Source organism: Sunxiuqinia sp. sy24, assembly GCF_052677165.1.
The window spans coordinates 1-115,343 of record NZ_JBQYLH010000013.1 but is presented as its reverse complement, the minus strand read 5'-3'; the positions used below and the strand labels follow the sequence as shown (position 1 = coordinate 115,343).

Annotated in this window: 100 protein-coding genes, 1 tRNA gene and 2 riboswitches (1 of these 103 running past the window's edge); of the genes, 53 read left to right on the top strand and 48 right to left on the bottom strand. The window is 44.3% G+C overall.

The annotated features are described in order from the left end of the window. Positions 1-207: the beginning of a thioredoxin family protein gene (locus ACUNWA_RS12530; protein ID WP_445592259.1), read on the bottom strand. It extends 288 nt beyond the left edge of the window; the window shows 207 of its 495 coding nt (coding positions 1-207); it begins with the start codon at positions 205-207; the stop codon falls past the left edge of the window. Positions 208-499: 292 nt separating this feature from the next. Here ACUNWA_RS12530 and ACUNWA_RS12525 point away from each other — a divergent pair, with 292 nt between their 5' ends. Next, positions 500-2,194 carry a sensor histidine kinase gene (locus ACUNWA_RS12525; RefSeq protein ID WP_445592258.1) on the top strand — a complete coding sequence of 565 codons (1,695 nt, stop codon included), beginning with the start codon at positions 500-502 and terminating at the stop codon, positions 2,192-2,194. A gap of 119 nt (positions 2,195-2,313) precedes the next feature. Here ACUNWA_RS12525 and metG read toward each other — a convergent pair whose 3' ends face one another. Both metG and ACUNWA_RS12515 read right to left on the bottom strand, forming a co-directional pair. Next, complete coding sequence (metG, locus tag ACUNWA_RS12520; protein ID WP_445592257.1) at positions 2,314-4,347, bottom strand: methionine--tRNA ligase; 2,034 nt, start codon at positions 4,345-4,347, stop codon at positions 2,314-2,316. Positions 4,348-4,475: 128 nt separating this feature from the next. Next, a complete protein-coding gene (locus ACUNWA_RS12515; protein ID WP_445592256.1) occupies positions 4,476-6,674 on the bottom strand; it encodes a B12-binding domain-containing radical SAM protein in 2,199 nt (732 codons plus the stop codon). A 175-nt stretch (positions 6,675-6,849) separates the two neighbouring features. Between ACUNWA_RS12515 and ACUNWA_RS12510 the strand changes: the two genes are divergently transcribed. The 22 genes from ACUNWA_RS12510 to ACUNWA_RS12405 all read left to right on the top strand — a co-directional run bounded on the left by ACUNWA_RS12510 (position 6,850) and on the right by ACUNWA_RS12405 (position 29,273). Continuing rightward, positions 6,850-7,671 carry an aminotransferase class IV gene (locus tag ACUNWA_RS12510; protein ID WP_445592255.1) on the top strand — a complete coding sequence of 274 codons (822 nt, stop codon included), beginning with the start codon at positions 6,850-6,852 and terminating at the stop codon, positions 7,669-7,671. A gap of 271 nt (positions 7,672-7,942) precedes the next feature. Further along, positions 7,943-9,562 carry a BCCT family transporter gene (locus tag ACUNWA_RS12505; RefSeq protein ID WP_445592254.1) on the top strand — a complete coding sequence of 540 codons (1,620 nt, stop codon included), beginning with the start codon at positions 7,943-7,945 and terminating at the stop codon, positions 9,560-9,562. 40 nt (positions 9,563-9,602) lie between these two features. Then, complete coding sequence (locus ACUNWA_RS12500; protein WP_445592253.1) at positions 9,603-10,523, top strand: universal stress protein; 921 nt, start codon at positions 9,603-9,605, stop codon at positions 10,521-10,523. Positions 10,524-10,546: 23 nt separating this feature from the next. Beyond that, positions 10,547-11,431 (top strand): glycine betaine ABC transporter substrate-binding protein, encoded by an 885-nt coding sequence (locus tag ACUNWA_RS12495; RefSeq protein ID WP_445592252.1) that lies wholly within the window; start codon positions 10,547-10,549, stop codon positions 11,429-11,431. Positions 11,432-11,600: 169 nt separating this feature from the next. After that, complete coding sequence (locus ACUNWA_RS12490) at positions 11,601-11,948, top strand: DsrE family protein (RefSeq protein WP_445592251.1); 348 nt, start codon at positions 11,601-11,603, stop codon at positions 11,946-11,948. A gap of 412 nt (positions 11,949-12,360) precedes the next feature. Then, positions 12,361-12,531, top strand: a complete 171-nt coding sequence (locus tag ACUNWA_RS12485) for a hypothetical protein (protein WP_445592250.1) — start codon at positions 12,361-12,363, stop codon at positions 12,529-12,531. A 134-nt stretch (positions 12,532-12,665) separates the two neighbouring features. After that, positions 12,666-12,995 (top strand): hypothetical protein, encoded by a 330-nt coding sequence (locus tag ACUNWA_RS12480; protein WP_445592249.1) that lies wholly within the window; start codon positions 12,666-12,668, stop codon positions 12,993-12,995. Positions 12,996-13,074: 79 nt separating this feature from the next. Then, positions 13,075-13,289, top strand: a riboswitch (cobalamin riboswitch). An 82-nt stretch (positions 13,290-13,371) separates the two neighbouring features. Next, positions 13,372-14,199, top strand: coding sequence for an ABC transporter substrate-binding protein (locus ACUNWA_RS12475; RefSeq protein WP_445592248.1), 828 nt, complete (start codon positions 13,372-13,374; stop codon positions 14,197-14,199). Then, positions 14,196-14,723 (top strand): cob(I)yrinic acid a,c-diamide adenosyltransferase, encoded by a 528-nt coding sequence (locus ACUNWA_RS12470; RefSeq protein ID WP_445592247.1) that lies wholly within the window; start codon positions 14,196-14,198, stop codon positions 14,721-14,723. Before ACUNWA_RS12475 ends, ACUNWA_RS12470 begins: the two co-directional genes overlap by 4 nt. A gap of 168 nt (positions 14,724-14,891) precedes the next feature. Then, positions 14,892-15,911 carry a FecCD family ABC transporter permease gene (locus tag ACUNWA_RS12465; RefSeq protein WP_445592246.1) on the top strand — a complete coding sequence of 340 codons (1,020 nt, stop codon included), beginning with the start codon at positions 14,892-14,894 and terminating at the stop codon, positions 15,909-15,911. A gap of 1 nt (position 15,912) precedes the next feature. Then, entirely contained in the window at positions 15,913-16,719 is an 807-nt protein-coding gene (locus tag ACUNWA_RS12460; protein ID WP_445592245.1) for an ABC transporter ATP-binding protein, read from the top strand. Between the two features lie 29 nt (positions 16,720-16,748). Further along, the gene (locus ACUNWA_RS12455) at positions 16,749-17,942 is read left to right on the top strand and encodes a hypothetical protein (RefSeq protein ID WP_445592244.1); all 1,194 of its coding nucleotides are present in this window, start codon (positions 16,749-16,751) and stop codon (positions 17,940-17,942) included. A 105-nt stretch (positions 17,943-18,047) separates the two neighbouring features. Further along, a riboswitch (cobalamin riboswitch) is annotated at positions 18,048-18,245 on the top strand. A gap of 87 nt (positions 18,246-18,332) precedes the next feature. Further along, positions 18,333-20,276, top strand: a complete 1,944-nt coding sequence (locus ACUNWA_RS12450; RefSeq protein ID WP_445592243.1) for a TonB-dependent receptor — start codon at positions 18,333-18,335, stop codon at positions 20,274-20,276. A gap of 11 nt (positions 20,277-20,287) precedes the next feature. After that, positions 20,288-21,367, top strand: a complete 1,080-nt coding sequence (locus ACUNWA_RS12445) for a hypothetical protein (protein WP_445592242.1) — start codon at positions 20,288-20,290, stop codon at positions 21,365-21,367. 142 nt (positions 21,368-21,509) lie between these two features. After that, positions 21,510-22,028, top strand: coding sequence for a bifunctional adenosylcobinamide kinase/adenosylcobinamide-phosphate guanylyltransferase (gene cobU / locus ACUNWA_RS12440; protein WP_445592241.1), 519 nt, complete (start codon positions 21,510-21,512; stop codon positions 22,026-22,028). Between the two features lie 77 nt (positions 22,029-22,105). Further along, positions 22,106-23,116, top strand: a complete 1,011-nt coding sequence (cobT, locus tag ACUNWA_RS12435) for a nicotinate-nucleotide--dimethylbenzimidazole phosphoribosyltransferase (protein ID WP_445592240.1) — start codon at positions 22,106-22,108, stop codon at positions 23,114-23,116. Between the two features lie 120 nt (positions 23,117-23,236). Next, positions 23,237-23,989: an adenosylcobinamide-GDP ribazoletransferase gene (locus ACUNWA_RS12430; RefSeq protein WP_445592239.1), complete on the top strand. Its 753-nt coding sequence runs from the start codon at positions 23,237-23,239 to the stop codon at positions 23,987-23,989. 11 nt (positions 23,990-24,000) lie between these two features. After that, positions 24,001-24,555 (top strand): alpha-ribazole phosphatase, encoded by a 555-nt coding sequence (gene cobC / locus ACUNWA_RS12425; protein ID WP_445592238.1) that lies wholly within the window; start codon positions 24,001-24,003, stop codon positions 24,553-24,555. 5 nt (positions 24,556-24,560) lie between these two features. After that, entirely contained in the window at positions 24,561-25,628 is a 1,068-nt protein-coding gene (gene cobT, locus ACUNWA_RS12420) for a nicotinate-nucleotide--dimethylbenzimidazole phosphoribosyltransferase (protein WP_445592237.1), read from the top strand. Between the two features lie 68 nt (positions 25,629-25,696). Continuing rightward, complete coding sequence (locus tag ACUNWA_RS12415) at positions 25,697-27,184, top strand: cobyric acid synthase (RefSeq protein WP_445592236.1); 1,488 nt, start codon at positions 25,697-25,699, stop codon at positions 27,182-27,184. 99 nt (positions 27,185-27,283) lie between these two features. Beyond that, on the top strand, positions 27,284-28,216 hold the full coding sequence (gene cbiB / locus ACUNWA_RS12410; RefSeq protein ID WP_445592235.1) for an adenosylcobinamide-phosphate synthase CbiB: 933 nt from the start codon (positions 27,284-27,286) through the stop codon (positions 28,214-28,216). Positions 28,217-28,310: 94 nt separating this feature from the next. After that, positions 28,311-29,273: a diacylglycerol/lipid kinase family protein gene (locus ACUNWA_RS12405; RefSeq protein WP_445592234.1), complete on the top strand. Its 963-nt coding sequence runs from the start codon at positions 28,311-28,313 to the stop codon at positions 29,271-29,273. A 318-nt stretch (positions 29,274-29,591) separates the two neighbouring features. Here the strand turns inward: ACUNWA_RS12405 and ACUNWA_RS12400 are convergent, their stop codons facing one another. From ACUNWA_RS12400 to ACUNWA_RS12390, 3 genes are read right to left on the bottom strand one after another with little or no spacing between them, the layout of a single operon-like run. After that, complete coding sequence (locus tag ACUNWA_RS12400) at positions 29,592-30,482, bottom strand: inositol monophosphatase family protein (RefSeq protein WP_445592233.1); 891 nt, start codon at positions 30,480-30,482, stop codon at positions 29,592-29,594. 10 nt (positions 30,483-30,492) lie between these two features. Further along, complete coding sequence (locus ACUNWA_RS12395; protein ID WP_445592232.1) at positions 30,493-31,605, bottom strand: oxidoreductase family protein; 1,113 nt, start codon at positions 31,603-31,605, stop codon at positions 30,493-30,495. Further along, positions 31,568-32,032: a hypothetical protein gene (locus ACUNWA_RS12390; RefSeq protein ID WP_445592231.1), complete on the bottom strand. Its 465-nt coding sequence runs from the start codon at positions 32,030-32,032 to the stop codon at positions 31,568-31,570. Before ACUNWA_RS12390 ends, ACUNWA_RS12395 begins: the two co-directional genes overlap by 38 nt. 140 nt (positions 32,033-32,172) lie before the next feature. Here ACUNWA_RS12390 and ACUNWA_RS12385 point away from each other — a divergent pair, with 140 nt between their 5' ends. Next, positions 32,173-32,820, top strand: a complete 648-nt coding sequence (locus ACUNWA_RS12385; RefSeq protein ID WP_445592230.1) for an HAD-IA family hydrolase — start codon at positions 32,173-32,175, stop codon at positions 32,818-32,820. A 154-nt stretch (positions 32,821-32,974) separates the two neighbouring features. Here the strand turns inward: ACUNWA_RS12385 and pheS are convergent, their stop codons facing one another. The 4 genes from pheS to ACUNWA_RS12365 all read right to left on the bottom strand — a co-directional run bounded on the left by pheS (position 32,975) and on the right by ACUNWA_RS12365 (position 37,050). Then, positions 32,975-33,994: a phenylalanine--tRNA ligase subunit alpha gene (gene pheS, locus ACUNWA_RS12380; RefSeq protein WP_445592229.1), complete on the bottom strand. Its 1,020-nt coding sequence runs from the start codon at positions 33,992-33,994 to the stop codon at positions 32,975-32,977. A gap of 82 nt (positions 33,995-34,076) precedes the next feature. Further along, positions 34,077-35,420 carry a peptidylprolyl isomerase gene (locus ACUNWA_RS12375; RefSeq protein ID WP_445592228.1) on the bottom strand — a complete coding sequence of 448 codons (1,344 nt, stop codon included), beginning with the start codon at positions 35,418-35,420 and terminating at the stop codon, positions 34,077-34,079. Continuing rightward, positions 35,417-36,226 (bottom strand): peptidylprolyl isomerase, encoded by an 810-nt coding sequence (locus ACUNWA_RS12370; RefSeq protein ID WP_445592227.1) that lies wholly within the window; start codon positions 36,224-36,226, stop codon positions 35,417-35,419. Before ACUNWA_RS12370 ends, ACUNWA_RS12375 begins: the two co-directional genes overlap by 4 nt. Continuing rightward, positions 36,226-37,050, bottom strand: a complete 825-nt coding sequence (locus tag ACUNWA_RS12365; protein ID WP_445592226.1) for a peptidylprolyl isomerase — start codon at positions 37,048-37,050, stop codon at positions 36,226-36,228. Before ACUNWA_RS12365 ends, ACUNWA_RS12370 begins: the two co-directional genes overlap by 1 nt. Before the next feature lie 79 nt (positions 37,051-37,129). Here ACUNWA_RS12365 and ACUNWA_RS12360 point away from each other — a divergent pair, with 79 nt between their 5' ends. From ACUNWA_RS12360 to ACUNWA_RS12345, 4 genes are all read left to right on the top strand, one after another. After that, positions 37,130-37,741: a GNAT family N-acetyltransferase gene (locus ACUNWA_RS12360; RefSeq protein ID WP_445592225.1), complete on the top strand. Its 612-nt coding sequence runs from the start codon at positions 37,130-37,132 to the stop codon at positions 37,739-37,741. 178 nt (positions 37,742-37,919) lie between these two features. Next, positions 37,920-38,159, top strand: a complete 240-nt coding sequence (locus tag ACUNWA_RS12355; protein WP_445592224.1) for an acyl carrier protein — start codon at positions 37,920-37,922, stop codon at positions 38,157-38,159. 131 nt (positions 38,160-38,290) lie between these two features. Beyond that, positions 38,291-39,103 (top strand): mechanosensitive ion channel family protein, encoded by an 813-nt coding sequence (locus tag ACUNWA_RS12350; protein ID WP_445592223.1) that lies wholly within the window; start codon positions 38,291-38,293, stop codon positions 39,101-39,103. 15 nt (positions 39,104-39,118) lie between these two features. After that, a complete protein-coding gene (locus tag ACUNWA_RS12345; RefSeq protein ID WP_445592222.1) occupies positions 39,119-40,015 on the top strand; it encodes a DUF3078 domain-containing protein in 897 nt (298 codons plus the stop codon). A gap of 417 nt (positions 40,016-40,432) precedes the next feature. Here ACUNWA_RS12345 and ACUNWA_RS12340 read toward each other — a convergent pair whose 3' ends face one another. From ACUNWA_RS12340 to ACUNWA_RS12330, 3 genes are read right to left on the bottom strand one after another with little or no spacing between them, the layout of a single operon-like run. After that, complete coding sequence (locus ACUNWA_RS12340) at positions 40,433-40,639, bottom strand: RNA-binding S4 domain-containing protein (RefSeq protein ID WP_445592221.1); 207 nt, start codon at positions 40,637-40,639, stop codon at positions 40,433-40,435. A 9-nt stretch (positions 40,640-40,648) separates the two neighbouring features. Continuing rightward, positions 40,649-41,002, bottom strand: a complete 354-nt coding sequence (locus tag ACUNWA_RS12335; RefSeq protein ID WP_445592220.1) for an MmcQ/YjbR family DNA-binding protein — start codon at positions 41,000-41,002, stop codon at positions 40,649-40,651. Between the two features lie 42 nt (positions 41,003-41,044). Next, positions 41,045-41,407, bottom strand: coding sequence for a YraN family protein (locus ACUNWA_RS12330; protein ID WP_445592219.1), 363 nt, complete (start codon positions 41,405-41,407; stop codon positions 41,045-41,047). A 124-nt stretch (positions 41,408-41,531) separates the two neighbouring features. Here ACUNWA_RS12330 and ACUNWA_RS12325 point away from each other — a divergent pair, with 124 nt between their 5' ends. The 3 genes from ACUNWA_RS12325 to ACUNWA_RS12315 are packed head-to-tail and all read left to right on the top strand — an operon-like array spanning position 41,532 to position 47,082. Then, positions 41,532-42,767, top strand: a complete 1,236-nt coding sequence (locus ACUNWA_RS12325; protein ID WP_445592218.1) for a TolC family protein — start codon at positions 41,532-41,534, stop codon at positions 42,765-42,767. An 11-nt stretch (positions 42,768-42,778) separates the two neighbouring features. Then, positions 42,779-43,981 carry an efflux RND transporter periplasmic adaptor subunit gene (locus ACUNWA_RS12320; RefSeq protein ID WP_445592217.1) on the top strand — a complete coding sequence of 401 codons (1,203 nt, stop codon included), beginning with the start codon at positions 42,779-42,781 and terminating at the stop codon, positions 43,979-43,981. A 17-nt stretch (positions 43,982-43,998) separates the two neighbouring features. Next, complete coding sequence (locus ACUNWA_RS12315; RefSeq protein ID WP_445592216.1) at positions 43,999-47,082, top strand: efflux RND transporter permease subunit; 3,084 nt, start codon at positions 43,999-44,001, stop codon at positions 47,080-47,082. A 55-nt stretch (positions 47,083-47,137) separates the two neighbouring features. Here the strand turns inward: ACUNWA_RS12315 and ACUNWA_RS12310 are convergent, their stop codons facing one another. Next, positions 47,138-48,040: a S66 peptidase family protein gene (locus ACUNWA_RS12310; RefSeq protein WP_445592215.1), complete on the bottom strand. Its 903-nt coding sequence runs from the start codon at positions 48,038-48,040 to the stop codon at positions 47,138-47,140. Positions 48,041-48,154: 114 nt separating this feature from the next. Between ACUNWA_RS12310 and ACUNWA_RS12305 the strand changes: the two genes are divergently transcribed. Continuing rightward, positions 48,155-48,805 carry an NADPH-dependent F420 reductase gene (locus ACUNWA_RS12305; protein ID WP_445592214.1) on the top strand — a complete coding sequence of 217 codons (651 nt, stop codon included), beginning with the start codon at positions 48,155-48,157 and terminating at the stop codon, positions 48,803-48,805. An 88-nt stretch (positions 48,806-48,893) separates the two neighbouring features. Here the strand turns inward: ACUNWA_RS12305 and ACUNWA_RS12300 are convergent, their stop codons facing one another. The 5 genes from ACUNWA_RS12300 to ACUNWA_RS12280 all read right to left on the bottom strand — a co-directional run bounded on the left by ACUNWA_RS12300 (position 48,894) and on the right by ACUNWA_RS12280 (position 53,178). After that, positions 48,894-50,270, bottom strand: coding sequence for a tryptophanase (locus ACUNWA_RS12300; protein WP_445592213.1), 1,377 nt, complete (start codon positions 50,268-50,270; stop codon positions 48,894-48,896). A 178-nt stretch (positions 50,271-50,448) separates the two neighbouring features. Beyond that, on the bottom strand, positions 50,449-51,684 hold the full coding sequence (locus ACUNWA_RS12295) for an alpha/beta hydrolase family protein (RefSeq protein WP_445592212.1): 1,236 nt from the start codon (positions 51,682-51,684) through the stop codon (positions 50,449-50,451). A 28-nt stretch (positions 51,685-51,712) separates the two neighbouring features. Continuing rightward, the gene (gene folK / locus ACUNWA_RS12290) at positions 51,713-52,096 is read right to left on the bottom strand and encodes a 2-amino-4-hydroxy-6-hydroxymethyldihydropteridine diphosphokinase (protein WP_445592211.1); all 384 of its coding nucleotides are present in this window, start codon (positions 52,094-52,096) and stop codon (positions 51,713-51,715) included. After that, positions 52,093-52,446 (bottom strand): dihydroneopterin aldolase, encoded by a 354-nt coding sequence (locus ACUNWA_RS12285; RefSeq protein WP_445592210.1) that lies wholly within the window; start codon positions 52,444-52,446, stop codon positions 52,093-52,095. Before ACUNWA_RS12285 ends, folK begins: the two co-directional genes overlap by 4 nt. A gap of 3 nt (positions 52,447-52,449) precedes the next feature. Further along, complete coding sequence (locus tag ACUNWA_RS12280; RefSeq protein WP_445592209.1) at positions 52,450-53,178, bottom strand: SDR family NAD(P)-dependent oxidoreductase; 729 nt, start codon at positions 53,176-53,178, stop codon at positions 52,450-52,452. Positions 53,179-53,442: 264 nt separating this feature from the next. On the opposite strand from ACUNWA_RS12280, the gene ACUNWA_RS12275 reads away from it, so the two are divergent. Continuing rightward, entirely contained in the window at positions 53,443-54,543 is a 1,101-nt protein-coding gene (locus ACUNWA_RS12275; protein ID WP_445592208.1) for a universal stress protein, read from the top strand. A gap of 97 nt (positions 54,544-54,640) precedes the next feature. Here the strand turns inward: ACUNWA_RS12275 and ACUNWA_RS12270 are convergent, their stop codons facing one another. The 3 genes from ACUNWA_RS12270 to ACUNWA_RS12260 form a co-directional block, all read right to left on the bottom strand. Then, entirely contained in the window at positions 54,641-55,252 is a 612-nt protein-coding gene (locus ACUNWA_RS12270) for a riboflavin synthase (protein WP_445592207.1), read from the bottom strand. A gap of 168 nt (positions 55,253-55,420) precedes the next feature. Next, a complete protein-coding gene (gene murQ / locus ACUNWA_RS12265; RefSeq protein WP_445592206.1) occupies positions 55,421-56,236 on the bottom strand; it encodes an N-acetylmuramic acid 6-phosphate etherase in 816 nt (271 codons plus the stop codon). Positions 56,237-56,246: 10 nt separating this feature from the next. Further along, positions 56,247-57,095: an ATPase gene (locus ACUNWA_RS12260; protein WP_445592205.1), complete on the bottom strand. Its 849-nt coding sequence runs from the start codon at positions 57,093-57,095 to the stop codon at positions 56,247-56,249. Between the two features lie 187 nt (positions 57,096-57,282). Here ACUNWA_RS12260 and ACUNWA_RS12255 point away from each other — a divergent pair, with 187 nt between their 5' ends. Then, complete coding sequence (locus ACUNWA_RS12255) at positions 57,283-58,323, top strand: dipeptide epimerase (RefSeq protein ID WP_445592204.1); 1,041 nt, start codon at positions 57,283-57,285, stop codon at positions 58,321-58,323. 642 nt (positions 58,324-58,965) lie between these two features. Then, entirely contained in the window at positions 58,966-60,477 is a 1,512-nt protein-coding gene (locus tag ACUNWA_RS12250) for a BCCT family transporter (RefSeq protein WP_445592203.1), read from the top strand. Positions 60,478-61,160: 683 nt separating this feature from the next. Here the strand turns inward: ACUNWA_RS12250 and ACUNWA_RS12245 are convergent. The 3 genes from ACUNWA_RS12245 to ACUNWA_RS12235 form a co-directional block, all read right to left on the bottom strand. Continuing rightward, positions 61,161-61,847 carry a hypothetical protein gene (locus tag ACUNWA_RS12245; protein ID WP_445592202.1) on the bottom strand — a complete coding sequence of 229 codons (687 nt, stop codon included), beginning with the start codon at positions 61,845-61,847 and terminating at the stop codon, positions 61,161-61,163. A 694-nt stretch (positions 61,848-62,541) separates the two neighbouring features. After that, the gene (locus ACUNWA_RS12240; RefSeq protein WP_445592201.1) at positions 62,542-62,955 is read right to left on the bottom strand and encodes a hypothetical protein; all 414 of its coding nucleotides are present in this window, start codon (positions 62,953-62,955) and stop codon (positions 62,542-62,544) included. 216 nt (positions 62,956-63,171) lie between these two features. Continuing rightward, entirely contained in the window at positions 63,172-64,146 is a 975-nt protein-coding gene (locus ACUNWA_RS12235) for a polyprenyl synthetase family protein (protein WP_445592200.1), read from the bottom strand. Positions 64,147-64,354: 208 nt separating this feature from the next. On the opposite strand from ACUNWA_RS12235, the gene ACUNWA_RS12230 reads away from it, so the two are divergent. The 3 genes from ACUNWA_RS12230 to polA all read left to right on the top strand — a co-directional run bounded on the left by ACUNWA_RS12230 (position 64,355) and on the right by polA (position 68,001). Further along, complete coding sequence (locus ACUNWA_RS12230) at positions 64,355-64,660, top strand: ArsR/SmtB family transcription factor (RefSeq protein WP_299578549.1); 306 nt, start codon at positions 64,355-64,357, stop codon at positions 64,658-64,660. Between the two features lie 96 nt (positions 64,661-64,756). Further along, positions 64,757-65,206 carry a 6-pyruvoyl trahydropterin synthase family protein gene (locus tag ACUNWA_RS12225; RefSeq protein ID WP_445592199.1) on the top strand — a complete coding sequence of 150 codons (450 nt, stop codon included), beginning with the start codon at positions 64,757-64,759 and terminating at the stop codon, positions 65,204-65,206. 11 nt (positions 65,207-65,217) lie between these two features. Beyond that, entirely contained in the window at positions 65,218-68,001 is a 2,784-nt protein-coding gene (polA, locus tag ACUNWA_RS12220) for a DNA polymerase I (RefSeq protein WP_445592198.1), read from the top strand. A gap of 240 nt (positions 68,002-68,241) precedes the next feature. Here the strand turns inward: polA and ACUNWA_RS12215 are convergent, their stop codons facing one another. The 7 genes from ACUNWA_RS12215 to ACUNWA_RS12185 form a co-directional block, all read right to left on the bottom strand. After that, a complete protein-coding gene (locus tag ACUNWA_RS12215) occupies positions 68,242-69,081 on the bottom strand; it encodes a hypothetical protein (RefSeq protein ID WP_445592197.1) in 840 nt (279 codons plus the stop codon). Between the two features lie 1,320 nt (positions 69,082-70,401). Continuing rightward, positions 70,402-70,587 (bottom strand): YgaP family membrane protein, encoded by a 186-nt coding sequence (locus tag ACUNWA_RS12210; RefSeq protein WP_445592196.1) that lies wholly within the window; start codon positions 70,585-70,587, stop codon positions 70,402-70,404. 17 nt (positions 70,588-70,604) lie between these two features. Continuing rightward, complete coding sequence (locus ACUNWA_RS12205; protein ID WP_445592195.1) at positions 70,605-70,916, bottom strand: hypothetical protein; 312 nt, start codon at positions 70,914-70,916, stop codon at positions 70,605-70,607. Further along, positions 70,913-74,170, bottom strand: coding sequence for an efflux RND transporter permease subunit (locus ACUNWA_RS12200; protein WP_445592194.1), 3,258 nt, complete (start codon positions 74,168-74,170; stop codon positions 70,913-70,915). The genes ACUNWA_RS12205 and ACUNWA_RS12200 overlap by 4 nt, the downstream gene beginning before the upstream one ends. 9 nt (positions 74,171-74,179) lie before the next feature. Beyond that, positions 74,180-75,271, bottom strand: a complete 1,092-nt coding sequence (locus ACUNWA_RS12195; protein WP_445592193.1) for an efflux RND transporter periplasmic adaptor subunit — start codon at positions 75,269-75,271, stop codon at positions 74,180-74,182. 14 nt (positions 75,272-75,285) lie between these two features. Continuing rightward, positions 75,286-76,617, bottom strand: a complete 1,332-nt coding sequence (locus ACUNWA_RS12190) for a TolC family protein (RefSeq protein WP_445592192.1) — start codon at positions 76,615-76,617, stop codon at positions 75,286-75,288. Positions 76,618-76,870: 253 nt separating this feature from the next. Then, the gene (locus tag ACUNWA_RS12185) at positions 76,871-77,821 is read right to left on the bottom strand and encodes a tRNA dihydrouridine synthase (protein WP_445592191.1); all 951 of its coding nucleotides are present in this window, start codon (positions 77,819-77,821) and stop codon (positions 76,871-76,873) included. Between the two features lie 96 nt (positions 77,822-77,917). On the opposite strand from ACUNWA_RS12185, the gene ACUNWA_RS12180 reads away from it, so the two are divergent. From ACUNWA_RS12180 to rnpA, 3 genes are all read left to right on the top strand, one after another. Beyond that, positions 77,918-78,907, top strand: a complete 990-nt coding sequence (locus ACUNWA_RS12180) for a DUF4271 domain-containing protein (RefSeq protein WP_445592190.1) — start codon at positions 77,918-77,920, stop codon at positions 78,905-78,907. 17 nt (positions 78,908-78,924) lie between these two features. Continuing rightward, entirely contained in the window at positions 78,925-79,674 is a 750-nt protein-coding gene (locus ACUNWA_RS12175) for a uroporphyrinogen-III synthase (protein ID WP_445592189.1), read from the top strand. Positions 79,675-79,750: 76 nt separating this feature from the next. Then, positions 79,751-80,131 (top strand): ribonuclease P protein component, encoded by a 381-nt coding sequence (rnpA, locus tag ACUNWA_RS12170; RefSeq protein WP_445592292.1) that lies wholly within the window; start codon positions 79,751-79,753, stop codon positions 80,129-80,131. A gap of 49 nt (positions 80,132-80,180) precedes the next feature. Here the strand turns inward: rnpA and ACUNWA_RS12165 are convergent, their stop codons facing one another. The 3 genes from ACUNWA_RS12165 to ACUNWA_RS12155 form a co-directional block, all read right to left on the bottom strand. Then, positions 80,181-81,272 (bottom strand): chorismate mutase, encoded by a 1,092-nt coding sequence (locus tag ACUNWA_RS12165; RefSeq protein ID WP_445592188.1) that lies wholly within the window; start codon positions 81,270-81,272, stop codon positions 80,181-80,183. Position 81,273: 1 nt separating this feature from the next. Further along, positions 81,274-82,167 (bottom strand): prephenate dehydrogenase, encoded by an 894-nt coding sequence (locus ACUNWA_RS12160; RefSeq protein ID WP_445592187.1) that lies wholly within the window; start codon positions 82,165-82,167, stop codon positions 81,274-81,276. 304 nt (positions 82,168-82,471) lie between these two features. Next, on the bottom strand, positions 82,472-84,949 hold the full coding sequence (locus tag ACUNWA_RS12155) for a T9SS type A sorting domain-containing protein (protein ID WP_445592186.1): 2,478 nt from the start codon (positions 84,947-84,949) through the stop codon (positions 82,472-82,474). A 92-nt stretch (positions 84,950-85,041) separates the two neighbouring features. Between ACUNWA_RS12155 and ACUNWA_RS12150 the strand changes: the two genes are divergently transcribed. The 3 genes from ACUNWA_RS12150 (at position 85,042) to ACUNWA_RS12140 (ending at position 89,432) form a co-directional block, all read left to right on the top strand. Further along, complete coding sequence (locus ACUNWA_RS12150) at positions 85,042-86,493, top strand: glycoside hydrolase family 32 protein (RefSeq protein ID WP_445592185.1); 1,452 nt, start codon at positions 85,042-85,044, stop codon at positions 86,491-86,493. Positions 86,494-86,592: 99 nt separating this feature from the next. Next, a complete protein-coding gene (gene rnr / locus ACUNWA_RS12145; RefSeq protein ID WP_445592184.1) occupies positions 86,593-88,749 on the top strand; it encodes a ribonuclease R in 2,157 nt (718 codons plus the stop codon). Between the two features lie 83 nt (positions 88,750-88,832). Then, positions 88,833-89,432, top strand: a complete 600-nt coding sequence (locus tag ACUNWA_RS12140; protein WP_445592183.1) for a TetR/AcrR family transcriptional regulator — start codon at positions 88,833-88,835, stop codon at positions 89,430-89,432. 248 nt (positions 89,433-89,680) lie between these two features. On the opposite strand, the gene ACUNWA_RS12135 is transcribed toward ACUNWA_RS12140, so the two are convergent. The 4 genes from ACUNWA_RS12135 to ACUNWA_RS12120 all read right to left on the bottom strand — a co-directional run bounded on the left by ACUNWA_RS12135 (position 89,681) and on the right by ACUNWA_RS12120 (position 93,690). Then, complete coding sequence (locus ACUNWA_RS12135) at positions 89,681-90,892, bottom strand: ABC transporter permease (RefSeq protein ID WP_445592182.1); 1,212 nt, start codon at positions 90,890-90,892, stop codon at positions 89,681-89,683. Next, a complete protein-coding gene (locus tag ACUNWA_RS12130) occupies positions 90,893-91,717 on the bottom strand; it encodes a class I SAM-dependent methyltransferase (protein WP_445592181.1) in 825 nt (274 codons plus the stop codon). Between the two features lie 2 nt (positions 91,718-91,719). After that, positions 91,720-92,058 carry a 30S ribosome-binding factor RbfA gene (rbfA, locus tag ACUNWA_RS12125; protein ID WP_445592180.1) on the bottom strand — a complete coding sequence of 113 codons (339 nt, stop codon included), beginning with the start codon at positions 92,056-92,058 and terminating at the stop codon, positions 91,720-91,722. Positions 92,059-92,313: 255 nt separating this feature from the next. Then, on the bottom strand, positions 92,314-93,690 hold the full coding sequence (locus tag ACUNWA_RS12120) for a TrpB-like pyridoxal phosphate-dependent enzyme (RefSeq protein ID WP_445592179.1): 1,377 nt from the start codon (positions 93,688-93,690) through the stop codon (positions 92,314-92,316). Between the two features lie 522 nt (positions 93,691-94,212). Here ACUNWA_RS12120 and trpS point away from each other — a divergent pair. After that, a complete protein-coding gene (gene trpS / locus ACUNWA_RS12115) occupies positions 94,213-95,214 on the top strand; it encodes a tryptophan--tRNA ligase (protein ID WP_445592178.1) in 1,002 nt (333 codons plus the stop codon). 113 nt (positions 95,215-95,327) lie between these two features. On the opposite strand, the gene ACUNWA_RS12110 is transcribed toward trpS, so the two are convergent. Next, complete coding sequence (locus ACUNWA_RS12110; RefSeq protein WP_445592177.1) at positions 95,328-96,239, bottom strand: HU domain-containing protein; 912 nt, start codon at positions 96,237-96,239, stop codon at positions 95,328-95,330. A gap of 170 nt (positions 96,240-96,409) precedes the next feature. Between ACUNWA_RS12110 and galE the strand changes: the two genes are divergently transcribed. From galE to rfbB, 4 genes are all read left to right on the top strand, one after another. Next, positions 96,410-97,438: a UDP-glucose 4-epimerase GalE gene (galE, locus tag ACUNWA_RS12105; RefSeq protein ID WP_445592176.1), complete on the top strand. Its 1,029-nt coding sequence runs from the start codon at positions 96,410-96,412 to the stop codon at positions 97,436-97,438. Positions 97,439-97,858: 420 nt separating this feature from the next. After that, on the top strand, positions 97,859-98,770 hold the full coding sequence (locus ACUNWA_RS12100; RefSeq protein WP_445592175.1) for an RluA family pseudouridine synthase: 912 nt from the start codon (positions 97,859-97,861) through the stop codon (positions 98,768-98,770). 161 nt (positions 98,771-98,931) lie between these two features. Continuing rightward, positions 98,932-100,515, top strand: a complete 1,584-nt coding sequence (locus ACUNWA_RS12095) for a sulfatase family protein (protein ID WP_445592174.1) — start codon at positions 98,932-98,934, stop codon at positions 100,513-100,515. Positions 100,516-100,589: 74 nt separating this feature from the next. After that, positions 100,590-101,645, top strand: a complete 1,056-nt coding sequence (rfbB, locus tag ACUNWA_RS12090; protein ID WP_445592291.1) for a dTDP-glucose 4,6-dehydratase — start codon at positions 100,590-100,592, stop codon at positions 101,643-101,645. A gap of 133 nt (positions 101,646-101,778) precedes the next feature. Here rfbB and deoC read toward each other — a convergent pair whose 3' ends face one another. The 3 genes from deoC to dtd are packed head-to-tail and all read right to left on the bottom strand — an operon-like array spanning position 101,779 to position 103,467. Continuing rightward, entirely contained in the window at positions 101,779-102,606 is an 828-nt protein-coding gene (deoC, locus tag ACUNWA_RS12085; protein ID WP_445592173.1) for a deoxyribose-phosphate aldolase, read from the bottom strand. Positions 102,607-102,611: 5 nt separating this feature from the next. Next, complete coding sequence (locus ACUNWA_RS12080) at positions 102,612-102,959, bottom strand: nucleotide pyrophosphohydrolase (protein WP_445592172.1); 348 nt, start codon at positions 102,957-102,959, stop codon at positions 102,612-102,614. 52 nt (positions 102,960-103,011) lie between these two features. Then, positions 103,012-103,467 carry a D-aminoacyl-tRNA deacylase gene (gene dtd, locus ACUNWA_RS12075; protein WP_445592171.1) on the bottom strand — a complete coding sequence of 152 codons (456 nt, stop codon included), beginning with the start codon at positions 103,465-103,467 and terminating at the stop codon, positions 103,012-103,014. A gap of 131 nt (positions 103,468-103,598) precedes the next feature. Here dtd and ACUNWA_RS12070 point away from each other — a divergent pair, with 131 nt between their 5' ends. Both ACUNWA_RS12070 and ACUNWA_RS12065 read left to right on the top strand, forming a co-directional pair. Then, positions 103,599-105,992: a TonB-dependent receptor gene (locus ACUNWA_RS12070; RefSeq protein ID WP_445592170.1), complete on the top strand. Its 2,394-nt coding sequence runs from the start codon at positions 103,599-103,601 to the stop codon at positions 105,990-105,992. A gap of 13 nt (positions 105,993-106,005) precedes the next feature. Beyond that, positions 106,006-106,983 carry a lipoate--protein ligase gene (locus ACUNWA_RS12065; RefSeq protein ID WP_445592169.1) on the top strand — a complete coding sequence of 326 codons (978 nt, stop codon included), beginning with the start codon at positions 106,006-106,008 and terminating at the stop codon, positions 106,981-106,983. Positions 106,984-106,986: 3 nt separating this feature from the next. Here the strand turns inward: ACUNWA_RS12065 and ACUNWA_RS12060 are convergent, their stop codons facing one another. The 5 genes from ACUNWA_RS12060 to ACUNWA_RS12040 are packed head-to-tail and all read right to left on the bottom strand — an operon-like array spanning position 106,987 to position 114,299. After that, positions 106,987-109,536 (bottom strand): hypothetical protein, encoded by a 2,550-nt coding sequence (locus tag ACUNWA_RS12060; protein WP_445592168.1) that lies wholly within the window; start codon positions 109,534-109,536, stop codon positions 106,987-106,989. Further along, positions 109,533-111,104, bottom strand: a complete 1,572-nt coding sequence (locus tag ACUNWA_RS12055) for a carboxypeptidase-like regulatory domain-containing protein (protein WP_445592167.1) — start codon at positions 111,102-111,104, stop codon at positions 109,533-109,535. Before ACUNWA_RS12055 ends, ACUNWA_RS12060 begins: the two co-directional genes overlap by 4 nt. After that, a complete protein-coding gene (locus ACUNWA_RS12050; protein ID WP_445592166.1) occupies positions 111,104-112,672 on the bottom strand; it encodes an aspartyl protease family protein in 1,569 nt (522 codons plus the stop codon). Before ACUNWA_RS12050 ends, ACUNWA_RS12055 begins: the two co-directional genes overlap by 1 nt. Before the next feature lie 18 nt (positions 112,673-112,690). Then, positions 112,691-113,677 (bottom strand): FecR family protein, encoded by a 987-nt coding sequence (locus ACUNWA_RS12045; protein ID WP_445592165.1) that lies wholly within the window; start codon positions 113,675-113,677, stop codon positions 112,691-112,693. Positions 113,678-113,717: 40 nt separating this feature from the next. Continuing rightward, positions 113,718-114,299 carry an RNA polymerase sigma-70 factor gene (locus ACUNWA_RS12040; protein ID WP_445592164.1) on the bottom strand — a complete coding sequence of 194 codons (582 nt, stop codon included), beginning with the start codon at positions 114,297-114,299 and terminating at the stop codon, positions 113,718-113,720. Positions 114,300-114,557: 258 nt separating this feature from the next. Between ACUNWA_RS12040 and ACUNWA_RS12035 the strand changes: the two genes are divergently transcribed. Both ACUNWA_RS12035 and ACUNWA_RS12030 read left to right on the top strand, forming a co-directional pair. Further along, a complete protein-coding gene (locus tag ACUNWA_RS12035) occupies positions 114,558-115,028 on the top strand; it encodes a hypothetical protein (protein WP_445592163.1) in 471 nt (156 codons plus the stop codon). A 67-nt stretch (positions 115,029-115,095) separates the two neighbouring features. Beyond that, positions 115,096-115,179: transfer RNA gene (locus ACUNWA_RS12030), tRNA-Leu, on the top strand. The last annotated feature ends 164 nt before the right edge of the window (positions 115,180-115,343 follow it).

Here is a 115,343-nt window from a genome sequence, read left to right as displayed (position 1 = left end):
TTCTACGAAACGATGAAACTTGATACACCAGGGACACCAATTTCCTCCAATTTGCAGAAAGACATGTTTCCCTTCTGCTTTGGCTTGCTTAACCGCTTGCTGAATTTCAGCTTTAGCATTCGCCTCCGGCTTGTAGATCTGGCTTGTTTGGGCAAACAGGCTACTGCTTATTAAAATTGAAAATAGAACACCAATTAGCTTCTTCATGATAGTTACTTTTTGAATGGCCCAAAATTAAGCGATTAGGAGATGAGTTAACCTGAAAAAAAATCATGTTTTTCGGTTCGAGTAGGAAATAAGAAAGCCTCTTTGCAAGAGATTGGCTCACAGTTTGATTTTTTTTGCTTAGTTGTTTGTGTGAAAGTGAATCTCCTATGTTTTTTGAATGGTAAATTTTTTGTTGAATAGTAGACAACGATATTTTCTTAAGCGATTTATAGTCACGTTTGTAGCGTTTGCTTTGCTCTCGTTCCTCTCTTTTTGGGGAGGGATAAGACTAATGCTGAATGAGCATTATTATCATCTTCAGGCTGATCAGGAACAAAAAGTTTTGGTAGAAAAGCAACTGCTGGAGCATTATTTTGACGAGGCGGTCCTGGATATTTTAACAATTACTGAGAATCAGTTTTTTATCTCTTTCTTGAGTGGCGAAGATCATGATCTGGATCATCAAAAAGCTACGGAAGATTTGGTTGTCGATTTGTTTCGTTTTAAGAAAAATTATTACCAGCTTAGGCATTTAGATAATAATGGAATGGAGGTGTTTCGGGTAGAACGACGCCATTCGGATCCCTATATATGTAAGGCCAACGAATTACAGGATAAGAGTTCACGATATTATTTTCAGCAGAGTATTCAGCTAAACTCTGGACAGTTTTATGTCTCTCCTTTTGATTTGAACATCGAATACGGTAAAATTGAAATTCCTTATCGTCCTATGTTACGGATATGTATTCCGGTGTTTAATAGTAAGCAGGAGAAACTAGGAGTAAATGTGCTCACCTTTGATGGACGTCAGGTGATTGAGGAACTGGACGCCGAATCGGCTAAGGAGGAGGGGGTGAGTTATTTGGTTAATAACGATGGCTATATATTGAATACGCAAGATTCTACTTTGGAGTGGAGTTTTATGTTTCCCGATCAGATAAGTCAAAAGATTCAACAGTTATTCCCCGAAAGCTATACGCAGCTATTGGAAACAGATTGGGGGCAGTTTAAAAATGCGAAGGGTTTGTTTACTGTGGCTGATGTTTTTCCATTTAAAGGAGTAACATTGCCAGGCTACAACCTTAATAGTGCAGAAAATTATCGCTGGAAAATTATTTCATTGCTGCCTTCCGAAAAACTTGGCTTCGGAAACTTTGTTTCTATAAGCAATCTGATCCTCTGGTATGGCATTGTGTTGTTGTCTGGTTTGTGGCTGGCTTACTTCTATGCCGATGCCACTTTGCGCAGATTCCTGGCGCAGTCGGAGTTAGTCGAATCGGAAAGGAAGCTAACCGTTGCCAATCAAGCAAAAGATCAATTTTTTTCGATTGTTTCTCACGACCTTAAAAACGGCTCGGGAACCATAGCCAATTATCTGGAATTCATGCAGGAAAGCTATGTCGAATTTGGAGAGGAAGAGCGGCAGATGCACCTGAAGGATGTGACGTTTGCTGCGGCTCAACACAATAAGCTGCTTTATGAAATACTGGACTGGGCACGGCTACAGCAAGGACGGGTGGAGTTTAAGCCTTTGGTGATTTCTCTAAATGAGTTATTGGAAGAGCAGGTCAATATGGTGGGTTTGCAGCTCAAAAATAAGGGATTAACCATCAGCTGTGATCTGGATGCTGATTTGCAGGTGTTAGGAGACCGGGAGATGCTGAAAGCTATTCTCAGAAATCTGATTAGCAATGCAATTAAGTTTTCATTTCGTGATAATCGTATTTTGATTTCTGCCAAGCAAAAAGACGGAGAGGTGGAAGTAAAGGTGGTTGATTTTGGTATAGGCATGCGAAAAACAGATGCAACCAAGATTTTTGATCTTTCATCGAAAATACAGCAGCCAGGAACAGAAAAGGAGTCAGGAACAGGTTTTGGACTGAAGCTGGTGGCCGAGATGGTCGAGAAAAATAGCGGTACAATTCGGGTGGAGAGTGAGTTGGAGAAGGGGACCAGCTTTATTATATCACTTGTTTCTGAGAAATAAAAAAACCGCCTTTGCGTACAAAAGCGGTTCTTGTTATATGTAGAGTAAGTGGCCGATCTGCAAAGGCAGTACGGCAACTTACGGAAGCGCACCAACAAGCGTTGGCACGACTATCTTTATTAGCGTATTTCTGAGCCGTTTTTCAACTTTTCTTCGGGCGAAACAAAGCGTAGGGTACCATCTGCATCTTCGGCCATCAAAATCATTCCCTGCGATTCAATTCCCCGCAACTTCCGTGGTTCCAGATTCACCAAAACCGATACTTGTTTTCCGATGATTTCTTCGGCCTTGTAATGCTCCGCAATTCCAGAAACAACCGTGCGTTTATCAATACCAGTATCCACCAAAATTTTCATTAATTTTTTGGTTTTAGTAACCGGTTCAGCTTCCAAAATAGTAGCTGTTCGGATATCCATTTTCATAAAATCATCAAACGTGCAGTTTTCCTTGGCTGGTGTGGCAACAGCTTCAGCAGCTTCATTGGCTTTTTTGGTGTCCAGCAGCTTTTGCACCTGTGCTTCAATCACGCTGTCTTCAATCTTTTCAAACAGCAGTTCGGGTTTGTTGGTTTGGTGTCCGGCAGGCAGCAAATCGGTATGTCCCAGCTCGCTCCAGTCCAGTTTCTCAAAGTTGATGAACCCTCTTAATTTATTCATGCTAAAAGGAAGAAAGGGCTCCAGCATGATGGTCAGGTTAGCCGTAATCTGCAAACAGATATTCATGACCGTTTTTACGCGTTCCGGATCGGTTTTAACCACTTTCCAGGGCTCTTCGTCAGCCAGATACTTATTACCCAGTCGAGCCAAATCCATGGCTAATTTCAAGGCTTCGCGGAAACGGTATTGATCCAGACTTTTCTCCACTTCAAGCTTTAACTTACCAATTTCATTCAGGGCTGCCTGATCCACTTCATTTAGTTCGCCCAAGGAAGGTACTTTGCCGTCGTAATATTTTTGAGTGAGTACCAGTGCTCGGTTCACAAAGTTCCCCAACACAGCAACCAGTTCGTTGTTGTTGCGGGCCTGGAAATCTTTCCAGGTAAAGTCGTTGTCTTTGGTTTCCGGCGCATTGGCTGTTAGCGTGTATTTTAGCACATCTTCTTTGCCGGGAAATTCTTCCAGGTATTCGTGCAGCCAAACGGCCCAGTTGCGGGAAGTGGAGATTTTGTCGCCTTCCAGATTCAGGAATTCGTTGGCTGGCACATTTTCAGGTAGAATGTAACTTCCTTCCGCTTTCAGCATACTTGGGAAAATGATGCAGTGGAATACGATATTATCTTTTCCGATGAAATGCAGCATTTTGGTTTCCGGATCTTTCCACCATTTCTCCCAGTCCGGAGTCATTTCCTTGGTGGCTGAAATATAGCCAATGGGCGCGTCAAACCACACATACAGCACTTTGCCTTCGGCACCTTCAACCGGAACAGGCACGCCCCAGTTCAGGTCGCGGGTAACGGCGCGCGGGTTTAGGCCACTATCAATCCAGCTTTTACACTGTCCGTACACGTTTGATTTCCACTCTCTGTGACCTTCCAAAATCCACTCTTTCAGCCAGGGTTCGTATTGGTCGAGTGGGAGATACCAGTGCTTAGTTTCTTTCAGCACGGGCGTGTTTCCACTGATCATCGACTTGGGATTGATTAGTTCATTAGGGCTGAGCGATGTTCCACAGCTTTCGCATTGGTCGCCATATGCTTTTTCGAACGAACATTTCGGGCAGGTGCCGACGATGTAACGGTCGGCTAAAAACTGCTTGTTTTCTTCGTCGTAATACTGTTCGCTGGTTTGCTCTACAAACTTACCATCGTCGTACAACTTCTTAAAAAATTCGGCTGCTGTTTCATGATGAATCTCTGCGCTGGTGCGTGAATATACATCGAATGAAATTCCAAATCGGGCAAATGAATCTTTGATCATGCCGTGGTATTTGTCCACGATGTCCTGTGGCGTTACGCCTTCGTTTTTTGCTTTCAAAGTGATTGGTACGCCGTGTTCGTCCGATCCTCCGATAAAGGCAACTTCTTCGTTTTTCAGACGAAGGTAGCGTGCGTAAATATCAGCCGGAACGTAAACACCGGCCAGGTGACCAATGTGCACAGGCCCATTGGCATAAGGCAGGGCAGAAGTAATTAAGGTACGTTTGTATTGTGACATGTCAACGTGTTTTTTTATTGTGGTGAAAACCAATTCTCATTAAGGGCTACAAAGATAAGCGAAATTTTGAGCCGAAAGAATAAGTAACCAATGCAAAAGCAATTGATTTAAAATGGGTATTTCGCTTGTTAAAGCATCAATAAACCGTTTTTTCTTAAGCTTATCATTGGCTTGCTATTCCAGAATAAGATAAAATCTTCGCCGGTTTCATCTTCAAAACTGGTTTGAAGGTCGTCAAAGGTAGGCAGAGTGGCGTTTTCAACTGCTAACTTTGGGAGTTGCGCAATGAGCCATCTTCCTTCATGTTCTTTGATCTGAATGCTTATTTCTGTTTTCTTGTTCGAAAACCTGAGCTCAGCCATTGGGTAGGTTCGTTTTTTCTTCGTTTTGCTGAAGTAATCAACACTTGCTTTTCCGCCTATCCAAACGATTGAAGCTGATGAGCTGACCGGTTGATATTCCTGTGACTCGATGGCTTGTTCTATAAAGCCGGGATGTACTTTGGTGCGCGGCACTTTAAAATCGAACCAATCCTGAAGCGGAATATCGAAGCCAATGGCATGCATGTAATTGAACAGCGATTTTTTAAGTCCATCACTAAAAAGCTCGTGGTTGCAACCTGTTGAATCAATATGAATCAGATCATTGTTAGCAAATGTACCCACGGTTGTATTTTGGATTTTCACCTTAAATTTTTCAGGATGAAGTCCAACGGGACTGTGGGCAGTCATGGCAAACTGATGCCAAAAGCCGGACTGAATCACGCCGGCTTCAAATAACTGGCGAACCACTTCCAGCGAATCGATGGTTTCCTGGGTGGTTTGTGTCGGGAAACCATACATCAGGTAGGCGTGCACCATGATTCCTGCCCGAGTGAAATTATCTGTAACCTTGGCTACTTTGGTCAAACTTACTCCCTTGTTAATCATGCCAAGCAGGCGGTCGGATGCAACTTCCAGTCCGCCAGACACGGCAATACAGCCAGACTCTTTCAGGAGCAGGCATAGGTCATAGGAAAAACTCTTCTCGAACCGGATGTTGGTCCACCAAACTACGCTTAGCTTTCTGCGAATGATTTCCAGAGCGAGGGCTCTCATTAGGGCTGGAGGTGCCGCCTCGTCTACAAAGTGAAAGCCAATTTGCCCGGTTTGTTCGATGAGTTGTTCTATGCGGTCGCACAGGAGTTTTACGCTGCTGGGCTCGTAGCGTCTGATGTAGTCGAGCGAAGTGTCGCAAAAGGTGCAACGTCCCCAATAACAGCCGTGTGCCAGGGTCAGTTTGTTCCAGCGCCCATCACTCCACAGGCGATGCATGGGGTTTACAATCTCGATGACGGAGAGGTAGTGTTCAAGTGGTAAATCAGAATAATCGGGAACACCCACATCGGCCTGAAAAATATCTTTTTCAACAGCTCCATCGCAGTATATCACTTTTCCATCGTCACTCCTGAAGGTTCTTTTTAACTGGTCGGCGTCCCGTTTGCCATCCAGATGCTCAAGCAGTAACAGCGTGGGAGCCTCACCATCGTCAAGTGTAATAAAATCAAGGTAATCGAAAACGCGTGGATCAGAAAGTGAACGTAGTTCAGTGTTCGGAAAGCCTCCGCCCATGACAAGTTTAACCTCTGGATAGTGCTTTTTTAACCATTGACCACTTTTTAGGGCACTGTATAAATTGCCGGGAAAAGGGACCGAAAAAGCCACGACTGTCGGCTGATACTGTTCCATTTTTTGCTGCAGCAAGGAGGTCAGTAACTGGTCGACGAAACTGTCAGGCGCCAAAAGGGAGTCGTGCAGTTCGTCAAACGTATTGGCTGACCGGCCCAGTCGTTCGGCATAGCGGCTAAAACCGAAGTGAGGATCTACTGCTTCAACAATCAAGTCGGAAAGATCTTCAAGATAAAGGGTTGCCAAATGTCTGGCTTTATCGTGGATGCCCATGGTGCCAAAAGCCCAGTCCAAGTCTTCGGTATGAGCAAAACGAGCGGCTTCGGGCAGGTAGGTTCCTTCGCAAATAACATGGGCTAGGGTGCTGTTTTTATTTTGAAGGAAGGCCATGACCGGATCAATAGTTCGGATATATTCATCGCGTAAATTAAAAATACGCTGACTATTGGCTGATAACTCGAGCTCATCCGCCTCAATTCGCTGAAAAAGTGACTTTAAACCCGAGGTTGAGAATAAGGCCAAAATGACTTCAATCCCCAAGTCGCACTGGTTTGAAGCGATGGAACGCGTATTTAAAAAGCCTTTTAAATAGGCTGTTGCTGGATACGGCGTATTCAGTTGAGTAAACGGTGGCGTGATGAAAAGTATTTTTTGACTCACATTCAAATATTTAGATTCGTAAAAGTAATATAAACCATGGAAAGATTGATTTGATGATGGAAGGTGGTTTTAAAACTCGTTGATTAGGAAGCTGGTTGAAAGTGAAATCCTCTCTTGCCAATAGCCTGGAAACTAAATAATCCTTTGTAATTTCGTTGCAATAAATTTTCAAGCTATGATTGGATTTGACAACGGTAGCTATCGCACCTTAGCGGAAATCAGTATTCCCATTACCAGTCTTTCGATTAACCGCGGTTACGGCGCATTTGAATTTCTGGAGGTGATTCAGGGGAAACCCTTTTATGGTGATCGGCATGTGACTCGGTTTTTAAAAACCATGCGGTTGCTGAAGATCAAGACGGACTTCGATGAGCATTTGGTTGAAGTGATTGCAGAGCTGATTGAGCGAAACCAACTGAAAAATGGGTTCATCAAGCTGTTTGCTTTGCCCCATGAGGCCGCTTTTAAGGAAAGCTACAAGGCCGCATTGTATGTTTTTCCAACTCAAATGCCCGATTATCCCACTTCGTTTTACACTGATGGCGTTCGTTTAGTGCTGAAGCCTTTTGATCGATTTCTTCCTGAGGCTAAGTCAACGAACTATTTGGCAGGCCAATACTGGATGAACGAACAGACCGATCCTCGTGTAGTGGATGTGTTGTTTCACAATGGAAAAACGGTGCAGGAAACCTCGCGGGGTAATCTTTTTGCCGTCAAGGAGGGGAAGGTTATAACGCCCGCTGAAAACGTGCTGGAAGGTGTCACCCGTGGGTTGGTGCTGGAGATTCTGAAAGCGCAGCAAATTCCGTATGCCGAAGCGGAATTACCTTTGACAGATTTGCTGACAGCCAATGAAGTATTTTTATCGAGCACGACCAAGCACATTATGCCGGTTACCACCTTGGATGCGAATCCTGTGGCAGACGGAATACCAGGACCAATCACTCAGCAAGTGATGGAGGCGTTTCTGCTGCTCAAACAGCAATATGGAAAATAAAGATTAAGTGTTGCTTACTGTTGTTTTGATTTTGCTGCGGTTCAATGCATTGGTTGAATTGCCTAAAAGCATGGGGAAAAGATCTGATCGTTGAATAATGATCGGATTTTTTTGTTGCTGCCAGTGCCTTTTTTCGGGGCTTAGCGCTCATTTTCAAATCAATTGCTCTCCCCGATGTTTGCATTAGCCTTTCAGTTTTCTTATCTTGACAGAAAAGCCTAAAGTAACTTCCTGCTAGTTGGTCACAATGTAAATCTTAAAATAGAACAATATGGCAGAACAAGAAGAAAAGTATGAGATTAATCCCGAGTTAAAATCAACGAAAAAATACTTTGATGTTGATGCTCCTGTGTTTTGGCCATCGGCTATTTTGGTCGTTCTTTTTATCGCAGTTACGCTGATTGTGGGGGAGCCCATGGGAGAAGTATTTGGTAAAATTCAGAATGCCATTTCCGATTCGGGCGGATGGTTCTTTGTGTTAGCGGTTAACTTTTTTCTTGTTTTTGTATTGTATATCGCCTTTAGCAAATATGGGGAAATCAGGCTCGGAGGCCGGAATGCCAAACCCGAATTTTCGAAGGCAGCTTGGTTTGCCATGCTTTTTAGTGCAGGAATGGGGATTGGTATTTTGTTTTGGAGCGTGGGCGAGCCCATGAACCACTTTGTTAGTTCGCCAACCTCTGAGGGGCAAACGGTGGAGGCGGCTCGGGTAGCCATGGAGCTTACCTTTTTACACTGGGGGCTGCATGCCTGGGGTATTTATGCTTTGGTAGGCATGGCGCTGGCTTTTTTTACCTTCAACCGTGGATTGCCGCTAACCATTAGTTCCGTGTTTTATCCCGTGTTAGGGCGTCGGATAAACGGGCCCATCGGGAAGATTATCAATGTACTGGCGGTGGTAGCCACTCTTTTTGGATTGGCTACCTCACTGGGGATGGGCGTGCAGCAGGTCAGTGCGGGCTTGGCACACCTGTTTAATATACCCAATACCATTACCACCCAAGTCATTTTAATTACCCTAATCACGCTTGCTGCTACTGGTTCTGTTGTGGCTGGACTGGGCTCTGGGGTGAAGCGATTGAGTGAAATCAATATTGTATTGGCTGGGCTCTTTTTGTTGTTTATTATCGTGGTCGGGCCTACCTTGTTTATCGTCGACTCCTTTGTTCAGAATCTGGGGAGTTATGTGCAGAACTTTTTTGAGTTGAGTTTCTGGACAGAGACCTATCAGCAATCGAACTGGCAAAACAGCTGGACGGTATTTTACTGGGCTTGGTGGGTGAGCTGGTCGCCTTTTGTGGGCATGTTTATCGCCCGTATTTCGCGTGGACGGACTCTCAAAGAATTTGTTTTAGGCGTATTGATCGTACCTTCTTTGCTTACTTTTTTATGGCTCTCGGCCTTTGGTGGAAGTGCCATGTTCCTGGAATTGAATGGTCTGGCAGATATTGCCGGTGCGGTAAAAGAAAATGTATCGACCTCGCTTTATGTGCTGCTGGAACAGTTTCCAATCTCGTCCATTACGTCGATGGTTGGCGTTATTCTGGTAGCTAGTTTTTTTGTCACCAGCTCCGACTCCGGTTCGTTGGTCGTTGATAGCTTAACGGCTGGAGGAAAGCTGGATGCGCCTGTTGCTCAGCGTATTTTTTGGGCGTTGACCGAGGGAGCCATCGCAGCGGTTCTTTTGATAGGTGGCGGCCTGCAGGCCCTGCAAACAGCGGCAGTAACCACCGGACTGCCTTTTGCTGTTATCCTGATCACTATTGCCTATAGCCTGTTGAAGGGGCTGCGGGGTGAGCATGTTGAGATGATGGAACGACTAAGGGAGAAAGAGCAAAAGGATTACCAAAGAATTATAGTCGATATTCTGAAAAAAAGAGAATCGAAATAGTGTTTTACCGATTGAATATTAACAACTAGCGAATAGAATTATGGAAAGATTGGATAACATACTGGTGTGCATGGACCTGACCGAGATGGATGATTTTCTGATTAACTATGCGAGCTACTTGGTGGAACAGACGAATGCTCAAAAAATCTATTTTCTTCATTTGTTGCAACGTTATGACTTACCCCGTGAAATTTTGAGTGAGTTTCCGGATCTCAAGCAGCCGATTAGCAAGATTATTCAGGAGGAATTGGAAGAGAAATTGGCGAGTAGTTTTCCGCATTCGGAGGAGATTATTACGGAGGTGGTGGTGCTGGAGGGCATCAAGTCCGACAGCTTGTTACAATTTACACGCGATAAGAAAATCAACTTGACCTTGTTTGGGAAAAAAGTGGGTTACTTCGGAAGAGGTGCTCTGGCCCGGCGAATCATGCCACTAACACCTTCGTCGGTTATTTTGGCAAGCGAAACGGCCCTTCCTAAAATCGACAATATCCTGGTGCGCATCGATTTCTCAAAAATGTCGGAAATAGCCATGCTTACAGCCGTTGGCTTAAGCCAACATACCGGGGCAAAGGTGTTTGCCCTCCATGCCTATAAGATTCCAATTAGCCATTTTCCTAGTTATTCGCCCGAAGATGAAGAACGCTTGCAGTTGAAGATGGGAAAACATGGTGAAAAAGAATACCTGAAATTTATGAAGAAGTTGAAGCTGGATCCCGAAGCGATTCCTTGTTCTTTTCAGTATGATAAAAACTACGATGAAGCTCAGTTGCTTTACCATCATGGACTGGTTAATCAGGCTGATCTGATTATGATCGGATCAAAAATAAAGTCAGATCTGGCTAATGTCATTCTTGACCAGACCTCGGAAGATTTAGCTGAAGTGGAGAAAAATATTCCAGTGATGATTGTGAAAGACCGCAAGCAAACCCTCGGCTTTTTAGAGGCGCTTTTTGATTAATTAATGGCTTAAATTCAGATCTTATGAGAGTTCAATTTCGAATAGTAGTACTTTCCTTGCTTATTGTATTCATCGTGAGTGCTTGTAGTACATCACCCCGGCAACAGCCCGAACAAGACTGGACGGTGAAACTGGTTTATACCGATTGGTCGGAAGCAGTGGCGCTGACCACCCTGGCAAAGGTCTTGCTTGAGGAGCGAATGGAATTTGAGGTGCAAACCAAGTTGACCGATGTGGAGTCGGCTTATGCCGAAGTAGCAAGGGGTGAAGCCGATATTTTTGCTGATGCCTGGTTGCCCGAAACACACGCCCATTACCTGGAGTCGCATGGTGATTCGATCGAGCGTTTGGGCATCATTTACCCGCATGCCCGCACGGGACTGGTGGTGCCGGCCTACAGTCGTTACAACTCGCTGGAGGATTTTAAAGGAACTGATGTTGAGATTATTGGTATTGAAGCAGAAGCTGGCATCATGTATCAAGCACGTTACGCCTTGCAGCAATATGAGCTGGAAACGGTTCGACTGAAAAACCTGTCGGAGCAGGAAATGATTAGTCAGCTTACTGAAGCCTATAAACGTCGCGAGGAGGTAGTCATCACGGGCTGGGAGCCCCATGGCTTGTTTGCACGTTTTGAGCTAAAATTTCTGGATGATCCGCTGAACGTTTTTGGCGATCGGGAGAATATTTATGCTTTGGGAACTTCCGGAATAGAAGAACGACTGCCGCATGTGGTGCGATTTTTCGAGCGCATGCAGCTTTCTGAAAAGCAAATTAACGGCCTGATTGATGCGATGAACAGTGAAGTGGATCCCGAAGAAGGCGTGCGCGTGTGGATCGGTAAAAACGATTATATCGTCAACCAGTGGGTGAAAAACCTGAAGCCCGAACGAAAAAAGATCATGTAAGACAACAAAATTAGAAAAAGTGATTCCATGGTTTAGTTGATGCTGACTTTTTTTTTAGTGAAAAACGGAAGGAAGATTTACCTTTACTGGCATCTTACGCTCAGAGGAAAGGCACCTTATTCTGAAGAGATAGGAGCGAATCGAAGTTCATAATCAAACGAAACATACAGTGGGAAGCTTAAAAAATACCTTGATACAAATTACGCAGAATGGCATGGGAGCCGGCGATGAATCGCTGGGGCTTTTGTTGGTCAGCAACTACCTGACCCTTCTGAGCGAAGAAACCCATCTGCCGAGGGTAATTGTCTTTTACAATGCGGGAGTTCAACTCCTCCGTAGTGGTTCTCCGGTCACTGAAATTCTGAAAGAGCTTCAGCAGAAGGGAGTCCAGCTCATGGCTTGTAAAACCTGCTTAAATCATTTCGGTCTTATCGGAAAAACTGAAGTTGGCCTGGCCGGCACCATGATGGATATTATTGAACTGCAGAAAGTAGCCGATAAGGTGGTGAATCTGTAGTTTGTCGGAGGAGATAATATTTTTAAATTTATTATATTGTGAGGTGAGATCGGAATAAGATAAGTTAACTCAGGCCAGAACCGAAGCTAATACCATGCGTAACTATTTTGCAGAGTCAGTTCAACGACTCAGTGAATCCGAATTGAGGGAATGATTGACTTACCCGGAAGACTTTGTTCCAGAAGCTATTGTGGTTGCCCGGGAGGAGCTGAAGAACAGACAGATAAATTCCAAGTCTTCTGATATTCAGGAAAAAAATCAATTATCAGGAACCGTTGCAGCAAATGCAGTTAAGCGAAAACCAAAGTTTCGGTAGAATTGGTCCTTTGTTGACATAATCTTACGCCCGGATACTCACTCTATTTCCAGGACCACTAAAAATCGCCTGCTCTTAACACTCAGATTCTATTTTTTGACCTTATTCTTTCTGCAGGTAGCTTCTATTCCACAGATGATTCTGGAAAGGCTGGGAATTATCTGCAAGGTGAATAAGTTTGATTTAATTCCAGATTATTTCGTCAACACAACCGATATCTTTTTTGCTTCTTTCCTGATTCCATTAATGGCTGGTTTGCTGGAATAGGCCCAGTTTCGTTTGGTCTTGAGTCGATTCAATAAGCGCTATTTCGATTGGTTTATTGCTCTTTTGGTGAGTTTCATCATCCATAAAAGCGTGGGGACTTACCTGCTGTCACCTTCTGATTTTTACAGTAGTTTTTGGCTCAAACTTCTTTCATTTACCTCTTTATTGCTATTCCAATTTATTTTTCTCTGGCTCAGACAAATATTCACTCGAATTGGTTTGAAAAGAACTGGGAATACGCTTTAAAGTATCTGTTTTATTCGCTGGCACTGCTTTTTGCTATTCTGCATTTACCTACTCTTGATCTGACAACTGCTGAGCAGCTATTCTTTTGGCCGCTGCTTATTCTTCCCTTTTTGGTTTATGCATTTGTGTTCTCCTACGTTCGCATTCGGATTGGCTTTGCTTATGCGGTTTTGCTTCACTTTTTCATCGATCTGATCGTGATTATTCTGCAAAATTGAAACAAACAGAAGGCGACTGCTAGGGTAATCCTGGTGCTCAAAAATTTCTCTCTTGGGTTGAATTCCCCCTTTCCCAAAATTATTTTCTACTTTTGCGGGTGTTGTGGTGGCTAGCTTTCTGTTTATCAGAAAGTGCCTTAATAAGGGAATCCGGTGCGAATCCGGAGCAGTCCCCGCTGCTGTAAGCCTTGCGAAATCTTTTTTGAACCCCAGCCACTGTCCCGGTTTTCCGGGGTGGGAAGGCCTCAAAAAAGAAAGGTGAGCCAGAAGACCTGCCAGCAACAGAATGTTTAACCGGATCTTCGGGAAAAAAGATCGTCGGGAACATGGTTCCTGCCAATTCGATTTCTCTAAGGCGCAAAGCCCAAAATGTAGAATGAAGAAATTTTCGAGTTATTTGTTAACGCTTGGTTTTTTGGTCGTTGCGGTGTTTTCGACCCAAGCACAAGCACCCCGGCGAATTATTTCGCTGGCTCCCTCGCTGACCAAAAACCTGTACCTGCTCGGTGCTGAGGACTTGTTGGTAGGATGCACCAGTTACTGCACCCTGCAAAGTGGAACCAAGGCAGAAGTGGTGGCCTCGGCTATCCAGGTGAATTACGAGAAAGCGGTGATGCTTCAACCCGATTTGGTCATTACCACTTCGCTCACCAAACCCAAAACCATCGACACCTTTAAAAAACTGGGGGTCGACGTGCTGGTGTATGATTCACCGCGCTCGTTTGAAGAGATTTGCAGCCAGTTTATCGAACTGGGGAACAAGATTGGGAAAAAGCAGCAAGCTGAAAAAATGATTGCCGATGCCAAAGTACATATGCAGCAAATCCTTCAGAAGATACCTGCTGATGCTCCTTCGCAGAAGATGATGATGCAGATTGGCGCTAACCCTTTGTTTTCGGTCGTCCCCAATACGTTTATGAACGACTTTGTGAGGCTGTCGAACACCAAGAACATTGCGGCTGACCTGTCCATTGGTAGTATTACCCGCGAGTCGGTGCTTATTCGAAATCCGGATATCGTTGTGGTGGTGTTGATGGGCATGATTGGAGAAGAGGAAAAGGAACAGTGGATGAGTTATCCGAGCTTGAGTGCTGTGAAGAAAAAACAGATTTTCATAATGGATGCCGACAGGGCGTGCAGTCCAACGCCTTTGTCGTTTGTAGAGGCATTGGACGAGCTAATCACCAAAATATATCAGCAATGAAACAAGGATTGGTTCATATTTATACCGGAACGGGCAAGGGAAAAACGACTGCTTCTGTAGGTCTGGCAACTCGGGCTTTAGGACAAGATTTGAAGGTGGTGTATGCACACTTTATGAAGCGCCCCGAGCTGTATGGCTATCACGAAATTGACAGCCTGAAAAAACTGGGAGCAACCATTATGGGATTCACCGATGGGCATCCGGGTTTCAATAAGTCGGTGACCTCGGAAATGCTTCGTCAGCAGGTGGCAGAGGCGCTGGTTTATCTGTCGGCTTATTGCCAAACCGCATCGCCTGGCTTGATGATTCTGGACGAAATTTTGATTTGCGTACGCGATGGCTTTTTGGACGAAGCTGATCTGATTCACTTTATCGAGTCGAAACCCGAAACGATGGAGCTGGTCTTAACGGGGCGCGGCGCTACGGACGGATTGATTGAAAAGGCCAATTACGTGTCGGAAATCAACAAGGTGAAACATCCGTTCGACGAGGGAATTCCCAGTCGGAAAGGCATTGAGTTTTAAAAAGCCCCCGCCCGGCTAAGCAATAAGAAGGATTGGTTTTCGCAGTGCTTTTAAAGTCAGGAAATTAGTCACTTCTTAGAATGGAATAATAAGAAGAAAAGCAGGCGTGCTGAATTGCGCAGGTACACCTAATTTTATTGGCGTGCGAATGAACTAAAAAAAGAAACATTGATCGGACAAGGAAAATATATCAAATGGATTGTGGCTGTGCTGGCCTTAATCGCCATCCTATTGTTTTCGGTGGGCATTGCCCTGTCAGTTGGTGAGCTGAAGCTGAGTGTGGCTGAAATTTGGCAGATGCTGCTGCATGGTGGCGATGAAGGCAATTTGCAATACCTGTTGATTTCGCGCGTGCGCCTGCCTCGGGTTATTCTGGGCATTGCCGTGGGTGGTGCTTTGAGCCTGGCCGGTGTTATTTTGCAAGGCATTTACCGTAACCCACTGGTTGAACCGTTTACACTCGGAATTTCAGGCGGTGCTTCGCTGGGGGTAGCCTTTACCATTGTGTTCGGTTTGCACGTCTCTCTGGGCTCTTTTATGCTACCTCTTGCTGGTTTTATTGGTGCTTTTGTCATTATTTTTCTGGTCTATACGCTGAGTTCCCGGAAGGGAAGCATTAACATTCAAAACATGCTGCTTACCGGGGTAATGGTCAGCTTTATTGCTTCGTCAGCCATGATGTTCCTGATGGCAACCACCAGTTCGGATAATTTGCATGGCATTGTGTTTTGGATCATGGGTTCGCTGGATGAACCGGATACCGGACTGATCAAATTAACTTTGATTTCGAGTTTGGTGGTGCTGGTGATTTCTTACCTGTTTGTACAACCGCTGAATGCCTTGCGATTGGGCGAAGAAAAAGCCATGCATCTGGGTGTCAATACCAATGTGGTGATCCGGGTGATGTTTGTTCTGGCTTCCTTATTGGCCGGAATTTGCGTGTCGGTGGCCGGTGTTATTGGTTTTGTGGGCTTGATTATTCCGCATGTGTTGCGGCTGCTTTTTGGTTCTGATTATCGGTTTTTATTGATCGGATCTTTTTTGTTGGGAGGTATCTTTTTGGTGTTGTCCGATGTGGTGGCCCGAACGATTATTTCGCCCAACGAATTGCCCATTGGCGTGATTACCGGTATCATTGGCGGAGTGGTATTTCTGTTGTTGATGAGTCAAAAACGAAAGGGAAATTAGCATGAGTGACGCTTTTTTTTACATCGATAATTTTTCCTGCGGCTACCCCGGGTTTAAACTGAATGGCATTAACCTGAGCTTGCAGAAGGGATCGTTTAATGGAATTATTGGTCCCAATGGCTCTGGAAAAACAACCTTGTTTCGTGGAATTACAAGTTCCATTGCCACCTTGGACGGATCGGTCCTTCTGAAGGGAAAAAACCTGCAAAAGCTTTCTCTGAAAGAGCGGGCGCAGAACATTGCCATTGTGAGTCAGTTTGTGGATACCGACCAGATTTTGGTGGAAGATTATGTGCTGATGGGACGTATGCCTTACCACAACCGATTTCAGTTTTTCGAGTCGAAAGGAGACTTTGAAAAAGCATATCATTACATGGAGTTGACCGATGTTTTGAAGCACAAAGACAAGCTAATGACAGAGTTGAGTGGGGGCGAACAACAGCGCGCCGCCATTGCCAGGGCCTTGACTCAAGAACCGGAATTGCTGCTTCTCGACGAGCCGACTTCACATTTGGATATTACGCACCAGGTTAAGATACTGGACTTGCTATACCGCCTCAATAAAGAGATGAAACTGACCGTCTTGATGGTGATTCATGATCTGAACCTGGCTTCGGAATATTGCGATCAACTGATCCTTTTCAACGGAGGGAAGCTGTTCACCCAGGGGACACCCGAGGAGGTCCTTTCATTCGATACCATCGAAAAAGTTTATAAAACGCCGGTTATTACCCGCACCAATCCGTATTCGAACAAACCGGTTATCTTTCTGGTGAGTGAGAAGATGATGAAAGATTCGCATAATTGAGTTAACTTGCTTTAACAAAAGCAAGTTCTATGCGAACAATACGACCGTTTTTTTGGGTAGCGCTGTTTTTGATACTCACCCAGGAAGCCCTGGCCTTGCCCGTTCATGAGCCGAGAGCTGAAGAGCGCGACACAACACTAGTCAACCAATTTCTGGGACTGTTTGAAACCCAGGAAGGAGCGGATATTCCTGAGGCTCAACGCTCCAAACGAAAGCAAGTGGATGGGCTTCTTAAAGCTCTTAGCCAACGCGATGGAAAACTGCAGTTCAATGGAGTGGCTACGGCCAGCGTTCAGGTAGAACCAATGACCGATGCCAATTATCAGGGAGTGGGCTCCTTTGATATTTTTGCCTTTACCAGCTTTGGGCCACATACCATTTTGTTTTTCGACCTGGAGGCCGTTGGTGGTGATGGCCCGGATCAGCTTATTCCGAACAGGAGTGTTTTGAATGCCGATGCCGGTTCCAGTCAAAGCTCAGAAGGAATTGATCACTTGGTGGTATTGGAGGCCTGGGCTGAGTTCCGGGCTCTAAAAGACTTACTGACTGTTAATGTTGGGAAGATTGATGTAACGAACTATTTTGATAATAACCTGCATGCCAACGACGAAACCAGCCAGTTTTTAAGCGGAGCCTTTGTGAATAGCATTGCACTGCCGGCACCGATGAACTCTCCGGGGCTCCGGCTGCGAACCTCCTTATTTAATCGGTTCTATATTCAGGTTGGATTAAATCGTTTCGACAATTCGGGCAATGACTTGATGCGCCATCATTTTAAAATTGCAGAAACTGGCTTTATGCTTTTCCCGGGCTCCAAATGGGAAGCCAACTTTCGGATCTATGGCTATGAACATCCGGCAGGCGGAAATAGCCAGGGCATAGGTTTTTCGGCTGATGAGCTGATTGCCGGAACCTTCACCGTATTTGGGCGCTATGCGAAGAATGAACGTAAGCTGGCTGAATGGTTTGGTGTGGAGCGGGCCTGGAGTGCCGGCATTGGTTTCAAACAATTGGTTCTGAATCGGGAGTTTAATGTTGGCTTGGCGTATGGCGATACCAAACTTTTTGGCGATGGCCAACGTGAAAGGCTGGCTGAGCTTTATCTTAGCAATCAATTTAACCAATGGGTTTATCTTTCCCCTCATCTCCAGTGGCTTGATGCGGCAAGTCCAACTCAGGACGAACATGTTTTACTGGGCTTGAGAATAAATTTTAGCTATTAATAGTTGGCCTTTTATTATTGGTTGTTCCTGCTTTTTTTGTTTCGGCTTTTAGCGAAATTGAATTGGTTGAGTTGAAAAAAAACTTCTCTGAAAAGAAATTATTCCTACATTTGCCACGGATTTGGTTCCAACGACTGTTTCGCAGTCGGGATGAATAGGGAATCCGGTTAGAATCCGGAGCTGTACCCGCAGCTGTAAGCCTTAATACAGTTTTCTGAACCCCATGCCACTGTTCTTCATCAGAACGGGAAGGCGTCAGAAAGCAAGGTGAGCCAGAAGACCTGCCAAAATCCATTTTGAATATTAACAAAAGCTTCGGGAATAAAGCTAGTGAACAATAATCGCGTATTTTTCACAATCTTATCCTAAGCTCATTCTACTAAATTAGAAATGAGAAGGTTTATTTTATTATCAGGACTTCTGGTCCTAGCTGTTTGTGAGCTTTATGCTCAGGAACACAGTCTTTCAGACACTATTTTGTTGGGCGAGGTAAACACCTATGCCACCGTGAAAAAGTACCAGGCCGGTGCTAAGTTGGAATCCATTTCAAACGATCAGCTGGACATTGCTCGTACAGGTACATTGAATGATCTATTGGGGCGGTTTACCCCGCTTTACCTAAAAGCAGATGCAGGTGGTTTGGCAAACATTCGTTTTCGTGGTACTTCGGCCGACCACACCTCCATTAATTTTGGCGGAATCAATATTAACTCCCTCACACTAGGATCGGCTAATTTCGCAAGTGTTCCCATGTATTTGTTTGATGGTGCGGATTTGCAATACGGCTCTTCATCAGCGGTCAACGGCTCTGGTTCTATTGGCGGGGCTGTATATCTGGGATTGAAAAATAATTGGACCAATGGTATTCGTGTTCAGGCAACTGAATCACTGGCTTCGTTTGGAGAACAACTATACGGTACCAAAGTATACGTCGGGAATGGTAAGCTTGAATCGGTAACCCGCCTGTATTATTTTTCCAGGGAGAATAATTTCAAATTTCGCTATCCTCAGGATGGAAAAGAGTATACTCAGCGGGGAGCCCGAATTGAAAATATGGGGCTGCTCCAGGAGCTAAACTACCGTTTTGATTGTCAACAATGGCTTAAAACATCCGTTTGGTTAGCAGATGACTGGCATGAAAAACAGCCTGAAATGGCGTCATCCATTGGAGATAACCTCGTTATTTCCGGCTTGGAAAATAAACACATCCGCTTTTGGTCGGAATATGAGAATCGCAATCATGCCGTTAATTATAAAGCCGGTATAGGCTATGTGCACGATGTACAGGTAGACGGCGGAAATACGACGCAGGAAATAAGTACGGAGCGTTTGGTAGCTGAGCTGGAAGCCAAGCAGGATATCACTACAAATTTTGGTTATAAAGCCGGGTTAAAGTATATGTATGTGGAGCCTGACGTATATTCCTACTCCGTAGATATGATTGATTATGAGCAACGCGCAGATGTTTATGCTTCGGCGTTTTATAAGGCCTGGCGAAAATTGAAATTGACATTGAACTTGCGACAACAGTTTGTGACTGATTTTGACGTCCCATTTACTCCTTCGGTTGGTGTCGAATACCGACTTTATACCAATGAATTCTCGATTGTTAAACTGAATGGTAATATTTCCCGTAGCTACCGTGTTCCAACCTTTAACGATCGTTTCTGGGGTACGCAAGGCAACCCCGATCTAAATCCGGAAAAAGGAATGAACTATGAGATGGGAATCCAATACCAGTATTGTTCCGACATTTTCCAGACTGACGTAAAGCTCAATGGTTTTTATATGGATGTTGATGATTGGATTGAATGGCGTCCAACCGGAACAAATGGCGATTGGGTGCCGGAAAACCGTTCTCGGGTCATTAGCAAAGGTGTCGAATTCGCATCAAATAGTGATTTGTTTTTAGGCCGCTATGAAGTCAATTATAGCTTAAATTACAGTTATAATCCAACGGAAATTAAAGAAGATGGACTTCGTAATTTAGTGGGTAAGCGACTAATCTATACTCCCGAACATATTGCAAACACCTTTTTGCAGATCAAATATAACGATTGGGGTTTGTTTGCCGATGCATCATTTACCGGAAACCGGCAAGTTGACTATAGTGGAAGCATCACTAGTCCAGAAGGTAATCTATTGGATGCATATGCCTTGTTGAATTGCGGAATCTCAAAGAAACTTACCATCCGGGAGCAGCCAATAGCTCTGCGCTTAAATGTGCGTAATGTTTTGGATACCGACTATCAAAATCAGCTGAACTATGCGATGCCTGGCCGCAATTTTCAATTGAGTTTGTCCACAGATTTGAAATTCTATAAAAACAATTAAATATATCTATTATGAAAAAATTTGTAAAATTATTGCCCTTTTTCTTGGCCTTGTTAGCCTTGGTTTCTTCTTGTTCGGATGATGACGATATTATTGATCTGTATCCGGATGAGTTGGTGAAAGGTGCTTATATCTTGAACTATGGCGGCTTTTCGAATGATGCTGCATCAATTACCAAATATGATTACGAGGCCGATAAACTGACACCCTTTTACGATCAACAACAAAATAATGGTGCGATCATGGTTTCTGCTCCTCAGTGGGTTTACCAACATGACGATCGTGTTTATGTAATGGCTAACGAACCGGATCGCGTACTTGTTTATGATCCTCTTTTTGTTGGGCAGGATACAATTACCACCGATATTGTAAAACCTCGTAACTGCGTTGCTTCCGGCAATTACCTATACATTGCATGCTGGGGAGGTGAAGTGTGGAATGATAATTCAGTATCCTATATCGCCAAGTATAATTTAGTTACCGGTGAAGTAGAAAAAAAGATTGCTTTGCCAGGCGGTCCCGAAGGTCTTGAAGTTGCGAATGGTAAATTGTACGCAGCCTTAAACTACAAGAATGCTGTAGCAGTAGTTGATTTGAAATCAGAAGCAATTTCGTATATCGAAACCACGGCTGTTTGTTCTTATTTAGTAAAGGATGATTCGGATAACCTGTACGTTTCTCTTGTTGGAACCTGGAGTAATCCGAGTGAAGGAGCTGGCCTTGGCTACATTAATACTAAAACAGATGAAGTCTCTATTCACCCGTTGACCATGACGTCATCTTATGCTAGCGTAATGGCATTTAACAAAGATAAAACCAAATTGTATGCGATTGGTGCATCTGGTTATCCAGTGGTTGGAGGTGTTCATGTGTTTAATACATCGACAAAAGCATTTGAAGAGGAAACTTTGGTTAATGGAGTTACCGGGATTAAAGGTATTTCTGTTAATCCAGAAAACGGTGATATTTATGTTTTAATTGATAATGGTAGTTCGGTAAACGGAACCATGATGATTTACTCGGAAGATGGAGAATTAACGGATACCAAAGATGTGGGTGCATCTCCGGCTATGGCGCTTTTTTTAGATTAGAATAGATGCAACTTGTTAAGAAAATCAGGTAGTTGTATTTGAGCAGGAGGGGACTGGAATAGCAGTCTGCCTCTTGTTTTGTTTTTATTCATCTTGCCAAACAGGCAGATGGAACGTTTAAATTCCGCAAATTGAATAAGCTATGGCAACAATCACATTTATTACAGGAGGTGCCCGGTCGGGAAAAAGCAGTTTTGCTCAGCAGTTGGCCGAGTCGCAATCCGGCTCACCGATTTATCTGGCAACAGCCCGCATTTGGGACGAAGATTTTGCCCAGCGGGTGAAGCGGCACCAAAACGACCGTGATGACCGCTGGCAGACACTGGAGGAAGAAAAGCTCTTGTCAAGGTATGACTTGACGGGGAAAACAGTTTTATTGGATTGTATCACCTTGTGGCTGACCAATTTCTTCCACGACAATGATTATCAGCTTGAAGTGGCCATGGAAGCGGCTAAAGCGGAATGGACCAAGTTTGTCAAGCAAGATATGAACCTGCTGGTAGTGAGCAACGAGCTGGGCATGGGGGTTCATCCTGAAAATGAAATGGCGCGTAAGTTTGCCGACCTGCAAGGCTGGATAAACCAGTTTATTGCCCAACAAGCCGGCACGGTTTATCTGATGGTTTCCGGCATTCCAGTCAAAATAAAGGAAGGCGCATAAGGCGCTTTGTGTGAACGATTGACTGGAGACGAATAGATGAATGTTTACTGAATGAAAACCAATAATTTTAGCAACAAATGACCTTAAATTTAAAAGACCAATTACAACATAAAATTGACCTGAAAACCAAACCATATGGTGCTTTAGGACAGTTGGAAAGCATTGCTTTACAGCTGGGGTTGATTCTGAACACCCTTTCACCCAAACTGGAAAAACCGAGCTTGCTTGTGTTTGCTGCCGACCACGGACTGGCCGATGAAGGCGTGAGCCCTTATCCGAAGGAAGTGACCTGGCAAATGGTGATGAACTTTTGCGGAGGCGGAGCAGCCATCAATGTTTTTTGCAAGCAAAATGGCATTGATTTGAAGGTGATTGATGCTGGGGTGGATTATGATTTTCCTGCAGAACTTCCGATTACGAATGCTAAAATAGCTCGCGGATCCAGGAACATGATGAACGAACCTGCCATGAGCCTGGAAGAATGTAAGCTGGCTATGCAGCGCGGCGCTCAATTTGTAAAGGAGGAGGCTGAAGCGGGATGCAATACCATCGGATTTGGCGAAATGGGCATTGGCAATACTTCGCCCTCGTCGCTGTTGATGCATCGTTTTATGAAACTTCCCATTGAGCAGTGCATCGGCAAAGGGGCAGGAATGACGGGCGATAAACTGGACCATAAAGTAGCCATTTTGAAGGCAGTTTCTGAAAAGTATAATCCTCAATCGGCCCTGGAAACTCTGGCCACTTTTGGCGGACTGGAAATTGCCATGATGGTGGGAGCCATTCAGGAAGCCCGCAAGCTTGGTATGGTCATCCTGATTGATGGATTTATTGCAACTTCCGCTACCTTAGCGGCCATTCAGTTTGATGAGTCGGTTCGCGAAAACTGTATTTTTTGTCATGCCTCCGAAGAACAAGGACACCTGTTGGTGCTCGATTTCCTGCAAGCTAAACCGGTGTTGAGCCTGGGCATGCGCTTGGGAGAAGGTTCCGGAGCAGCAGTTGCCTATCCGGTCATTCAGGCGGCAGCTACTTTTTTAAATGAAATGGCTAGCTTTGAAGATGCCGGGGTTTCGAATAAAGCCTAGTAGGAGAACAGATAGAGTTGGGAGGCGCAGAGCTGAGGTTGAAATTTGAACTTTGGGGCTTTTCTTGCGAAACTCGAACGTGTCTGAAAATCTAAAGTCTAATATCCAGTGTTTTAAAGAATGAAAGAGCAAATCAATCTGTTTTTAACAGCAGTCATGTTTTATACCCGCATTCCTGTATCTCGGTCGCTGGGGTTTTCCAATGAACGCTTAAACCGTTCTACCCGCTATCTGCCCTTGATAGGATGGATTGTAGGTGGAATTGGGGCAGCCGTGTTTTATGGATTGAGTTTCTTGCTACCCTTGGAAGTGGCCGTTTTTCTGAGTATGCTGGCGACTATTTTTGCAACTGGCGCTTTTCATGAAGATGGCTTTGCCGATTTTTGCGATGGTTTTGGAGGCGGTTACACGCGTGAAAAGATTTTCACCATCATGAAAGACAGCCGTATCGGAACCTATGGAACCGTTGGTTTGATCGGTATGTTGGGAACCAGGTTTCTGGCTTTGCAAAGTCTGCCAGCCCAAATGATTCTGCTGGCTTTGCTTGCTGGTCATGCTTTTAGCCGGCTGATGCCCGTAATCATTATTTTTACCAGTTGGTACTCTCGCGAAGATGAACTCAGCAAAACCAAGCCCATCGGCAAGCGTGGTCAGAACTCTGATTTTGTGATTGCGGTGGCGTTTGCCCTGTTGCCGATGGGCTTGCTGCCATGGCAGTTGATGGCAGCTGCTATACCGATTTCACTGTTAGTTACTTTCGTATTCAAAAAATACATCGAACGGAAGGTTGGTGGGTACACGGGCGATTGTTTGGGGGCCTTACAGCAGTTGATTGAAGTGGTGTTTTATTTGTGTTTGCTGGCTGTATTATGATTTTTGTTTAGATGAAACTCATTGCAATTCGACATACCCGTGTAGCTGTTCCTCCGGGAATTTGCTATGGACAAACCGATGTGCCTCTGGCAAACTCGTATTCTGAAGAATTGGAGCATGTGAAAACAACCCTTGCAGGGCAGGCATTTGATGCTGTTTATTGCAGTCCGCTAACCCGATGCCAAACACTGGCGATGGATCTTTTTCCAACAGAAGACATTCGTTTCGATAAGCGCTTAGTGGAGTTGAATTTTGGAATGTGGGAGATGCAGGATTGGGATACGATCAGCAAAATGGCGGAAGCCCAAAAATGGTTCGATGATTTTGTTGAAGTAAGGTGCGCTGGGGGAGAGTCTTTTCTTGATCAGATTAATCGTACAATGTTCTTTTTGGAAGAACTGGCTCAAAAACCTTACAGGCAGGCGGCGATGGTGACTCATGGTGGGATCTTACGTGCGCTGAATTGTCTGCTGAATGCCACAGCTCCCATAGACGCCTTTCAGACTAACGTTGAGTATGGGCAGGTGCTTACTTTCGACTTGAATAGTTTTACAGCAAATAGATAAATGTGATGCGACAAGCCAATTTTGAAATTCCTGAGTTCAATCAAGGTTTACGGGAAGCCATTCAAGATAAACTGGATAATAAAGCGAAGCCTGTTGGTTCACTTGGGCGGTTGGAATCGTTGGCTATACAGGTGGCCTTGATTCAAAACAGTCTGACACCAAAGCTAAGTAATCCGGTGATGTTGACCGTGGCTGCTGACCATGGGATTACAGCGGAGGGCGTGAGTCCTTGTCCGGTTGAAATAACCTGGCAGCAGGTGCATAATTTTTTAGCTGGCGGCGGCGGAATTGGCTTGCTGTCGCGTATATATGGCATGGACTTGCATGTGGTCGATGCCGGTGTAAATTACGATTTTCGTTCTCACCATAAATTGATTGATGCTAAAGTGGCTAAAGGATCCCGTAATTTCTTGCATGAGCCGGCAATGACCAAAGAAGAGTGTATGCAGGCTTTTAATAACGGACGAAAGATTGTCGCTTCATTCCACAATCAAGGAACCAATATCATTGGCTTTGGTGAGATGGGTATCGGCAATACAACGCCTGCTTCGGCGTTGATGTCAATAATCTGCAAACTTCCTGTTGAAGACTGTGTGGGGCCGGGAGCCGGACTTAACCGAGAGGGAGTTTTGAATAAGTACCGGGTGATTGAGCAGGCTATTCAAAAGCACGGCATTTCTGATTCCGCCCTTGATAATCTGGCTCGTTTTGGAGGATTTGAAATTGCTACCATTGCTGGGGGAATGGTCGAGGCAGCTGTACGCCGGATGGTGATTCTGGTTGATGGTTTTATTACGACTGCGGGCTTGTTAGTGGCACAGGAATTAAATCGAAGGGTACTTGATTACTGCATTTTCTCGCATGTATCGAACGAGCAGGGTCATCAGAAAATGTTGGCGTATATGAATGCTGATCCATTGTTGAGTTTTGGCTTACGCTTGGGAGAGGGGACAGGTGCTGCATTGGTCTATCCGATGGTACAGGGGGCTGTCGCTGTTCTTTCAGAAATGACTTCGTTTGATGAGGCGCAGGTGATAAATACTAGCCATATCAAATTTGAAACACAACAATAAGAAATAGACTTTGGGTTTTTGCACTTTTGCATGAATCTTTGGATTTATAAATTTTGGAATTGCAAGAAATGGAGAATAAAAATAGCGTGAAGCTTAAACCTTTGATGGTTGTAGGGACTGGCTCTGATGTTGGTAAGTCGGTGATTAACGCGGCCTTTTGTCGTATTTTTAAGCAGGATGGTTATGCGCCGGCACCGTTTAAAGCGCAAAACATGTCGCTAAACTCGTATGCCAGCGAAGAAGGACTGGAGCTGGGACGCGCACAGGCGGTGCAAGCCGAAGCCTGCGGTATTCCGTGTCTGAGTGCGATGAATCCCATCTTGTTGAAACCCACCAGTGCTAAAAGTGCACAGATTGTTTTAAATGGGAAGCCGATGGGCGACCAGTCGGCCCGGGAATATTTTCTGAAAACCGATCGCGATTTTCTGTTTTCGGAAGCGATGAAAGCCTGGCAATCCTTAAACGAGAAATACAACCCTATTGTGATGGAGGGCGCGGGAAGCATCTCTGAAGTTAACTTGTGGGACAAAGACATTACCAACATGCGGGTAGCGCTGGAAACCGGGTCGCCAACGATTTTGGTGGCCGATATTGACCGGGGTGGGGTGTTTGGCAGTGTCTACGGTACCATCAAGCTATTGCCTGAAGCAGAGCGGAAGTTGATTAAAGGAATTCTGATTAACAAGTTTCGGGGGGATATCAGCTTGTTTGATGAAGGACGAACCATGCTGGAGGAATTGACCGGAGTTCCGGTGATAGGTGTGGTTCCTTACTTTAGCGATATTCATGTGGAGCAGGAAGACAGCGTAGTGATTGACTATAAACGGGGAAGCACCGAGGTTGGTAAAATCAATGTGGCCGTAGTGTTGTTGCGGCACATGAGCAACTTTACCGATTTTCATATGCTGGAGCGCATGCCTGATATCAACCTATACTATTCGGCTCATGCGGCAGAAATTGCCAAGGCTGATATCGTGCTGGTTCCTGGCTCGAAAAATACCATTTCCGATTTAATGCACCTGCGTGAGCGGGGCTTAGCGAAAGCGATCATTCAGGCCTCGGAAGCCGGCAAAGGTGTGTATGGCATTTGTGGCGGCTACCAAATTTTGGGAGAAGAAATTCGCGATCCGGATCATGTTGAAGGCGATGTGGAAAACATGCCGGGCTTGGGCTTGTTGCCGGTAATTACCACTTTGAGCAAAGAAAAGCGGACAGAGCAAACCCACTTTCATTTTCAGAATCGGGCCGATGTTTGCTCCGGTTATGAAATTCATATGGGACAAACCAAACGCATGGGTGCCGCATCGCTTTGCTGCCTGGAAGACGGAACAGCCGATGGTTGTATGGTTTCGCCTAAACTATGGGGATCCTATTTGCATGGTATTCTGGATAATAAAACGGTGATCGAAGCCATACTAGAGGCGAACGGGCTGCAAGCTGATGTGACTGAGTTTGATTATGCAGCTTTCAAAGAGGAACAGTACGATAAGCTGGCCGATCATGTACGTGTTTGTGTTGATATGGATTACCTGTATTCGGTGTTGAAAGAAGAATAAATAAGAAAGATGAATGTCATTCCGAACTCGTTTCAGAATCTGTCAGCGATTTGAAACAGATACTGAAACAAGTTCAGGATGATAAGATAGATCAACATCATGGATAATTTCAATCTCATTGTATTTCCCCTTCTTATTGGCTTTCTGCTCGACAGTTTGCTGGGCGATCCTCGTTGGTTGCCGCATCCTATTCGTCTGTTTGGCTGGCTGATCAGCTGGTTCGAAAAGCGGTTCAATAGCGGAGGCCATCGTAAGCTGAAAGGGGCTTTTACTTCCGGTTTTTTGGTGGGAGGTACCTGGCTAATCCTGTTTGTCCTGTTTCGCTGGCTGGAGGATTTTCCAATCGCTTATCTTGTGGTGGCATCGGTAGCTGTTTTTTTCGGATTGGCTAATCGCAGCCTGATTGATGAATCGTGGCTGGTGATCCGGGCCTTGAAAGCGGAAGGGCTGGAAGCCGGTCGGAAACAACTCAGTTTTATTGTGGGGCGCGATACCTCTCAACTGAATGAGCAGCAAATTCGCACGGCTGTGTTGGAAACCATGGCCGAAAACCTGAGCGATGGCGTGATTGCACCTCTGTTTTTTTATGCTTTAGGCGGTGTTCCTGCGCTTTTTGCTTTTAAAATGGCCAGTACCCTCGACTCGATGATTGCGTACAAAAATGAGCACTATAAAGCCTATGGCTGGTTTGCCGCCCGGTTAGATGATCTGCTGAATCTTGTTCCCGCCCGCTTAACAGCCCTGTTGATGGTACTCGTGAGTTTTAGCAGGAGCGGGATGGTTCATGTTTTTCGGTATGGCCATCAACATGCCAGTCCCAATGCGGGTTATCCGGAAGCGGCTTTAGCCGGAATTTTGAAATGCCGTTTGGGTGGCCCTAATGTTTATCATGGGCGGTTGGTGGACAAACCTTACATCGGACATCATGAAAAAACAATCGCATACCGTGACTTTTGGGGCACAGCCTATGTGAATACAGCCACTACAGTTGTGATGATCGGGGGAATTGTGCTTTTTTTGTTGGTCTACTAAATACTTGGTGTTTTTCGTGGTCTAAAAGAATTAGCTCTCTTTCCGTCCAAACCTTGGATATTGTGTATCTTGCAGGCGGTTGATCAAAAACTGGATGATGGGAAAAGCCAAACTTGCCAATTGGATGGTTATACTGAATCCGCAAGCCGGAAGCGGACAGGGACGTAAAGACGTGGAGAAAATCCGAAAACGTCTTCGTAAGGCAGGATTTTCGTTTGAATTATTTATCTCGAATTATCCGCAACATGCCATGCAGCTAAGTATGGAAGGGATTGAGCAAGGCTACCGAAAATTGATTGTGGCTGGTGGCGATGGCACGATGAATGAAGTGGCGAATGGTGTGCTTCGTCAGCAGGCGTGTTTGCCCGCTGAAGTGATGTTGGGGATGATTCCGGTAGGAACGGGCAACGACTGGATCAAGACTTTTGGTATTCCCAATAACTACAAAAAAGCGATCAAGCGCATCCGAAAAGGCAAAACCATTTTGCAGGATGTCGGCTTGATCAACTACCGGGAAGGAGAGCAGCAAAAACAGCGTTTTTTTACGAATATGGCCGGTTTTGGCTTTGATGCTTTGGTAGCCCAGAAAGCCAATAGGCTGAAGGAAAAAGGGCTTACTGGCTGGCGGATTTACTTGCATAGCTTGGTTGGTGGTTACCTGAATTACCAAACCCGGCAAGTGCGCCTTACTTTGGATGATCAAAAGGTGGAAGACCTTATTTTCTCGGCTAGTATTGGCATTGGAAAATACAATGGCGGAGGAATGATGCAGGCGCCGGGAGCCATTCCCAATAACGGGGTTTTTCAGGTGACCGTCATTCGTGAAATTGGCTTGGGCGGTATTTTGAAAAACTTGCCGGGCTTGTTTAATGGCCGGTTTGTGAATGATGAGCGGGTGTCTGTCTTTCAGGCCAGCAAGGTGGTGGTGGCTTCTGAAAATCAGATTGAAGGGGAAGCAGACGGCGAATCCTTGGGGAACCATCAGTTTGAGTTGGAAATTTTGCCCCAAAAACTGCAGGTTATCGTTGGGAAGAAGGCACAGGCTAAACTGCTTTAAAACAGGTATTCTTATCGTGATGATTTTGAAATTTTAAACAGACATAAGTTATCTTCATACAAATTTTAAATAACCTGTTATGATGCCAATCGCGGGGATGATTTCCCCATTTTTCGTTTTTCTGCCGATACTTTTCTATATCGGAATTCTTGCCTTGATAATTTTCCTTATTTACAAGTGGGTAAGCCAGTCTCTCGATATTCGAAGAGAACAAAATGAATTGTTGCGGGAAATCATTCAGAAATTAGATCGCAATCAGAGCAAAAGCTTGTAAGGCCATTTTGTTTAATACAGGAATAGTCTTTCTATTTGATCGGCTTAAATTTCCACGCTCATTTTTTTCCCCAGTTCAATAATCTCTCGGGCAAGCTTTTCGTTGGTGGCGTAAAGAATTCCCCGGTGGTTGAGATACGTGGAATCCGGGCGGTTCAAGTCCAGCGGATTGCCGTGCATGTCGCTAACCCAGGCGCCGGCTTCCTGGTAAATGCAAGCGCTGGCAGCGTAGTCCCACAAACTGCCACCTCCCAATTCTTTTTTGGCGTATTTGAAATAGCAGGCTGGTGCTTGTTCCAGCACCCAGCAGGCATTCAGTGCGGCACCTCCCTGGAAGCGGGTTTCAAAGCCCTGATAGCCCATCTCGTCACTAATGCTTTCCAATTCTTGTAAGGTCTTTTCGAATTGCGGAAGGTCCTGAAAGCTGGTATCACTAATTAAGTGCAGCGGTGTCTTTTCGGGAATCGTTACCGTCCATTTCTTCCCGTTACGGAAAGCTCCTTGTCCTTTTACAGCCTGATACAGGGTTTGGGTCATCGGATCGTAAATAAGCCCGATAATCGGCTCACCGGCTCGTGAAACCAAGCCGATAGATACCGCGTAACCATGCTGCTGCTTAATGAAGGCCAGCGTGCCGTCCATGGGGTCGATGCACCAAAAATAATCCTTTTCGAAGCGTTCGTGGTTGTCCGGACTTTCTTCGCCCAAGGTGCCTAAATCATACTGCTGGGTGACTTCTGCCAATGATTCCAAAATCATCTCCTGAGCCATCAGATCAACTTCGGTTACCACCTGCGATGCCAGGCTATCGCCCACACCCTTATTTTTCACATCCAGTTTTTGCTGGCTGTAGCTTGAAATTAACTCCCCGGCTTTTTGGGCCGCCTTTGTTGCAGTCTGACTGAGTATTTGAAGATCCTGTTGATTTAGGTTCATGGAATTGGGCTTACGGATTAATTTGTTTAACAACCTGGCGGGCCAGGCGTTCGCTGTAACTATTTATTTTCCAGTGGCCGGGGCTCCAGCCTTTCAGAAAGCGGTGAAAATCCGTCCACGCTACCGGGAAAAGTTGACGCCAGTTGGTTTCCAGGGCATCCTGGTCAATGGCCGGCTGTTTCTTGGTCAGCGCTTGCCGCAATGCCTGAAAGTAGGTGTTCAGCAGCTGACTTTCCATTCGTTCACAATCCTCTTCGTATAAGCAGCTGCCAATAAAATAGGCCACATCTTTCATGCCGCATCCGCCTCCCACATATTGAAAATCGACGGCCGCCACTTCTTTCCCGTCAGGTGAAAAACAGAAGTTGGCCAGTTTGGCATCGCCATGTACAAAGGTTTGAAACGGGCTTTCGCGCAGTTGTTGGTCAATGGCACGGGCAGCCTTTTTCAGCGGAAGGTCATCCAGCACTTTTAGCTCATCGGGGCGGGTATCCAGATGCCAGTAAGTGCCTACTTCCCAAAGTCCGTTTGGTTTCTCATTCATGAAGGTGGCGTGGAAGTTAGCCAACCAACGCAGGCAGGCTGCCAATTCGTTCCAGCTAACGGACGATTTTCGTTCCGGGAAACCCGCATCGTCCAAATCTTCCATTACCATCAACACTTCGTCACCCTGGCTTTCCAGTGCCAGGCAATGCGGAATGCGGCAGGTTTCATCACATTGCTTGCTCCAGTCTTTGTACCAGTTGGTTTCCACTTGGTACGAATGTAGCTTTCGCTGATGCGAGAGGTCGGTATTCCAACCGCGTGGGTGATGGTCCTGATTGGGTAAGCGAACATGTTTCACCACCACGCTGCTGTGGGGCGCCCCCTGTAGCAGATAACGGTCAATGCTACCATAGCCACTCCACAGGCTTTGGATGGGTTCTTTGTCGGTAAGTTTACTGGCTCCGGTGGCTTCCCGGATGATTTTCAAAAAGTACTCATTCATGGTGTCAACGCTTGCTTTTCCCTGAAACAAGGCGCAAAGATAATGATTCAGGAGCGTTAAGCGAATTCTGCGGAGAGGCTTGTTGGGTGAAAAATGATCAGGAACGAGGCCTGTAACCCGGGCTTTGATAGCCATGATCCTGATTGTAAAACGGATCACGCAGGCAGACAATGGCTAAGCCCAATTCGATGGCTGTAAAGGTGAGCCAAAAAAGATTGAATGATCCCAGGTGCATCATCAGGCCGAGGGCTGCAAACACAATGGTGACGATAACGGTCCAGCGTTTGCCTTTGAATATACCGATTGTAACCAGCACCTTCAGAATGAAGAAAGGGAGGCCAATTATAACGATTAGAACGCCAATGGAACCGATAGCCAGCGAGGGGAGCAGAGACTCTAGATCGGGAAGCATAAAGGCGGAGAACAAACCTCCCACGGTTAGGCCTAACATGACGATAAAGAAAAACAGGATGGAAAACAAAATTTGAGCGATGCCGATGAGCCCCAATACGGTTCCCTGCCAAGGAATTACAGGTTTGGGTGAGGGGGAGAGAAGTTCCATAAGGTTTTGTTTTTGGTTAAATTACCAGTGAAATTAAGACATAATCTTATCAGTCGCAAGTACTTTGATTCTGTAAAACCCCAATTAAGCTTTTTAAGCTTTCAATATTTTCCATTTACTTTGTTGTTAAAATAAACGATATGACCAATTTCTCGCACCTCATTTTTGATTTGGATGGAACGCTGGTGAACTCCAAGCTTGGTTTGCATAATGCGTTAAACTATGTGCTGGATGCGATGTCGCTCGACTTGGATAGCGAGGCTGTGATTGATCAATTAATTGGACCTCCGATTCAGGATGGCTTAAAACATATTCTGAAATTTGATGAGAAGCAAAGCCAGTTGGCTATGAGGCTTTTTCGGGAATACTACAGTGAGCGTGGCATGTACGAGGCAGAGCTTTACCCCGGTATTTTAGAGTTGTTGCAAGAGTTGGATGGTCAGGGACGAAAGTTGTATGTGGCAACTTCCAAGAAAGATGAATTTATGAAACGAGTTTTGCACCATTTCGAACTGGATCGTTACCTGATAGATGCCGAAGGAGCGGGAAGTGGTGAAAAACATACCAAAGCCGAGCTGATTACCCGGGTGATGGATCGGAATCAAATTTTTTCTTCGCCGGAAGTGGTGATGGTTGGCGACACCAAATTCGATATTGTAGGCGGAAAGGCCAATGAAATTAGCACGATTGCTGTGGGCTATGGTTTTGGCAACAATGAGGAGCTTAAAGGTTTAAATCCGGACTATTTTGTGGAAGAGGCGGAAGACTTGTACGAGTTATTGATTTGATAGGGTAACACGAGCTTTGACAAGTTTGTCATTAACAGCCTGCTGTTTACACTTGATATTAAAACAGTGATTTTCTCCAGCCGGTTTCCAATTGGTAGAAATAAAAAATCCCGAACCGTAGTTCAGGATTCCTTTGTATGAATTTATTTTTATTCTAATATGCTGATTCAAATTGACGTAGGAAGCGAACATCATTTTCGAAGAAATGCCGGATGTCTTTGATTCCGTATTTCAACATGGTGATTCGTTCAATTCCCATTCCGAAAGCAAATCCGGTGTATTTTTTCGAGTCGATTCCGCACAAATCGAGTACATTGGGATCAACCATTCCACAGCCTAAGATTTCTAACCAACCGGTGTATTTACACACGTTGCAACCTTTTCCGCCACAAATGGAGCAGCTCACATCCATTTCGGCCGAAGGCTCGGTAAATGGGAAGTAAGACGGGCGCAGACGAATCTCTGTTTTTTCACCAAACAACTCGCGAGAGAAATACAGCAGCGTCTGTTTCAGGTCGGCAAACGATACGTTTTCATCCACATACAAACCTTCAATCTGGTGGAAAATACAGTGCGCACGAGCCGAAATGGCTTCGTTACGGAAAACGCGTCCTGGGAAAATAGCGCGGATGGGTGGTTGTGTTTTCTGCATCACGCGGGCTTGCACACTGGAAGTGTGGGTACGCAGCAGCACATCCGGATCTTTCTCAATGAAAAAGGTATCCTGCATGTCGCGGGCGGGGTGTTCCGGTGGGAAATTCAAGGCCGAGAACACATGCCAGTCATCTTCAATCTCCGGGCCTTCAGCCACGGTAAATCCAAGTCGGGCAAATATTTCAACAATTTCATTACGAACAATGGCTAGTGGGTGACGCGTTCCTAGTCGCATAGGCTCGCCCGGACGACTTAAGTCAGTACCTTCGGCTCCCTGGTCAGCATTTTCGAAGCTTTCTTTTAGCTCGTTAATTTTATCGAGCGCTTTGTTTTTCAAAACATTGATGGCTTGTCCAACAGCTTTTTTCTGTTCGGTAGGTACCGTCTTAAAATCAGCAAACAATTGGCTAACCAATCCTTTTTTACTGATGTACTTGATGCGGAGTTCTTCCACTTCGTCTTGGCTTGAAGCAACCAACGCTTCAATTTCATCTTGTAACTGCTTAATTTTGTCTAACATCGTCTGTCCTGTTGAAATAGATCGGCAAAGATAATCATTCGATGGGGAAATCGTAAATTGGATGGAAGGAAATACAAGAAGCCTAGTCGATAATGGTGACTTTTTTTATGCGAATGTTTTCTATGGGCCTAAAATCTTCGTCCGTTTGAAGTTTTACAATCTCATCAGCCACATGCAAGCCATTCACCACTTCACCAAAAATGGTGTAGGTTCCATCCAGGTGAGGGGCACCACCCTCAATTTTATAAATTCGCCGTTGATCGGCCGTAAACCGATGCTCATTCTCTTCTTCGATGGCATCCAGTTCACTGTCGGAGTAGACCCGGCCGGTAACAATGTAAAACTGCGATCCATCGGAGCGACGCTTGCTGTTGCCACGATCGGGTTTTCGGGGGGAGCCAATCATGCCTCGCCGGTGAAAGAATGTTGGAATAATATGAGCAGGCAAGCTGTAGCCGGGACCTTTCCAACCCACGAGGTCATTGGGGCCGGCATAGCGGGTGTCGGCCGCGCCACTTTGAATGCCAAAGCCTTTGATTACGCGGTGAATCAGCAAACTGTCGTAGTAATTCTCGCGTACCAGGCGGACGAAATTATCCCGATATTCGGGCGTTTCATTGAACAGCCGAATCTGAATGTTGCCGTAGTCGGTTTCAATGCGTAAGCCTTTAATTCTGCTGTTGGCCTCACTCATGGCCTGGCTGGCCTGGGTACGTAGATTCTCCAGCTTTTGCGCATTCTCCGATTTTTTAGCAAGCAAGGCAGCAATGTAGGTTGAAGGAATAACCAGATTTTGATTTTCGTAAGTGACCACTTCAGAATACCCTAGGCCGATACACTGGAGATTGGACACAAACACCGGGGTGCCGTACGATTTTGATCGAAATAGGTTGTCGACCCGATACTGTTTGACGCCTGAAACGGTAGAGTAATCGAGCACCTGACCACGATGCAGAGGCAAGGTGTTGCTTTGAGGCTTGGTGAGGTAAATGCTTTTGGCTGTTTTGGGAACAATACCCGGATAAAGCGGAATAGGATCGCGTTGTACGCCTTCTACTTTTAGCAAGGCAAGGTTGTTGATACGGTCAACTGCGAGGTAGCCTGAAATGGCGTAGGCTTTTTCTTCATCAAAGGGAGTGATGCGGGCATCGGTAGCATTTTCGAGCATGGATAGCCGACACACAATCTCCTGCTTGCCGACAAAAAATGCCGTTTCGCTCTCTAAAAAGCGCCCTTTGTTAAAACTTTCAATCTTAACCAGTGAAGGAATAAATTGGGTATAGCTTTGCTCTGAATCAGCCGGTTCCGCTTTTGTTTGTTGGGCTTTAGTCGAATTGTTTTCTTCTTTTTGGGGAGAAGACGACGTGCAGCTAACCAAGAGCCAACAAGCGAGCAGAAAAAACAAGAGGTACTTTAGGTTTTTCATTCGATCACATTCACTTCAATGATTACATCTTTTAAGGGCCGGTTATTTTCATCGGTTTTCAGCGCGGCAATTTTGTTTATCACCTCAAAACCACTGATACACTGACCAAAAATGGTGTATTTACCATCCAGGTCGGGGTAGCCGCCAACGGTGCTGTAGGCTTTGCGCTGGGCCTCTGATAATTTCAACACATTTGGATTGAGCTGGTAGGCAGATTCGATATCTTTCTTAACCCGATCGGCAATTTCACGAAATGCGTCTACTTTTTGTTCGGCTTTGAGTTGTTTCAGTTTTTCCCGAATTTCAGCGGTGTAAATTTGTTTGGTAATTTTCTTGCGGATGGGACGGTTGACCGCCATTTCCATCGTGTCGAGTTGTCCTTCGGTAAATATTTGTCCTTTTACGATGTAGAATTGTGAAATGTCGGACTGTTTGAACGGATTGACCTCGTCGGGTTGGCGTGGAGCGCACAACGCGCCTTTTTGATGATAATAGTGATCCAGAATCTCGTCATCGACCGTATGTTCCGGATCGCCATAGCCGATGCGCCTCCCGGGAGGCGCGTTGCGCGATGACTTGGAGCCTCCCTGGATCAGAAAGTTTTCGATGACCCGGTAAAACAAAGTACCATCGTAATAACCTTGGTTGGCCAGTCTGATAAAGGCATTTCGGTGTTTGGGCGTGTCATTGTACAATTCAAATTTCATGGTGCCCAGGTTGGTTTTTACTTCCACCACCCGGCTTTGAGCCCGAATCACGCCATTCAAGCTCAAAAAAACGAATATAGTTAGTATTAGTTGCTTCATCAATCCAGTACTTTCACTTTCATTTGAATGTCTTCTACCGGGCGGTCAGATTGGTCCGTTTCTACCGCGGCAATTTTATCAAGTACGTCCAGTCCTTCAACCACTTCACCAAAAATAGTGTATTCCTGATCCAGCGAAGGATAACCGCCAACGGTGGTGTACGCTTCGCGGCGCTCGGGCGCTATTTTGAGCTCGGGAAGCTGGCTGACTTCTTCGTTGGCTTTTTCTCTAATTTCGGCTACGCGAATGTTGAATTGGTCATGATCACCGGCTTTGCGCAGCTCGTTCAACTCTTGCTGAGCCTGAGCAAGATGTTTCTGCGTGATGGCTCGCTGTTGTTGCTGATTCATCTTCTGTTCTATGGTGTCCAATGCGCCAGGAGTGAAAACAGTTCCCTGCAAAATATAGAATTGCGAACCGGATGAGCGTTTCTCTGGATTGTCCGGACCTCCGCGACGGGCAGCAGCGAGCACGCCTTTTTTGTGGAAGAAGATCTCGTTAATCTCGGCCGGAAGGGTGTAACCCGGACCGCCTCTTCCCAGGCGCTGCCCCGGAGCCGCATTCTTCGAATCAGGATCGCCCCCCTGGATCATAAAATTCTCGATGATTCGGTGAAAAAGAAGCCCGTCATAGAAGCCCTCGTTGGCTAATTTGATAAAATTATCACGGTGAATGGGTGTTTCATCAAATAAGCGTATGGTGATGTTGCCATAAGATGTTTCAACTTTTACCAGCGTGCCGTTTTCTTTGCTGTCTTTCGAGTTTTCACACGAAACCTGTAAAAATAAAAGTCCGGCAACCATCGCTATCAGGAGCTGTTTCATAGAATTAATTTTTTATCGTTAGGGTCATTTTATGTTGCTGTTGTCTTCAGCGGTAGCACAAATATAATTAATCTTGGGAGTGTCACGAAACGGAGATCTGAACGCTTTCGAAAGGACGTTTCATAAAAATAAGTATCTTGACGGCTCTATGGAAAGGCTGATTGTAAGTTCGAAAATAGCTTTGGAACCGTTGAAATTCTCCCACGCATTTCAAGTGTTTCAGGCGATTGATCAAAACCGCGCGTTTTTGTCACCCTGGCTTCCTTTTGTGCAGGATACCGAAACACAAGAGGATACCGAAGCTTTTATTCAGTCGATTATTGCCGTGCCGGCGAAAGATCGCGATGAGGTGTTTGTTATTTGGTATGAGAATCGCTTTGCCGGATTGATTGGATACAAGGACACCGACCGTATTAACCTCAAAACAGAAATCGGCTATTGGCTTATCGAAAATAGGACCGGAAAAGGAATCATTGTTTTGTCAACTCAGGCCTTAATCGAGTTTGCTTTTTCTCATTTGGGAATGAACCGGATTGTTATTCGCTGTGGAGTGGGTAATCTGAAAAGTTCAGCTGTTCCCAAACGGCTTGGTTTTCAGCTTGAAGGCGTAGAGCGGGATGGAGAGAAACATCAAGCAAAATACATTGATTTAGAAATCTACAGCTTGCTTCGGAAAGAATGGTCTAAGTGACTGTAAGTTTCCGTGTTAAACTTGAAACATCCGAAGTTAAATTATCTTCCTGATTTTTTCAATTCTCAAAAACTATTTTAATCTTTGAATCGTTTAGTACTTTATTCGATTTTTTTATATTTGCGATGAATTTATGTCCTTAAGCCAGAGAACAATTGGGCATGAAACAAAATTAAACATGATGGAAAACAAGACAATTAGAAGGACCTTGTATCGGGTTTTAAGGAAAACGGGTGTGCCCAGAAGGGAGATTGAGCTGAATGCAGCCTTTGATGAAGACTTAAATTTCGATCACGTCGATTGGGCATTGTTCCTTTTTTATTTGGAAGAATGTTTTAAAATCAACGTGAAGGATGAAGAGATTTCTCGCATGCACCAAGTGAAAGATACTTTGACCATGATGGAAATGATAGCATGATATTGGGTATAAATAAGTAGTTGAAATTAATAGAAGACGACCTTTGGGTCGTCTTTTTTTTGTCTTTTTGGTTTATTTCGGGCAAGTGTTGTAAATTGATCACTATTATGAAACTCTAAATTCGTCAGATTATGGATTATTTACAGCAAGGTTCTGAGTGGTTGACCGAAATGGCCGTTCTCTATGGTATTAAGTTGATTTCGGCAGTGATAACCCTTTTGGTAGGACTATGGATTATTAATGTTATTTCGAATGCTTTTTCGCGCTTGATGGATCGAAAGAATGTTGATGTTTCTCTTCGAGGCTTTCTGAAAAGTATGTTCAGTATCGTATTGAAAATTTTATTAGTGGTCTCCGTTATTGGTATGATGGGCATTCAGATGACCTCATTCATTGCTATTCTTGGTGCTGCAGGCTTGGCTATTGGTATGGCTCTTTCCGGTACCTTGCAGAATTTTGCAGGCGGTGTTATTATTCTCATCATCAAACCGTTTAACGTAGGTGATTACATTGAAGCCCAAGGGTATGCCGGAAGTGTTCGGGAAATCCAGATCTTCAACACCATTTTGAAAACACCCGATAATGTGACGATTATTATTCCCAATGGTGGCTTGTCTACCGGGTCGGTCAAAAACTATTCTACTGAAGCACGTCGCCGGGTCGATTTTGTTTTTGGTGTTGCCTATGGCGATGATTATGACCAGGCCAAGTCTGTGATTACAAGGTTGGTTGGAGCTGATTCCCGGATTCTAAAAGATCCTGCTCCGTTTATTGTATTGAGCGAATTGGCCGACAGCTCGGTGAACATTACTGTTCGGGTGTGGTCTGAAGCCACAGATTATTGGGGCGTAAAGTTTGATTTGACCGAACAAGTATACAAAGAATTCCCAAAAGCCGGATTGAATATTCCCTTTCCACAAATGGATGTTCATGTTCAAAAATAATGAAGTTCAATTTTTATGAAGACAATCTTTTCTGTGAAGCAATTATTAAGTTTATTTCTACTTCTTCCATTCATTGGCTTTTCACAATCGGCCAGCGATACAACAAAAGTATGGACAAAGGGTGGCACAATTTCGGTCAATTTCTCTCAGGTTTCGCTCACCAATTGGGCGGCAGGAGGAAAGAGTTCAGCCTCGGGAACGCTGCTTTTCAATGTCTTTGGCAATTATGAGAAAGATAATTTGAGCTGGGAGAATGGTCTTGATTTGGGGTATGGACTTTTGAAAGAAGAGAGTGACAAGGCCGTGAAAACGGATGATAAAATTGACTTGAGCTCGAAACTAGGACTGAGACCGTCATCCGAAAGTAAAATATTTTATACGGTCTTGTTTAATTTTCGGACACAAATGACTGATGGTTATAAATATCCGGATACAGAAAAGGTCATTTCGTCCTTTATGGCGCCTGGTTATTTTACCTTAGCCTTGGGTGCCGACTATAAGCCAAATGACAAGTTCTCGCTTTTTGTCTCGCCGCTGACCGGAAAAATGACCGTCGTTACCGATGAGGCTCTATCCGAGGCTTATGGCCTTGACCCAGGCAAGAAAAGCCGCTCGGAACTGGGAGCTTTTATCAAAACCCAATTTAAAACTACGGTTGTGAAGAACGTCAGCCTGGAAACGAAGTTGGACCTGTTTTCGAATTATCTGGATACGCCCCAAAATATTGATATGCATTGGGATGTTTTCGTGAATATGAAAATCAACGATTATCTATCGGCAAATTTAATTACAAACATGATTTATGACGATGATGTGAACATCGCTATTGAGAAAGATGGGGTGGTTGTTGAGAATGGTCCCCGGGTTCAGTTTAAGCAATTATTTGGGGTCGGATTGAGTTTGAAGTTCTAAAAGGAGGTATAAAATGGCACGATGTTCCCTTTTGTATTTTACAAAATAATTTCGTTCATGAGTCAAGAAGGGCTGTTTTGGGTCTAAAAGTGCCAGTTCATATAATGTAGGTTGAAAAACTTGTTTAATTGGTGCTTCTTGATGTAAATTTGAATGAATTCAAGGGGGTCAAATATCGTTAAACCTTTTCTTCTAACTCTCTTTTATTTCTCTCTTAAGCACACAAGCATTTCGAGCCGGCGAATTCTCGCCGGCTTTCTTTTTTTAGGACTTCAGCTCTTATTTTAATAGGTAATAGGATTCCGATCGATAGAGCCTTTTAAGGCAGATCAATTTTGTCTCGACTGTTTCCTGTGGCTTTCATCTTCTTAAGGAAAACCTTAAATTTTTGTATTTTACATTTAGGTCGACCTCAGGCTATTTTACAAGAATTGTTTGTCCTTCAAATTCAATTTGATCTCCAACTCGTATTTTAGCCCGTTTGCGGTATTCTACTTCGCCGTTTAAACTAACCAGCCCATCTTCAACCACAAGCTTGGCAATGCCACCCGATTCAACCAGGCGTAGCAACTTCAGGAGTTTAATCAGTTCAATGTATTCTGTCTGCAATTCAAATTCGATCATCTGTTGATTTTAAAGTTGTGATAATTCGTCTTTTTGTTTTCTGCTTAGTTTTTCAACAACCAGCGTGTAAGAATGGTCGATCCATTCCTGAATTTGTCGATCGGAGACTGAACCATCTACCAATACCGTGTTCCAGTGTTTTTTATTCATGTGGTAGCCAGGTAAAACACAACGGTGTTGTTCCCTTAGTTCAATTGCTTTTTCGGGTAAGCACTTTAAGTTAATACTCAAATCGCTTTCCAGATCGGTCAACGCGTATATTTTCCCCACGACTTTAAAAACCAAGGTGCTTTCGTCGAAAGGGAACTCTTCGGTTGTGCCTGATTTTGAGAGGCAATAATTTCTCAATTCTTCAATGTTCATCGTATTCTTTGATGGGTCAAAAATAAGATTTAATGATCAATTTCAGGCTGTTGGGTAAAAGGCGTCTTTAAAGTGCTCCAGCTCAAAGTCTTGTCCATGAAAAATAATCGAAATCACATCGAAACGGGTGTCCCGCTCACTGTCTTGCTCCAGGATATAGGCTTCGGCAGCGTTCACCAAAAAACGGATTTTCTTATTACTGATAGCTTCAGCAGGATGCTCATAGCTGTCGCTACCCCGGGTTTTTACTTCTACAATGACAAGTTCATCCTTATCAAGCGCTATGATATCGATTTCGTAGTAATGATGTCGCCAGTTGGTTTCCAGTATTTGATAGCCCAGAGTGCGTAAATGCTCCTGGGCCAACTCCTCTCCTTTATTTCCAGTTTCTTTTTGAAGGCTCATGACAGAAAGATTTTAAGCAAGTTAAGTGAATGGAATTGAATAGCAAAATCTGTAAATTAGTTACAAAACAATTTTTAGTATTGATTGTCTTGTAAAATAAACATTTGTTCTCATATCAATTGCCATGCTTAAACTACTAACGATCTTATTTTTATTATGCGCTGCTGTTACCAATGGGCAGGAAAGCCTGTTAGTACTTCAGCAAGCCGTTGATTCAGCCCTGTTAAACAATCCGGATCTGAATCAAGCCAAAGCGCTGCTGAGCCAAAAGGAAAATGAGTGGCGAACCCTTACCGGCATTGAGGCTCCGGAAATCAGCTATTTTGAGGAGGGAATCAATTCTCGGGCTGCCAAACCATTTGAAGAGCGTCGATGGACGATCTCGCAGTCGGTCGACTTTCCGCTGACCACAATCTATCGTATAAAAGGCGTAAAACAAGAAGCCAAAGCCTTAAGTTTTAGGGTTAGAGCTTTGGAAAAAGAAATTGAGTCGCAGGTGAAATCGCGCTACATCGAAGTTTTGTATGCGCTGCATTTGCAGGCGCTTGGCAAGCAGCAACGCGAATTGGCCGATGAACTGTATAATGCGGCGTACACCCGGTTCGAAACGGGGATGGGTAATGGGATGGAGTTGTTGAATGCTGAGTTGCAGGTTGCCGAAGCCCAGAATGTGTTGAGCGAGTCCAGCCGGTTGCTACATCAGGCGCGCTATAGTTTGTTTTACCTGATGGGGCTTGAAATCGCTGAAATTAATTATCAGATTCAATTCTCGGATACCTTAAGTAGCAAAGTGGTTGAAATAAAGCAGATTCAAGCGTTGGCTGTTTTGCAGGAACAACCGCTTTATGTTGCTGCTTTGTATGACTATCAAGCTTCGCAAAATAAGTTGAAGGAAGCCAAGAGCAATATACTCCCCGATATCAGTTTCAACCTTTATAAGCAAAATTATGGCGATGGATTTAGTTTCAATGGTTTTGAAGTGGGCTTAAGCATTCCCATTTGGCTTCCCTTTGAACAAAAAGGTAAAATACGGATGGCCGAAGCGCGGCAAACCGAAGTCGAGTGGCAACAAAAGTCGATTGAGTTGGATATGAAACAGCAAATTGAACATGCCTGGCATAGCTATGAAAGTAGCAAACAGATCATTGATCGGTACAATGAAAGCATGAGTGCCAAGTCGCAAAAGCTGCAACAGCTGAGTTTGAAAGCTTACCAGCTTGGGGAAATTGATTTGTTGAATCTTATTAATGCGCAGCAAACCTATTTGATTAATCAGAAACGTTACCTCTCTTCCTTACGCGATTATTATTTGCAATTGGCGCAGTTGGAGAAATTTCTTGACCAGGAGTTAGTCTACTAAACACATACATCATGATAACAAAAAAACGTTTATATCCATTAATCATGCTCTTCTTGTTTCCGCTATTGTGGTACAGTTGTTCCGATGATAAAACGAACAAGGGGGCTGCTGTTCAAATTGAAGAAAGCCCGCCCTCCGTTTCAGGAAAGCCAGAAGGGAAGTTAATTATCCAACTTTCAGAAAAAGAAAAAGAGGAGTTGAAAATCGTGACTGCCTCGGTAAGCAGTACTATTCAGAATTATAGCTTGTTGGTTCCTGGCGTTGTTTTTCCGGCATCGGGCTATGTCAGTATTATCAGTACACCTCTCGATGGGCGGCTTAGTGCGGTGCTGGTTAGTGATGGAGACCCAGTCAGAAAGGGGCAGGAGCTCTTCAAAATTGAAAGCCTGGTTTTTGGTAATCTTGTGGCTGAATATTTACAGGGGCTGGCAGAAGAGCGTTTTCAGACCACCCGTTTGGAGCGCCTGAAGCAATTGGTTGAACAATCCATCAGTTCGAAATCGGAATTGGACCGGGCGATGTCCGACTATCAACGAGCTTCTGCCGCATCCATTGCTGCTGTAGCTAAGTTGAAAGCTATTGGGGTTCCGGATCACGAAATTGAAGCCTTTAAAAGTGCTGAAAATATTGATCCAAGTCTGAAAATTCATGCGCCTATTGCCGGAAAGTTTGATCAGCGGATGGTTGAATTGGGGCAATCGGTTAATGCCCTGGAAAAGCTAGGACGAATTATTGATACCCAAAAAGTGTTGATTCGGGGATACCTTAGCCCGGAAGATGCCCGTTCGATTCAAACCGGAGACTCGGTTCAGATTGGTCGTCGTGACAATGACCAGCTGGGAATTGCAACGGTGGTGAGTTCTGTTAATCCCGGGCTGGACGAAGAAAACCGGTCGGTGGTGGTCAACGTGGAAATTTATCCGGTTGATGGCTGGCCTAAGCCCGGTGAAAATGTGCGGATGGAGATTGCAACCAGCTCGTTGGGTGAAGTGTTTGCCGTGCCTCTGAAGGCCGTGACTTACGATGGCAATCAGGCGATTGTTTTTGTTCGGAAAGATGATCGCACTTTCGAGAAACGAAGGATTGAAATTGCAGAAATACGTGATCAGTTGGCCATTGTTAGCGGAGGAATGCAGAATGACGAAGAAGTTGCCATCTCGCAGGTCTTTAGTTTGAAGGCGCTTTCACGCTTTGAGTTGATAACCGAAGAATAAATAAATCCACTACGATCATGCTCAACCATATTATAGAATTTTCAGTCAGACAAAAATTTGTAGCCCTTTCCTTAGTCCTCCTGATGGGGGCGGCCGGGGTATTTTCGTTGCTGCGAATACCCATCAACTCGCTGCCCGATGTTACTCCTGTGCAGGTATTGGTGATTACCAAAGCCGGGCGTTATTCGCCTTACGATGTTGAAAAATTGGTTAGTTACCCTATTGAGACGGCCATGAACGGACTGCCTGATGTGAAAGAAGTACGTTCCATTTCCCAGTTTGGTTTGTCAGCGGTAACTGTTGAATTTGAAGAAAATACCGATATTTATTTTGCTCGCCAAATGGTCAGTCAGCGCTTGCAATCTATTAGTGATGAGTTGCCTCCCGATGTTTCAACACCTCAGTTGGGGCCCATTTCAACCGCGCTGGGTGAAATCTATCAGTATGAAGTGAAAGGAGAAAATTATTCGCTCACTGAACTTCGCGAGATTCAGGACTGGCTGATTGCTCCACAGCTGAAAATTGTCAAGGGTGTGACCGAAATCAATTCTTTCGGGGGATTTGTCAAGCAGTACAATGTCATCATCCAGCCGGGTAAAATGAGCAATTATGGTATCGGTATTCAGGATATCATTCAGGCTATTGAGCAAAACAACAGCGTGTCGGGCGGGAACTTCCTGGAACATAACCGTGAGCAATATATTGTCCGTGGCTTTGGTCAGATTAATAAAAAAGAAGATATTCTCAATATTGTGGTGACCAAGCTCGATAATAAGCCGGTTTTTATCAAAGATTTAGCAGATGTGGAGTTGGGAACGCAAATTCGGCAGGGTGGTGTTACGCGAGATGGGCAAGGAGAGGTGGTAACCGGAATTGTGATGATGCTGCGCGGAGGAAACGGACGGGAAGTGATTGCTGAAATTGAAGCGAAAATAGCAGCTGTCAATCAAAATTTACCCGAAGGGGTGATGATTGAGAAATTTTACGACCAGTCGGATTTAATTGAACGAACTACCGGGACCATTACCACCAATCTGATTGAAGGCGGGTTTTTGGTGATTGTTGTTCTGCTGTTGTTGCTGGGCGAATTTTCCGGGGCAATCATTGTGGCGATGGTTATCCCACTTTCAATGTTATTTGCTTTTATTGGGATGCGCGAATTTGGTTTGGCTGCCAACCTGATGAGTTTAGGTGCGATCGACTTCGGAATGGTCGTTGATGGCTCGGTCGTGATGGTTGAAAACATCATTAAACGCCTTCGCCAAAATAAGGGCGACCAAAACTCTGACGAGGTGATCATTAAGGCGGCCAAGCAAGTTGCTCGCCCAATCTTTTTCGGGGTGCTTATCATCTTGATGGTGTATGTGCCTATCATGACTTTCAGCGGGATGGAAGGTATTCTATACCGACCGATGGCGATTACGGTGGCCGCTGCTGTTCTGGGATCGCTGTTGCTGGCACTGGTGTTTATTCCCTCCATATCAGCCTTGATTTTTAAACGGGGGGTCAAACCACGGAAGAATTGGCTTGTCAACTGGTTGCAACCCATTTATCAGCGCTTTTTGGAGCGCAATATCCAAAAACGAGTCATGATTTTAAGTGTGGCTCTTATGGTTTTCGCGCTGTCGATGGTGGTGATGTTGCGCTTGGGAAGCGAGTTCTTGCCTGAGCTGGAGGAGGGGTCTATTTTAGTGGAACAGGTTCGTATGCCCTCGGTTACGCTTGAAGAATCGATCGAAAATGCCAACTGGCTGGGGGGACAATTGATGAAAAATATTCCGGAGATTAAAACGGTGGTTCCCAAAACCGGACGATCAGATTTAGCTAACGACTGGATGGGCGTTCATCAAACCGATGTGTGGGTGGTTTTGAAAAACCCGGATGCATGGCGAGCAGGGATTACCAAACAAGATATTATTGCAGAAATTGAACCTTATTTGAAAACAGAACCGGGGTTGGCCTACAATTTCACTCAACCCATTGCGATGCGGGTAGACGAGTTGACCAGTGGTGTAAAATCAGACCTGGCTGTGAAGATTTATGGCGAAGATTTAGAAGAACTAAGCCGAATTGGAGAGTCGATTTCGCAATTGGTAACGGGACTGGAAGGGACCGATAACTTTTTTATTGAGCAGGCAATCGGGCAGCCTTATCTAACCATTGAAATTGACCGAGAGGCTGTAGCTTCCTTTGGGTTGAATGTAGATGAAGTGCAGCAAGTGATTGAGGCTGGTATTGGAGGGCAGGTGGCTGGCCAGGTTTATGAAGGGCAGCGGCGTTTTGATATCTTAGTTCGTTACCCGGAAGATATTCGTAAGCAATTGCAACAGATTCAGCAAATTCCGGTGCCTTTGTCCAATGGGCAATTCATCCCACTGAAAAGGGTGAGTCAGATTATTGCACAGGAAGGGCCACGCGAAATCCAGCGTGAGAATGGCTGGCGCCGGCTGATTGTTGGTGTCAACATTAAAAATATTGATATTGGTACTTATGTTGGTCAGCTGCAGCAAGCTATTCGTGAGCAGGCAGCTGTTCCGCCGGGCTATTTTATCGAATATGGTGGGACCTTTGAAAATCAACGGCGCGCGATGAATCACCTTTTGCTGGTGGTTCCATTATCCTTGTTTATTATTATCGGCTTGTTGTACCTCAATTTCGGAAACATGCGCTATGCCATGATCATCTTGTTAAACCTGCCATTTGCGTTGTCTGGTGGCGTATTCCTTTTGTGGGTGAGGGGCTTGTATTTATCGGTTTCGGCAAGTATTGGTTTTGTTGCCTTGTTTGGTGTGGCGGTACTCAACGGCATTGTATTGCTCGACCACATCAATGAAGTGCGCAAGGAGAGTAAAAATTCGCTTAAAGAAACGGTTATTGCCGGAGCAACAGACCGCTTGCGACCGGTTTTAATGACGGCTTTGGTGGCCAGTTTGGGCTTTATTCCTATGGCCTTCAATTCCGGTCCGGGCTCTGAAGTACAGCGCCCATTGGCGACCGTGGTGATTGGAGGTTTGATTACCTCCACTTTGCTGACACTCCTGGTGCTACCAACCATATACTTATGGGTGGAAAAGAGAAAAAAAGCAACCAAGTACGACTGAGGTTAACTCATTAAAGTCATAGATGAAAAGGGAATCTGATTGCAGGTTCCCTTTCTTATATTGTTTCCAGTACGGCCATTTCTATGTCAACACTTAAATGATGTTTGGCGCCAAACACAAGCGGTAAGTTGCGGTCAATGTGGCCTGCCGGGAAATCAAAGCAAATGGGGTAGTGGTAGTCCTTTACGGCATCACAAATGATTTCCGGGGCTGTTTGTCCAAAGGGTGAATCGTTGTCTTTCATCTCGGTAAATCCCCCAAGAATAAGGCCGCTAAGATTCTTTAGTTTGCCAGCCAGTTTCAGGCTGTGCATAATTCGATCGAGGTGATAGAGGTATTCAGACAGGTCTTCAATAAATAAAATATTACCATCCGTTTTTGGTTCCAGTGGCGTGCCCATCAGGCTGTATAGGATGGACAGGTTTCCGCCAACGAGTGAGCCGGAGGTTTGGCCAGCCCGATTCAATGGATGGCTGGAAACGGTTATGGCTGAGTGCTTGCCTGTCAAAGTTTCTATAAGTTTGTCAAAGCTTTCTGTTGGCTGATTATCTTTCAAGTAGAAGCCGGGCATAGCGCCATGTATGCTGCAAAAGCCTTCCTGTTGAAGTCGGGCGTGCAGCACCGTAATGTCGCTAAAACCAACCAGCCATTTCGGGTGTTTTCGAAAAGCAGTAAGGTCGATCCGGTCAACAAGGCGAATGGCTCCATAGCCACCCCGAGCGCAGATGATGGCTTTGCAATGCGGGTCGTCCAGTGCTTGTTGCAGGTCGTTCAGACGATTTTGATCGGTTGCAGCAAATTGAAAACAGTAATTAAAGACATGATCGCCTGTGATTACCTCAAAACCTTGCTGGCTGAGTAAATTCACTCCGTCCAGTATTTTCTCTTTCACTACTTTTCCTGCCGGTGCAACAATCCTGATCCGGTCTTCTGCCTGCAAAAAATCGGGTTTCAACATGGGGCTCGAATTTTATTTGAAGGTACAAATCTTCCGGAAAGTGCGAAAACCAAATCTCGAAATAAAGCGTATTATCAATAACATGATCAGTATTAATTATTTAGGCGAAAAGTAATGAGAAAACAAGTAGGTATTTTAGGATCAGGAAGTGTTGGCCGGATGCTGGCTGATGGCTTTTTAAAATATGGTTATGAGGTTAAAGTGGGAACACGCGACAGACTTCGGCTGGCGCATTGGCTGAAAGAGGCTGGAGAAAAGGCTTCGGTTGGTTCATTTGAGGATGCTGCCCACTTTGGCGATTTGGTTGTGTTAGCGGTTAAAGGTAGCGCGGTGGAGTTTGTGCTTGATTTGGCAGGAGCGGCTTCCCTGCGCGGAAAAACAGTGATTGATACCTGCAATCCAATTAGCGATGATCCACCGATTCATGGTGTCTTACACTTTTTTACGAAAATGAATTTTTCGCTGATGGAGCATCTGCAGGGAAAATATTCACGGATTCATTTTGTTAAGGCGTTTAGCTGTGTGGGCAATGACTTGATGGTTAATCCTGATTTTGAAGAAGGCAAACCGACCATGTTTATCTGTGGTAATAATGAAGAGGCCAAGAATCAAGTAAAAGAGGTGTTGGATCTCTTTGGGTGGGAAACGGCCGACATGGGCAAAGCAGAAGCTGCACGAGCTATTGAGCCGCTTTGTATGCTCTGGTGCATTCCTGGGTTTCGGAACAATGAGTGGAGTCACGCTTTTAAGCTACTGAAAAAATAAGCCTGATTTGGACCTCAGTCCTAATCAGGCTATCTGTTTAGCGGTTTTTACATTGGAAAAGACATTCTTTTATAGTCTGCTTCATGTTTTATTTTCGTTTCAGTTTTACTGTAAAATGGCGCATAATAGGCGCTTCTTCTACAATTCGGAAGCCTCTGGTAATTTGATCTCGTCGGTCAAAAATGTTCTTCAATCCGGCTGCTACAACGTCCATGTGATTATTGGTATAGGTTCGACGCGGAATGGCCAGGCGCAAAAACTCCAGCTGCGGATACCGGTTGGCTTTGGTTAGCGGATCGCGGTCGGCCAGCAAGGTCCCCACTTCCACACCTCTTACTCCGGCTTCCAAATAGAGTTCAATTGCCAGTGTTTGAGCGATGTATTCTTCTTTCGGAACTTGTTGTAAAAAGCGTTTGGCATCAACAAAAACAGCATGTCCTCCCAATGGTTTCTGGACCGGAATACCCAGTTCAATCAGTTGGTTACCCAGGTAGTGAACTTGGCGGATTCGGTTTTCAAGGTATGCTCCGTCGGTGACTTCTTCGAGACCAATGGCCAGTGCATTCATGTCGCGTCCGGCCATTCCACCATAGGTGATAAAGCCTTCAAACATGATGTTGTAAACCGTAGCTTGCTGATACCAATCTTCGCGGCGCATGGCCAAAATACCACCAATATTTACAATCCCGTCCTTTTTACTGCTCATGGTCATACCATCTGCATATTGGTACATCTCGGTCACTATTTCGCAAATACTTTTGTTTTGGTAGCCCGCTTCACGATTCTGAATAAACCAGGCATTTTCGGCAAAACGAGCGGAGTCGAAGATGACCGGAATCTGATAATGATCAGCCACTTCCCTTATTTCTCGCAGGTTTTTCATCGATACCGGTTGACCTCCTGAACTGTTGCAGGTGAGAGTAACAATAATCATAGGAATCTGCTCCCGTGGGTGTTGTTCCAGAACCTGCGTGAGTTTGTCTATCGATATATTGCCCTTAAACGGATGCATGCCGTTGGTGTCAAAAGCTTCATCAATAGTGCAGTCTATGGCTTTGGCCTTCCGGAACTCGATGTGTCCTTTGGTGGTGTCGAAGTGGGAATTTCCCGGAACAAGCTGTCCTTCTTTTACCAGCACGGAGAAAAGTACATTTTCGGCTGCTCTTCCCTGGTGAACTGGCAGAAAGTAGTCGAAGCCGAAGATTGATTTGACTTTCTCCTTGAGGTGAAAGTAAGAAGACGAACCGGCATAACTTTCGTCACCGGTCATCAAAGCGCCCCATTGACGGTCACTCATCGCACCGGTTCCACTATCGGTTAGCAAGTCAATAAAAACCTGATTACTTTTTAAATTGAATAAATTGTAATGGGCCTGATGAATCCATTTTTCGCGTTCTTCGCGGGTGCTTCGGTAGATGGGCTCTACCATTTTTATTTTATAATTTTCTGCAAAAGGTAAATCCATTTCTCAATTAGTTTGATTTATAGAATACGATAAATTCAATTAGACTAACAGGAAATGAAAAGCATCACGGTTTTTGATGTTTTTGAATCGGTCTATTTTGGCTTGTACATCAGGTGTTGACATACAAACAAAAATAAGGGTTTAACATGCTAAAAAGTATTAAAAATATCAGTTTTGACTATTTGTTTTTGAGGTCAAGAAACCAATTGATGGATGCGATTCCAAAAGGTAAGATTCCGGATTGGTGGTCGGCATCAGGCATGATAATCAGTTTGACAAGCTCGTCGTTCACATTTAAGGCTTTAAAGTCCTGATGCATCTCAACGGATAATTCCAGCGGCACGTAGGTGTCGTTTTCGCCATGAAATAAGCGGGTAGGGCTTGTCGTTTGCCAGGCATCGATACTGCTGTTGGTCAAAGCCGTCTGAAGGGATTGGTACTTGGCATTGGTGGCAAATCCGGTGCGAAAATCGGCTTGAAACAGGTCTTCAACTTGTGTGTTAAGCTCGTCATTGATTTCGCCTCCGGTGGTAACGCCATTAAACAGGTCGGGAATCTTGGCCGCATATTCATTAGCAAAGATCTCATTCAACGGATTGCTGTATTTCCCGTGCACATGGTAGGCTTGCATGAGGTAGGCCAGAAAATACGGCATGGGGTAGCTGTCTTGTCCGACAAGCAATTCATTCAGACGATTCAAGTTGTAAGGCCCGGCACCACAGGAACTAGCTTTAAGCTGGTAATCTTCCAGTCCGTTTTGTTCTATTTCGTGCTTCAGCTGCATGGTCGACCATCCGCCCTGCGAGTAGCCCATCAGGTATAAATCTTCGTTAAGTGAGGCGGTAATATGATCTTGGCTCACAAATTCGCGGGTTGCTTTTAGCAAATCGACCAGGCTGGGAAGGGTGTCGTCTTTTTCAAGGTAAGGATGAAAGACCTGGGTAGACTCGCCAAAGCCGGGGTAGTCGGGGATGACCACAATAAATCCCAGCGAAGCGAAATTTTTTAGAACCAGAAAAAGCTCGTTGGATCGATCAACTGTTGGTGCCTTACTGTATTCAACGTTAGTGCCATTTTGAAAGCTGATTACCGGGTAGTTGCCCGGCTTGTCCGGAACCGATATCAAGCCCGACACCAATAATGGTTCGCCTTCGAAGGTGCTGTTGTAGGTCACTTTGTGAACGACAGCGCCCGAGCTGACTTCATTGTCCATGGTGCCATCGTCGTCGAACTGTGCAGCCAGAACGGAAAATAGCAACTGAGCAGAAGTTTGCGAAATGGTGTTGACCTGTTTCTCTGACTCGAGAAAGGCAAAGGAGGTTTCCGAAGGTGCTGGGTCGTCATTTTTTCCACAGGAAATGATGAAAACCGCCAAAAAAAGGACAATAAGGCGATGGTGATATTTTCGATTCATGCTTGTAACTTTTAATGCAGATTATTCTTTAGTTTGATGTTTGGAATCCCAGCTCAGCGGCGGCCTGACGCAGGAAGTCACGCGTGTAATAGTCTTGGTCAACCACCTGCCCATTCCAGACCAGAAGGTCTAAATCAATGGTTCGGGGACCATCTTTTCGTTCTGTGCGGTCGCGTCCAAGCTGATTTTCAACTGTTTTTAAGTATTTGTTTAACTCTTGTTGTGACCAATTGGTTTCAATTTTGACGGCTCCGTTTGTAAAATCACTTTGTGCGGTGTAGCCAATCGGTTTGGTTTTTAGCATGGTTGACGTTTGTAAAATCGTACATGCTTTACCAATCAACTCCAGCGCCCTGGGAATGTTTGTTTCCGCCTCAATATTCGATCCTATGCCTATGATGCAGGTATTCATCGCTTGGCTTCCATTTCAAAAGAGACTGATTCGGCAAACCTTAGCGCATGAGGTTTATCAACTTCAACTTTGGCCCAGCCGACGCGCTCGTCTTCCATAATCATCTCCAGCAGGTTTTTAGTCAGTGCCTCCAGAAGTTTAAAGCGCCCCTCCTGCACGAAGGTAATGATTCGCTTTGTGATCACCTTGTAATTGTAAATACCATCTGGTTCGTCTGATTCCAGCGCTTCATCAGGGACATTCACTTCAATCTCGAGGTTGATTACCACGTCTTGTTTATTCACCAGTTCTTCCGGATTGAATCCAATAAAAGTTCGTATTAACAGGTTTTTTATGCGTATTCGTGCCATAGTCTATTCGTTTTTTCCCAGGTTTTCACCGCCATCAGCAAAAAGCAGTTGACCGGTTAGGTGCTTGTTTTCTATGATAAAGTCCAGGCTTTGCAAAATAGGAGTCAACCCGCCCGGCTTTTGCATGGGGATTCCTTTGGCTAAATTCCACAAGTAACCTTCATCCTTGTCTTCCGGGGGTAAGGTTACTCCCGGCGCAATGGCGTTAACCCGGATGTGCGGAGCAAATTCGAGTGCAGCCATTTTTGTCAATTCCCAAAGCGCTTTTTTGGCCAAAGAATAGGCGGCAAAATTCGATTTATTACTCGTAATCCGGGTATCAACAAAGTTAATGATTAATCCTTCGTTACAAACGTTGGCCAGGTCGCGGATCAGAATAAAAGGAGCTTGAAAATTGACCGTAAGCTGACGGTGAAACAAATCCATGGAGGTGGACTTCAGGTTAGAAGGTTCAAATACAGACGCATTGTTAATCAATAAATCGATTGATGAAAAATCGGCTAAAACAGCAGGGATAAGTTGTTGTACTTCTTCTTCCTTGGTCAGGTTGGCTTTGAAAATACGGAAACAAGCATCGGGAAATTGTTTACTTAACTCCTGTTGAAGCTTTTGAGCCGCATCAACCGAGGCATTGTAATGAATTGCGATATTCCATCCAAGCGATGCCAAATGTTGAGCTAAAGCTTTGCCAATACGTTTTGATGCTCCTGTGATTAGTGCTGTTTTTCTCATCCGTTTGACGTTTAATTAATGGTTTGTAATCAATGAAAACAAATCATTTTTAGCTGTGAAATCAGCTGATTAAAAGTACTGCTTTATGTCAAGAAAGACAACAGTGAGAGGGTGATTTTGTTTGTAAGCAATTCCTGATTTTAGAGGAAGGCTTCGTTGGATGTTTAAAAATATATTTCGTAAGATTTTGATAAACTTTTGAAACTTAAACAGGGCAATTCCCGAAAAATAGAACAGGGCTAATGTTCATAAAATAGAGTTATTATGGAAGAAAAAATTATAACTATCGCCATGTTGCCTTATTCCACGGCAGAGGTATTAAGGTCGATGCTGGAAGCCAAAGGGGTAGAATGCTCGCTGGAGAATGTGAACCTGATTCAGGGGGCGGTGGCCTCTGGCGTGAAAGTACGTATCAATGCGAAAGATGCCAATAAGGCATATCCGGTTTTGGATAAACTGCTGGGAAAGATCGAGGAAGATTATAAAAAGCCGGAAGATTTCATTCTCATCCCTGTTGACTTCTCCAGCTATTCATTGAAGGCTGCGGCAATGGCTTTTGAGATTGCCCGAATGCTCAAATCAGGCGTGGTGTTTTACCACGTCATTCCCCAACCCGATTATTTTACCATTCCGTATTCGGATGTGATGGCTTTTGATGCCGGACTTTATGATCATCTTAAAGAGCGGGAAGAGTATGTGAACGAGGAGTTTGCCCGGTTTCAGAAGCAGCTGCTGGAGCAGGTGGGGCCAGAAGCATGGAATTCGATAGAAATGGAGCAAATTATCAAGATGGGTTATCCTGAAGAAGATATTTTGGCTTATACTGAACTACATCCGCCACGGCTGATTGTTATGGGCATTAAAGGACCGTCGAATGAGCTGGATGCGGTGATGGGAAGTACTACTGCTGGTGTTATTTACAAAGCGAAAGTCCCTGTTTTGGTGATTCCGGAGAAAGCGCCCTTGCTAAATCTATCTTCCGTGAAGAAAGTGGTTTATGCGACTAACTTCGATGAAAAGGATTTTCACGCGATTGATAAGTTGCTGGCTTTGCTCAAGCCCTTTAATACGGAGGTAACCTGCCTTCACATTGGTAATCATGAGTATTTAGAGTTGAGCGAAGCTCGAATGAAAAGTATGCGGAAAGTACTGACGAAAAAGTACCCGGATGATTCGCTGACTTGTCAGATTATGACCGGCAAGGATGTGTTGACCGATCTGGAAAAGTACATTCAGGAGAATGAGATTGATATATTATCGTTGACCACCCATAAGCGGAACATGATTACGCGGATCTTTAATCCAAGTATTGCCCGGAAAATGGTTTTCCACCTGAAAACACCGCTGCTGGTGTTCCATGCTTAGCTATTCGTATGTAATCAATTCTTAGAAAAGAGCTCAGGTCGTTATTCTGAAAATTACTTCGGAGTAGCGACCTGAACTATTTTTGGGGAGCCTGTACCTACTCATTAAAGCTAGCCAGTTTGCTGAGGTACTTGCCAATAATATCGAACTCGAGGTTAATCACTGTTCCCGGCTCGAAGGTGTGAAAGTTGGTTTCCTCGTAGGTAAACGGGATGATCGCAACCTGGAATGAGTTGTCTTTCGAGTTAACAACTGTCAGACTTACTCCGTTGACCGTAACCGATCCTTTTTCAACCGTCATGTAACCCTGTTGTGCTTTTTGCTTGTCGAATTCATATTCGAAGGTGAAATACCAGCTGCCATCAGCTTCTTCTACTTTAGTACAAGTAGCTGTCTGGTCTACGTGTCCCTGAACAATGTGTCCATCCAGGCGGCCGTTCATCATCATGCTGCGCTCCAGGTTCACTTTCGAACCGACTTCCCAATAACCCAGGTTGGTTTTCAACAATGTTTCTTTAATGGCTGTCACTGTGTAGGTTTTGGCTTCGGTATCCACTTTTACAACAGTCAGGCAAACGCCGTTGTGCGACACACTTTGATCGACTTTCAATTCATCAACAAATGAACACGTGAGCGTGAAATGATAATTTTCCTGCTCTTTTTCAATGGCTTTAACTACGCCGTATTCTTCAACGATTCCTGAAAACATAGTATTTCAATTTTTTATGCTGCGAAGTTACCGAATTCGAAGGAATTCAAGAAATTGGTCAGTCGGCTTTTAGCCGGCAGAGTGATCAGTAAATCGTTGAAGACGATGGAGAACAATTGCATTCAACCGTTTTCGATCGTCTTCAGGACTTCATTCTGAGGAGTAGAACTATTGGTTTTTAGCTGCCTCCAGCACCTTGTTTACCGAGCCATGTAAGAGCAGTAGTCGTCGGGCTTTGGCTTCATCGTAAGCTAGTTCCTCCATGATCATGCGGGTTCCACGAGCAAGTAGTTTCTGGTTGGTCAGTTGCATATTCACCATTTTATTACCCTTAACCCGGCCAAGCTTAATCATCAGCGTGGTGGTAATCATGTTTAGAATCAGCTTTTGCGATGTGCCCGATTTCATGCGGGTACTTCCGGTAACAAACTCCGGTCCCACGATGGCTTCAATAGCTACATCAACTTGTTTGGCCAGTTCGCTGTTGGGGTTGTTGGTAACGCAACCCGTGAGCACCCCATGTTCGCGGGCTTTTTTAACGGCCCCAATCACGTAAGGTGTTCGTCCCGAGGCGGCTATGCCAATCACGGTATCCAGCGGATTGATGTTGTATTTCTGCAGTTCCTGCCAGCCGAGTTCCTCGTTATCTTCAGCTGCTTCAACAGCCTTGCGGATGGCTTGGTCGCCGCCGGCAATCATCCCTATCACGAGGTCGTAGCCTACGCCGTAAGTTGGCGGTATTTCTGATGCATCCAGAATGCCAAGTCGTCCGCTGGTGCCTGCTCCAACATAAAACAGGCGTCCTCCTTTCGTCATTCGTTCCACGGCTTGTTCCACCAACTGCTCAATTTGTGGAATGGTTTTTTGTACGGCAGGAAGTACTTTGCAGTCTTCTTGATGAATATTTTCAAGCAATTGCTTTACATCCATCTCTTCGAGCTTGTTGTAAAGCGAGTCGGCTTCTGTTATACTTTCTAAAGTCATTTTTTCTTATTTATTCTCCGGAACGTTCATGATATTCCTTCAATTTTTCGATGGGACCTTTCAAAATGAATGGTTTTTGAAAGTGGTATTGAGCGGCTAACTCTTCAACCGTTTCCTTGAAATTCCAGGCTACCGAGCCCACAAATCCTAACGAAAATTGGTTGGCCTCGGGTATTTGAAGAATATTGCGGTCGAAAAATTCCTTCGCACTGGACGTTATTAACTCCTGGCAATAGAGTTTGTGGCTGTTTTTCGATAAAAAGGGCGCAAAGCCCGCCAGGTATTTATTCGGTCGTTCGGTCCGGTAAACGGCATTGAGAACCTCGGCTTCGGTTAGAATAAACTCTTGTCTGAACAGGTTTTGCACATCGATTGGCATGATGTTTTTGAAAAAATCACCCAGCAATTTCCTCCCTAAAACGGCGCCACTAAACTCATCTCCCAGGATGAAACCTAAGGGCGGAACCCGGGTCATTATTCGTTCGCCATCGTAAAGGCAGGTATTCGAACCTGTTCCTACAATGCAGGCTATTCCCGCTTCGGAGCCAAACAAAGCACGCGAAGCACCCAGTATGTCGCTGTGTGTTTCGGCCGGAACGTTCGGATACAGTTGATTCAGTGCTGTTCTGATTACATCACCTCGTTCCTGATTGACAATGCCTGCTCCATAGAAATAGATTTTGGTGAGGGTACATCCCGCAGGGAGCAATAGCTTGTCCCGGAGTTCTTCATAAATATCTTCACTGGTTCGGAAAAACGGATTAATTCCTTTGGTTTGGAAAGACAGCGTTCCTTCTGATACTCCTGTCAATAACCAATCGGTTTTTGTTGATCCACTATCGGCAATTAGTATACTCATGCTGTAAAGATACAGATTTTTGGAAGTATGAAACCTTAGTTGCTGAGAGGGGATGAATGGACTGAAAATTAAATCTTTCAGGGCATTAAAAAATTTCGTTTCTTCATAAGAAGAATAAGTCCCTTTCGGTTGAAAATAGAAGCCTCAATGGCTGGAGGTGAATAAAAAGGGTTTTGTAAGTAGCAAAATGAATACGAAAAGACTGGCACTGCGTTTTAAACCTTACGCGCTTGAGCTGAAGCACGCGTTTACCCTGGCAGGAAGTTCACGCACCACCACGCCGGTGATGCTGACCGAGCTGGAGTATGAAGGCGTTACAGGCTATGGTGAAGCCTCCATGCCGCCGTATTTGGGCGAAAGCTATGAAACAGTCACCCGCTTTTTAGCAGCGCTTGATTTGGGGCAGTTTAGCGATCCTTTTCAGGTGGACAGCATACTGAATTACGTAGATCATACCGCAGCCGTAAATTGTGCCGCCAAAGCCTCGGTGGATATTGCTTTGCACGACCTGCTTGGGAAATTGATGGGCCAGCCCTGTTATAAAATGTGGGCTTACGATTCGGCACTGACACCCAATACCTCATTCACCATTGGGATTGACAGCCGCGAGGTGGTTCGCCAAAAGATGAAGGAAGCGGCGCCCTTTAAAATACTGAAAGTAAAGCTGGGACGCGATAACGATCAGGCGATGATTGAAACCATCCGGGAGCTAACCGATGTGCCTCTTTGTGTTGATGTCAACCAAGGTTGGCACGACAGGCAAGCCGCGTTGGATATGATTTATTGGCTGGAGGAGAAAGGAGTGGTCTTTGTTGAACAGCCCATGCCCCAAACGGCGCTGGACGATATGGCCTGGCTTACGCAGCACAGTCCGCTGCCAACCATTGCCGATGAGGCCCTGCAGCGGCTTGACGATGTTAAAAAAGCGCACGGGGTGTATGCCGGCATCAACATTAAGCTGATGAAATGCACGGGGATGCGCGAGGCCCGCAAAATGATTAAGCTGGCCAAAGCACTCGATCTGAAAGTGATGATAGGCTGCATGACCGAAACCTCCTGCGCTGTATCCGCTGCCGCGCAGCTATCACCCCGGGCCGATTGGGCTGACCTGGATGGCAACCTCCTCATAGCTAACGATCCCTTTATAGGTGTTCAGGTGGTGGATGGTAAAGTGGTCTTGAATGACGGGCCGGGAATCGGGGTTAAGCCGAGATATTCATTCATGTAACGATGGTTCTTAACGGCACGTTTTATCATTTGGTAATGGGGCGTTGCCCCAAAGCTCCAGTTCCTTTTTTGCCTTGATGCCAAAATAGAACAATTCCAGACCAATTTTAATGGTTCGATTCTACATATGCTGATTTTAGGTGCAATCGTGCGGCAGCCAGGGCAACAAATTGGTAAAAAAAACTAAACGCAGATGCAAGGATGCAAAGCGCTTATTACTAAAGAGTTAGACTTAATGGCTGCTCGTGTGTAAATGATTCTTAATCAGCTGTTTTCAAAAATTTAACAGAGTTTTGTAGTAAAAATATAAATGTATTTCGTTATTTCGCACCCTTAAAATTTTTTAGCTATCGGTTTTTACAAGAGATTTATGAATCAGACTGTCGCATGGGCCGTTCTTCAACCCAGCATAGTAAATGATATTACGGGAAGCAGTGTAGAAAGTAGTGAACTAGAGGTCCCCCCCTAAGGAAAGCCACTCCAATGCAATTAATTCTTATTTCAAATTCTTAGTGCCAGACAAGGAAGAAAACTTATCAGGCAGCTACTTCCATTTTGGCGTACTCCACCTGGAGAAGGTTTCAGGTCAAGAAAATACATTTTAAATCATTAATGGAAGTCCTTAATTTCTTAAGCAATAGTAATGAATAATTTCAAGAACAAGTATTTTGATATCTCAAAGCCGGTTTTCATTCCGGCAGCAATAATAACCTTTTTATTTGTCAGTTTTACTATCATTTTTAATAAAAGAACCGAAGCTGTATTTTCAGATTTTCAGGCTTATATGTCGACTAATTTTGGTTGGTTTATTTCACTAAGCATCAACTACTTTTTAATATTTGTACTCTACCTGGCATTTAGCAAATATGGCAGAATCAAAATAGGCGGGAAGGATGCAAAACCCAGCTTCAATAAGTTTTCCTGGGTAGCCATGTTGTTTTCAGCCGGAATGGGAATTGGTTTAGTCTATTTTAGTGTAGCAGAGCCCATGCTGCATTTTAATAATCCCATTATTGAAGGAGCTTCTGATGTTTATAAATCGCGCTTAGCCATTCGCAACACCTATTTTCATTATGGTTTTCATGTTTGGGGGATTTACATGTTACTCGGAATTGCACTGGCCTATTTTACCTTTAATAAAAACGCGCCATTATCCTTAAAATCGACCTTGATTCCGTTATTTGGCAATCGGATGAATGGATGGCCTGGCTATCTGATTGATGTAATTGCGGTTTTAGCAACACTATTTGGACTAGCGACCTCACTAGGCTTTGGTGCATTACAATTCAGTACCGGCTTATCTGTCTATTTTGGTTTAGAAAACGCCACCTGTTTACAAGTGTGTTCCATCATAGGAATAACTTTAATTGCGACCATCTCTGTTGTAACGGGTTTAAATAAAGGACTAAAATATTTAAGTAATGCCAATATTGTTATCGCACTAATTGTTTTTGCATTTGTGCTAATCTTAGGGAGTACGGTACGCTTAATAGATGGTTTTGTGGAAAGCTTAGGGATTTACCTTTCAGATTTGGTTGAATTAAGCTTATTCCGAAATCAATCTGGTACTGCGGGAAACTGGTTTAAAGGCTGGTCGATGTTCTACTGGGTATGGTGGATTTCCTGGTCGCCATTTGTAGGAACTTTTGTTGCCCGGATTTCCAAGGGTAGAACCATTAGGGAGATTGGGATTTTTGGCTTAGTAATACCTTCTGTTTTTTCTTTTTTATGGATGTCTGTTCTGGGAGGAACCGCTTTAAATCTACAATTAGATGGTAGTATGGATATTGCATCCATAGTAGCGCAAAACAGCTCCATTGGACTCTTCAAAATGCTGGAGACCCTGCCTTTTTATGACATTAGCGCATTTGTATGCATTATTTTAGTAGGTACTTTTTTCATTACTTCATCGGACAGTGGCTCCTTGGTTGTAGATATGATGACCGCAGGAGGAAAATTGAATGCCCCCAAAGGACAAAAAATATTTTGGGCTTTTATGGAAGGAGCTATTGCCATCGCACTATTAGTGGGAGGTGGTTTAACGGCACTTCAATCAGCTTCTATTTTAACAGGCTTTCCTTTTGCAATTATTTTGGTGCTTGTTAGTCTTTCTTTGGTTAAAAGTTTAAAAAATGATGAGCAGTTAACGGACTAATCATTTAATATTAATGGCGTTTCCCGACAAAATGATTCGGTACGATTTGATCTAAAAAGCGTACCGAGCGAATAGGCAGAAACGTCCTCGTTTTTCCCCAAGATACAACCCGCTGGCTTTTCGCCGGCGGGTTTATTTTTGGGGTAATCCGGGATAGGAATAAAGCCGTTCAGTTTTGGTTCTAGCCTCCTGGCTCTTCACATTCAATCATCTGAATATCCAGCAGTCTAAACTTTATTGCTTTTGTTGAATTGCACCGCGGGCTAAAGGGAGTTCGAAATGCATTTTTCCCATCTGTAAATGGGGTGTTGCCCCGGAACCCCAGTTTCTTTTTTGCCTTGATGCCAAAAAGGAACCAAAAAAAAAAGCAAGGCTGACTAGCCTTTTGAAAGAAAACTACGGGTCAGTCATTCCCCGAAAACCAATTCCTCCCTTTGGTCGTCAAACAGGGTTTTCTTAGCGAGTACCTTCGCAAATTCCATCCCTTGTTTTCTAGCTCAAAAGACTCGTAGGCCCAGCGATCTTTTTAGAAGAAAGGCACAGGCAAAGTGAAGAGTCGCATCCCTCCAGCCTGGTTCTTCAAATCCAATTATCTAGTTATCCGAAAAGCCGAATATCTTATTATCTGTTGTGAAACATCACACGAAACAGGCTTGCCGAAGCGTGGGCCAGCGTCAGGTTTCTTAGTTGAAAATGATAAGTGCATCTTGTCCAATGGAAGCATCAATCTTTTGTTTTACCCAATCCATGTTGGTAGCTGTCTCAATTTTGTTTTTTGTTACCATGTAGGTTTTAAAGTAGTTCCCTTCCTCCGTTGAATTCTTCTTTTTATGTTGGAATTCAAGTTTTATTTTTTTAGCTGATAAAATCTTCAACAAGGAGGGAGATTCTAAAATATGGTCAGGTTCCTCAATCAGAATTTTTGTATCCTCGGAGAACTGGATTTCCATTTGCTTTGTTGATTCATCATAGTCTATGCGCAAGATATCCAACGATTCTTGATACGGTTCTCCATGCCAGTCTCCAAATATCTTAAGTGTTCCGCTTTTAAATAAATTCTGACCTTTATGATTTAATTCAGCCAACTCTTTTGGAGTCCTTTCCTTTGTTTTACTGCCTTCAGTCGGCTTCAGGTTATCTAGATCAGGAGAAGCAACGATAACAGTCATAAAATCAAAAATTCCATTACGTTGGATTTTTTTGAAAATTAGGATTGCACTCCAAACAGCTAGTAGCCCCATGATTATACAAATAATGATCCCGGTTAGACTCTGAAGCTCATTGTAAATTAGCACTCCCAAAATTCCTGCAATTATTAAAGGTGCAATTCCTGCTAATATTCCGGCAATAAAGTTGATTAGTTTTCTCATCGTCTTTTTGTTTAAAATTGACTTGGCTAATCTTTAGCAAGCCATTTATTAGTTGTTTCCAAAATACGAAACCCAAGTGATGAAATGAATTATATTTTTATGTTGTAGAGACATTCAGTCACTGCTCGCGCCCGCTTAGAGCGAGCTGGAAATACTACACGATATAATTCGATGACTGCAAGAGCCAATTTAGTAAAACTAACTGATCATAAGCTTACTTTTTCAAAAGTTTTTGAGTCATTTTCATTTTTTTGGGTGCTGGCTGAGGCTCAGCCAGGGTGTTTATAATTGGTTTGGGCTTAGCTGAGCCTTGGCCGAAGTCAAAAAATAGTAAGGCGGCAAAGCGGTGGCTTTGTGTCGGAACTCGAGTTCGTGAGTACCTAAGTTCGTTAGTACATAAGATGGATGTGTTCCTTTCTTTGCGCCTTTGCGGTTAAGAAGAGTGTTTTCAGTTTAAAGAAACTTGTCCTTTTGACTTGATTCAAAAGAACGAAAAAATCAAGGCTGACCAGCCTTTTGAACGAAAACTTCGGCTCAGTCACTCCCTGAAAACCAACTCCTCGCGTTGGTCGTCAAACAAGGTTTTATTAGCGAGTCCCTGCGCAAATTCCATCCCTTGCTTTCTAATTCAAAAGACTCGTAGGCCAACAGAGACTTGCGGGTTTTAGCTACAATCCTGCGGTGGTGAGGTTTTTCATTTAACTGAGATTTGCTTCTCTAAAAAACTATTGTCAGGTTGTTTTGCCTTAATTGTGTAAGTACCTTTTTCTTTGATTTGATAGTTTAGTGTTTCATTGTCAAGATAAACCATCACAGTCGGACAGATACTTGAGCTATTGTCAAATTTGCCCCATGCTTTAATTGTTATGTTATTCCCTTGTTGTTTTGTCTCGAATTGCAAAAATTGATAGCATCCATTGGTTCCAATCGTTCCATAAAGCCTCATATCAAAAGGTTCGTTAATTGTAATGTTATCGGGAACCTGAATACTGTCAACTCGGATTAAAAAAGGTTCATAATTGGGGTGGTGTTCTTCTTCGGAGGAAGATACAATGCTTAGCAGTATTAAAGAGCTAAGGCAGATTAATAGTGCATTAATCGTTTTCATTGTGCTTTTTAAAAGTTCTGCATGTGTTCGATAATTAGATGTAAAACTTTCAAAAAGGTTGCTTTTTGTTTTCTTCGAGGTGATTGCATTGCGTGTTTATGGGAAGAAAGGCACAGGCATAGGTGAAAGCCCTCTGTTCAGTCTGGGTTCTAGTATCTTGGCTCCTGATTCTTCAAATCCAATAATCAGAACATCCAGCAATCCGAATATCCGAGCCTACTTTTTCCGGGTAGTTATGTAGTTTACCAGCTCGATTAGAGCGGTGCGGGAGTCCGATTCGGGGAATTCGTTGATGGCCGTAATGGCGCGGTCGCGGTAGTAATTCATTTGCTCGGTGGCATAGTCCAGTCCGCCGCGTTCCACCACCAGCTCAACCAGTTCCTGCACCTTGGCGGTGTTTTTGTTTTTGCGCTTCACCTCGTGTAAAATGCGGCGTTTTTCCTTGTCGTCCGAATTGCTCAGCACATAAAGCAGGGGTAGGGTAATCTTCTTCTCCTTGATGTCGTTTCCGGTGGGTTTGCCCAGTAAGCCTTTGGCCTGGTAGTCAAAAATGTCATCCTTAATCTGGAAGGCGATTCCCGCGTCAATTCCAATCTGGAACATTTTCTCGATCACCGTTTCGTCATCCGTAACCGAAGCTGCCCCGATGGCCATACTGGTAGCAATCAGCGAAGCTGTTTTCTTTTCAATAATCTCGAAATAGGTTTCGTAGTCAATATCGAGTTTGCGGCTTTTGCGCATCTGCAGAATCTCACCTTCGCTCATGTCTTTTACCGAGCGACTGATGAGGTGCAGGAAGTTGTATTTTTTGTTGTCGATGTTGAGCAGCAAGCCTTTGGCTAAAATGTAGTCGCCCACCAACACGGCCAGTTTGTTTTTCCACAGCGCATTAATGGAAAAGCTACCGCGGCGTTCATACGATTCGTCCACTACATCGTCGTGCACCAGGGTGGCGGTGTGCAACAGCTCGATTGATGAGGCCGCCATATAAGCCGATTCATTAAATCCGCCATTCATTTTAGCCGCCAGAAAAACAAACATTGGGCGCATTTGTTTGCCTTTCTTTCTCAGAATGTAATTGATGATGAGTGATAAAAAGGGGATATCACTTTGGATTGTGGCCTTGAAGTAATCCTCAAAGGCTTCCAGCTCAGTTTGTATGGGTGCTTTAATGATATCCAAAGAAGTCATTTGTTCGATTTTGGAACAGTTCAAAAATAGTAAATTAATTAAGTTTTTGCTTGTTTGGTCTCCGTCTAACACAAATTTGAGATGGTTTTGTTCATGAATTTTGGCTTGGGCGGGTATTTGTATTCTTTCTAAAATGAGATTCCACAGGTACTTTTATTTTACTTGAAATTAAATATTTATATATTTGCATTTGTAATTAGAAAACAACATGATAAAGATTCAGGAAATAGACCCGGACAGGTTGGAGATGGCTGCCAATATGCTCAAAGCAATTGCTCATCCGATGCGGATTGCCATACTGAAGCACCTGGAGGGTGGGAAAAAATTAACCGTTACGCAAATTCATGAGCTTTTGGGGATCGAACAGTCGACGACTTCCCATCATTTGGGTATCTTGAAAGATAAAGGTGTTTTGTGTTCACGTCGTGAAGGCAAAAACACGTTTTACTACCTGAAGCATGATGTGTTAAGTCAGGTGGTAGATTGCCTGGAGCGCTGTACCTGCGGAGAATAATGGATGAAAACAACGATAGTTTAAAAGCCGGCGGAAAGCCGGCTTTTTTCGTTTATTGACTGGAAGTTCTTAATTTCGCGGCATTAATATCTAGCGATGACAAAAATCAGAGTAAGCAAGCAATTTGGGTTTGAAATGTCTCATGCCCTGACCAATTATGATGGGCTGTGTAGTAACATTCACGGGCATTCGTATAAACTCCAGGTGACCATTATTGGTGAACCAATGTATAAAGAGGGAGACCCGAAAGATGGGATGGTGTTGGATTTCAGCGTATTGAAAAAGATGATTGAAAAGCATGTTGTAGAGCCATTTGATCACTCGTTGATGATCAATAATGTGGCGGCTCACAATAAGCTGAGAGAACTGGGAGAGCTTTATGAGCGACAGCATTTGGTTAATTTTCAGCCAACAACGGAAAATATGGTTATTTTTATTGCTGATAAGCTCAAACATATTTTGCCTGAACATCTTGAATTATTTAGTGTTCGGCTGTATGAAACCAAGAACTCGTTTGCCGAGTGGTTCGCTTCCGATAATCCTTAAAAAATAGCAACATGCCTGAACAGAATGAAAAAAATAACCGACTTTTTTTACTCGATGCCTATGCGCTGATTTACCGTTCGTATTTCGCGTTCATCAAAAATCCGCGTTTCAACTCAAAAGGGTTGAACACCTCCACTATGTTGGGCTTTGTGAACTCCCTGGAGCAGTTGCTAAACAAAGAAAACCCAACACATGTTGCCGTGGTTTTCGATGTGCATGCGCCCACCTTTCGGCACGAGCTGTTTGAAGACTACAAAGGCACGCGCGACGAAATGCCCGAAGACATTCGCAAAGCCATTCCCTGGGTTCGGAAAATTATTGAAGCCTACAACATTCCGATTTTGGAAAAGGAAGGTTTTGAAGCCGATGATGTGATTGGCACCCTGGCCAAGAAAGGGGAAAAAGCGGGTTACCAGGTGTTTATGATGACCCCCGACAAGGACTATGCGCAGCTGGTTTCAGACAATATTTTCATGTATAAACCCGGACGCGCCGGCGACGATGTGGAAGTGTGGGGCGTGGAACAGGTGAAAGCAAAATTTGAGGTTGATGAGCCGGAGCAGGTCATTGATATTTTAGGCTTGATGGGCGACTCGGCCGATAACATTCCCGGATGCCCCGGCATTGGTCCGAAAACGGCCATGAAACTCATTTCAGCCTACCATTCCATTGACGGCATCTATGAACATATCAATGAGCTGAAGGGCAAGCAAAAGGAAAACCTGGTTAATTACGAAAAACAGGTGCGTTTGTCGCGCAAGCTGGCCACCATTGTACTGGATGTTCCGGTTGATTTTGATGAAAAGTCACTGACCAAAGATGAAGCTAATTTGGAGGTTCTTCGCGATATTTACAATGAGCTGGAATTTCGTACGATGGCTCAAAAGCTGGGAGCACCCGAAAAGCCAGCTCAAGCCAGTTTTGAGCAAGGTACTTTGTTTGGCGGTAGCCAAGGTGCTGAGCCGGTTATGCGTACGGATTTAACGAATATTGAAAATACCCCTCATCAGTATTTTTTGGTCAAAGATGCTATGCAACGGGCCAGTCTTCGTGCCGAATTATCGGTGCAGGAAGAGTTTTGTTTCGATACGGAAACCACCGGGCTGGATACGCATACCGCCGAGTTGGTGTGCTTGTCGTTTGCCTTTAAAAAAGGAGAAGCCTACTGTGTAACGCTGCCTCGCCAGCGCGAAGAAGCTCAAAAGGTAGTGGAAGAATTTCGCCTGGTTTTTGAAGATGAGAACGTGCGTAAAATCGGGCAAAACATCAAGTACGATATCCTGATGCTGAAGCATTATGGGGTAGAGGTGCGAGGCCCGCTTTACGATACCATGATTGCGCATTACCTCATTCAGCCCGAATTGCGGCACAACCTCGATTACCTGTGCGAAACCTACCTTTCATATCAGAAAGTGGAAACCGAAAGCCTGATTGGCAAGAAAGGGAAGAAGCAGCAAACTATGCGTCAGGTGCCGGTTGACAAGCTAAAAGACTATGCTTGCGAAGATGCTGATTTGACTTTGCAACTGAAGTTAGCGCTTGATCCGGATCTGGATAAAACAGGTGTTCGCTCGGTTTTCGAAGAAATTGAAATGCCACTTATTCCGGTTTTAGCCGATATGGAAATGACCGGGGTAAGCTTGAATACCAAAGAGCTGGATGTATTTGCAGCCAAATTACGGACGCAAATCATTGACCTTGAAAAAGAGATTATTGAACTGGCCGGCGAAGAATTCAATGTTTCGTCACCTAAACAGTTGGGACCCATCTTGTTTGAGAAGCTGAACATTGTCAGCAAAACCAAAATGACGAAAACCAAGCAGTATTCGACTTCCGAAGAAGTGCTGAGCAAGTTGGTCGATAAACATCCCATTGTTCCGAAAATTCTGGAATTTAGGGGATTGAAGAAGCTGCTTTCGACATATGTAGAAGCTTTGCCGCTACTGGTGAATTCGAAAACTGGCAGGCTGCATACCAGTTACAACCAGGCCATTGCAGCTACCGGACGCCTAAGTTCGGCCAACCCTAATCTTCAAAATATTCCGATACGGGATGAAAATGGTCGCGAAATTCGACGCGCCTTTACCGCTTCGGATGATAAGCACGTATTCTTATCAGCTGACTATTCGCAAATTGAGTTGCGGATTATGGCCGCTCTGAGTAAGGATGAGCACATGCTGGAAGCCTTCCGCAATCAGCAGGATGTCCATTCAGCTACGGCCGCAAAAATCTATAAGATTCCGCTTGAAGAGGTGACTTCGGATATGCGCCGAAAGGCCAAGACAGCCAACTTTGGTATTATTTACGGCATTTCGGCTTTCGGATTATCTGAGCGGCTGAATATCTCCCGGAGCGAAGCCAAAGAGCTGATTGACGGCTATTTTGAAAACTTCTCAAGGGTGAAGGAATTTATGGATGAAAGTATCCAGCTGGCCCGCGATAAAGGGTATGTGGAAACCATTCGCGGACGCCGCCGCTACCTCAAAGACATTGATTCGGCCAATGCCGTGGTGCGTGGTGTGGCCGAACGAAACGCCATCAATGCGCCCATTCAGGGCTCAGCAGCCGATATCATCAAGCTGGCCATGATCAACATTTGGAAAGCGCTGAAAACGCAAAATCTGAAGGCTAAAATGACCTTACAGGTGCATGATGAATTGAACTTCGATGTTCCGAAAGAGGAACTAGAGCAGGTGAAAAAGATTGTTAAAGAGCAAATGGAGCAGGCCGTTGACATTGGGCTGCCACTTACGGTTGAAATGGATGCTGCTTCAAACTGGATGGAAGCGCACTAAACCAATTCAAGCCATTTGTGAAAAGGATCTATTAGGTAAATGTAAAAGGTACAATCAAAAGACGTTTTAGAACCAGAAAGTTGGCAGTCTGAATTTATAATTCCCTGTTTTAGAACTGCAATCTCTCTTGGTTCGAGCTTAGAAAATTAGAGGCTGGTTCTGAAGAACCAGCCTCTTTTGAGGAAGGGATAAGTAATAATTTTTTTCAATTCTTAGTAACTTTTGTTAGTCTAATTTAGTTTAGACAGGATAGAAACGAACTTTAATTAATTGACTTCCATTGTTCTGTAGCTGCCAGAAATAAGCAAGCTCACTGTAAGTAATGACCTCATCTGTCACACCATCTCCATCGGTGTCCAATTCAACAACAAGATCATCCAACCAATCCATGTAGTCAAAAATCCATTGGCCATTGGGACCACCGTTATATGGAAGTGGATAAGCTTCTTCTTCATCAATATAGAACAAGTCAGTCATGTCTTGCCAACTTCTTTTTACAGTAATCGACCCCAGATTTAAATAGTACCACAGCGAATCTATTTCATCAGCCGATACGTCCAGAGTTTCCTGTAAAGCTTCCAACCAGGCATCAATCTTAGCATCGGGAACATTTTTTTTCCCTCGGGCTGCTACAAATACCTGATACTTGCCAGGTCCTAGTTGAAATTCACATCCGTCACCGTCAAAGACAGTTCCGTCCAGTACAGCAAATTCCTCTCCCTGAGTCATATCGATTCTAATGCCAGGCAGAAATCCAACGTTTTTTCCTATGGTGTCCTTATGGTTTATTACAATGTTGTTTTGTTCGAGGTAAATTTTCCAACCTTCCGTATCTCTCGGAATAAACATTGTATGTCTGTCAGGATTATCAACAGTCTTATCATTCCAATCATTTTTCTTTCCTAACAAATTAAGTTCGTAGTGGGGGCCGTTAAAGTCGATAGCAACTTCATTTCCTTTTACTCGGTTGCTTTTTAGAGTTAGGTCATCATCCGGGATCGAATCCAATTCATTGCAAGATGATATTGCAAATACAAAAGCAAGGATAAAGATTAAATACTTCATAAGTTGATTTTTCATTATGGGTAAATTTAATGTGTTCCCTTCCCCAATGATTCAAATCTCATGAAAAGTTACGATAACTCACCGAAGTTATCAACAAAGCACTGTTGGTAACTGGTGTTTAAGTCCTTATTAATGAGCAAACAACCTGTTTTGATTATCAAGCATATATTTACATCGATCTTGTATTGATCGATCAAGAGAAACTAGCAGCAAAGCTTAAGAAGAGAAGTAATCTATTGCTAATGCGAAAAATCTGATGGATAAAACGTTAATTTACAAGGACTGGTTGTCTGCATTTTATGGGGGTGTCTGCCGGTTTTCTACCAATAACAGCTATTCATTATGAAATCAAATATGAAGCGTGCATCATCTTAGTTTGCAAATAATTAATTGGTGGAGCTGGAGCAGGTGAAAAGGATTGTGAAATAGCAAATGGAGCAGGCCGTTGACATGGGTTTGCCACTCGCGGTAGAAATGGATGCTGCTTCAAACTGGATGGACGCGCACTAGATAAAACCAAACGAGACGATCGCCGCAGCAATCGTCTCGTTTTAGTTTTAGCCGATCAGGCCAAAGTATTGCATGATGACTTTTAAAAGAATCAAAATGGCGATAAGACCTGCCATTCCAATTCCAAACCAGATGAAATCCTTGTTTGAGTTTTTTGTTACTTCGGGTTTTTTATCTTGCTTTCCATGTTTATTTCGTGTTATAAAGTGAATAGGTAGCGATCTCTGCGCGAGATCACAATGATTGATTCTGAGGGCTGATTAGCCACATCAGGCTTTAGGGGTGCGAATGGAAAAGGAAGACTAACACAGCAAGGCATGTCCGCGGATAAAGAGTGGAACAGGGGCCTCATGATCAATTAAAAAGAAGCTTAAACGTATGGTGTTTCGAAAACTGAAATTCCGGGGAACAACTTGGGTTGGGAACAGTGAATGCAAAAAAGGATGTAGGTTTTCGCTTGTTGTTTCACCACTGTTGCTTTCCTGATTGAATAAAAATAAGGGCGGCATTCTGGTTAGCTGAATGCCTGATTGATGTTCAACAAATGCGATATGCTTGCCGCCAACACAGTCGGTTGGCTTTTCGGAAGCGGTAAATACCCAGAGCAAGAAAAAGAAATCGGATTAATTGTTTCATCATCATCGCGAAGATCTGCTGCAAAGCTTGATTATCCTTGCAGCAGATGTTCGCGTTGAGCTTAAAATTTAACGTTACCAAGCCAGCTCGTGGGGCGCATGGAATCGGTCTCCCTTCTGTTTTTAGACCTGAACCCGATTAACTCTAAATAAAAAAGGATTGCAACACGCTGGTTGCAACCCTTTATTTTTACTTTTCGACGCCTGACTTTTTCAGAATAATTTCTAAAGGACAGAATTTGGTGAAGGATGACTGAAGTAGGTTTAAACCTACAAATGCTGTTAGTATTAGCCAATTGTCGTTGACAAATACGGCTAGAAGTACACTTGCCGTGATTAAGAATCCAGCCACGGCTCTCACTACTCGTTCTCTCATATCGTTTTATTTTTGATTTAAACAAATTTCTCAACTCCAACAATGTAGGCGTTTATCGGACTCATTTCTTCAATACTGTGGTTAAATTCATCAATCCGTTCCAGCAATTTTTTGGCCTTGTCGTCGGCCAAAAACATAAAGGAAACCATGTAGTTATACGGATTTTTCTGGGCTGCAAACCAGTTGGAAAGATCTGTCGTTCCATCGGCCTGCTCCATGAAACCTTCGACGTCCATTTCGCTGTAGGCATTTATTTTAATACTTTTCAGAATCTGTTGCAGCTCCGGGTGGTAGGCTTTTACCGATTGAATAATTACAAATTTCATCATGATTGTTCGTTTAAAGGTTCATTAAATTGATCTTCATGGTCTGCTTCAACGGGTGTTTCTGCTACCGGATATTTTTTGCGCTCGGTCATGTAATAAATCAGTGGCACAATTACTAGCGTTAGGAAGGTCGAAGCAATCGATCCGCCCATCAGCGAGATGGCCAGCCCTTGGAAAATGGGGTCAAACAAGATAACCACTGCACCAATCACCACCGTTCCAGCGGTAAGCAGAATTGGGGTTGTTCGCACCGCTCCGGCTTCAATTACGGCTTCCTTTAAGGGGACGCCATCGGCTAACCTAAGATTGATAAAGTCAATCAGCAGAATGGCGTTTCGGACCATAATTCCGGCCAGCGCGATTAGTCCAATCATGGATGTTGCCGTAAAGAAAGCACCCATCAGCCAGTGCCCGATTAAGATACCAACCAGTGACAGCGGAATGGAGATCATCATGACAAAGGGTACTTTGAAGTTCTGAAACCAGCCAATAATGAGCAAGTAGATTACCAATAGCACGACGGCAAAAGCGGTTCCCAAGTCGCGGAATACCTCATAGGTAATTTGCCACTCACCATCCCATTTCAGACTATAATTGTCTTCAATGAATGGTTGTTGGGTGAACTCTTCGTTGAGCGTATAACCTTCCGGAAGCTCGATTTGGCCCAGGTTTTCAGACATGTTTAGAATGCCGTATACCGGGCTTTCCAGTTCTCCGGCAATGTCAGCCGTGACATATACCACCCGCTTTTGATTTTTGCGGTAAATGCTCTTGTCTTGCAGCCCTTCTTCAATCTCAACCACATCTCCCAAAGCAACCATTTGCCCGGTTGGACTCATGATATTTACTTTTTTCAGGTCGTTGATGCCGGAACGTTCCTGTTCTTTAAAGCGAAGAACGATGCCAATTTGCTCATGTTCCTTTTCCTGATAAAGCTGGGTAACCTCATGGCCACCCAAAGCCATTTGCAGGCTATGGACCACCTGTTGAGTGGAGAGCCCGAGCAAGGCTGCCTTTTCTTTCAGCACATTGAACTTATATTCTACCTGATCGTCTTCCATGTGCCAATCAATGTCGACCACATCGGCTGTTTCGGCAAACAAATCTTTTACTTGTCGGGCTACTTCCATCTGTCCCTCGTAATCTGGTCCGTACACTTCAGCAACGAGTGTTGACATAACGGGAGGACCCGGTGGAACTTCAACGACCTTCACGTTGGCCTGGTATTTTTTACCCAGCCGTTGCAGTTCGGGGCGCATTAGTTTGGCAATGTCGTGACTCTGCAATTTTCGGTCGCCTTTATCGGTCAGGTTCACCTGAATATCGGCTACATTCGATCCGCTTCGCAAGTCATAGTGACGCACCAATCCGTTAAAATTCATGGGGGAGGCGGTACCCACATACGTTTGGTAGTCCACCACATTTTCCTGTTGTGCAATGTAGGCTGCCAGCTCTTTGGCAACAACAGCTGTCCGCTCCAGTGTGGTTCCTTCGGGCATGTCAACAATGACCTGAAACTCATTTTTATTATCAAACGGAAGCATCTTAACGGTCACCATTTTAAAGTAGACAAGCGTTGTAGAGGCCAGTAAAAGAAAAGTTACTCCCATGATGAAGGTCCAGCGTTTCCAGGGAGATTCCAGCATGGGGCGCATGGTTTTGGCGTAAAGCTTGTAAATGACGCTATCTTCCAAACGGAATGCTTTTTTCTCCTTGTCTTCCTTCTCATTCGTACGGAGCAAGCGATAAGCCAGGTACGGGGTGATAGTCAACGCTACCAGCAGTGAGAATATCATGGCGATGGATGCGCCAATAGGCATGGGGCTCATGTAAGGGCCCATAAGTCCGGACACAAAAACCATGGGCAGTACCGCAGCAATCACAGTGAAGGTTGCCAAAATGGTTGGGTTACCTACTTCGTCGATGGAGCGCAAGGCTGCCTGGATGAACGGTAATTTTTTCATTTTAAAGTGACGGTGCATATTTTCGGCAATAATGATGGAGTCGTCCACCACAATTCCGGTGACAAACACCAAAGCAAACAGGGTAATCCGATTCAAGGTGTAGTCCAGAAAATAGTAGCTAAACATGGTTAAGGCGAAGGTGATGGGTACTGAAAGGAAGACCACCAGACCACCACGCCATCCCATGGCCAGCATGACCACAAAAGTAACAGCGACAATGGCTCCCAGCAGGTGCATCAAGAGCTCAGCCACTTTGTGCGAAGCGGTTTCACCATAGTTGCGGGTAACATCCACCTGAACATCATCGGGGATGAGGTTTTTCTCCAGTAAGTCAATTTTTTTCAGAATAGCATCCGATACCTTCATGGCATCAGCGCCGCGGCGCTTGGCAATGGAGATGGTGACTGCCGGATATTCGCCCCGGAATTCATCTTTTTGCTCATGGATATCGCCGAAGCCAAAATTCACGTATTGAACGGGTTCTTGCGGACCATCCAACACTTCGGCTACCTGTTTCAGGTATACCGGGCTTCCGTTGTGAATGCCAACCACCAAATTGGCTACATCGTCGGCATTTTTCAGAAACTCGCCAGCTTCCACCAGGTATTCCTGATCATTGTTGTTGAAGGCTCCGGCATTGAGCTGGGTATTGGCCAGTTGAATTTTTTGGGCGATGCTCAATGCGTCCACCTGGAAGCCAGCCATCTGCTCGTTGTTCAGTACCACGCGCACCTGACGTGACCGGCCACCTATGATTTTGGTTTCGGAAACATCATTGACTTGTTCAATTTCATTGTTAACCTCCTGCGCGATTCGGCGCAGTTCATAGTCGTCGTAATTTTCACTCCAGAAGGTCAATCCAAGTACGGGAACATCGTCAATCGAGCGGGTCTTTACTAAGGGTAGGCTCGTTCCTTTGGGCATTTGATCCATGTGTTTCATGATCTCGTTGTACATTTTCACCAACGAGCGCTCCACGTCTTCACCCACATAAAACTGAACGATCAACATTGCTTGTCCGGGCATAGAAGTAGAATAGACATATTCAACCCCGGGAATGTTAGCCACCACTTTTTCGAGCGGCTGCATGACCCGTGATTCAATTTCTTTAGGACTGGCCCCGGGGTAGCGGAAGAAAATATCAGCAATGGGAACATCTATTTGAGGTTCCTCTTCCCGCGGGGTTAAGTAAGAGCTGTAGATCCCAATGGCCAAAAAAGCAATCATTAATAGGGGAGTCAGCTTTGAATTTATAAATTGTTTGGCGATACCGCCTGCAAATCCTGTCTTCATGTTTCTTTCTTATTTATTTTCCACTAATGCGCCATCAAACAATTTTCCGTTTGAAGATTGAATATATGTTTCGCCATCGGCCAGGCCCGAAAGAATCTCGATGGAATCACCGACGGTTGTTCCGGTTTTCACCCAGCGAAGCAAGGCGTGTCCGTTTTGGCCTACTGCATACAAACCCACCAACTGGCCTTTGTTAATTAAGGCCGACTGGGGCACCATAATTTGTGGTTGCGTGCCTTTTTCGTAGAATACGGTGGCGTACATACCGCTGTATAATGTCGCTTTTTGAGCAGCTACATTGGCTAAAATTACTTTGGCTTCGAACTGGTTGCCGGTATTGGCCGACGAAGGGTTTATTTCAGCAATCACTCCGCTCAGCTGTTGGTCGTTCAGCGCGTTAAACTGTACCTTGACAGTATCGTTGAGCTGTAAGTGGGCAATATTGGCTTCCGGGATGCGGGCAATGACTTTCCATTGCGAAGGGCTTTCGATGCTTAGCAAGGGCATGCCGGGATTGGCCATGTCGCCTTCCTGAACAAATTTGCCGGTAATCACACCGTTGTATGGTGCACGGATGCTTGCATAACGAAGCGATTCTTCTACTTCCTTTTGCATTTGATTAACGGCTTCCAGCCGGGCCTTTACCATTTGGTAGTGGGTGCGGATGTCATCGATCTCTTTGTCCGACGCACTGTTGGCAGCGTATAAGGCTTCAAAGCGTTTCAGATCTTTTTCGGCGCTTTCAAAAGCCGTGCGGGCTTCTACTTTGTTGGCTTCCACCTGAGCTTTCTTGGCGAGAATATCCTGATTGCGGATTTGCAACAACAAATCACCTCGTTTTACCTGTTGCCCTGGTTTCGCATAAATGCGGCTCACCTGTCCCATCATGCGGGTGCTTAGGTTGGCTATTTTTTCAGCTTCCAGTTTGCCGGAGAAGCTGTGAATGACGGGGTAGTCTTTTAACTGAGCAACGGCCAGTTGTGCTTCAACTTTCGTTTCTGAAACCGTTTCTTTTTGGTCTTTATTGCCACAAGCGGAAACTAAAATTCCTAAGGCAAGGGTCGCTAATAGCGTAGCTTTTTTCATCTTATTTGTTTTCATTCTGGTCATGGCTTTTATTCGTTCATATCTTTTTCAAGCAGTAACTCCATTTCGAAAACTGCTTGTTTGTAATTATAAATTGATTGGATGTAATCCAGATTCTTTTTTGATGCCAAGGCTTCGGCAATTAATAGGTCAGTTGTTTTTTCCAGCCCTTGCTCAAAGCGGTTGGTGCGAATTCGCAGCGACTCAGCAGCTTGTTCTTTGGCAAGTTTACTGGAATGAATTTGTTGGAAGGTTAACTCCAGCTTGCGTTTGGCTTGGTTGAGCTGCATCTGGCTTTGAGACAGGTAGTCCTGGTATTGGTATTCGGCTTCGTCGAGCTGTGAGCTGGCTTGCTGAACACTTCCTATGTTTTTATATCCGCTGAACAAATCCCAGGTTAAACTGGCGCCCACCATGTAATTGTTGGCCGACATGCCTATGATTTCCCGGTCATTCCATTCGTAGGCACCAAAGGCATTCAGACGTGGAATGAATTTCATTTTTTCTGAACGAAGCATATTTTCTCCGGCTTCAATTTGTTTCTGTATGGCTTGGAGATCAGATCGCTGTTCCAGTTGTTCGGCGCTGACATTCCAGTTAAACAGCGAAGGCTCGCGGGTCATTGAGTCGGTGAGCTGAATGTTCGTACCCAGGTCCATGCCTAGTAAATGAGCCAGGTATTCGCCAGCAGCTTGCTGTTGGTTTTCTGCTTCGTTTAGCTGGTTTCGGCGTTCTTCAAAGCGAACCGATGCTTCCAGCACATCTGTGTGTTGTACAAATCCTTGATCTTCATTGTTTTTGGTTAGTTTGAGTGCTTCTTCAGCCACTTTAACCGATTGCTTTAAAACGTTTACTGCCGATTGGGCCAGCTCTAATTGAAAGTACGCTCTTTTAACTTCGTAGCGGATTTGTTGATGTGCCCGGTTACTTTGTAAGGCCATTGCTTCGTATTGGTTCTTCGCCGCTTTACGGGCATACAATCCATCAATGTTAAGGATGGGTTGCTGAAGCTCAATTTGGGTACTGTAGTTCTCAATGGCGTCCGGATCGTTCAGTGTTGCCGGGGCAAAATCAGCTTGGGTGACGATCTCCTGTTTGAGCTTGAAACCGAACGATGATAACGGATCGTTTGTTTTTACGCCGGTGTGGCTCACGGACAAACCGGGTAAAAAAACGGAGTTGGTCATTCGGTAGGCTCCTTGCGCGGCTTTTTTTCTGGCTTCGGCGCTTTTTGCGGCCAGGTTATTATCTTTAGCCAGTTCCAGCGCCTCATTTAAGCTGAGGGATCTTGTTTGTGCCATGGTGATGAATGGCAATCCAAGACTCAGGAACAAAACATAAGTGTGTAATTTTTTTCTCATACCTTTCAGTCATTTTGATTTTCTGATAGGACAAAAGTAATACTTTGTATGCAAGTATGTAGAAATATAGATGTATGAATTATTGAATAAATGTTAACGCAGCTGTTTTATGGAGGAATAGAAAGTGTATCTTTTTTTTTTGCAAAACATATAAGAGTCTGTAGTTCAATACAAACAAGTGAGTAGGAAACGGATTGGCCTGAACGAGAAAGGGAATGTTAAATTTACATTACCGGCCTGTTTCTGTTGCAATTCAGATTGATTTTTGAGAAATGGCGGGATAAATCTCAAGAAAGCGAGCAAGTTTTGAAGCCTTCTTTATGGGTTTATAAGTTTTGGCCGGATTGGGGAAGCTATTAGCAAAATAACTCCAAAACTGTTTCATTTTTATCAATACATGACCGTCATCCTGATAAGTCGCTCGATAGGCCTCTAATAGTTGTTTGTGAAATTGCATTTTTAATTGAAGGGCTTCCTGCTCGCTGATTGTTTTGCCTTTTAATCGGTCGATTAATAATGGATCGCTTAACACGCCGCGGCCAATCATCCACTCTTTTTGGTTCGGAACCAATTGTCGTATTTCATCTAAATCATCTTTGGAAGAAATATCACCGTTGTAAACAAGTGGTTTGTCGGATTGGGCGGCAAGTTGGGCAAACAGTTCCCGGTTCGCAGTTCCTTTATAAAGTTGTTTCGCTGTTCGTGGATGATAAATAAGCTTTTCAAAGGGATACTTTTGGAGCAATTCAAACTGCTTCAGTATGGTTTGCTCATCGGTCATTCCTGATCGGAACTTAACCGACACGCTGAAGTCAAAATCAGAAAATAAAGTATCTAAAACGCCTTTAAGCTGCTCCGATTTTTCCAGCAAGCCCGTTCCGCGCCCTCGCTTGGTGGCCATGGGGTAGGGGCAGCCGAGGTTTAGGTTAAGCTTCGAATATCCCATTTGTGCAACCTCTTGAGCCAGTCGTCTTAGTTCGTCTACATTGGAGCACAGGATTTGCGGAACTACCGGCAACCCAACGTTATTTTCGGGTAAGCAGTCGCGTAATTGGCTGTTTCTGATTTTTTGTCCCGGACCGATAGCCAGGTAGGGGATGTAAAATTCATCGACCGACCTGAACAGCTGATGATGGCACCGCCGATAAGCAAAGTCGGTAAAACCCTGTAGGGGAGCTAAATAAAAATGATGGTCTAATAACATCGTCCGGTTGATAACTATTTTTGCTACAAAGGTAGCAAGCCCGCTATTTTAACCTTGGAAATTCCTATTTTTGTATGAAAATTATCTTTGGTTGGAATGTTACAGCAAGCACTTCAAAATGATACCCTTCAAAAACAGCTGAATCAGCCTGTTGATACGGATTCCTCCGGGCTTATTCATGTGCCAGCTAAGTTGATCCAATCGGAGTCCATTCGCAAGCTCGATTCCATCAATCAAAACGATAGTACGCACACTGTTGGAAATCAAGTTGCTAGCCAGACGCGTTCGACGATCCCAGGAGCCAGCTTGCGCTCAGGGCGAACAAATGCTTCCGAGCTTCCGTTAGCCAAGCCAATTCAGGCGCAGAAGGTTGAAACTCACACGGAGCAGCCGTCAATGCCGGGAATTGGCTTACCTGAAAAATCATTTTTGCGCGAAAAGCCCGATTGGATTATTGGTGTATTTATAATGGCGTTCATTTTACTGGCTACGGTTCGTCTGTTTTTTAATAAGTATTTGAGTCAGCTTTTTCATGCAGTCATCAATTATTCTACTTCCAGCCGACTGTTTCGAGACCGGTCTATGAGTATTACGCATGCGTCTTTTCGACTGGATCTGATTTTTTACTTAATATTCAGCATTTTTATTTTTCAATTTTTCGACGAATTTAACCTATCGATTGTATCAAGTAGTTTCAAGACTTATCTCATCATTTTGGCGGTGGTTATTGGCTATTATCTTTTCAAAAGATTGGTCTATTTATTCTCCGGCTTCCTTGGTGAAAGTACGACGGAAACGACAGAATTTCTGTATAATATGCATCTTTATAGCCGGATTTTAGGATTGTTTTTAATTCCGGTGAGTTTAATTATTTCTTTTGGATCTTTGCAGAATCCACGACTGGTAGTATTTGTAGGAGTATTTGTTTGCGTGGTCTTTTATTTCTTGTTGTTATTTCGTGGCGCTAAAATATTAATTACAAAACATTTTTCTATTTTTTATTTGATTTTATACCTTTGTACCCTTGAAATTTTACCGTTGATTTTTATCTGCAATTTGGTATTGGTTAAAAACGGGATTAAATAATTTAAAAGTTTTATAACTTGAAAATCAAGAAAATATTAGTTTCGCAGCCAAAACCTGAATCTACAAAATCACCTTATTTTGACTTGGCTGAAAAGACGAACGTACAAGTAGACTTCAGGCCATTTATTCAGGTAGAAGGTGTTTCCGGGAAAGAATTCAGACAAACAAGAATTCAGATTCTTGATCATACTGCTGTGATTTTCACTAGTCGCACCGCTATTGATCATTTCTTTCGAATTTGTCAGGAAACCCGGGTCACTGTTCCCGACTCTATGAAGTACTTCTGCATATCAGAAGCAACTGCTTACTATTTGCAAAAGTATATTGTCTACAGAAAGAGGAAGATCTTTTACGGCGTTGGTCGTTTTGACGAACTGATTGAAGTGATGAAAAAACATAAGAATGAAAAATTTCTTGTTCCGTTGTCACACATCCACAAACAAGAAATTCCTCTAGCACTCGATAAAGCAGGCTATAGTTACACCAAAGCTATTCTTTATAAGACGATTAGCAGTGACTTGTCTGATTTGAAAGATGTGAACTACGATATTTTGGTTTTCTTCAGTCCGTCCGGTATTAAGTCGCTGATGCAGAATTTTCCGGATTTTGAGCAAAATAGCACCAAGATCGCTTCTTTTGGACCAACTACAGCTAAGGCTGTTGCAGATGCTGGACTTCGTCTGGATATTCAGGCACCAAGCTCTGTGGCACCTTCAATGACCATGGCTTTGGAGCAATTTATTAAGAAGCATAACAAGACGAACTAAAGGATTTTATTCGACAAATAATTGATCTGAAAGGGGAAGTTTATTCCCCTTTTTTTATTGTATTTTCGTGATTACGATGCATACTTTCAAGCTTACAAAAAAGGAACGACTTTGCAGCACCAAGATGATTGGAAAGCTATTTGAGCAGGGGGCGTCATTCTACATCTTTCCGTTGAAAGTGGTGTATCTACCAATGGCTTTGCGCGGAACTCACCCGATTGAAGTGAGCTTTTCCGTATCAAAGCGAAATTTTAAGCATGCCGTCGTTCGTAATTTGTTAAAACGGCGTATGCGTGAAGCTTTTCGTTTAAACAAACCCGATTTTTACGAGAGACTGCCAGAGGGCACGCAGGTGGCCGTTATGATCATTTATACCTGCAAGGAGGTTAAAGACTATCGTGCCATTGAAAAAGGGATGCAGAAGGCGCTGAAAAGGCTCGGCGAATTGCTGCAATAAAAAAAGGGACCGCCATTGGCAATCCCCTTCATTCTATAGGAGTGATAGCTTAATTTTCATCCATAATTTCCGTTTGCATTCTGACCGAGTCTTCGTGAATTAGCTGAAATAGTATCTGCACGAAAGTCCGATTCAGGTTTAACTTTTCTCCTAAGTTGATACGGTTATTCATCAACTCGGTCCACCGGTTGATCTGCAGTGCTGTAACGTTGTTCTCCTTTTTATACCGACCAATTTCGCGGGCAATTTCCATACGCGATGAAAGAACTTCCATCAATTCAGAATCTAACGCATCAATGCGGTTACGCATCAATTCCAGTTGATCTTCAAAATGTTTGTTGCTTGAAGATGTCTGCCGAATAATCAGTTTGTCTAGTAACTGTCCCAGTTCAGCAGGTGTAATTTGTTGTTCTTTGTCGCTTAAAGCGCAGCTGGGATCGCGGTGCGACTCGATCATCAGTCCTTCCATGCCCATGTCGAATGCTTTCTGAGAAACCTCCTGCAAGTATTCACGTTTTCCGGCAATATGGCTCGGGTCGCAGATTACCGGCAGGTTAGGCAGCAGACGCCTTAGCTCGATAAAGGTTTTCCAGTTGGGGTAGTTGCGGTATTTGGTTTCGCGGAAAGGAGTAAAGCCACGATGAATACCGACCAGGTTCTTAATACCAGCCTGGTTCAGGCGCTCCAGGGCTCCCATCCACAACTGAACATCGGGGTTGACCGGGTTTTTGACCATGATTACGGCATCGGTTCCCTTTACAACATCAGCAATTTCCTGTACAACAAATGGGCTGGCAGTTGATCGCGCTCCGATCCATAGTACATCTAGTCCTGCGTTCAGGGCTTCTTCGGTGTGCTGGGCGTTGGCTACCTCAGTGCCTACCGGCAATCCGGTTTCCTTTTTGACTTGTTGAAGCCATTTAAGTCCGACGGAGCCGACTCCTTCAAAGCTTCCCGGGCGAGTTCTGGGTTTCCAAACTCCGCCTCGAAAAACAAAGACCCTTTTGTCTTTGGCCAGCATATGAGCTGTCTCAAGCGTTTGTTCTTCGCTTTCCAGGCTGCATGGCCCGGAAATTAACAGCGGGTTGTCCAGCTGTGGTAACCAATCTTTCATTGGTCTGATGTCTAATTCAATTCCCATTTTATTTTGTGTAAAATTTAACAATCTTTTCCTCGTTCTTAATCAATGATGGATTCTCACCACCAAGTATAGACCGGATTTTATTCGCATTGTTCATGAGTTTGTACATTCTTTTTTCGTCATGTTCAATGCTTTTCTTAAAATCGATCAGGTGTTTAATGTAGACTTCAAGAGATTCGACTACGTAGCTTCTATTTTGCTGGAAAATAGGTCCCCACATAGAGGGTTCGCTTTTAGCCAGGCGAACGGTTGAGCGAAAACCACCACTGGCCAGATCAAATATAATGGAGCGATCTTCCTTATCCTGCACTGCGTTGGCCAGCGCGTAGGCTGCTGCATGCGGCAGGTGCGAGATGAAAGCGGTGCTGTGATCTTGTTCGTCGGCCGACATGTAAGCAATGTTCATTTCCATCGATTGAAACATCTTTTCGATTAGGGCCAGGTGTTGTGGGCCACTTTTTTCATGATCGCAGATAATGGCGATCTTATTGTTGAAAAGCCCTTCCAGTGCGGCTTCCGGGCCGGAGTTTTCGGTTCCTGACATGGGGTGTGCCGGCACGTAGTTTCTTCGGTTGGGGTGATTGGCGACGACATCAGACAGCTCTTTTTTGGTTGATCCCATGTCGGTAACTGTTGTGCGGTCGGAGATGAGATCAAGTACCTTGGGAAGCAGCAGTTTTATTTTATCTACAGGAATAGCTATGATAACCAGGTCAGCTGCTGCTAGAGCCTGCTCCAAAGGCAAGATCTGATCAACCAAACCGATGCTCTTTGCTTTTTCGGCATGCTCACTGTTTGCATCTACACCAGTAATGGCTGTGGCAAACCCATTTTTTCGAAGATCTCTCGCAATTGATCCTCCAATTAAACCCAATCCGATAACGGTTATATTCATGCTATTTACGTATAAAAAAAAAGGTCCCGATTTCTCGGGACCTTTAGGTAATATATTTTCAGTTTTAGCAATACATTACTGTTCGACCCCGTTTTGTGAAGCGAAATAATAAGACCAGTAATAAAATGTATTGCTAAGAATCATCTTCTTTTCTTTGAATTTGAAAGCAAATATAGAGATTTCTTTTAAAACTGGAACTTAAGTCCTTCTTATTTTTCTAATTCGCTTTTGGGTTAGGTTTCTATGTGGCTGTATGGTAGTTGTTTGTGGGGTAATAAAAATGTCTTTTTTTTTCGGATTGAAATTACTGTTTTACAAATTTTCGGGTAATAAGCTGTCCATTTTCAAAAGTGAAGCTTATTAAATACAATCCTGGCTGAAAGGAATCAACCTGAATAGGATGAGAGAGTTGGTTGCCATTTAGGATCACTTCTTCCTGACGAACCAGTTGTCCATGAGCATTAAAAATGGCCAGTTTAATCAGGTCTGCTTTCGAATTGAAACTGCCTTCCAGAGTTAAGTTGGAGTGAACCGGATTGGGGAAAATCATGATCTCTCCGGGCGAATAGTTTAGCTCGTCAATGGCGGTTGGAGGATCCTGAATAAGGAGGTCGTCAATTGCCCAGCCCCAGCCATGGGCATAGGGGTCAGAGAATAGGCGGAAGCGAATAAACACGGTGTCGCCTTCCTTGAAATTCCCATTTGCAATCAGGGTAAGTTCACGTTTGATGTAGTAACTTTCTTTGCCTATCGCCGTTGAGTTGTTGCCTTGTATTGAGTTGTTGTAATTGGTTAGCCAGTTGGTATTCTCGCGGGCATCATAGCCGTCTGTTAAGGGCAACCAGTTGTCGGTTCCGGTTTTTGAACCTTCAATTATGACATAGTCCCAAAAGTCTTCATCGCCAAACAGACTTCCAGCTTCACCGGGCTCAACTAAAACAACTTCATTGAACGACATTTTGGTGCGGCTGTCGAGTAGGATAGGGTATTTCAGTAGGGTGGCGAAATCATAGTTTATATCATCTTCCTCGGGACTGGGATAAGGATGAGGGCTATGCAACGCGCCATCGTCAAAGAAAGATTCATGCCCAATGAAAAAGTCGGACGAGATAAAATCCCGGGTTGCGCTATTGAAATCGTTGGCGTAGGTTTTTACTGCTTCGTACAAGCCATCAATTTGGAAGGTGTAATAGCCATCTGCGGGCAGGATGGTTTGGTTTTTATTGGCGGAACTGTCTGTGACAATGATTTGGTAACGAACGGAGTCACCATCTGTCAGCCCGTTCAGAGCTAACGTTGCCTGGAAGTGGTTGTCCTTCAGCAAGGGGATCATTAAAGACTTAGCTGCCTCCTCGTCGTTAATGAAATAGGTCATGCTCACCTCTTCTACGCCAATGTTGTCGGTTGCTTCGACCAAAACTTCAGCGTTTAAGTTACTTTCAAGCATAAATTTGATTGGACTATGTGAAACGACAGGCGGAATAAGGTCTGCCCCAATGGTAAACTCAAAATAGCCGTCTGGTGCGGTGCCGGGTAAATGGTAGGTGCGTTGGCTCGTATCGGTTACACTCAGGTAGTATTGGTAGGTACCCTCGGCTAATTCGTTTAGGCTTGCCGTAAATAATCCCAGATCAGTACTATAAGGGAGTGGCAGTGTATCTGCATTAGCAAACGCATCGTTAGAATACACAAAAATAAGTGAAGTACTGTCGATTTCTGAGTCGGTTTTTACGGCCGCTTCAAGAACAATGGGACCAACTGTTTCGCGGTCTTCGAGTGGATTATGAATAATACTTGTGTACACCCAGCCCATGTCTGCTAACATTCCCAAGGTCAATGGTCCCGGGTCGTGAATGGCTTCTGCCCGTTCGAAAAATGGTGTCATCAGGGAGTTGGCGTTTCCTGCCGGGTAGGTTCGCTCGTTAAGGTGATAAATACTTGAACCTTCATCAAAGGTGGTAGGAGCGTATAGTTTTGGATAGGCATCTGACTCGTTGACTTGTTTCGCTGTTTCGCTTTCGAAGTATAGATTATTGGATGTAAATTGCTGAAGGAGTTCGGCCGACGGATTTGGAAAAACAGCCGTGTTAACTAGTTGATCGTTCGATCCGTTGATCACAAATTCATCAAAGATTCCCGGGTAGGGGAGAATGTCTCCATAAGTTCCCTGTTCATTCTGCTCGTAAAAGAATCCGGTATAGCCCAGTCCGTGTGCTATTTCATGTAACACGACCGAGACAAAATCATATTGGCTGCGCGAAGCTTGCCCGTCGACTCCGAAGTACCAATTATCATTATCGCTGTTGAACTGGGCAATCAAGTCCGGAACGGTTTCGTCGGTTATCTCCGTTGCTTCCAGCTTTTCAACCAACGCTACCGGGAAATAGCGGTCTCTCTGAGGGGCTGCTTCAAAATTTTCGAAGTATAGGAAGGGACCGCAGCTGCCTAGAACGCCTTCATCCAGGGCAGTCCAACGGGCTGTTAGGTGTATCGGAATTGGAGAGGCAATGAGGTGTTCCCAGATTTCAACGGCATACTGAAAGGCTTGTTTGGGCTCATCATCAAAATCGATGTAGGTGACGATAATGGATGATTTTTTTTGCCCGGTGGATTTGAGTCGATTAAGAAATTGAGCAGGCGCCTCGATGAAACTTTTATGGGTGTGGGGGGAGCCATAGCATATTGGAGCTGGAATTTTTACCCCTCCTTTTTGCCACGCTCGTTGTGAAAAGGAGCTTAATCCAAGCACGGTAATAACCACTATCAGTAATATTTGCCTCATTATTTTATCTTCAATAATCGTTCAAAATTAAAAGAATTCTTGTCTTATTTTTGTTAATTTGTGCTTTCTGTATACTTCTTAACAAGCAAGACATGAAAAGTTCGTATTTCCTATTCATTTTATTTTGTCTATTCTCTTTCACTCATTCGGCCAAGGCTCAGAAGCATGCGTTTGATGAATCCTATCGGCCTCAGTTTCACTTCACGCCGGAGCAAAATTGGATGAACGACCCTAATGGCTTAATCTTTTTTGAGGGGGAATACCACCTTTTTTATCAGCACAACCCAAATGCGAAGGAATGGGGATTCATGCACTGGGGGCATGCGGTTAGTAAAGATTTGGTTCATTGGGAACATTTGCCACTTGCAATTTATCCGGACAATGATTCGAAAGACAAAGAATATGCCACAGCCTTTTCAGGCTCAGCTATTGTCGATAAAAACAATCTGTTGGGTAAGCAAAAAGGCGATGCTGCAACGCTACTGGCTTTTTACACCAGCAAGGATAACGGACAGCGAATTGCTTACAGCCTTGATAAAGGGAGGACTTGGGAAAAATATGAAGGTAATCCGGTGATTGCTTTTGATGAAAAGGATGATGCGCGCGACCCCAAGGTATTCTGGCACGAGGAAAGCCAGCGATACATTATGGTTTTGTGGCGGATGCCGGAGGGAAAAAAAAGTGCTGAGGGTATTTCAATTTACTCTTCCGAAAACTTAACCGACTGGACTTACGAAAGCCATCTTGCTGGTTTTTATGAATGCCCTGATTTGGTGGAACTGCCGGTTGACAGACGAACTGATGATACTCGCTGGGTGATCTTTGATGGTGATGGCTCTTATCTTATTGGCGATTTTGACGGGAAGCGGTTTAAGCCAGAAACACCCAAGATGCAAGGCGATTTTGGCAAGAACTATTATGCCACGCAAACGTTCAATAACCTGCCTGCTGACGATGGACGAACCATTCAGTTGGCTTGGATGCGGGGTGGAGAATACCCCGATATGCCTTTCAACGGGCAAATGACCTTTCCCACGGAACTCGCCCTGAAGAATTACCTTGAGGGGATTCGACTGGTGCGCACGCCAGCGAAAGAAATTGAACTGTTGCATGAAAAGGGTGATACTTGGGAAGATAAAAACCTAATTCCGGGCTTAAATAAGAACCTGACCCGGAAGGTAAAAGGTGACTGCTTGCATATTCAAGGAACTTTTGATTTGAAATCAGTCAATAGCTTTGGTTTTGTAGTGCGTAGCTCGCGAAAAGAAACAGGCGTTGAAATTCGTTACGACGCGACAAAGCAAGTTTTATCGTGCTTGGGGCAAGGGGTGCTGTTAAGTCCGGAAGACAATAAAATTCAATTGGAAATTCTCATTGACCGGACTTCGATAGAGCTCTTTGGGAATGGTGGCAAAGCTGTCCTGAGCTCCTGCTATACGGCTGATCCCGATGCTCAGGAACTCGTTCTTTACAATACTGGTGGGGAGCTTCTGGTTGAAAAGCTGGATATCTACCCACTCAAATCAATGTATGAAGTTGACTAACTGTCGATCGAAATAAAAATTGGCTGGGGAATGCAAATTGATGCTTTCCCCTTTCTTATTTCTGATGAATAGGCTAACTTCAAGGAAAATTTAAAATCAATGGCAAAAAAGAAAAATAGAAAGAGAAAACTAAAAAATCTTTCAAACTTCAATAAACCCCAACTTAAGAAATCGATCCTGGATATTTTTTACAGCGATCCTCAAAAAACTTATAACTATAAGCAGTTGGCCGGACTTATGGACGTAAAGGATCAGGAGACTAAAAAGCTCATCAATGTCGTTCTGGACGAACTGGCTGAAAATGAAAACCTGGAACAGGTTCAGCGGGGAAAATTCAAAGTGAAGTCGCGCGGAGGCTATATCTGCGGACTGGTTGAGTTGCAACCGAAAGGTTTTGCACACATTATTTCGGACGAAGTAGATCGGCCGGTGTTGGTGTCGCAAAGTAACCTGAATCATGCCATGGGAGGTGATAAGGTGAAGGTTTACCTGTATGCGCGACGCAAGAAACACCAGCTGGAAGGCGAAGTTTCTGAGATTATCGAACGTGCCAAATCAACCTTTGTAGGGACGGTGGAGCGGTCTAAAAACTTTGCTTTTTTGGTTCCGGCAGGAAAGGTGGGTTTCGACTTATTTATTCCGGCAGAAAAGCTGAATGGCGCTAAGAATGGGCAGAAAGCTATCGGTAAAATTACCGAATGGCCTCAGAAAGCTAAGAATCCATTTGGCGAAATTGTTGAGGTTCTTGGGGATGTGGGGGATCACCAAACCGAGATGCATGCTATTTTAGCAGAATTTGACCTCCCGCTTCGATTCCCTGAAAATGTGCTGAAAGCAGCAGAGAAAATTTCGGAGGAGATTACACCCGAAGAAATAGAGAATAGGCGTGATATGCGGGATGTGGTTACCTTTACTATCGACCCGGAAGATGCCAAAGATTTTGATGATGCACTTTCGTTGCGGAAACTCGATAATGGCTTGTGGGAAGTTGGGATACACATTGCTGATGTAAGCCATTATGTGCGGCCCAATACCATTTTGGATGACGAAGCTTATTCGCGTGCTACTTCAGTTTATTTGGTCGATCGGGTCGTGCCGATGCTACCCGAGCGTTTGTCTAATGGCGTTTGTTCACTTCGTCCAAATGAAGATAAACTTTGCTATTCAGCCGTCTTCCAGATGGATGATCAGGCCAATGTGAGTGGCCAGTGGTTCGGAAGGACGGTTATTCATTCAAACAAACGCTATGCATATGAAGAGGCTCAGGAGATTATCGAAACTGGTGAAGGCGACTTGAAGAATGAAGTGTTGACCTTACAGAAGCTGGCGGTGGAGCTTCGGAATAGACGGTTTAAGCATGGTTCGCTGGCTTTTGATCGGGTAGAAGTAAAGTTTGAAATTGAAGAGAAAACCGGCAAGCCACTCTCTGTTTTCTTCAAAGAATCAAAAGAAAGCAACAAGCTGATTGAGGAGTTCATGTTATTGGCCAATCAAAAGGTGGCCGAGTTCATAGGTAAGGAAAAAGGGAAACGTCCTGCTAAAACCTTTGTTTACCGGATTCACGACCGGCCGGATCCCGAGAAATTGGAGAACTTCAATCATTTCATTCAGAAGTTTGGTTATGGCATTCAAACCACCAGTTCGCGGGCCATTTCCACATCGATGAATAATTTGATGAACAACGTGAAAGGTAAGAACGAGCAGAATGTGATTGAAACGCTGGCCATTCGGTCGATGGCTAAGGCGGTGTATTCGACCCGAAATATTGGCCACTATGGACTTGGCTTTGAGTTCTATTCTCACTTTACCTCGCCTATCCGGCGTTATCCCGATATTATGGTCCACCGCCTGTTGGAGCGCTATCTCGATAACGGACGGTCGGCCAATGCACAGAAGTATGAAGATATGTGTCATCATTCTTCGGAAATGGAGTCGCGGGCAGCAAGTGCCGAGCGTTCGTCGATCAAATACAAGCAGGTGGAGTTTATGAAAGACAAGATTGGGGAAGAGTTTCCGGGAGTTATTTCCGGAATTACCGATTGGGGAATTTATGTTGAGCTTGAGAACAAGTGTGAAGGAATGGTTCCGATTCGGGAGCTTGGCGATGATTTTTACATCTTTGATGAGAAAAATTATTGCCTGGTAGGGAAGCACAGCAATAAAACGTACCAGCTTGGGGAGAATGTCAAAGTCGAAATTACCCGAGCAAACCTTGAGAGAAAACAGCTTGATTTTAAGCTTCTTGAAAAGATGTAGGGTTTTTCCGGGAAGAAAAAAAACTGATCATTCTAAAAATTGAATATCTTTAACCCTGTTTTATAAAAATCAACCCAATGGTAATGAATGCTCAAAACGGCGCGAATAAAAGAGATGCCAACCGCGAAAATATTTTAAAAATCGCGCAGGAAATTTTCAGTAAATACGGTTACAAGAAGACCACGCTCGACGATATCGCCAATGCCGTTAGGAAAGGGAAAAGTTCATTATACTATTATTTCGACAGTAAAGAAGATCTTTTTCAGGCTGTTATCATGAAAGAAGTGGACGTGCTAAAGCGTGAATTGGAAAAAGTCGTTCTTCGGAATACCGATCCGGTAGAAAAATTGCGCGAATACATCCTGACGAAACTCACGACGTTTCGTGGGCTCGCAAACTTTTATCATGCGCTGGAGAACGATGTAACTGCCATTGAATTTATCGATAACATCAAGGATAAATATGATCAGGAAGAGATTCGAATGATTAAGCGGATTTTGATTGAAGGGGTGCGTAAAAATGAGTTTGAAATTTACGACTTTACCTTGGCGGCGATTGGTATTACAACGGCTATTAAAGGTCTTGAAATGCCAATGTCGGCAGGAAATTACGGCTCGGTCAACCTGGAAAAGGGGGTTGATAATATCCTTAAGATTTTGTGCTACGGAATTATGAAACGCTAAAGACCTTACGGATCAGATAAAAAAGCAGAATCCTTTGGAGGTGCTGCTTGCCAGTGTTATCGTTAATCCAGGTGATATTCATCTGGATTTTTTGTGCTTTCTAATTTCGTTCAATGGTTCATTTTTGAAGTGAGTCCCAAGCATTCTATCTTTAAGGTTCTTTTTTCATTTGGGGTTTTTACTTTCAAAACAGCGTGTATAGCTCCTGGAGTATGGGGTGAAATCGCATCAAAAATAAGGAGTCTACTTTATTCCAAGTCTTTCGATAGGTTACGGACGGGATACCAAGCGGCAAAGAAGCCGATGCAAAGGACAATCAGAAAGGTTGCTGAAACATCAATCAGTTGCAGCTCGACGGGGTAGGCAGAAAGGGCAAAGGAGCCTTCTCCCGGGAGTTTTAAAAGTTCGAAGCGGGTTTGTGCCCAGACGAGAGCAATCCCTAAAATTAAGCCTCCTATGGCTCCGGAAAAAGAAACCAGCCATCCTTCGAAAAGAAAGATCTGTCGGATGAGTTTGTTGTTGGCACCCATGCTTTCCAAAATTTTGATGTCGTCTTTTTTGTCAATGATGATCATGGTGAGTGAGCCCAGCAGGTTAAAAGAAGCAATTACTAAAATGAAACTCAGGATCAGAAAGCTGGACCATTTTTCTGACCGCATCACCCGATACAGGAATTCATGCTGTTCGTAGCGATCTTTTACCGCAAACTGAGCTCCGATAATTTGTTGGATAGTCTGCTTTACGGTCGCTAAGTCAGCATCTTCGTTTATCTTGATTTCCAGTGAGCTTAGCCGGCCATTCATTTCAAAAAGCGATCGGGCCAAATCAATGGGCACCAGAATGTATTTGCTGTCAATTTCCTGTTCAACCGAGAAGGAACCTGATGGAAACACATGCTCACGGTTAAGCGATTGGTCGATATTCAGACGGGTTTTAAAGTCTTTGCGCGGCACGTTGATGTAGATTGGACTAACAAAGGAGAGTCCCACGGACAATTCATAGCGCACCCCCTCGCCAATCACCGCGTAATTTTGCGAACCCTTTTGCAGATAGAATTCACCATCGAGCATGACGGTGTCCAGTCCGGAGAATGAGCCATAGTCGGCGCCTACACCTTTTACGACACCATATTTTAAACGGTCTTCATAACTCAGCATCGCATTTTCCTCGACCACTTCGGCATAGCTGGCTACGCCATCCAGTTGTTTTACGGCTTCAAAGTCGGCGTCATCAAGCGAAAAACTTTTCCCCTCGGTCACCGTAATTTTCAAATCCGGGTCGAAGCTGGAAAGCATGTTCTCAATAAATGAGTCGATGCCGTTAAAGGCGGATAAAACAACCACCAGTGCCATGGTTCCAATAGCAACACCAACTACTGAAATAGCCGATATGATGTTTACGATATTGGCTGATTTGGCTGATACCAGATAACGGCGTGCTATATAGAATGCGAGCTTCAACTATTTATAGGCTTTAACGATCAATCCGGTTCCTGTTTGGTGTTTCAGGCTGACATCGAAATAATTCAAAAGAGCAGCAATTGGGAAAACAACCAAATAATAAAAGGGGAGAAGCACAAAGAATAATTTGCTCACTCCCAGTATTAAAATCGGGTATTTCATTGATAGCTTCCAGGAGATTTCCCCGGGTGCTCCGTATGAATATCGAGCTTCGACGTGGCTAAATCCAGCTGCTTTCAACTTCCTTTCAATGTCCTGAATATTATAGCCGTCGCGTACATGTTCATCCACAAAACCATGCACTCCTTCTTCGTCATGATCGTGTTCATGTACATCTGAACCTCCCTGATCAGAGGGAGTCGAAATCAAAAGTACTCCTCCTTTTTTCATCGATTGGTAAAAGTTTTCAAACACCTTCGTATCTTCTTCAATGTGTTCCATCACATCAATCGAAAGCACGAGGTCGTAATTTTCCTCAAGTTTGTACTTGGTTAGGTCGGCGTATTGAAAGTTGACCTGATTGGCTTTGCCAATTTGCTTAAAGAAACGATTGCAGTCAGCGATTTGCTCTGGTTTAATGTCTGCGGCAACAATCTGCGCCTGAGGAAATAGCCTGGACATGCGAAAGCTGTATTGACCAAAACCTGAACCGGCATCCAGAATTGTTGGCTGCTTCAAGCCTTTCTTTTTTAAGATGCGCAGCTCTTTACGGATGTGCCAGGAACGCAATAAAAGCCAATCGAGCAAAAGATAAAACACTTTCCGAAGGGGCGGGTGTTGGTTAAACACCTTGCCCAGGGAGCGCTTAATTGGATCGTACTGCATGCTTATTTGTTTAGGAGGCGGTCAATATTGTCGATGTAATCCAAGCTATCATCGATATAAAATTCCAATTCGGGGATGACGCGCAGTTGCTTCCCAACTTTACGTCCGAGTAGGCCACGAATTCTAGGATTAGCGATCCTGACTTGCTTGAGTACTTCTTTGCGTTCTTCCGTTGGAAAGATGCTGATGTACGCTTTGGCCAGGCCTAAGTCGGGGCTCACGCGCACCACGGTTACGCTGATCATTTTACCCATGAACAGGTTGCGGCTTTCTTTTTGAAAGATATCTGCCAGTTCTTTTTGCAGTAACCGGCTTATTTTTTGTTGACGTGTTGATTCCATGTGATTTGAATTTCCGGCAAAGTTACCAAAAATCCGATAGCCAAGCTGCATGCAGCAGGCGAATTCAGTGCGAAGTGTGTATTCATTCGCTAGTTGATGCGTCAATCAGTGAGATTGACTTCGAAAAGGAAGTTTAGGTTCGAAGGAATTTTCTATAAATTGGCGGTTGGAAAGGTAAAAAAAGTCCTGCCAAATGGAGGCAGGACTTTGTATTTTTTTTGAATCGAGAGCGATTAGTCAGTTTTTGACTGAGGCTTATTTGGGAAGCGGATAACCTTGCAGCTTTTCAAGGTTCAGTGCAATTTCGGCATCCGGATATTCGTAATCATGCAATTCACCGTTCAGGTATTTATCGTAGCCTACTAAGTCCATTAAACCATGTCCGCTAAAGTTGAAAAGAATCGTTTTTTCTTTGCCCTCTCTTTTGGCTTTTTTGGCTTCGCGAATAGCGGCAGCAATGGCGTGAGTGGTTTCCGGAGCAGGAATGATTCCTTCGGTTTTTGAAAACAGCAAGCCCGCTTCGAAGCATTCGCTTTGGTGAATGGCTTGCGCTTCCATCAGTCCGTCGCGCAAGGCAGCACTCACTAGTGGAGCCATACCGTGGTAGCGTAATCCGCCGGCGTGAATCGGTGCCGGAACAAAGTTGTGTCCGAGGCTATGCATAGCCATCATGGGAGTCATTTGAGCCACATCGCCATTGTCGTAAATAAACGGCGCTTTCGTTAGTGTAGGGCATGAGAATGGCTCCACTCCAATAACTTGAATATCGGCACCATTTATCTTGTCATAAATAAAAGGGAATGAAAGACCGGCGAAATTACTTCCTCCGCCACAGCAGCCAATAACAATATCGGGCTTGTCGATGCCAACTTTTGCCAATTGCTTTTTAGCTTCCAGTCCAATGATTGTTTGGTGCAGCATGACGTGGTTAAGCACCGATCCCAGCGTATAGCGAGTTTCTCCTTTAGGGTCGGTAACAGCGGCTTCAATGGCTTCAGAAATGGCAATGCCCAGTGATCCCGGAGTGTCCGGATATTTTGCCAGGATGTCGCGTCCGGCTTGGGTTTCAGTGCTTGGGCTCGCCACGCAGTCTCCGCCCCAGGTGTTCATCAGCATTTTCCGGAAAGGCTTCTGTTCAAAGCTCACCCGAACCATAAACACCTTGCATTCGATGCCGCCAATAACCGAGCAGGCAAACGATAGGGCAGATCCCCATTGGCCGGCACCCGTTTCGGTAGTCAGTTTCTTAATTCCAAATTGCTTGTTGTACCAGGCTTGTGGAATGGCTGAATTGGGTTTGTGGCTTCCGGCAGGAGAAACACCTTCGTTTTTATAGTAAATTTTGGCAGGGGTACCCAGCGCTTCTTCCAGCTCGTAAGCTCGAATCAGCGGGCTTGGGCGCCAGCGAAAAAGATGTTGACGGATTTCTTCTGGTATGTCAATCCAGCGTTCCTGGCTAACTTCCTGCTCAATGAGGTTCATCGGGAAAACAGGGGCCAGCATTTCCGGAGTAATCGGCTTGCCATCGGGTCCTAGTGGTGGGTTTAAAGGAGATGGAAGGTCAGCCGCTAAGTTATACCACTGTTTGGGCATGTCTGCTTCGTCCAGATAGATTTTTTTGTGTCGAGCCATGATTTATCGGTTTTTAAATGAATATTTTAAACTAAAAATGGGGTCTGTTGCATATACAACAAACCCCATTTCACGGCCTTTATGATCGTAATACAATAGTCTGTTCCAGCGTTTCCATCTTCACGTTACGCCAGTGCCATTCAGTTCCGTATAAAGGCATTTTGTACATCAGTTCCTTAAATTTACCGTAAAACTAATTATTATTTTTTAGTTTTCACTTCCATTTTGGAACCTACTTGATTCTTTAAACGAGTTCCTGATTAGAATCTTTTCCTCACTTGGCTTGAAGGAAGGTTTTTATTCGAATATGTCTTTTAGGGAGCTGCATTCGGACACAGCATCTAATTTAAAGTTCAGAAAGTGGGATTGGGTAGGATCCCTTTTTATTTTTTAGGATAATTCCCCTTCGTTATAGTTGCCTGAGTAAGCATTGCGGTCCAAGTTATTCGTCTGGTAAAATAAATTTTTGTCTTTCAAGGATTCAAGCTATTTTTGCAGCTCATTTCACAGAAGAACGATCACATGAATAAAGCAACCGTTGTTAGTGGCATCAGGCCAACAGGATTTTTACATTTAGGCAATTACTTTGGGGCAGTGCAAAACTTTCTGCGCATGCAGGAAGACTATAACTGCTATTTTTTCATTGCCGATATTCATTCGCTAACTACGCATCCAACGCCTGAAAACCTGCAGGCCGGTGTGAAGCAAGTGTTAGCCGAGTATTTAGCTTGTGGCATTGATCCTGAAAAGTCAACCATCTTTATTCAGAGTGATGTTCCTGAGATTACCGAGTTGTACACCATTCTGAACATGAATGCTTACCTGGGAGAGCTGGAGCGCACGACTTCATTTAAGGATAAAGCCCGCCAGCAGCCCGACAATGTGAATGCAGGCTTATTGACCTATCCGGTGCTGATGGCTTCGGATATTATCATCCACAAAGCACACTATGTGCCGGTAGGAAAAGACCAGGAGCAGAACCTTGAAATGGCACGTAAATTTGCCAAGCGTTTTAATCGCATGTACAAAACTAAGGTGTTTCCTATTCCGAAACCATTTACTTTTGACGGAGCAGATTTGATTAAAGTTCCCGGATTGGATGGAAGTGGGAAGATGGGCAAATCGGAAGGAAATGCGATCAATCTGTACGACACTGAAAAGGAAATTCGCCAGAAAGTGATGCGGGCCGTTACGGACTCGGGACCAACTGAGCCGAACTCGGAAAAGCCAGAAGCCATTCAGAACCTGTTTACGCTGATGAAAATTGTTTCGCAGCCTGAGGTGGTTGCTCAGTTTGATGAAGCCTACAACAAATGTGAAATTCGTTATGGTGACATGAAAAAACAGTTGGCTGAAGACATCATTCAATTTACTATGCCAATCAGGGAGCGCATTGTTACTATTTTGGAAGACGATGCTTACCTGGCAAAGGTGGCCAAAATGGGAGCCGAGAAAGCGCGCGAATCAGCCTCAGTGACTTTGAATGAGGTGAAAGAGATGGTTGGATTCCGCAAGTTCTATTAAGTAACTACACGTAAAAAATATTGAGCAAGGAAGACTCTGAATTTGATTCAGGGTCTTTTTTATTTTCAACAGATAATTCAGGGCATAAAAAAAAACTCACTGAGGGGTTTCAATTATCGTTTGGCGTAAATCCATACTCCCGAACCGGGGGATTTCTTCTTAATTTTATTTTGTGCGGCCTTGGCTTCCTGGAAACTGGCGAAGCTATCCAGAGCAATGTAATGTAAGCCTTTGATGACGCCAATATTTTGGGCATTAAATCCTTCTGCTTGTTTCTGACGGATAAATTTGCCGGCATTGTTTTTACTTCGGAAACTTCCTCCAATAATGAAGTAGGAATGCTTCAGCGTTGGCTCTTCAGCCTTAACTGTTTCTGCTACTACTGCGCGGATTGGTTCAATTTTCTGAACAATCTCTGTCCGGCTCATCATTTGACTGAGGCTGCTGAGGTTTGACTTCTGCAGATTGGTGGTGTTGTTTTTGATGGGCACCAAAGCCAGCGCCACTAAGATAGGAATGGCGACCAGTACCTTTTTCAGACTTCGTTTTTGAAAGAAAACCTGAACGGCATCCCGCTCTTCTTGCGAAATATCTCTCCGAACCAAGTTCTTGGCATGCAGGGTTTCATAGTTGAAGGTGGCCAGCCCGTATGAATCGAGGTTAAAATTTTGGTTCTCTTCCGGGGTGAAAGTCAGGCTTTCATTTTCATCGAAAGCTAAGCGGCCAATGCCCTCAATATGTATCGTTTCACCATCAGTCAGGCGGTAGTTCAGCTCCTGAGCCAGCAATCCTACTTGTTTGCTTACGACCAGATAGTTGCTTCCTTCCTTTTCAACCAGATGATTGATTAGCAAGCCATCGTTAAAGGTCAGTTTCTCGTTGAAGCTGATGGCTTTCGATGGTGGGTTGAATTGTGTTGACCGGACTGTCGCTGGTTTGTAATTGCTTACAAATCCACCAAATCCCGGGATGATGACACAGTCATTCAACAGTAAGAGTTCTTTGATGTAGGCTAAAATTTCCACGATAGTCTCTGTTTACGCCCAAAAATAAAGAAAAATTAACACGCTGGCAACCCTAAGTTTTCAACATTTTATGGAAGTTTTCAAAGTTCAGGTGTAACTTACAGGGCACTCATCAATTAAGCACTGCATATAAATTTGTAGTTTTGAAAAAAAATACTCAATCTATTACTATGACTAAAAAAATATTGGTAACTGGTGGAACCGGTTACATTGGCTCGCATACTGTTGTTGAACTGCAAAGTGCAGGCTTCGAAGTAGTGGTCGTTGACGACCTGTCCAATTCCAGTGCAGACGTGCTGGAGAAGATTGAACAAATCAGTGGAAAGAAACCAGCTTTTGAACAATTTGACCTGGCCGATGCAGCGAAGACTGATGACTTTTTCAGTCGGAATCAGGATGTTGAGGCTATCATTCACTTTGCAGCTTCTAAAGCAGTGGGCGAATCGGTACAAGAGCCTTTGCATTATTACCGGAACAACCTGGTGTCGCTGATGAACATTTTGGACTGTCAGCGTAAGTACAAAGTTGCCAATTTGGTTTTCTCTTCTTCGTGCACCGTATACGGTCAGCCCGAGAAGCTGCCGGTAACTGAAAGCACGCCTCGAAAAGATGCCGAATCGCCTTATGGAAATACCAAACGGGTAAATGAGGATATCTTACACGACAGCGTAAACGCTTATCCGGAACTGAAGACCATTGCACTTCGCTATTTTAACCCTATTGGGGCACATCCTTCGGCATTGATTGGCGAGCTGCCTTTGGGCGTTCCTCAAAACCTGGTGCCATTTATTACGCAGACGGCTGCTGGCTTGCGTGAGCAACTGAGCGTTTTTGGTGACGATTATGATACAGTGGATGGGTCGGCTGTGCGCGACTACATCAATGTGGTTGATTTGGCTAAAGCACATGTGGTGGCTATCACTCGTCTGCTGGAAAACAAAAATAAAGCCGGCTACGAAGTTTTCAATTTAGGAACCGGAAATGGTTATTCGGTACTTGAGATTGTTAATGGCTTTGAAAAAGCCACTGGCGTAAAATTGAATTACAAAATTATGCCACGCCGTGTCGGTGATATTGAGAAGATTTGGGCCGATACGACCTATGCCAATGAAGAATTGGGCTGGAAAGCCGAAAAAGGATTGGAAGAAACGCTGCTCTCAGCCTGGAACTGGGAAAAGCAGGTGCGTGGAATTAAATAATATAGTGCTAGTAGGCAAAGCTGAATTGCCAGTGAATATTTTAAACGAAAGGTTTTGCCCACAGGGCAGGGCCTTTTTGTCTTTGCGCAACCCTTGCTGCTATTCCCGATTGGGCGAAGGGGCGTTACTAGAGTATTCAACCTCTATGTTTCTATCCCGGTTTTGTCTGGCAGAGGCTTGGCTCGACTGTCTGTATGCCTGGGGAGCTGATCTTTTTGAAGATCGGATCCGTTTATTGAGATGCTAATTGTATTATTTCTTAAGGAGCTATAGGCTCTAACATTAAAATGTCTCGATTGGCAGACTTATTCCCATTTCGTTAAAAAGCTTCCCCTCTGATCTTAAAAGAAGAAAGATTACCCTTATCTTTGCGGTGGTTGGGATTTCATTATCATCCTGCCACTTAAATGCATTTCAAACATGAAAAATCATCATTCGGGAGGTCAACGCCCCCAATCAAAGAAGTCTCAAACTACGTTGCTTGAGGTGAAGGAACAAGAAGAACTAATGAAGTTTCTAATTGCTCAATTACCACATAAAAATCGCAATAACATTAAATCGCTGCTTAAAAAACGACAGGTTTTGGTTGATGGCAAAGCGATCACCCAATTTAATCACCTGCTCAAACCGGGGCAAAAGGTTGCTTTTGAAAACGCTCCAGCACCCATTGCTCGCCAAATGCGTGGCGTAGTGGTAGTGCACGAGGACAAGGATTTGATTGTGGTCAATAAAAACGCCGGACTGCTGACCATTGCTACCGACAAAGAGCGCCGCGAAACGGTTTACAGCATCCTTAGTAATTATGTAAAAGATCAGGATAAAGACAATAAAATTTTCATTGTTCATCGCCTTGACCGGGAAACCTCGGGCTTGATGCTATTTGCGAAGAATAAGGAGATGAAAGAGTTGCTGCAGGAGTCGTGGAAGAAAACCATTGCTGAGCGTAGCTACCTGGCGGTGATCGATGGAAAGCTCGATCCATCCGAAGGAACATATCGCTCGTACCTTTTCGAGAGCAAGGTTTTTAAAGTTCATTCCACTCAGGATCCGGACAAGGGACAGCCCGCTGTTACTCATTATTCAACACTCAAAAGCAACGATGAGTATTCGCTGTTGAAGGTCAACCTGGAAACCGGGCGGAAGAACCAAATCCGGGTACATTTACAGGATCTCAAACATGCAATTATTGGAGATAAAAAATATGGTTCAACATCGAATCCGATTGGACGACTAGGACTTCATGCTTGGGTGTTAGCCTTTAAGCATCCGTTGACTGGTAAAAATATGCGCTTTGAAACGTCCATTCCCGGTAGTTTTTTGAAGTTATTTTAGCCCGAGTGTGAAATGAAGCAAGGGCAGTGAGCCTGACCATGCTTCGTTCCATTCCTAAACCCATCCAAGATTTAAAGATATAGGTCCGGGAGTAGATTTTATTATTCCGGCGAAAGCTATATTTTTAGATCTTTTTGCAAATAACGACTAAACTTGATTGAATGAAACAAGCTGTTACAAAAAACTTTTTGCTGGCTGGCATCAGCTCGTGCTGCCTGATGAGTTCCTGTTCCGTAGAGGAAAGCCAATTACAAAAGCCCAACATCATTTATGTATTAGCCGATGATATGGGCTTCGGTGATGTGTCGGCTTACAATCCGAATAGCAAAATTGAAACACCCAACCTGGATCGCATGGCTCAGCAGGGAATTCGATTTACAGATGCACACACCTCTTCTTCGGTTTGTACGCCCACGCGCTATGGTATTTTAACCGGGCGCTACAATTGGCGTAGTCCTTTGAAAAGTGGCGTTCTTACCGGAAAATCCAAGGCTTTGATTCCGACCGACCGGACAACCGTAGCATCCTTGCTGCAGCAAAAAGGCTACCATACCGCTTTTATTGGGAAATGGCATTTGGGTTGGAACTGGCACCTGAATGATGCGGAAAACTTCGGCGGTGAAGGCTGGGATGTGAAAGACTTTGATAATATTGATTTCTCAAAGCCCATTACACACTCGCCCAACGACTTGGGTTTTGACTATGCTTACGGGCACTCCGGCTCCCTCGATATGGCACCTTATGTGTATGTTGAAAATGGGCAGGCTACAGCTATCCCGGATTCAATCTCAGAAAATACCGGCAAGTATTCGTGGTGGCGTAAAGGACCGACATCCAGCGATTTTGACCATGAAGATGTTACGCCTAATTTTTTCAGACGTGCCATGGATCACGTTAGTCAGCAGGCTCAAGCCGATAATCCATTCTTTTTGTACTTGGCTTTACCTTCTCCGCATACCCCTATATTGCCTACTGCCGAGTGGCAGGATAAAAGTGGGTTAAATCCTTATGGCGACTTTGTGTTGATGGTCGACGACTGGATGGGGAAACTGCTGGCAAGCCTTCGTGAGAATGGGATCGAAGAAAATACGTTAATCATTTTTACGACCGACAACGGTTGTTCGCCTGCAGCAAAGATTGAAGAGCTGACAGCAAAGGGGCATTATCCCAGCGGTGTTTTCCGCGGTCATAAAGCCGATATTTTTGAAGGTGGCCATCGCGTGCCTTTTATTGCGCAATGGCCGGCCAAAATCAAACCGGGCCTTGTGTCGGATGAAACCATTTGCACCACCGACTTATTAGCCACTTGTGCCGAAATTACGGACTACCAGTTGGCTGACAGTGAGGGCGAGGATAGCTATAGTTTGATGCCTGTTTTTGAACAAGCTATGCTTCAGAAGCCTTTGCGCGAAGCAACGGTTCATCATTCCATCAACGGAAGCTTTGCTATCCGTCAGGGCGATTGGAAACTGATCATGTGTCCCGGCTCAGGAGGTTGGAGTTTTCCACGACCAGAAAATAAGGCTGTGATTGATACACTTTCTTCGATACAATTGTATAATCTGAAGGATGATCCATCAGAAAGCCAGAACTTGCAAGCTGCTAATCCAGAGATTGTGAGCGAGCTTAAGGCTTTGCTGACGCGCTATATTCTCGATGGACGAAGCACGCCCGGCGAGCCGCAGGCCAATGACCCGATTGGGGGCGAATGGAAACAAATAGGTTTTACTAAAGCAAGCGACTAAACAACTCGTTTGTTGTCATTCCATTTTCGAATCAGGGGAGAATGGCTAATTTTGACTTTGCAAAAATTGAATAGATCATGAAAACAATACTCATCACCGGCGGAGCCGGTTTTATCGGATCGCATGTGGTTCGATTGTTTGTCAATAAGTACCCCAATTATAAAATCGTTAATCTGGATAAACTAACCTACGCCGGAAATTTGGAGAACCTGAAAGACATGGAGGGTAAACCCAATTATGAATTTGTGAAAGGAGATATTGTAGACAGCGAAGCAATGTTCAAGTTGTTCCGGGAAAAGCAGTTTGACGGAGTGATTCACCTGGCTGCTGAGTCGCATGTCGACCGTTCAATTTCCAACCCCACGGAGTTTGTGTTCACCAACGTGATTGGTACGGTCAACCTGCTGAATTCGGCCCGGGAGATCTGGAAAGACAAGTTGGAGGATAAACTATTTTACCATATTTCAACAGACGAAGTGTATGGTTCGCTGGGAGCTGAAGGTCTGTTTACTGAAACAACGGGTTACGATCCTCACAGTCCGTATTCGGCCTCTAAAGCCAGTTCCGACCATTTTGTGCGAGCCTATCACGATACTTTTGGCTTACCGGCTTTGGTGTCCAATTGTTCCAACAACTATGGTTCGTTTCAGTTTCCGGAGAAGTTAATCCCGCTTTTCATCAACAATATTAAAAGCAGCAAGGCACTGCCGGTTTATGGCAAAGGCGAAAATATCCGCGACTGGCTGTGGGTGGAAGATCATGCCCGTGCTATTGATGTGATTTACCATCAAGGTAAAGTGGGCGAAACCTACAATATTGGGGGGCATAACGAATGGACCAATATCGACCTGATTAAGCTGATGTGCGGCATTATGGATCGCAAGTTGGGGCGCGAAGCAGGAACTTCAGAAAAGCTGATTAGCTACGTAAAAGATCGTGCCGGACATGACCTGCGGTATGCTATTGACTCCACTAAGTTGCAAAATGAATTGGATTGGGTGCCTAGCCTTCAGTTTGAAGAAGGACTGGAAAAAACCATCGACTGGTATCTTCAGAATGAAGAATGGTTGAACAATATAACGAGTGGCGACTACCAGAATTATTACGAAGAACAATATCAGGCACGCTAACTGCCAAATGAATAAGGGGCTCTCTCAATGTGAGACCCTTATTTTATGCCTTGTTCGGCTCCAATGTTTACCAATTAGTAACCATATCGAACTAAATTTCAGAGGACGTTGACCTTGTCCTCTGAAAGTCAGTTTAGAAGTATTTGATTTCTTCGTTGATCAAATTGCTCAGAAGATTGTTTGCCAGTCGGCTGGCGCCAATTCGGAAGAGCGATGGAGCGAGCCATTCTTCTCCTAAAATTTCGTTTACAATAGTCATGTATAGGATGGCATCCTTGGTGGTGGAGATTCCTCCGGCTGGCTTAAATCCAATCTTCTTACCTGTCTTGATGTGAAAATTCTTGATGGCCAAACACATTTCCATAGCCGCTTCGGGGGTCGCTGCAGGAGTCATCTTGCCAGTGGAGGTTTTGATGAAGTCTGCTCCCGATTCCATTGCCAAAAACGAAGCCTGGTGGATCTTTTCGGGTTCGGCCAATGCCCCGGTTTCCAGAATTACTTTCAATTGTGCATCGCCAATAGCCTGCTTGATGGTGGTGACTTCTTCGCGGCAAATCACATCATCGTCATCCAGAAAAGCCCATAGTGGCAGAACGATATCAATTTCATCGGCGCCATAGTCTACGGCCATTTGCGCTTCCTTCACCTTGACCTCAATAAAACTCATGGAGCCGGGAAATCCTCCGGCAACCGCGGCAATGTTAACATGATCGTCCTGTAAGTTTTCTTTCACCGTGCGAACCATGTTGGGAAACACACAGATGGCCGCCACATTGGGCAGGTTGGGGTAGTCGTTTTCAAAATCGTTAACCCGCTCAGTGAATGCTTTCACATGGCTAATGGTGTCGGTGGCGTTGAGGGTCGTCAGGTCGATGCAGGAAAAGGCCAGTTCCTGCCATTCGGAGTTGTTGTTCTGGCTGGCCAGAGCTTTTATTTCAGCGAGACGATGTTTGGCTTCCATGGGTGCTATTTTAGTTTTGGGTTATTTTGATGCCGGTTTTGATCGCGTTTTGTTTTTTTGTTTACGTTGTTTAGGAATGCTTGGTTCAGGTCAACCCCGGTTTGGTTGGCTAAACAGATCAGTACCCAAAGAATATCGGCCATTTCATCGGCCATGTCATACGCCTGGTCGCTCTTTTTGAACGACTGATCGCCATATTTACGTGCCATGATTCGCGCCAGTTCACCGACTTCTTCTGTTAGAATCGCCATGTTGGTTAACTCACTAAAATAGCGGACGCCGATTGTTTTGATCCATTCGTCCACCATTGATTGGGCTTCGGGTAAACTGATTGCTCTGGGGTCTGTGCTCATATTGAATATAAAGGATAATAATTTTGAAACAAATGATTGCCCGTTTTGATTGCTAGAAGGTCTTATTTTTTGAATCGATAATGATGGTTACCGGACCGTCGTTAAGCAGTTCGATCTGCATGTTGGCTCCAAATTTACCGGTTGGCACTTCTTTCTGAAGGCTTGCAGCCAGAGTATGCACAAATTGTTTGTAGAGCGGAATGGCTATTTCGGGTTTCGAAGCACGGATGTAGGAAGGCCGGTTTCCTTTTTTAGTGTTGGCATGCAGCGTAAACTGGCTGACCACCAGTGCTTGTCCGTCCACATCCTGCAGCGATTGGTTCATCACGCCGTTTTCATCGTCGAAAATACGCAGCTGGCTAATTTTTTTGACAAGCCATTGAATGTCTTCGTCATTGTCGGAATCCTCAATTCCGAGGAGAATTAATAACCCTTGATTGATGCTTGCTGTGACCTCTTGGCGGATGGTTACCGAAGCTTTGGAAACCCGCTGAATGACAACTCTCATTTTTTTATGTTTTTTTGAAAAGGCAACTGTTTACGAACAAGCTTTCCTTATTTTTGTTTAACTAATCCAATCAGCATTTAAACAACTGGTTGAAGTCTAAATTTTAGTAAACAAAGATAATGATTCAACATATGATGCGAAATAAAGCGACTTTAATCCTTAGCCTGATGTTGTTTTTCACAACACCGGTTGTTTGGGCACAACAGGCTTCCATTCATGGGCGTGTTTACGATCCGGCCAGCAATGCAGGGCTGCCTTTTGTTAATGTAGTGGTTTCTGGCACAACTCTGGGAACGGTAACTGATGAGGATGGCAGTTACAATCTGACCGGGCTGACGCCGGGCTTTATTCGTCTAGAGGTTTCTTTTGTTGGCTATGAGAATGTTATTTCTTCGGAAGTGGAAGTGAGTAACCTGAAACCGGCTTATTTGGATGTTGAATTGGAGAAAAGCAACACGGAGCTTAGTGAGGTGACTGTTTCGGCTTCTTTGTTTCGAAAAACCGAAGAAAGTCCGTTGTCCTTGAAGAATATTGGGATTTCGGAGATTGAAAACAGCCCCGGAGCGAATCGCGATATCTCTAAGGTTATCCAGTCTTTTGCAGGAGTGCAGTCTACGCCTTCTTTTCGAAATGATATCATCATTCGGGGTGGCGGTCCCTCGGAAAGTCGCTTTTTTCTGGATGGGGTAGAGGTGCCGAACATCAACCATTTTGCTACTCAGGGCGCTTCCGGAGGCCCGGTTGGGATCATTAATGCGGATTTGCTGCGCGAAGTGAATTATTTTTCCGGTGCGTTTCCGGCCAACCGAGGCAATGCGATGAGCGGTGTGTTTGAGTTTTTTCAGGTGGATGGTAATTCGGATAAATTCCGGGCACAGGCTTCGGTGGGTGCCTCTGAAGTAACCGGAACTATCGACGGTCCTTTGGGGGAGAATACGACTTATATTTTTTCAGCACGCCGGTCTTATCTGGAGTTTTTGTTTGGCTTGTTGGAGCTTCCTTTCTTACCAACGTTCAATGATTTTCAATTCAAGCTAAAGACCAAACTTGATGCGAAGAATGAGTTGACGTTTATTGGTCTGGGAGCGATTGACAAGTCTACGCTCAACCTCGATATTGAAGATCCGGATGCACAGCAGAGCTACCTTTTGGCTTTCTTGCCGGAGAATAAGCAGTGGACTTATACCGTGGGTGTAGTCTATAAACATTTCCGTGAGAATGGTTATCAAACGCTGGTTGCCAGTCGCAATCATCTGAGTAATTCAGCCATCAAATACCTGGATAATGATGATAGCTCGGAAGCGAATAAAACGCTGGATTACCTTTCAGAAGAAATAGAGAATAAGTTTCGCTATGAAAATACAGCACGCTTTGGATCGGTAAAACTGAATTTTGGTGCCAATCTTGATTTTGTTACTTACACCAATTCAACTAAGCAAAAACGGTACTACGATGAAGGACTTGTGGATGTTAATTTTGATACCGACTTAAATGTGGTTAAATGGGGCATCTTTGGGCAGGCCAGCAACAAGATTCTGGACGATCGCCTGACCTTATCGTTGGGGATCCGGATGGATGCCAATAATTACTCCTCCAGTATGCAATCGCTTTTTGACCAGCTTTCGCCTCGCTTGTCGGCTTCGTACCAGCTGACACCCGCCTGGAGCCTGAACTTCAATACAGGCCGTTACTACCAGTTGCCACCTTACACGGCTTTGGGATACAAAAAGGATGATGTGTTGATCAATAAAGTCAATGATTTAAAATACATTCAGGCGGATCATTTGATTGGAGGCATCGAATACCAGCCCCGTTCGAATGTTGTTTTCTCGGTTGAAGCTTTTCTGAAACAGTATACGGATTACCCGTTTTCGGTTCAGGATTCTGTTAGTTTGGCTAACCTGGGGGCCGACTTTGGTGTGGTGGGCAGTGAGGAAGTTCGTTCGATTTCGGAAGGGCGGGCTTATGGTGCCGAGTTTCAAACGCGTATAGCCTCTTCAAACAAGTTTAATTTGAACTTATCGTACACCTGGGTGCGCAGTGAGTTTGATGATAAGAATGGTGAGGCTCTGGTGTCGAACTGGGACAGCCGCCACATGCTGGTTTTGACAAGCACGAAAAAACTGAAACGCGACTGGCAGGTTGGCGTTCGCTGGCGATATGTTGGTGGCTTGCCTTATACGCCTTATGATTTGGATCGATCGAGCCTGGTTGAAGCATGGAACCAAAGCGGAGGGCCCTACCTGGATACCGATCGCTGGAACACCCAGCGTTTTGATGCTTTTCATCAGCTTGATTTGCGGATCGATAAGGCTTATTACTTGAATAAGATCACCGCTAAATTTTATATCGACATTCAAAATTTGTATAATTTCCAGAATCAGGACAAGGATATTTTGGTGCGTCAGCAGGATGCCAATGGGCAATTTGTGACTACCGATAATGGAACCCGCTATGTGCTTGAAAGGGTTGAAAATACCTCGGGAACCGTGCTTCCAACCATCGGAATCATTCTGGAGTTTTAATTACCTTTGTTACATGACTGTGATTTGTATTCAACAAGAAGGGACTGACCCTTATTTTAATTTGGCAGCCGAAGAGTATTTGCTGAAAAATGTTACCGAAGATGTCTTCATGCTTTGGCAAGGTGAGCGTTCGATTGTTGTGGGCAAACACCAAAACGCGCTGGCCGAAGTAAATCATCGGTATGTGTCTGAAAATAAGATTAAGATCGCGCGCCGGATCTCCGGAGGAGGCACTGTCTTTCATGATCCGGGAAACCTGAATTTTACTTTCATCAAAACGGTTGACCGAATCGATCAAGTCAACTTTAAAATTTTCACCCAGCCCATTGTGGCTGTTTTGAAAAATCTTGGTCTGGATGCCTATTCTACCGGGCGAAATGACCTACTGCTAGACGGGAAGAAAATATCGGGCAATGCTGAGCATGTTTATAAAAAGCGGGTTTTGCATCATGGTACTTTGCTGTTTAACAGCGAGCTGAGCCAGTTGCGAAATGCGCTGAAAGTTGATCTGTCGCGTTTTGAGGATAAAGCCGTTCAGTCGAATCGAAGTGAAGTGACTAACATTGCGAACTACTTGAGTCAGCCCATGGAGGTTCATCTGTTTGCCAATTTTATTTTTGAGGGCATCCGTGAAAGCTTGCCGGCACAGCGTGTTTATCAATTCTCCGAAGAAGATTTACAAGCGATACAGAAACTGCGGGATGAAAAATACACGACTTGGGATTGGATTTATGGCTACTCGCCCAAATACACCTACAAGAACCAGGTTGAAATGAATGGGCATCTGATTTCTTTTTCCTTGCAGGTGGTTAAAGGAGTGATTAATTCCATTGATTTTCTGGGTAAAATCTCCAATGAGCAAGCCATTCTACTCACCAACTCTTTGTTGGGTGCGCGTCATGATTTTGAGGCGTTGGAAGGGAGTCTCAAGAAAATTGAGGCCGGTCTGGCCCCAATCTCGGTTGATAAATTACTAGATGTTTTGGTTTAGTATTCAGGGAATAACTTCAATGGTCTGGCTTTGTGTGCTGATTCGGCCTTGTGAATCGACCACATCGACCCGGAGGATAAATTCTCCCGCAACCTGATTGGCATTCACTTCAAATTCAGAACGTCCGAGTGGGTTGAGTTTGACCGACGGATTCCAAAAAAGTGTAGTGGGTTGTTGCTCCGGATTTTCCGACTTTTTCAACCAGAAATCGCGTGGAATGCGATAGCCATTTTCGTACAGGTTTTCGGTTTCTTGAGGGCTTATCTCTTCAAGTGCTTCACCTCGCTTGGTGCGAATTTCAATTAGCCCAACGGAATTGAGCCCGGTATAGCGCTGGATGTCCACGGGACTGGTCGACACATTAATCGATTCGATATCCAGCGGGCTAAGGGAATTCAGAACGGAAGCACTTGTTCCTAACTTTTGTCCATCAACCACAATCAGTGCGCCGTCCTGGGCATTGATGGAGTTGGTTCCACCCGGGAAAATAATTTTATCCCCGCTCAATCGGAATGGTTTAATGGTTTTCAATACTTCGAGCACGGAAGTGCCTGTCATGAGGTATTGTTTATAGGAAGGCTCGCTCTTTGGAAGGTTATCTTCCGCCCGCTTAAGTGGTGTAAACAAGTCTTTGTTTTGTTGGTAGAAATCTTTGCTGAATGAGGCTTGTTCAGCCGAGGCTTTTGTTTGGATGAAGTGCCGAACTTGTTCGGCAACCTGCTCGGCCAGCGATTTTTCAAATTTCACCTTCAGGTTTTCATTGCCATCGGGGCCTATGGCTTTTATCGCGAAGTTATCCAGATCTTTGTTGACTATTGCTTGTTGGAAAAATGTTCCATACTCATCTGTCGACGCATGGATGATCTGCATATTCTGAGCATGTATAAAGCTGACTTTGGCATTCGGAACTGGTTCGTTATTTTGGTCGATGACTTTTCCAAATACGCCAGGTTGCTGGTATTTATTTTGCTCCCGTTCGTGGTCGAAATGAAGAATGTTGATCCAATGGTGATTTTTCATCCGATTGGCAATGAGCAGGTAGTTCATGGTTGTTTCGAGGCTGCTGGATTGTAGTAGTTTGTCAGCATCGGGTAAGGTTTCTTCCAGATCGGAGTTAAGCAATAGCCACGGCACCCATTGGCTGGCCCAGTTTTTGTTTTCTTCTGCAGCGCTGATGCAAAGGCTAATTTCGGGCACGGGCTCTTCGAGATGGTCTGTTTCCAAGCTAAACTTAAATACTTCGCCGGCCTTTACTTGTTTAGGAGCAGCAAGCTGAAGGGAGTGAACTGTTTTTTTTTCAGTATATACCAAGCGGTTTGCTAAAATCTGCTGTTGCTCGTTGAAAACCGTTAGCTGGCTGATGCCGTTGGGGAAATTCGTCTTGGGAATTTTAAGTCGCATGGGGCTTTCCGGCTTTAGTTCCGTAGCCCAGAAAATGGCCTCGCCCTTGTTGGCTGTAAGGTAGATGGTTTTAGCATCTTGTGTGGCAGGCACCAGGTTGGTATAAATGAACTCTTCGTCGGTGCGGATAATGGATAGCGATAAGGCTTCCTCAACCTGAGGAAGTGGAAAGCTTTGGTTTTCGCCAAGTTCGCTGGAGATGTGCAGGCTGTACAACTTTCCTTTTTCAAAGCTTGCCGGAATTATTCCGAAGCCCGGCATTGAGGTAACGGTTTGCGCTAGTTTGTTGCCTTGCTCATCCCTTATTTCAGCACTGGCCGATACGGGCTGCCCCAGTTGATTGTGGATCGTAAAGCCTAGTTTTTGTGTGCCGGCTACCAGATGGCCTCCTTCAGGATAAAAATAAACGACGAGGGGAGCATCTTTGACGGGAAGGATCGTGGTGTAGTTTAGTTCATTTTTTTTGGTTGAGATTACTAGTTTCAACGGATTATTGTAATCCTGCTCTGGAAGGGTTAGCTCCATGGTCGTTGCTCCTTCGGAGTCTGTGCGTAGTTTTTGCTTCTCTATCAATTCAGTTCCATGGAATAATTCTGCCTGAAGTTTTTCCTTTTTGGCAGGATCGCCATTCATTGTCGTTAGTGAAAAAGCATAGTTGTTTGCCGACCCGGGAAGGAGGAAAGCAGGAACAGCTGTTTGCTGAAGTTTGAAAGCGTTTTCGTTTTTTGGGTTGATGTCAATTCGTTTGTAGAATGCTTCGTCCGCCGAGGATAGCATGGGGGTGCTGGCTACCAGAACATATTTCCCTTCTTGCAAGTCTCCCGGGATCATCAAATCGCCTTTCATAAGTCCGGTATGGGTGCGGTAAACATCGCTGGCAACTAGTTCTCCATCGCTGAAATAAAGTTCGACCAGACACTCGCTACTGTATGGTTCAATGGCTTGCCCGGTGGCATTAGTAATGAGCATCGAAAACCAGATGATTTCTTCGGGTTTGTAAATTTCCTTGTCGGTAGTCAGCTGGATTTTCTCAATTGGATAAAACTGATAATAGTCCTGCAGCTTTTGAGCAATATTTTCGACAGCTGCATTTTGTGACAATGTCGTCAGTGAGATTAGCATCAGGCCAAGGAGCAATAATCTGGTTTTCATGGTTGCTTGTATTGAGTGGTTAAAGGTTGTGGCTGGGTGCTGAGCAGGCTTGCTTTCTTAGGATCCTTTTTTAACGCTTTCCGGAGATCTTCGCTGGGCTTAATCACATTGTAATTGCCCCAGAAATCTTCGTCGTATTCTGAAATAGTTTCGCTAAAAATATCAGAAGAATTAAAGTTCTCATTTCTTTTAAAGCGTCTTAGGTTGGTCTCGCGATGATCGGTAATTAAAAGGTCTGAGATGCTGTGAAAAACCGAATTGATCTTATCGTGGCGGCTTTTGACATGAAATTTTACCGAGGCTTGAGCGGAGTTGAAATACCATTTGTTGTGGTGTCGTTTATAGCTTACAGTATAATCCAAGTCGATCGGGCGGACGTTAAATCCCCTGGGCTTTTTTTTGATTAACGATCGACGGGCGCTTTTTTTCCCGCTTCGGCTGAGGCTGAATTCGGCATGAACCAACGCGAAAGTTTCTTTATCGATGTAAAGCTTTCCTTTGTATGTCAGGTAATCGAATTTGCCATCGGGTTTAAACTGGATGACGTAAGTTGGACGATTAAGGTATTTAATGAAACGCTCAACGGTGTAGCTGTAGTAGTTTCTGAATTCATCGTCAATAAATGAGTCCATGGTTTTAATTACATCCAGTTTATTGATGTAGTAAGGGCCCCCCTGCATTTTAAAATCAACCAGATGAAAAGATGATTCGACTTCGGGGCTTTTGCGGCCTTTCAGGAAACGAATTTGGTCTTCGCGGAACGTGTTGGTGTACGAGGTTTTCAGGATGTCCATAATCGCTTCTGAAACATTAATGTAGGCATTGTCCTGTTTCAGTACTTCGCGGTAAAAAGAGGTCATCAGCTGGTTGTTAGTGGGGTAGTTCTGTTCAATGTTTTCAATCAGTTTGTCCATGATTTGAAGCGCATCAGTCGCCGTAACCTTTACTTCGCGCAGCTGAATCTCAACCGGATTTAGTTGTACTGTGAATTGCTTGAGACGAAGGGTGTCCAGCAAAATATACTGGCGGCCATATCCCAAGCACGAAATCACCAGCGTGTCCGATTCGTATTCCGGTGGAATCTTGAGGTGGAACTCGCCATCCACATTTGATATGGTGCCGAACGGATGTCCCAGCACCGAGATGCTGGCATAGGGAATCAATTCTTTGTTTCGACGGTTCAGTATCAAGCCGGATAAGTCATAACGGATTGCTGTGGTTTGGGGCGTTATTCTGCTGGTTTCTGAAGCTTCTCTGTTAGTGATAATCAGTTGGTTTTTTAGTAGGTTGAAATGAAACTCATCTTTGAAAACCACCTTGAGCACTGTTTTTATGGGTTGATTTTGTAGATTAATTGAAATGGCTTTGTCGCTGTTAACAAGCATCGGGTCGTAGGAAAAATAGATGCCGGTTTGATTCGAAATTTGATTCATCAAATCAAGCAGCCGGCCATTTTCCACCCGAACGCTGACCTTTGCGTCGAGTTGAATAGCTTGCTTTTCCTGCGCATGAATTAAAAATGGCAGAAGCAGGAATAGTAAGCTAGTTATCAGGGTTGACGGTTTCACTAAAAGATTTTTTCCAATTGAAAACTTGTTTTTATTTCGTTTCCATCTCGCAGTATTCTCATCTTGATTTTTCGATCTTCTTTACTTTGCAGTAGAAGATTGATGTCATTCAAAGATAATGATTTATGGCTGGTGTTATTCAGTGAAATAATTTGGTCGTTCACCTGAAGTCCGGCCAGATCAGCAGGGGAGTTCTCGCGAATGTTGTCAATGGTGTAAATGGGCACTCCGGGCATTGGGTTATACACCTCCATGCCACTCATGTTGTAGTTGAAATCGTCATTTACTTTGCTGGTTGGGCGAAGCTTAATTTGGTGGTTGGGATAGTCGAGTGTGACGAAGAAACGCTTCAGAATTTCAGCTCCCAACGTTCCGTTCCGGTCATTGGCTATTATCAGTTCTTCAATCATATCGTTATGTGGAAAGGCCACAATGGGTTCGGTCAGGATGAGTGGTCCGACCCAGATGCCTCCAATCCGGCCTTTGCGTCCATGTAAGTCACCACTCAGTCCTTTGCCCAAAAAGGTTTCGATACTGTTTTGTGGGATGTTAATGCGATCATCCGACTTGGTTGACAACCAGATGGCATCGCTCGCACCGGTATCAACCAATAGTTTTACCGGTACCTCCTTATTGTCATCCGTCCGGATGGTGGTGCGCACGTAGGGTTTGTTGTGCTCAAAGTGCAAGGGCATCACAATGTCCTTATTCCTTACCCGGTCTTTGTAGTACTTAGGTTGAATTACGGTTAGCTTTTGGGTGTCGTAGTCTATTTCCACCACGAAGTCTTTAAACAGGTCGAAGCCAATCAAGCCATGCACTGGGATTCCCAGAATTTGCGAAATCTGGAAATCGTCGTTAATCACCATGTGTACTTCCTGGTTCCAGGCTACCAGTCCATCAATTTTCATGGTGTTGTTGCCCGAGCGGTAAGCGGTAAGGCTGTCGCCCTGTCCTAATCCTCTGATGTTTACCGGCTGGAGTAGGTTTAAATTTAGCTTGTTGACGTAGGGCAGCTCGGTAATGATAGGCATCCTTACACCGGTATCCAGAATAAAATTCAGCGTGTCTGAATCATTGATTCTGACTGGAATGATGATCAGGTTACTGGCAGATTTGAACTTAAAAGTGACCGATTTTTTGTCAGGATCTTGAAATTCAAATCGGTTTTTGCTGGGTTTAAATCGCGTTTTCTGTTCGTAGTCGATGCTTTCTTTTAGTGGGACATAGTCGCGCACCACCAAGAGGTTGTTCTCAATTTCGAATATCAGGTAGAAGTCTTTCATCAGCTTATCCAAAACATACCGTATGGGTTTGTTCGAAATGTTGAGTGTGATGTTTTTTCCTTTGAGTAACTCCGAGTTGTAAGAATAGTCCAGGTCTAGATACTTGCATATTTGTTCTACTACTTTGCTCAAAGATTCATTCTCTGCATAAAGACTAATATTCTGATCCAGAACTGGATCTCCTTGTTTTTCTTCCTGTGCAGTTGACGGCAGAGCCATCGCTAGAAAGAATAGGATGGAGATGAAAATTGAAGCGCCGGTTTTTATGATTTGTGTTTTCATGGCTTGACTGTTTTGTGGTTAAGCTTCTTTCTTCAGTTGATAATTCCCATTTTCCGTGTCGACTTTTAATCCGTGTGTTGTTGAGATTACTTTTAGGATAAAGTCGAGGCTTTCCTTTTCAAAATGGGCGTTTAAGAGTAGGTTGTCCAGCTCGTGATCCTGGATTTCAATCCGGACCCGGTACACCTTGTTTAATTGTTTTACGACTTCACTCAGCGAAGTTTCGTTGAACACCAGAGTGCGTGTTTTCCAGGCCAAAAAGTTGGGGTCGGCATTCTGGCTTTTGATCAGTTGTTTGCTGGAAGTGATAAATGTTCCTTTGTCTCCCGGATCCAAAATGATATCCTCAATAGTTTCTTGCTTCGAAACCTGAACTTTCCCGGACGCTACAATCACTTCAATCCGATCATCCTGCGGGTAGGCATTGACCGTAAAGCTCGTTCCCAGGACGCTCACGGTTGCTTCGCCTGCATGAATGATAAAGGGTTTGTTGGGATTAGGAGTCACTTCGAAAAAGGCTTCTCCTTCAATGGAAACTTCCCGACTGTCATCTCCAAATTTGTCGGGATAATTGATTTTTGTATCGCGATTCAGTGTGACCCGAGTTCCGTCCGAGAGCTCAATCTGGGAGAGTCCGGAGTCGTCAACCACTACTTCAGCCATATGCTCGTTGTTCTGTTGCTGTTGTCCGACCCAGTATGCCGAGGCTCCAACGAGCATGGCCAGAAGGACTGCCGCAGCAATTTTGAGTAGCCGGAGTGGAATAATCCGGGCGCTGGTTGTTACTTGTTTATTTTGAGTGCGCGTTTTCACTTGACTGAATGCATGGGCAGTGTCGAACTTTTTTAGCTGAAAATGGAGGTCGATTTTCTGTGCTAACTGACCCAACTTCTTTTTTTCGGTTTCGTCAATTGCAGTTTTTTTTGATGGGGTGGCTGGCTCATCAAAAAGCTCCTTGGCCAATAGTTCCCAATCTTCTTGCCCGATGTTTTTGTTTGTCTTCATCACCCATAAGACAAGGCAGAAGCAAAATACCCTTAATTCATCATTTTTTGGAATTAAACAGGGTGAGTCCGATGAAATAGTCTTTGTAGTCGCTGAGCTTTTCGCGCAGCTGTTTTAAGGCCAGTCCCATGTGGGTTTCAACGGTTTTGACCGACAGACCTAGTTGGTCGGCTATTTCCTGGTATTTCAAACCTTGTTCTCGGCTAAGTTTAAAAATCTGCCGGCGTTTTTCGGGCAGCGAAGCGATGCTTTCTTCAATTTTCTCAGCCAGGCCCACTTCCAGAAAGTAGTCTGATTCGTTAAGTTCGAGGCCAGCTATTTCTTTAACTCTTTCGGCATGCTTCTCGCGTATTTTGAGGTGCTGAATCCAGTTTAAGCAGTGATTCTTTACGGAGCGAAATAAATAGCTTTTCAAGGAGCTGTTTATCTTCAGGCTCTTACGCTGGCTCCATAAATGAACAAACAGTTCTTGAACAATTTCTTCGGCTTTTTCGTCGTTGGATAAAACATGGCTGGCGTACAGGCATAGTGGTGCGTAGTAGGTCTTGAATATGGTTTGGAAGGCTTTTTCGTCTCCTTGCCTTAGTTGTTTAAAAAGGTCTTTTTCGTTGGCGATGGTCATGCTGTTTTATCGTCAGTCCGTTTGATGCGAGGCTAAGATATCAAAAAATAAAGATGTTATGCAAAGAAAATAGATGAAGCAGTGGAAAGAATTAACCAAGGGACAGCAGGCAGTTCTCCTTCAAAAATGAGGCTGTGGGTTTAAATGCCGAAGGTAATTGGTGTTTGGTCGAAGATCTATTAATTTTGATCAATCATTTGTAACTGATGTTTGAGAAGAAATCATGATAATAAGAAAGAATCAATAAAAAGAGATATAATGAAGAAGGTAATTTTAGGATTTGTGTTGAGTGTTTTATTGTCTGGAGTGGCTTTGGCACAGGATTATAACACAGGTATTGGCTTGAGAGGTGGTTTTTCAAGTGGAATAACGATGAAACACTTTGTGACTAGCAATGCGGCGTTGGAAGGAATAATATCAACTCGCTGGCAGGGATTTAATCTGACTGGCTTGTACGAGGTTCATAATCATCCATTTGCCGTCGATGGCTTGAGTTGGTATTATGGTTTCGGTGGACATCTTGGCTTTTGGGATGGCGACAAGGTGGGCTGGGCACATGAGGATAAAACCTATACGGTTATTGGTATTGATGGTATTTTGGGTCTGGAGTATAGTTTTGCAGACGTTCCTTTTTGTTTGAGCTTGGATTGGAAGCCGGCATGGAATGTTATTGGATACTCTGGTTTTTGGGGCGACGGAGGTGCTTTTTCAATACGTTACGTGTTTTAGGTGAAATTTTTTTCGAAATTTTCTTTGACCTCCAAAATTTTCCATTACTTTTGCATCGCTAATTCAAGCCCGGGTGGCGGAATTGGTAGACGCGCTGGATTCAAAATCCAGTTCTGGCAACAGAGTGCGGGTTCGATTCCCGCCCCGGGTACACAAGCGCCTGATTATCGAAAGATAGTCAGGCGTTTTTCTTTTTTAACCAGTTGGTGTTGATATTCTTGTGGCTCACCCGTAAAATCGGCTCACCCGTAAAATCCGGTGGATTTCCATTTTTCAAGCAAAAATTTTAGCTACTCTAAAAAGAAAGTATTTAAT

What these genes read in the sequence shown, in the direction of transcription:
- ACUNWA_RS12235 (WP_445592200.1), bottom strand. Translation starts at nt 64,146, where the DNA reads ATGACTTCTTTGGATATCATTAAAGCACCCATACAAACTGAGCTGGAA.
- folK (WP_445592211.1), bottom strand. Translation starts at nt 52,096, where the DNA reads ATGAATACCTGCATCATAGGCATAGGATCGAATATTGAGGCGGAAACA.
- ACUNWA_RS12345 (WP_445592222.1), top strand. Translation starts at nt 39,119, where the DNA reads ATGAAGACAATCTTTTCTGTGAAGCAATTATTAAGTTTATTTCTACTT.
- ACUNWA_RS12450 (WP_445592243.1), top strand. Translation starts at nt 18,333, where the DNA reads ATGAGAAGGTTTATTTTATTATCAGGACTTCTGGTCCTAGCTGTTTGT.
- ACUNWA_RS12140 (WP_445592183.1), top strand. Translation starts at nt 88,833, where the DNA reads ATGAATGCTCAAAACGGCGCGAATAAAAGAGATGCCAACCGCGAAAAT.
- pheS (WP_445592229.1), bottom strand. Translation starts at nt 33,994, where the DNA reads ATGTTAGACAAAATTAAGCAGTTACAAGATGAAATTGAAGCGTTGGTT.
- ACUNWA_RS12255 (WP_445592204.1), top strand. Translation starts at nt 57,283, where the DNA reads ATGAATACGAAAAGACTGGCACTGCGTTTTAAACCTTACGCGCTTGAG.
- ACUNWA_RS12275 (WP_445592208.1), top strand. Translation starts at nt 53,443, where the DNA reads ATGGAAGAAAAAATTATAACTATCGCCATGTTGCCTTATTCCACGGCA.
- ACUNWA_RS12270 (WP_445592207.1), bottom strand. Translation starts at nt 55,252, where the DNA reads ATGTTTTCAGGAATCGTTGAAGAATACGGCGTAGTTAAAGCCATTGAA.
- ACUNWA_RS12245 (WP_445592202.1), bottom strand. Translation starts at nt 61,847, where the DNA reads ATGAGAAAACTAATCAACTTTATTGCCGGAATATTAGCAGGAATTGCA.
- ACUNWA_RS12510 (WP_445592255.1), top strand. Translation starts at nt 6,850, where the DNA reads ATGATTGGATTTGACAACGGTAGCTATCGCACCTTAGCGGAAATCAGT.
- ACUNWA_RS12195 (WP_445592193.1), bottom strand. Translation starts at nt 75,271, where the DNA reads ATGAAAACAAATAAGATGAAAAAAGCTACGCTATTAGCGACCCTTGCC.
- ACUNWA_RS12390 (WP_445592231.1), bottom strand. Translation starts at nt 32,032, where the DNA reads ATGGAACTTCTCTCCCCCTCACCCAAACCTGTAATTCCTTGGCAGGGA.
- ACUNWA_RS12310 (WP_445592215.1), bottom strand. Translation starts at nt 48,040, where the DNA reads ATGTTGAAACCCGATTTTTTGCAGGCAGAAGACCGGATCAGGATTGTT.
- ACUNWA_RS12320 (WP_445592217.1), top strand. Translation starts at nt 42,779, where the DNA reads ATGATAACAAAAAAACGTTTATATCCATTAATCATGCTCTTCTTGTTT.
- ACUNWA_RS12180 (WP_445592190.1), top strand. Translation starts at nt 77,918, where the DNA reads ATGTTACAGCAAGCACTTCAAAATGATACCCTTCAAAAACAGCTGAAT.
- ACUNWA_RS12130 (WP_445592181.1), bottom strand. Translation starts at nt 91,717, where the DNA reads ATGCAGTACGATCCAATTAAGCGCTCCCTGGGCAAGGTGTTTAACCAA.
- ACUNWA_RS12065 (WP_445592169.1), top strand. Translation starts at nt 106,006, where the DNA reads ATGACTGTGATTTGTATTCAACAAGAAGGGACTGACCCTTATTTTAAT.
- cobT (WP_445592240.1), top strand. Translation starts at nt 22,106, where the DNA reads ATGACCTTAAATTTAAAAGACCAATTACAACATAAAATTGACCTGAAA.
- ACUNWA_RS12045 (WP_445592165.1), bottom strand. Translation starts at nt 113,677, where the DNA reads ATGAAGACAAACAAAAACATCGGGCAAGAAGATTGGGAACTATTGGCC.
- ACUNWA_RS12150 (WP_445592185.1), top strand. Translation starts at nt 85,042, where the DNA reads ATGAAAAGTTCGTATTTCCTATTCATTTTATTTTGTCTATTCTCTTTC.
- rbfA (WP_445592180.1), bottom strand. Translation starts at nt 92,058, where the DNA reads ATGGAATCAACACGTCAACAAAAAATAAGCCGGTTACTGCAAAAAGAA.
- ACUNWA_RS12375 (WP_445592228.1), bottom strand. Translation starts at nt 35,420, where the DNA reads ATGAAAAACCTAAAGTACCTCTTGTTTTTTCTGCTCGCTTGTTGGCTC.
- ACUNWA_RS12305 (WP_445592214.1), top strand. Translation starts at nt 48,155, where the DNA reads ATGAGAAAACAAGTAGGTATTTTAGGATCAGGAAGTGTTGGCCGGATG.
- ACUNWA_RS12190 (WP_445592192.1), bottom strand. Translation starts at nt 76,617, where the DNA reads ATGAGAAAAAAATTACACACTTATGTTTTGTTCCTGAGTCTTGGATTG.
- ACUNWA_RS12240 (WP_445592201.1), bottom strand. Translation starts at nt 62,955, where the DNA reads ATGAAAACGATTAATGCACTATTAATCTGCCTTAGCTCTTTAATACTG.
- ACUNWA_RS12210 (WP_445592196.1), bottom strand. Translation starts at nt 70,587, where the DNA reads ATGAGAGAACGAGTAGTGAGAGCCGTGGCTGGATTCTTAATCACGGCA.
- cobC (WP_445592238.1), top strand. Translation starts at nt 24,001, where the DNA reads ATGAAACTCATTGCAATTCGACATACCCGTGTAGCTGTTCCTCCGGGA.
- ACUNWA_RS12185 (WP_445592191.1), bottom strand. Translation starts at nt 77,821, where the DNA reads ATGTTATTAGACCATCATTTTTATTTAGCTCCCCTACAGGGTTTTACC.
- ACUNWA_RS12040 (WP_445592164.1), bottom strand. Translation starts at nt 114,299, where the DNA reads ATGACCATCGCCAACGAAAAAGACCTTTTTAAACAACTAAGGCAAGGA.
- ACUNWA_RS12355 (WP_445592224.1), top strand. Translation starts at nt 37,920, where the DNA reads ATGATGGAAAACAAGACAATTAGAAGGACCTTGTATCGGGTTTTAAGG.
- ACUNWA_RS12500 (WP_445592253.1), top strand. Translation starts at nt 9,603, where the DNA reads ATGGAAAGATTGGATAACATACTGGTGTGCATGGACCTGACCGAGATG.
- ACUNWA_RS12215 (WP_445592197.1), bottom strand. Translation starts at nt 69,081, where the DNA reads ATGAAAAATCAACTTATGAAGTATTTAATCTTTATCCTTGCTTTTGTA.
- polA (WP_445592198.1), top strand. Translation starts at nt 65,218, where the DNA reads ATGCCTGAACAGAATGAAAAAAATAACCGACTTTTTTTACTCGATGCC.
- ACUNWA_RS12415 (WP_445592236.1), top strand. Translation starts at nt 25,697, where the DNA reads ATGGAGAATAAAAATAGCGTGAAGCTTAAACCTTTGATGGTTGTAGGG.
- ACUNWA_RS12160 (WP_445592187.1), bottom strand. Translation starts at nt 82,167, where the DNA reads ATGAATATAACCGTTATCGGATTGGGTTTAATTGGAGGATCAATTGCG.
- dtd (WP_445592171.1), bottom strand. Translation starts at nt 103,467, where the DNA reads ATGAGAGTTGTCATTCAGCGGGTTTCCAAAGCTTCGGTAACCATCCGC.
- ACUNWA_RS12330 (WP_445592219.1), bottom strand. Translation starts at nt 41,407, where the DNA reads ATGAGCCTTCAAAAAGAAACTGGAAATAAAGGAGAGGAGTTGGCCCAG.
- ACUNWA_RS12475 (WP_445592248.1), top strand. Translation starts at nt 13,372, where the DNA reads ATGAAGAAATTTTCGAGTTATTTGTTAACGCTTGGTTTTTTGGTCGTT.
- ACUNWA_RS12050 (WP_445592166.1), bottom strand. Translation starts at nt 112,672, where the DNA reads ATGAAAACACAAATCATAAAAACCGGCGCTTCAATTTTCATCTCCATC.
- ACUNWA_RS12365 (WP_445592226.1), bottom strand. Translation starts at nt 37,050, where the DNA reads ATGAAACAGCTCCTGATAGCGATGGTTGCCGGACTTTTATTTTTACAG.
- ACUNWA_RS12455 (WP_445592244.1), top strand. Translation starts at nt 16,749, where the DNA reads ATGCGAACAATACGACCGTTTTTTTGGGTAGCGCTGTTTTTGATACTC.
- ACUNWA_RS12325 (WP_445592218.1), top strand. Translation starts at nt 41,532, where the DNA reads ATGCTTAAACTACTAACGATCTTATTTTTATTATGCGCTGCTGTTACC.
- ACUNWA_RS12100 (WP_445592175.1), top strand. Translation starts at nt 97,859, where the DNA reads ATGAAAAATCATCATTCGGGAGGTCAACGCCCCCAATCAAAGAAGTCT.
- ACUNWA_RS12430 (WP_445592239.1), top strand. Translation starts at nt 23,237, where the DNA reads ATGAAAGAGCAAATCAATCTGTTTTTAACAGCAGTCATGTTTTATACC.
- ACUNWA_RS12445 (WP_445592242.1), top strand. Translation starts at nt 20,288, where the DNA reads ATGAAAAAATTTGTAAAATTATTGCCCTTTTTCTTGGCCTTGTTAGCC.
- cbiB (WP_445592235.1), top strand. Translation starts at nt 27,284, where the DNA reads ATGGATAATTTCAATCTCATTGTATTTCCCCTTCTTATTGGCTTTCTG.
- ACUNWA_RS12335 (WP_445592220.1), bottom strand. Translation starts at nt 41,002, where the DNA reads ATGAACATTGAAGAATTGAGAAATTATTGCCTCTCAAAATCAGGCACA.
- ACUNWA_RS12080 (WP_445592172.1), bottom strand. Translation starts at nt 102,959, where the DNA reads ATGAGCACAGACCCCAGAGCAATCAGTTTACCCGAAGCCCAATCAATG.
- ACUNWA_RS12295 (WP_445592212.1), bottom strand. Translation starts at nt 51,684, where the DNA reads ATGAATCGAAAATATCACCATCGCCTTATTGTCCTTTTTTTGGCGGTT.
- ACUNWA_RS12350 (WP_445592223.1), top strand. Translation starts at nt 38,291, where the DNA reads ATGGATTATTTACAGCAAGGTTCTGAGTGGTTGACCGAAATGGCCGTT.
- ACUNWA_RS12525 (WP_445592258.1), top strand. Translation starts at nt 500, where the DNA reads ATGCTGAATGAGCATTATTATCATCTTCAGGCTGATCAGGAACAAAAA.
- rnr (WP_445592184.1), top strand. Translation starts at nt 86,593, where the DNA reads ATGGCAAAAAAGAAAAATAGAAAGAGAAAACTAAAAAATCTTTCAAAC.
- ACUNWA_RS12460 (WP_445592245.1), top strand. Translation starts at nt 15,913, where the DNA reads ATGAGTGACGCTTTTTTTTACATCGATAATTTTTCCTGCGGCTACCCC.
- ACUNWA_RS12470 (WP_445592247.1), top strand. Translation starts at nt 14,196, where the DNA reads ATGAAACAAGGATTGGTTCATATTTATACCGGAACGGGCAAGGGAAAA.
- murQ (WP_445592206.1), bottom strand. Translation starts at nt 56,236, where the DNA reads ATGACTTTAGAAAGTATAACAGAAGCCGACTCGCTTTACAACAAGCTC.
- cobU (WP_445592241.1), top strand. Translation starts at nt 21,510, where the DNA reads ATGGCAACAATCACATTTATTACAGGAGGTGCCCGGTCGGGAAAAAGC.
- ACUNWA_RS12205 (WP_445592195.1), bottom strand. Translation starts at nt 70,916, where the DNA reads ATGATGAAATTTGTAATTATTCAATCGGTAAAAGCCTACCACCCGGAG.
- ACUNWA_RS12230 (WP_299578549.1), top strand. Translation starts at nt 64,355, where the DNA reads ATGATAAAGATTCAGGAAATAGACCCGGACAGGTTGGAGATGGCTGCC.
- galE (WP_445592176.1), top strand. Translation starts at nt 96,410, where the DNA reads ATGACTAAAAAAATATTGGTAACTGGTGGAACCGGTTACATTGGCTCG.
- rnpA (WP_445592292.1), top strand. Translation starts at nt 79,751, where the DNA reads ATGCATACTTTCAAGCTTACAAAAAAGGAACGACTTTGCAGCACCAAG.
- ACUNWA_RS12120 (WP_445592179.1), bottom strand. Translation starts at nt 93,690, where the DNA reads ATGGCTCGACACAAAAAAATCTATCTGGACGAAGCAGACATGCCCAAA.
- ACUNWA_RS12155 (WP_445592186.1), bottom strand. Translation starts at nt 84,949, where the DNA reads ATGAGGCAAATATTACTGATAGTGGTTATTACCGTGCTTGGATTAAGC.
- ACUNWA_RS12505 (WP_445592254.1), top strand. Translation starts at nt 7,943, where the DNA reads ATGGCAGAACAAGAAGAAAAGTATGAGATTAATCCCGAGTTAAAATCA.
- ACUNWA_RS12285 (WP_445592210.1), bottom strand. Translation starts at nt 52,446, where the DNA reads ATGGCACGAATACGCATAAAAAACCTGTTAATACGAACTTTTATTGGA.
- ACUNWA_RS12370 (WP_445592227.1), bottom strand. Translation starts at nt 36,226, where the DNA reads ATGAAGCAACTAATACTAACTATATTCGTTTTTTTGAGCTTGAATGGC.
- ACUNWA_RS12095 (WP_445592174.1), top strand. Translation starts at nt 98,932, where the DNA reads ATGAAACAAGCTGTTACAAAAAACTTTTTGCTGGCTGGCATCAGCTCG.
- ACUNWA_RS12300 (WP_445592213.1), bottom strand. Translation starts at nt 50,270, where the DNA reads ATGGATTTACCTTTTGCAGAAAATTATAAAATAAAAATGGTAGAGCCC.
- ACUNWA_RS12395 (WP_445592232.1), bottom strand. Translation starts at nt 31,605, where the DNA reads ATGGCTATCAAAGCCCGGGTTACAGGCCTCGTTCCTGATCATTTTTCA.
- ACUNWA_RS12070 (WP_445592170.1), top strand. Translation starts at nt 103,599, where the DNA reads ATGATGCGAAATAAAGCGACTTTAATCCTTAGCCTGATGTTGTTTTTC.
- ACUNWA_RS12385 (WP_445592230.1), top strand. Translation starts at nt 32,173, where the DNA reads ATGACCAATTTCTCGCACCTCATTTTTGATTTGGATGGAACGCTGGTG.
- ACUNWA_RS12495 (WP_445592252.1), top strand. Translation starts at nt 10,547, where the DNA reads ATGAGAGTTCAATTTCGAATAGTAGTACTTTCCTTGCTTATTGTATTC.
- ACUNWA_RS12035 (WP_445592163.1), top strand. Translation starts at nt 114,558, where the DNA reads ATGAAGAAGGTAATTTTAGGATTTGTGTTGAGTGTTTTATTGTCTGGA.
- metG (WP_445592257.1), bottom strand. Translation starts at nt 4,347, where the DNA reads ATGTCACAATACAAACGTACCTTAATTACTTCTGCCCTGCCTTATGCC.
- ACUNWA_RS12165 (WP_445592188.1), bottom strand. Translation starts at nt 81,272, where the DNA reads ATGGGAATTGAATTAGACATCAGACCAATGAAAGATTGGTTACCACAG.
- ACUNWA_RS12260 (WP_445592205.1), bottom strand. Translation starts at nt 57,095, where the DNA reads ATGAGTATACTAATTGCCGATAGTGGATCAACAAAAACCGATTGGTTA.
- ACUNWA_RS12340 (WP_445592221.1), bottom strand. Translation starts at nt 40,639, where the DNA reads ATGATCGAATTTGAATTGCAGACAGAATACATTGAACTGATTAAACTC.
- ACUNWA_RS12400 (WP_445592233.1), bottom strand. Translation starts at nt 30,482, where the DNA reads ATGAACCTAAATCAACAGGATCTTCAAATACTCAGTCAGACTGCAACA.
- deoC (WP_445592173.1), bottom strand. Translation starts at nt 102,606, where the DNA reads ATGGAAGCCAAACATCGTCTCGCTGAAATAAAAGCTCTGGCCAGCCAG.
- ACUNWA_RS12225 (WP_445592199.1), top strand. Translation starts at nt 64,757, where the DNA reads ATGACAAAAATCAGAGTAAGCAAGCAATTTGGGTTTGAAATGTCTCAT.
- ACUNWA_RS12405 (WP_445592234.1), top strand. Translation starts at nt 28,311, where the DNA reads ATGATGGGAAAAGCCAAACTTGCCAATTGGATGGTTATACTGAATCCG.
- ACUNWA_RS12280 (WP_445592209.1), bottom strand. Translation starts at nt 53,178, where the DNA reads ATGAGAAAAACAGCACTAATCACAGGAGCATCAAAACGTATTGGCAAA.
- ACUNWA_RS12315 (WP_445592216.1), top strand. Translation starts at nt 43,999, where the DNA reads ATGCTCAACCATATTATAGAATTTTCAGTCAGACAAAAATTTGTAGCC.
- cobT (WP_445592237.1), top strand. Translation starts at nt 24,561, where the DNA reads ATGCGACAAGCCAATTTTGAAATTCCTGAGTTCAATCAAGGTTTACGG.
- trpS (WP_445592178.1), top strand. Translation starts at nt 94,213, where the DNA reads ATGAATAAAGCAACCGTTGTTAGTGGCATCAGGCCAACAGGATTTTTA.
- ACUNWA_RS12200 (WP_445592194.1), bottom strand. Translation starts at nt 74,170, where the DNA reads ATGAAGACAGGATTTGCAGGCGGTATCGCCAAACAATTTATAAATTCA.
- ACUNWA_RS12060 (WP_445592168.1), bottom strand. Translation starts at nt 109,536, where the DNA reads ATGAAAACCAGATTATTGCTCCTTGGCCTGATGCTAATCTCACTGACG.
- ACUNWA_RS12250 (WP_445592203.1), top strand. Translation starts at nt 58,966, where the DNA reads ATGAATAATTTCAAGAACAAGTATTTTGATATCTCAAAGCCGGTTTTC.